This window comes from Microbacterium sp. LWH3-1.2 (assembly GCF_040675855.1).
In the GTDB taxonomy this organism is placed as follows: Bacteria; Actinomycetota; Actinomycetes; order Actinomycetales; family Microbacteriaceae; genus Microbacterium.
Genome location: NZ_JBEGIK010000001.1, coordinates 2,375,728 through 2,487,379, shown reverse-complemented (window position 1 = coordinate 2,487,379; position 111,652 = coordinate 2,375,728). Strand labels below are relative to the sequence as shown.

Sequence of the window (111,652 nt, the reverse complement as noted above, 5' to 3'; positions counted from 1 at the left end):
CGCGCAGCACGTCGCGGTCCGCGAAGCGCGAGAAGTAGGTGTCGTGCTGGTCGTGCACGAATCGACGGATGCCGGAGTCCTTGGTCTTCGCCATCGAGACGCTCATCGCACGAACGATGAGGCTGTTGCGCAGCAGCGCCTCTCCCAGGCCCTTCGGGAGCTTCGCGCCGGCCCAGTAGTAGAAGACCGCGAGACGCGTGAGGATGCCCCGCGGACCTTCGAGCGCCGGAGCGCCGATCGGGTTCACGAGGATCACACGCGGCGTCTCGAGGCCACCGGCGACCGCGGCCGAGACGACGATCGATCCGAACGAATGGCCGAGGACCACCGCTGCGGGTGCGACGGCCGCGGTGAACGCGCGCAGCCAGTCCGCATACAGGTCGAGGTCGTGGGTGCGCCCGGGAACGGGAGCCGTCTCCCCGAAGCCAGGCAGGTCCGGCGAGATCACCCGCACGCGCGGCAGGTGCGCGACGACGGGCTCGAGCCCGTGGTGCTCGCCGCGGAACCCGTGCACGGCGACGATGGTCGCCTCGGCGTCGGCGGGCCCGTAGGTCCAATACGCCGTCGTCCCGCCCAGCACACCGACCTCGCGCCGCTCGACAGGGATCTCGTCGAGGAGCGGGGCGTACGGGTTGGGCGCGGTCACCTGTCGAGTCTACGAGGACTCCCCGATGCCCGGCTGTGCGCGGAGCGCCTCCGGTCGGATGTCGGAGGCGACGCATACCGTGAACGGCATGAGCCGCCCGCACCCCGAACAGTTGCCGCTGTGGGATGTGCCGGACTGGGTACGCATGGTGGGCGTCTTCGACCTCGAGACAACGGGCATCGATGTCACCGCCGACCGCATCGTGACGGCCCACGTGGGTCTGCTCGACGCCTCGGGCCGCCTCATGCGTGCACACGACTGGCTCGCCGACCCCGGCGTCGAGATCCCCGAGAGCGCGAGTGCGATCCACGGCATCTCGACGGCGCGCGCACGCGCAGACGGCCGGCCGGCCGGCGAGGTCGTCGGCGAAGTGGTCGCGGCGGTGAGCGCGCTGCTGGACGCAGGCGTCCCGGTCGTCGCGTACAACGCGCCGTTCGACTTCTCGCTGCTCAAACACGAGTCGCTGCGGCACGGCGTCACGCCGATCGAGAACCCGTCGCCCGTCATCGACCCTCTCGTGGTCGACAAGGCATACGACCGGTGGCGCAAGGGCAAGCGCACCCTCGAGGTGGTCGCGGCCCACTACGCCGTGCCGCTGGAGGCCGCGCACGAGGCGTCGGCCGACGCAGTGGCAGCGGGCCGCGTCGCCCAGGCGCTCGCCGAGTGCTTCGCGCCGTGGCTGCCCGAGACCGTGCACGAACTGCACACGCGCCAGATCGGCTGGGCCCGGGCGCAAGCCGAGAGCCTCACCGAGTACTTCATCCGCATCGGGCGACTCGACCCCGACGACCGGCTCGACGGGCGCTGGCCCATCCGCTGATGCCGCCCCCGGAAACGCGAAGACCCCGCCGGTGGCGGGGTCTTCGGGGCGGAGCTGCTTACTTGGAGCCGCCGAAGTTCTTGAAGCGCTGGTTGAACTTCTCGACACGACCGGCCGAGTCCATGATGCGCTGCTTGCCCGTGTAGAACGGGTGCGAGGCCGACGAGATCTCGACGTCGATGACGGGGTACTCGACGCCGTCGAGCTCGATCGTCTTGTCGCTGGTCACCGTCGAGCGGGTGAGGAACGTCTCGCCCGAGCCGAGGTCACGGAACACGACGGCCTGGTAGTCCGGGTGGAGGTCAGTCTTCATGATGGTCCTTTGAGGATGGTGCCCTGGATTTTGCCAGGGCGGTCAAAGTCTGGGGTGCGAATGCACCAAAGAGAGATTCTACCAGTCTCCGGCGCGGACGCCGAACCGGCAGCTCCGGCGCTCAGTGCGCGGCGCGGGCGGCGTATCGACCGCCCTCTTCGCTGAGGCGGATCGGAACTCCGAAGGTGTCGGTCAGGGCCTCGGCGGTCAGGGTCTCGCGGATGTGACCGGCCGCCACCGCCTGGCCGTCGCGAAGCAGCAGCACGTGGGTGAATCCGAGGGGGATCTCTTCGACGTGGTGCGTGACCATGATCATCGCGGGCGTCGTGGGTGCCTGCGCGTAGCCGCCGAGCAGGATGAGGAGCTCTTCGCGGGCGCCGAGGTCGAGACTGGCCGTCGGCTCGTCGAGGAGCAGCAGCTCGGGGTCGGTCATCACGGCACGGGCGATCTGGACCCGCTTCTGCTCGCCGTCGCTGAGGGTGCCGAACGTGCGGTCGGCGAGGTGGTCGAGCTTCCACTCCGCCAGCACGCGCAGCGCGCGGCGCTCGTCGATGTCCTCGTAGTCTTCGCGCCAGCGGCCGAGCACCGAGTACGCCGCGGTCAGGACGACGTTGAGGACGGTCTCCTCCGGCGGCACGCGACGCGCCATCGCCGACGAGGCGAACCCGATCCGGGGCCGCAGGTCGAAGACGTCGGTGCGCCCGAGGCGCTCCCCCAGGATGGTCACGACGCCGGACGTGGGGTGCAGCAGCGTGTCTGCCATCTGGAGCACCGTGGTCTTGCCGGCACCGTTGGGGCCGAGGACCACCCAGCGCTCGTCGTCGTTGATCGTCCAGTCCAGGTGATCGACGATGTTCCGGGAGTTTCGGCGGACGACGACGTCGGAGAACTCGAGCACCTGGGGCATGCTGACAGCCTATCGGCCGCCGCCGGCCACCTCCGCGTACAGCTCGGCCGTCTGATCGCCGATGCGCTGCCAGCTGAAGTCCTCGGTCGCGCGCTTCCGGCCGGCCACACCGTACGCTCTCGCGCGCTCCGGATCGCTCACGACGTCCGTGAGCACGCGCGCGAGGTCCGCCACGTACTGCTCCGGATCGGTCGGGGTGCCCGTGCCGTCCTGCACCTGATCGATCGGCACGAGGCGGCCGGTGACGCCGTCCACGACGACCTCGGGGATGCCGCCGGTCGCCGTTCCGACGACGGCTGCGCCGCATGCCATGGCCTCGAGGTTCACGATGCCGAGCGGCTCGTAGACCGACGGGCAGACGAAGGTCGTCGCCGCGCTCAGGATCGTGCACAGCTCGTGGCGCGACAGCATCCGATCCAGCCACACCACACCCTCGCGGGTCGCCTGCAGCCCACGGACGAGCCCTTCGACCTCCGCCATGATCTGCGGCGTGTCGGGCGCGCCGGCGGCGAGGATCACCTGAACGTCGGCGGGGAGGCGCTCGGCGGCGCGGAGGAAGTACGACAGCCCCTTCTGCCGCGTGATGCGCCCGACGAAGACCACCGAGGGCTTCGACGAGTCGATCCCGAGCTCCGCCAGCAGCGCGGGATCCTCGACCGGATGCCATGCCTCGACGTCGATCCCGTTGTAGATCACGCGCACGCGCTCGGGGTCGAGCGACGGGTAGCTGCGGAGGATGTCCTCGCGCATGCCGTTGCTCACCGCGACGATGGCCGCGGCGCTCTCGTAGGCCGACTTCTCGATCCAACTCGAGACCGCGTATCCCCCGCCGAGCTGCTCGGCCTTCCACGGCCGCAGCGGCTCGAGACTGTGCGCCGTCACGATGTGCGGGATCCCGTGCAGCAGCGACGCGAGGTGTCCCGCGAAGTTCGCGTACCAGGTGTGGCTGTGCACGACGTCGGCGCCGGCGACATCCGTCACGATCTCGAGATCCGTGCCGAGCGTCTGCACCGCGGCATTGGCCGAGGAGAGCTCGGCGGGCACGCTGTAAGAGGTGGTGCCCTCCTCCTCGCGCGGGGCGCCGAAGGCCCGCACCCTGACGTCGATGCTCGCGCGGAGCGCCTTCACGAGCTCCGTCACATGGACGCCGGCGCCACCATAGATCTCGGGCGGGTACTCCTTGGTCACGATGTCGACGCGCATGGCACGAAACCTAATACACGCAGGCGCCCGCGTGTAACGGGTACCCGTAATCTCCCGCCGGCCCTAGGGTGGGTGCCATGCCAGCAGCCCCCAAGGTCTTCGGAATCATCCTCGCCGGCGGCGAAGGGAAGCGGCTGATGCCGTTGACCGCGGATCGCGCCAAGCCCGCCGTCCCGTTCGGCGGGCAGTACCGCCTCATCGACTTCGCGATTTCGAATCTCATCAACTCGGGCCTCAGGCAGATCGTGGTGCTGACGCAGTACAAGTCCCACAGCCTCGACCGCCACATCTCGCAGACCTGGCGGATGTCGGCTCTGCTGGACTCCTACGTCGCGTCGGTTCCCGCGCAGCAGCGCCTCGGCAAGCGGTGGTTCTCGGGATCGGCGGACGCGATCCTGCAGAGCCTCAACCTCATCAACGACGAGCAGCCCGACATCGTCGTCGTGATCGGCGCAGACCACGTCTACCGCATGGACTTCCGGCAGATGCTGGCCGCCCACATCGAATCGGGCGCGCGGGCCACGGTCGCCGGCATCCGTCAGCCGATCTCGCTGGCGAACCAGTTCGGCGTCATCGACGTCGACCCCGACGACCCGATGCGCATCCGCGAGTTCCTGGAGAAGCCCCAGAACGCGGTCGGTCTGACCGACGCGCCCGACCAGGTGCTCGCCTCGATGGGCAACTACATCTTCGACACCGACGCGCTCATCGAGGCCGTCGAATCAGACGGCGAGCTGCCGACGTCCAACCACGACATGGGCGGCGACATCGTCCCCTACTTCGTGGATCGCGGGGAGGCCGGCGTCTACGACATGAACCGCAACGACGTGCCCGGTTCGACCGACCGCGACCGCTACTACTGGCGCGACGTGGGAACGATCGACTCGTTCTTCGACGCGCATCGCGACCTCATCTCGACGCTGCCGGTGTTCAATCTGTACAACATGAACTGGCCGATCCACTCGCAGGCGGTCAATTCCCCGCCCGCGAAGTTCGTGCGCGATTCGGTCGGCCGCATCGGCAACGCGATCGACTCGATCGTGTCGCTCGGCTCGGTGCTCTCCGGCACGCATCTCGAGCGCAGCGTGGTGGGCCCATGGACGCTGGCCGGCGGCGGATCGACGATCACCGACTCGGTGCTGTTCGACCACGTGCAGGTCGGCGCAGGCGCGCGCGTGCACCGCGCGATCCTCGACAAGAACGTCGTCCTCGAGGACGGCGCCACGGTCGGTGTCGACCGCGACAAGGACCTCACGCGCGGCTTCACGATCACCGACAGCGGCATCACCGTCGTCGGCAAGGGGTTCCGCGTCGAGCGCTGACACACGGCGGGAACGGCATCCGCCTCCCGCTAGCGTGGGAGCATGCCTGTCGCCCCCGCCCGCTTCCTCGTCGTGCTCGACGCCGACTCCACGCTCATCCGCAACGAGGTCATCGAGCTGATCGCCGACGAGGCGGGGCGCGGCGCGGAGGTCGCCGCGGCGACGGAGGCCGCGATGCGCGGCGAGGTGGACTTCGCAACCAGCCTGCGCTCGCGTGTCGAAGCTCTCGAAGGCGTGCCTGTGACGGCGTTCGCGCGCGTCCTCGCGCGCATCGAGCCGACGCCGGGTGTGCGCGAACTCGTCGCGGCCGTGCACGAGCGCGGCGGCGCCGTCGGCGTCGTGTCGGGCGGGTTTCACGAGATCCTCGATACCGTCGCCCCAGAGCTCGGCGTCGACGTGTGGCGCGCCAACCGCCTCGCGACGAGCGACGGCGCTCTGAGCGGAACCGTCGACGGCGGGATCGTGGATGCTGCGGGCAAGGCCGCCGCGCTCCGCGAATGGGCCGGCGAGCGCGATGTGCCCCTCAGCCGCACGCTCGCAATCGGCGACGGCGCGAACGACCTCGAGATGATGGCGGTCGCCGGGCTCGGCGTCGCGTTCAACGCGAAGCCCGCGGTGCGCGAGCGCGCCGACGTGGTGGTCGGTCCGATCGACCTCGCCGAGGTCATCCCGCTGCTGCCTTAGACCGTCGGCTTGCGGACCCTGTCGCAGTCCGTCCCGATGTCGGGCGCCGTCGGTAGCGTCGGAGCATGCATATCATCCTCGTTCCCGGGCTCTGGCTCGACACGTCGTCGTGGGGCGACGTCGACCCCGCTCTCGAAGCCGCCGGGCATCGCACCCACGCGCTCACGATGCCCGGACTCGGTGCCGCCGGCACCGAGTCCGCCGGCATCGGCATCGCGGACTGGGTGGCGGCGACCGTCGCCCAGATCGACCGCCTCGACGGGCCCGTCGTCCTCGTCGGGCACTCCGGTGGCGGCAACGTCGTCTACGGCGCCGTCGACGCCCGGCCCGGCCGTGTGGCGCGTGTCGTGTTCCTCGACACGTTCCCACCCGGAGACGGCAGCTCGATCTCCGAGTTCCCCGTCGTCGAGGGTGTGATCCCCTTCCCCGGCTGGGACTTCTTCGACGAGTCTGACGTGGCCGACCTCGATCCGCAGACGCGAGCGGATGCTGCGGCCCGCGCGAAGTCCGTGCCCGAGAAGGTGCCGACCGATCCGATCCGTCTCACCGACGAGAAGCGGCGCACCGTGCCCGCGACGATGATCACCGCAACGGTACCGGCGGCTCAGGTCCGCGAGATCATCGCGGCGGCGCCGCCCTGGGCGGCCGAGCTCGCCGCGCTCGAGCACCTCGACATCATCGAGCTCGGTTCACCCGGAGACCCCACCGGCCACTGGCCGCAGTTCTCGCGACCGGGCGCGGTCGCCGAGGCGATCCTCCAGGCGATCGGCTGAACTCGACGGGCTCAGCGCGCGCAACCCCCGGTCGCTGAGCCCGTCGCCGGGCACTGAGGCCGTCGAATCTCGATGGGTGCTGCGGGTCAGTGACCCATGCCGAGGCCGCCGTCGACCGGGATCACAGCTCCGGAGATGTAGGCCGCGTCGTCCGACGCGATCCATGTCACGACGCCCGCCACCTCGTCCGGGGACGCGAAGCGCCCGGCGGGGATGTTCTTCTTGTACTCGGCCTGCGTCTCATCCGAGAGTTCTGCGGTCATGTCCGTCTCGATGAAGCCGGGCGCGACGACGTTCGCGGTGATGCCGCGGGCGCCGAGCTCGCGGGTGAGCGATCGGGCGAAGCCGACGAGCGCGCTCTTGGAAGCGGCGTAGTTGATCTGGCCCGCCGAGCCGTACAGCCCGACCACGCTCGAGATCAGCACGACGCGGCCCCAGCGGGCGCGCAGCATGCCCTTCGAAGCGCGCTTGACGACGCGGAACGCGCCGCCGAGGTTGGTCGACACGACGCTGTCGAAGTCGTCCTCGGTCATGCGCAGCAGAAGGGTGTCCTTCGTGATGCCCGCGTTCGCGACCACGATCTCGACCGGGCCCAGAGTGTTCTCCACCTCGGTGAACGCGGCGTCGACGGCTGCAGCATCCGTCACGTCCGCCCGCACCGTGAGAGTTCCCTCGGGACCCTCACCGGAGCGTGCGGTGACGGCGACCTTGTAGCCCTCGGCGACGAAGCGCTCCGCGATGGCGCGGCCGATGCCGCGGTTTCCGCCGGTGACGAGGACGACGCGATCGGTGGACATGGTGACACTCCCGGGGTTGTGGCGGATCCGCACCAGCCTACCGGCGCAGCCCCGATCGGCCCGCCTGTTTGACACCCCGGCGGCCCCGCTGGGACTCTGGTCCCAGACATCGAAGAAAGGCCGCCCCGTGAGCGACAACACCCCGCAGAACCCCGCACCGGAGCCCGGCGCATATCCGCCGGTCCCGCCCGCTCCGGCGGCGGATCAGCCCGCCCAGCCGGCCCCCGGCGCGTATCCGCCGCCCGCCCAGGGCGCCTATCCCCCGCCGGCCTACGGCGCGCCCGCCGCGCCCGCGTACGGCAGCGCCCCCGCGTACGGCGCGGCGCCGGCCTTCGGCAGCGCCCCCGCGTACGGCGCTGCTCCCAGCTACGGCTACGGCGCCCCGGCGAAGACGAACACCCTCGCGATCGTTTCGCTCATCGCATCGATCTCGAGCTTCGTGATCCTCCCGTTCATCGGCTCGATCGTGGGCGTGATCACGGGACACATGTCGCTCAACCAGCTCAAGACGAGCGGGGAGCAGGGGCGCGGGATGGCGCTCGCCGGCACCATCGTCGGCTGGGTCGGTCTGGGCCTCACGATCCTCGGCATCATCGCGGCGATCCTCTTCTTCGCGTTCTTCGCCTCGATGTATCAGCAGTACGGCTCGTACAGCGGCTACGGCTCCTGAACCCATCGCCCCGGGACACGCTCCCGGGGCGATGCCGCGGTGCAACCGGCGTACCCTGGAAGTACCGTGAAGAGTTCGAGCCACGCCCCGTCGGCGACATCCCTGCCGCGTTCCCCGCGCGACGACGTCGACGCGCGTTCGACCCGGTATCTGATCACGATGGGCATCCGCGTCCTGTGCTTCATCCTCATGGTGGTCATCACCCCGTACGGCTGGTACACGTGGGTCTTCGGCGCGGCCGCGATCTTCCTCCCGTACATCGCGGTCGTCTCCGCGAACGTCGGGCAGGAGGCACGGCGCAATCGCCGCGAGGACCCGGAGCCCGCGCTCCCCGCCGCCCCCTCGACCGCAGCCCCGACTGACACGCCGGTGATCCGCATCGAGGAGACGCGGGCGATCACCGGCGACGAGGAGCGGCCCGGTGAGAAGCGGCCGCCCGCCGACGACGAGGCGGACCCCACCGAATGAGCGACGCCCGACCCGACGCGGTCTGCTCGCGCGCAGGGTGCCGTGCCACGGCGCGCTGGCGCATCGATTGGCGCAACCCTCGCATCCACTCGGAGGATCGCCGCAAGACCTGGGTCGCGTGCGATGAACACGTGGGCTACCTGCGCGAGTTCCTGGCGGCACGCGACTTCCCGGTGTCGGTCGAACCGCTCACGTCGACGGAGGCCGCGCGATGAGCCCCCGCGCCGTCAGCATGCAGAATCTCCCCCGCGCCGGCCGCTGGGCGATCTACATCGCCCTCGCCGTGGTCTTCGCGATCGCGTGCGCATTCCTGTCGAACTGGCAGTTCACGCGCAATCAGGAGCGCTCCGCGCAGCTCGCGCTCGTCGCCGAGAACTACAACGCCGCGCCCGTGCCGCTGTCCGACCTCGTTCCCCCCGACGGCGAGTTCTCGCCGCAGCATGAATGGCACCCGGCGGTCCTCACCGGGACGTACCTGGCCGCCGAGCAGCTCCTCGTGCGCAACCGGCCGCACGGCGGAACCTCGGCCTTCGAGGTGCTCGTGCCCTTCCGTCTCGACGACGGACGCATGCTGCTCGTCGACCGCGGTTGGGTGGCCCCGGGGCAGGACCAGCCCGTCCCGGACGCGATACCGGGGCCGCCGTCCGGCGAGGCGACCGTGATCGTGCGGCTGCGGCCGGGCGAGGCCCTGCCGTCGTCGGGCCGCTCGGCTCCCGAGGGACAGGTCCCGACGGTCAACCTGGGGCTCATCGCCGACACGCTTTCGCCCGCCGCGGGCGAAGCGCTCGAGCTGAGCGCATACGGGGTCATGATGTCGGAGGACCCGGCGCCGGCGACCGCGCCGGCCGCGCTCGAGCCGCCGTCGGACGACCCCGGACCCCACCTCTCCTACGCGATCCAGTGGATCCTGTTCGCCGTGATGGGATTCGTCTTCATCGGGTACGTCATCCGCACCGAACGCCGCCATCGTCGCGAGGACGCCGAGGCGGACGGCGGAACGGATGCTGCCACCCCCGCGCCGCCCGCACCGCGCCGTCGCCGCGACCGCGACGCAGAGGACGAGGACGCGCTGCTCGACGCCGCCGGCCGCTGACCCGGCGACCGACCTCGGCTACGCGAGCGAGACGAGGTCGGCGTAGTCGCGACCCCAGATGTCTTCGACGCCGTCGGGCAGGATGAGCACGCGCTCCGGGTTGAGCGCCTCGACGGCGCCCTCGTCGTGGGAGACGAGCACGACTGCGCCCTCGTAATGCGCGAGCGCGCCGAGGATCTCCTCGCGCGAGGCGGGGTCGAGGTTGTTCGTGGGCTCGTCGAGCAGCAGCATGTTCGCCGACGACACGACGAGCGTCGCGAGCGACAGACGCGTCTTCTCGCCGCCGGAGAGCACGCCGGCCGGCTTCAGCACGTCGTCGCCGGTGAAGAGGAACGAGCCGAGCACCTTGCGGGCATCGGTCGCGGTGATGTCGGGCGCGGCAGACATCATGTTCTCGAGCACCGACCGCGAGACGTCGAGGTTCTCATGCTCCTGGGCGTAGTAGCCGATCTTGAGGCCGTGTCCGGGCTCGAGCTGCCCCGTGTCGGGCTCGTCGACGCCCGCGAGGATGCGCAGCAGTGTGGTCTTGCCGGCGCCGTTGAGCCCCAGGATGACGACCTTCGAACCGCGGTCGATCGCGAGGTCGACGTCGGTGAAGATCTCGAGCGAGCCGTAGGACTTCGACAGCCCGGAGGCCATGAGCGGCGTCTTGCCGCACGGTGCGGGTTTCGGGAAGCGCAGCTTCGCGACGCGCTCCTCCTGGCGCACCTCGTCGAGGCCCGCGAGCATCTTCTCGGCGCGCGCCACCATCTGGTGCGCCGCGGCGGCCTTCGACGCCTTGGCGCCGAAACGGGCGGCTTGCTGCTGCAGCACGGTGGCCTTCTTCTCGACGTTGGCGCGCTCCTTCTTGCGGCGCTCCTCGTCGGCCACCCGCTGGCGCAGGTAGTTCTTCCAGTTCATGTTGTAGACGTCGATGACCTGGCGGTTCGCGTCGAGGTAGAAGACCCGGTTCACGGTCTCGCCGACGAGCTCGACGTCGTGCGAGATGACGATGAGTCCGCCCTTGTAGCCCCTGAGGAACTCGCGCAGCCACACGACGCTGTCGGCGTCGAGGTGGTTGGTGGGCTCATCGAGGATCATCGTCTGGGCGTCCGAGAAGAGGATGCGCGCGAGTTCGATGCGGCGGCGCTGACCGCCCGACAGCGTCTTGAGCGGCTGGTCGAGGATGCGATCCGGCAGCGAGAGGTTGTGGGCGATGGATGCCGCCTCGGCCTCGGCCGCGTAGCCGCCGAGCGCCTCGAAGCGCTCCGTGAGATTGGCGTACCTGCGCATCGCCTTCGCGGCCACCACCTCGTCGCCGTCACCCATTGCAAGAGATGCCTCGTGCATCCCGATCGCGAGCGTGCCGAGTCCGCGGGCGTCGAGGATGCGCGTGCGCGCCAGCATCTCGGGGTCGCCCGAACGCGGATCCTGCGGCAGGTAGCCGAGCTCACCGGAGCGCTCGACCTTGCCGTCCGCGGGGATGAGGTCACCCGCGAGCACCTTGGTCAGCGTCGTCTTCCCGGCGCCGTTGCGGCCGACGAGGCCGATCTTGTCGCCGTCCGACACGCGGAAGGAGACGTCCGACATGAGCACGCGGGCGCCCACGCGGATCTCGAGGTCGTGCACGGCGAGCACAGCGGAAGTCCGATCCGTCGATGGAGATGGGGAGGTGGCCGATCGGCCAGCCTCCCAGTATACGGGGCGCCCCTCCTCGTGGTTCGCGGGACGGTGACACGCCGAATTCGCGATCTGGGAGATCGCTGGGTAAGGTTGGCCTTACCCAGCCCTCGCTAAGGGCACCCTTACCTAACATCCCCGGAGGAATCCGTGCGCCTCAACCGTCCCGCCGCCGCCACCGCGACGCTCGCCGTCGCCGTGATCGCCCTCGCCGGATGCGCGAGCGCAGCCGCCGACAACACCGACGACACCGCCGCCGCGTCGGGCGCCGGCTTCCCGGTCACGATCGAGCATGCCTACGGCGAGACGGTCATCGAGTCCAAGCCGGAGCGCGTCGCGACCGTCGCGTGGTCGAACCAGGAGGTGCCGCTCGCGCTGGGTGTCGTCCCCGTCGGCATGGCCGAGGTCACGTGGGGCGACGACGACGGCGACGGCGTTCTGCCGTGGGTCGAGGAGAAGCTCGAGGAACTCGGCGCCGAGACGCCCGTGCTCTTCGACGAGACCGACGGCATCGACTTCGAGGCCGTCGCCGACACGCGGCCCGACGTCATCCTCGCCGCGTACTCCGGCCTCACGCAGGAGGAGTACGACACGCTGTCGAAGATCGCCCCGGTCGTCGCGTACCCGGAGGTCGCGTGGGGCACCTCTTACGAGGACATGATCCGCCTCAACTCGCAGGCGCTCGGCCTCTCGGAGGAGGGGGACGCCCTGATCGAGGAGCTGCACGGCGAGGTCGACGCCGCACTCGCCGGTTATCCCGAGCTCGCCGACGCGCGCGTGCTCTTCTCCTACATCGATCCGTCGGACTTCAGTCAGGTCGGCTTCTACACGAGCCTCGACACTCGTCCCGGCTTCCTCGAGGGCCTCGGCTTCCCGGTGCCCGCCGTCGTGGAGGAGGAGTCGGACGGCGTCGAGTTCTACACCTCGGTCAGCGCCGAGGAGTCCGACCGCTTCGCCGACGTCGACGTGTTCGTAACCTACGGCGACGCGAGCGGCTCGATCATCGCGCAACTGCAGGCCGACCCGCTGCTGTCGCAGATCCCTGCGATCGCCGAGGGCCGCATCGCCATCCTCGAGGAGGCGACTCCGCTGGCAGCGTCCGCCAACCCGTCGCCGCTGTCGATCGGCTGGGGCGTGGACCAGTACTTCGCGCTGCTCGACGACGCCCTGACCGCCGACTGACGAAGGCCGGGGGTTCGATCGGGTGAGTGTCACCGAGACGCGCACGCCGATGCCGGATGCCGCATCCCTGCGGCGTCCGGCAGCGGTGCGACTGGCCTGGCTCGCGGTGGCGTCCGCGGTGCTCGCGATGCTGTGCGTCGCGAGCGTCGCCTTCGGAGTCCGCGACGTCGCGCTCGGCGACATCGTCGCGGGGCTCGGCGGTGGCACCAGAGGCGTCGCGCAGGCCGCCGTGGTCGCGCGGGTGCCCCGGACCGTGCTCGCGATCCTCGTCGGCGCGGCACTGGCGATGTCGGGCGCCGCCATGCAGGCGGTGACCCGCAACCCTCTCGCGGATCCGGGCATTCTCGGGATATCGGGCGGGGCCGCGCTCGCCGTAGTCGTCGGCATCGCGTTCTTCGGCATGTCGGACCCCTACGCCTTCATCGCGGCCTCGATCATCGGCGCCGGCGGCGCCGCGGTCTTCGTCTACACGGTCGGCTCGCTCGGCCGCGGCGGGGCCACACCGCTGAGACTGGCGCTCGCCGGCGCGGCGACGTCGGCGGCGTTCATGTCGCTCGTGAGCGCGGTTCTCCTCCCCCGCGTGGACCTCCTCGAGATCTTCCGCTTCTGGCAGATCGGCGGGGTCGGCGGCGCGACCTGGGATCGTATCGCGACGATCCTGCCGGTGCTCGCGATCGGCGCGGCGATCACTCTCGTGCGCGCGCGCGGCATGAACTCTCTGGCACTCGGCGACGACGTTGCGACCGGCCTCGGCGAACACGTGCTGCGCACGCGGCTGATCGCCTCGGCAGGCGCCGTGATCCTGTGCGGTGCGGCGGTGGCGATCGCCGGCCCCATCGCCTTCGTGGGCCTGATCATCCCCCACCTGTGCCGCCTGCTGGTCGGCACCGACCACCGCTGGCTGCTCCCGTTCTCCGCGGTCGCGGGAGCCGTGCTGCTCGTCGCAGCGGACATCGTCGGCCGCGTCATCGCGCGCCCGGACGAGATCGAGGTCGGCATCCTCACCGCGCTCATCGGCGCCCCGTGCTTCATCTGGATCGTCCGCAGGCAGAAGGTGCGTGAACTGTGAGCTCCGCCACCCTCCTCCGCCCCACCGCGCGGGCCGTCGTCACCGGCCGCCGCCGCCGCAGCGGCCGGCGCGCCGTCGTGACGGTGGCGCTCGCCGTCGGCGTGGCACTGGTCTTCGTCGCGTCCCTCATGATCGGACAGACGTTCTACGGGCTCGACGAGGTCGTCCGCGTCATGGTCGGCGAGACGGTGCCCGGCGCCTCGTTCACGGTCGGCGAGCTGCGCCTCCCACGGGCGGTGCTGGCGATCCTCGCCGGCTTCGCTTTCGGCCTCGCGGGCGTGACGTTCCAGACGATGCTGCGCAACCCGCTCGCGTCGCCCGACATCATCGGCATCACCGCGGGTGCGAGCGCGGCTGCGGTGTTCGGCATCGTCATCCTGTCGCTGAGCGAGACCGCTGTCTCCATCCTCGCTGTCGCGGGCGGCCTGGCGACGGCGCTCGCCATCTACCTCCTCTCGAACAAGGGCGGCTTCGCGGGCACGCGGCTGATCCTCATCGGCATCGGCGTCGCCGCCATGCTCGACGCGGCGGTGACCTATGTGCTCTCGAAGGCGCCGGCGTACGACCTGCAGGCCGCGATGCGGTGGCTCACCGGCAGCCTGAACGGCGCGAGCTGGTCCACCGTCCTCCCGCTCGCGCTCGCGAGTGTCGTGCTCGTGCCGGCGCTGCTGGCGAAGGGGCGAGACCTGAACGTGCTGCGCCTCGGCGATGATGCGGCCGCGAGCCTCGGCATCCGTCTGCACAGCACCCGGGTGATCGTCATCGTCGCTGCCGTGGCGCTGCTCGCTTTCGCGACCGCCGCGACAGGGCCGATCGCGTTCGTCGCGTTCATGGCCGGGCCCATCGCGGCGCGCATCGTCGGGCCCGGCGGCTCCCTGCTGCTGCCCTCGGCTCTCGTCGGCGCGCTCCTGGTGCAGCTGTCGGACCTCCTGGGACAGTTCGCGTTCGACAGCCGCTATCCGGTCGGGGTCGTCACCGGAGTGCTGGGCGCTCCCTTCCTCATCTATCTCCTCATCAGGACGAACCGCTCCGGAGGCTCGCTATGACCGAATCCCACAGCCTGTCCGCGCAGGCTCTGACGCTGTCGTACGGCGATCGCACGATCGTCGAGAGCCTCGACCTCGTGATCCCGCCCGGCCGCATCACCGCGATCGTGGGAGCGAACGGATGCGGCAAGTCGACGCTCCTGCGCGCGCTCGCGCGCCTCATCGCACCGCGCGAGGGCCAGGTGATCCTCGATGGCAAGGCCCTGCACGGCCGCGCGACGAAAGAGATCGCCCGCACGCTCGGACTCCTCCCGCAGAGCCCGATCGCCCCCGAAGGCATCGCCGTCGCCGACCTGGTGGGCCGGGGGCGCCACCCGCACCAGAAGCTGCTGGCGCGCTGGAGCTCGCACGACTACGAGGTCGTCGCGCGGGCGCTCGCCTCGACGGGCATCGAGGAACTCGCCGATCGCTCGGTCGACGAGCTGTCCGGCGGGCAGCGTCAGCGCGCCTGGATCGCGATGGCGCTCGCGCAGGAGACGGACATCCTGCTGCTCGACGAGCCGACGACCTTCCTCGACGTGGCGCACCAGGTCGAGGTGCTCGACCTCCTGACGGATCTCAACCGGGATCGCGGCACCACGATCGTGATGGTGCTGCACGACATGAACCTCGCCGCGCGCTACGCCGACCACCTCTTCGCACTGCGCGCGGGCCGCGTCGTCGCCAGCGGCGCGCCCGGCGACGTCATGACCGGCGAACTGATCCGCGAGGTCTTCGACCTCGACGCGCTCGTCGTGACCGATCCCGTGTCGGGCTCGCCGATCGTCCTCCCCCGGGGCCGGCACCATGTGTCGCCGGTACCCGCCGCGGCGACCCCGCTCGCCGAGCCCGCCTCCTCCCTGCCGACAGGAGCCTGAAGATGACCGACACCGACGTGCCCTACCGCTTCTTCCGTGCGCGGGTGACCGCCATCGCCGATGTGACGCCGAGCTTCCGCCGCTTCACGTTCGGCGGCGACGACCTCGGCGACTACGGCGATCCGGGTCTCGACCAGCGCATCAAGATCGTGTTCCCCACGCGCGCTCTGGGGCTCGACGCGATGCCGACCGGTGACGACTGGTACACCCGGTGGCGCGAACTTCCCGAGGAGCAGCGCCTGCCGTTCCGGACGTATACCACGCGCTACGTGCGCAACCACCTCAGCGAAGTCGATGTCGACATGGTCTCGCACGACGTCATCGGCCCCGCGTCGGAGTGGATCGACCGAGCCCAGGTCGGCGACGAGGTGCTCATCTTCGCGCCGACCGCCGCGCACAGCGGCGTGAGCTTCGGCATCGACTTCGTGCCCCCCGCGCGCGTCGACTCGATCCTGCTCGCCGGCGATGAGACGGCCGCGCCCGCGATCGCCGCGATCCTCGAGCAGCTTCCCCGAGATGCCACCGGAGTGGTCGCGGTCGAACTGCCGCACGCCGACGACGCCGCCTACTTCCCGCGGCATCCCGGGTTCGAGTACCGCCTCGGAGCCCGGGGCGACCGGGAGCGTCACGCGCACCTGGTGGAGTCGGTGACGGATGCCGCGGCCCGCCTGGTGCCTGCCGGCGCCGGCGCGGACGTCGAGGAGATCGATATCGACACCGACATCCTGTGGGAGGTGCCGCGGACGGCGAAGGGCGGGGCGGCGCTGAAGAGCGCACGCCTGTACGCGTGGCTGGCGGGGGAAGCCGGCGCGATCAAGTCCCTGCGCCGCCACCTCGTCGCCGAACGCGGCGTCGACCGCCGCGCGGTCGCGTTCATGGGCTACTGGCGCCTCGGCCGCGCGGAGAACTGACTCAGGCCCGCGGGGCCTCGTGCGCGTGGCCGAGCCTGAGGCCCGGCAAGAGCGCGCCGAGCGCGAGCACCACGGCGATCGCGAAGACCGCAGGGAAGCCGGCATCCGTCCCCACCAAGGCGGTGAAGACGAGGCCCATCACCGCGATCGAGGACGCCGAGCCGACGGCGTCGGAGATCGACAGAGCCGACGAGTTGAACCCCTGATTCTGCGGCGTCGAGTACGCCAGGGTGAGCACGGTCAGCCGCGGGTACATCAGGCCCATTCCGCCTCCGGCGAGACTCCATCCGGCGATGAGCACCGGGGCAGGCAGTCCGAGGAGCGCCGTCGCGGCAGCGATCAGCAGCGCGGCGACGAGCAGCGCCGTTCCGACGAGCGTGATGCGGGTGTTCCCCATGCGGTCCCCGAAGCGTCCCTGCACGTCGGCGGCGATCGCCCACGCCATCGCGGCGGCGGTGAGCCCCAGCCCCGCCCACGTCGGCGAGAAGCCGTAGCCGTCGATCAGCAGGTACGGCACGTAGATCTCCGCACCGAAGAGCGCCCCGGCGATGAGCCCGCGCATCAGGACGACGCTCGGCAGGCCCCTCGCTGCCAGAAGGGTTCCGCGCGGGAGCAGGGGCCGTGACGCCAGCCCGATGAGGAGCACGGATGCCGCCACCGCCGCCCACGCCCACGCCCCGAGCTCGCCAGCGATGCTGAGCCCGAGAGCGCCGACGGCCACCGCGACCGCGCACGCCAGACGTGGCCCGACGCGAGCCGTGGAGGGTTCGTCGGTGTGCAGCGCGAGCCCGTGCAGTCGTGCCACGACCAGGAGGAAGGCGACGACGGTGAGCGCCGCGACGCCGAGGAACACCCAGCGCCAGTGCAGGAACTCGGCCACCGCACCGGCGAGGAAGGGCCCGAGGAGCGACGGCACGACCCACGCGGCCGAGAACGCGGCGAAGACGCGTCCGTGCATCGCGCCGGGGTACACCCGCGCGACCACGACGTAGAGCGCCACGGTCTGCCCACCGGTGCCGAGCCCTTGCACCAGGCGGCCGGCGACGAGCACCGGCATCGTGAGGGCGAGGCCGGCGATGAGGAGGCCGACGACGAAGAGCGCGACCGCGGAGCTGAGCGGGGCGAGCACACCGCCGCGGTCGCACCAGGCGCCGACGCCCACCATGCCGATGACACTCGTCGCGAGAGTTCCGGCGAACGCCACGGCGTAGAGACGCTCACCGTCGAGGTCGGCGCTCACGACCGGCATGACGGTCGTCACGGCGAGCGATTGGATCGCCGCCAGGAAGATGAGCGAGACGGCGCCGACCGTCACCCAGAGGAAGCGCGCGCCCCAGATACCGGGGGCTTCCTCATCGACGGCGGCCGGGGAGGTCATCCGGCCAGGCTAACCCCTCCCGCAGACGGTCAGGGGCGAACGGATGCCCCCGCGTCAGCTGCGGGCAAGTGCGCCGATCCGCTGCACCGCCTCGCGGAGCAACTCGGGATCGCAGCCGAAGTTGATGCGCACGTGCCCTTTGCCCTCGCTACCGAAGAGCGGCCCGTGGTGCAGGGCGACCTTCGCCTCACGGAGCACCTTCACGGCTGGATTCTCACCCCAGCCGTACGCCGAGAGGTCGACCCACGCGAGGAAGCCGGCATCGGGTGGCAGGTACCGCGCCTGCGGCATGTGCGCTGCGAGTAGTTCGGCCAGGAGGAGGCGGTTGGCGTCGAGGGCGGCCAGCAGGCTCTCGAGCCACTCGTCGCTCTCGGGCGAGTACGCGGCGACATTCGACAATGCGCCGAACAGCCCCGTGCGCCACTCGACCTCCCAGGGCAGGGCGCGCAGCTGCCGGGCCTGGGCGTCGCCGCCGCCGACCATGACGGCGCACTTGAGACCGGCCAGGTTGAACGTCTTGCTCGCGCTGGTCACGGCGTAGCCGACCCGCCGAGCGGAGCCGGACGCGGCGAGGAAGGGCGTGAACGGCTTCTGCGCGTAGGTCAGTGGACCGTGGATCTCATCGCTGATCACGGTCGCGCCGAAGCCCTCCGCGATGTCGGCGAGTGCCGAAAGCGTCTCGGGCGCGTGCACCGTGCCGGTGGGGTTGTGCGGGTTGCACAGGAGTACAGCGCGCGCGCCGCCCGCGAGAGCCGCCTCGATGCCGAGGAGGTCGATCTCCCACCCGGCGTCGCTCCCGACGAGGGGCACCCGCTCGACGACGCCGCCGGCCTCCTCGACGGTGTCGTAGAACGGCGGGTACACCGGCGGCATGACCACGACACGATCGCCGGGCTCGATCACACGGCGCAGGATCTCGACGACGCCCATCATCACGTCGCCGGTCCAGAACACGTGCGACGGGTCCACATCCCAGCCCCAGCGCCGCTCGGCGAAGCCCACGAAGGCTTCCCGCACACCAGGCTCCGGCGGGGTGTAGCCGGTGTCACCGAGCTGCACCGCGCGCGTCAGCACCTCGGTGATCGCCGGCGCAAGGGCGTAGTCCGTCTCGGCGACGAAGAACGGGAGTACGTCCTCGCCGTACTTCCGCCACTTCGTGCTCGTACGCTGACGCAGCTCGTCGATGGGCAGGGCCTGCAGCGGGGTGACGGTGACGCTCACCCGGAAAGCCTAACGAGCGCGGCCGGGCGGCCGCCGTTGTGCGTCCTCGTATGAAGCGTCAGATCGCGAAGCCGAGTGCTCGCATCATGTCGCGCCCGTCGTCCGTGATGCGCTCCGGGCCCCACGGCGGCATCCACACCCAATTGATGCGGAACCGCTCGACGATGTCATCGAGCGCCTGAGCCGTCTGCTCCTCGAGTACGTCGGTGAGCGGGCACCCGGCGGACGTGAGGGTCATGTGGATCACCAGCGCGTCGTTCTCGTCGTCCCACGCGAGATCGTAGATGAGGCCGAGGTCGACGACATTGATCCCCAGTTCGGGGTCCATGACGTCCTTGAGAGCCTCGGTCACCTCGTCGTACTTCTCGGGGGTGAGCGTCGCCGTCATAGCTCGATCCTACGCTTCGCTGCCGACGGGGGCCTCGGCCGGCTCCACTTCGCCCGCAGGCAGGAAGCGGTCGTAGCCCTCGTTCTCGAGGCGGTCGGCGAGCTCCGGGCCGCCTTCCTCGACGATGCGTCCGTTGACCATCACGTGCACGAAATCGGGAGCGATGTAGCGCAGGATGCGAGTGTAGTGCGTGATGAGCAGCACGCCGAGGTCCGTCTCCGCCTTCGCGCGGTTGACGCCCTCCGACACGATCTTCAGCGCGTCGACGTCGAGGCCGGAATCGGTCTCGTCGAGTACGGCGATCTGCGGCTTGAGCAGCTCGAGCTGGAGGATCTCGTGACGCTTCTTCTCGCCGCCCGAGAAGCCCTCGTTGACGTTGCGCGACGCGAACTTCGGGTCCATGCGGAGGTTCTTCATCGACGCCTTGACGTCCTTGGTCCACGTGCGGATCGAGGGCGCCTCGCCGTCGATCGCGGTCTTCGCGGTGCGCAGGAAGTTCGTCACCGTGACACCGGGGATCTCCACGGGGTACTGCATCGCGAGGAACAGGCCGGCGCGGGCACGCTCGTCGACCGACATCGCGAGGACGTCCTCGCCGTCGAGCGAGATCGAGCCGCTCGTGACGTTGTACTTGGGGTGTCCGGCGATCGTGTACGCGAGCGTCGACTTGCCGGAGCCGTTGGGGCCCATGATCGCGTGGGTCTCACCCGTGCGGATCGTAAGCGTCACGCCGTTGAGGATCGGCGTGGTGCCGGCATCCGTCTCGACCGTCACGTGGAGGTCGCGGATCTCGAGAACAGACATTCTTCAGTACCTTCTTCAGTTCACTTCGAGCTTGACGGTCGCGTCGATGAGCACGTCATCGCCGTCGACGGTGACCGCGAAGACCGGGACCGGCTCATACGCGGGGAGGTTGAGGGGCTTGCCGGTGCGCAGCGAGAACGCCGAGCCGTGGGCCCAGCATTCGAGCGATTCGCCGTCGACGAACCCCTCCGACAACGAGATGTCGCCATGGGTGCAGACGTCGCCGATCGCATGCACTTCGCCGTTGGAGTCGAGTACGACGGCGATGGCCACGCCGTCCACCTCGACACGGGTCGCCTCGTCCTGGACGAGGTCGCTGAGGGCGCACACGCGCTGAGCGGTCACAGACCGGCCTCCTTGGCGAGTTCTTCCTCGATCGCGGCGAACAGCTCCGCCTCGAGATCTTCGACACCGATCTTCTGCACGATCTCGGCGAGGAAGCCGAGCACGACCAGGCGTCGTGCCTCGTCCTCGGTGATGCCGCGGGCCTGCAGGTAGAACAGCTGCTCATCGTCGAAGCGCCCCGTGGCGCTCGCGTGGCCGGCACCGCGGATGTCGCCCGTCTCGATCTCGAGGTTCGGGATCGACTCGGCGCGGGCACCCTCGGTGAGGACGAGGTTGCGGTTCGCCTCATACGAGTCGGTGCCCACGGCATCCGGTCCGATGAGGACGTCGCCGATCCAGACCGTGCGCGCCGCGGCGCCTTGCAGGGCGCTCTTGTACAGCACGTCGCCCGAGGTCTCCGCGCCCTTGTGGTGCAGGTAGACCTGGCTCTCGAGGTGCTGCCCGGAATCGGAGTAGCTGAGGCCGTAGAGCTCGGCGCGCGATCCGGTGCCCGCGAGCTCGATGCTCGGATTCACGCGCACGATGCCGCCGCCGAAGCTGACGACGACGTGGCGGAGGGTCGCGTCGCGCTCGACGCGCGCCTGGTGGGAAGCCACATGCACGGCGTCGTCGTCCCACCGCTGCACGGTGACGAGTTCGAGGTGCGCACCGTCGCGGACGATGATCTCGACGTTCTGCGCATGGTGCGCGGTGCCGGTGTGGTGGAAGACGACGGTCGCGTGCGAGTTCGCCTGGGCCTCGATCACGACGTGCGCGTGGGCCCGACCGCCGGTGCCCTTCAGCGAGACGACGATCGGTTCGGCGTATTCGGCGCCTGCCGGGATGCGCAGCAGAGGCGCCTCGCTCTCCTGCTTCCACGCGATCGCGCTGGGCAGGTCCTCGGGGCGGAAGACCTCGCCGCGCGGCGCGGCGCCGACGACGAGGCGCTCCTGGACGAGCCCCTCGGGGGCGTCGACGTCGACCTCGATGACCCCGTGGGGTCCGGCCTCGTCGGTGAACAGCGGCTGCAGCGGGGCGATCGGCGTGTGCTTCCAGTTGACCTCGCGGCCCGTCGGCGCCGCGAAGGCGCTCGGGTCGTACGACCAGGGTCGCTCGGAGCGGGTCTGCACGGGTACGAAGGCACCGGCGCCATCGGTGTGGCCCTTCGCGCCGGGAACGGTGGGGGCCTCGGTGGTGGGGCTCATCTAGCCGACGGATCCTTCCATGCCCATCTCGATGAGCTTGTTGAGTTCGAGCGCGTACTCCATGGGCAGCTCGCGCGCGATCGGCTCGATGAAGCCGCGCACGATCATGGCCATGGCCTCGTCTTCGGGCATGCCGCGGCTCATCAGGTAGAAGAGCTGCTCCTCGCTGACCTTCGAGACCGTGGCCTCGTGACCGAGCTGCACGTCGTCGACGCGGATGTCGATCGCGGGGTAGGTGTCGGAGCGCGAGATCGTGTCGACCAGCAGCGCGTCGCAGCGCACGGTGTTGGCTGAGTGGTGCGCGTTCGCGTCGACCCGGACCTCGCCGCGGTAGCCTGCGCGCCCGCCGCCGCGGGCGATCGACTTCGAGACGATCGACGACTGCGTGTACGGCGCCATGTGGATCATCTTCGCGCCGGCGTCCTGGTGCTGGCCGGGACCGGCGAAGGCCACCGAGAGGGTCTCGCCCTTGGCGTGCTCGCCCATCAGGAAGATCGACGGGTACTTCATCGTGACCTTCGAGCCGATGTTGCCGTCGATCCACTCCATCGTCGCGCCCTCGTGCGCGACGGCACGCTTGGTGACGAGGTTGTAGACGTTGTTCGACCAGTTCTGGATCGTCGTGTACCGCACGCGGGCGTTCTTCTTCACGATGATCTCGACGACGGCCGAGTGCAGCGAGTCGCTCTTGTAGATCGGGGCGGTGCAGCCTTCGATGTAGTGCACGTACGAGCCCTCGTCGGCGATGATGAGCGTCCGCTCGAACTGGCCCATGTTCTCGGTGTTGATGCGGAAGTACGCCTGCAGAGGGATCTCGACGTGCACGCCCGGCGGCACGTAGACGAACGAGCCACCCGACCACACGGCGGTGTTCAGCGCAGCGAACTTGTTGTCACCGGCGGGGATCACGGTGCCGAAGTACTCCTCGAAGAACTCCGGGTGCTCGCGCAGGGCTGTGTCCGTGTCCATGAAGATGACGCCCTGCTGCTCCAGGTCCTCGCGGATCTGGTGGTACACGACCTCGGACTCGTACTGGGCGGCCACGCCCGCGACGAGGCGCTGGCGCTCCGCCTCGGGGATGCCGAGCTTCTCGTACGTGTTACGGATGTCTTCGGGCAGCTCCTCCCAGGAGCCGGCCTGCTTCTCCGTCGACCGCACGAAGTACTTGATGTTGTCGAAGTCGATCTCGCTGAGGTCCGCGCCCCACGTCGGCATCGGCTTGCGCTCGAAGAGCTGCAGACCCTTGAGACGGGTCTTGAGCATCCACTCCGGCTCGGCTTTCAGGGCCGAGATGTCGCGCACCACGAGGTCGCTCAAGCCGCGCCTGGCGCTCGCTCCTGCGGCGTCGGCGTCGTGCCAGCCGAACTCGTAGACGCCCAGGCCTTCCAGCTCAGGGCGATCGATCAGCACATCAGACATCGTCTCGTTCTCCTCCGGGTCCTGGCGGTGTCATCCGTCCCGGCATCCGTGCTCCCCGGTGGAGATACCGGAGAGGGATGCCGCTTCTCGGGCCCTCTCAAGCGGCGCCGACCATCGCGCCTAGAATGTCAGTGGTGCGCGGCGCTGTGAAGCGCATGCGCGTCCGACCCCTCGATTCTACAGGCTCCGGCCCCTACCGGCCGCGCCGTGACGTCACGTCGCGAGCCGCGTGCGGCGCCGCCGAGCACCTCCCAGGAAGCGACGATCAGCATGTCCGCGCAGCAGACCACCACCATGGCACCGGAAATCTGGCGGCGTTTCTGGCGCTGGCTTCCCGACAAGGTGGACCGCCGGGTGATCGCCGCGGCCTGGGCGACACTGGTCGTGCAGATCGGCATCGTCGGCACCGGCGGGCTGGTGCGCCTCACCGGCTCGGGGCTCGGCTGCGACACATGGCCGCGCTGCAGCGAGGACTCCTTCGTACCCGTTCCCGAGGTGTCCGGCGTGCACGGGTTCATCGAGTTCGGCAACCGTCTCCTGACGTTCGTGCTGGTCGCCGTCGCGATCATCACGTTCTTCTTCGTGGTGCGGATGCGCCGCGAGCGTCGCGACCTGTTCTGGCTGTCGCTCCTCATCGGTCTCTACGTGCCGCTGCAGGCGGTCATCGGCGGCATCACGGTGCTCACCGGGCTCAATCCCTACGTCGTGGGCCTCCACTACTTCGCCTCGGTGCTGCTCGTCGCGCTCGCGGCAGCGCTCGTCGTGCGGGTGTACGCGGTGCCCGGGCCGCGCGCTCTGGCGGTGCCCCGCTGGTACGCCGTGGCGACTCACATCACGAGCGCCTTCGTGCTGCTCACCGTGGTCGTCGGCATCGTCGTGACCGGCTCCGGACCACACGCCGGCGACGGGGGCGCGGCGCGCAACGGGCTCGACCCCGAGCTCATGCAGCACATCCACGCGTGGCCGGGCTACCTCACCTTCGCCCTCACCGTCGTGCTCGTCGCGGGCTCGTGGCGCACTCCCCCGCCGCTGCGCCTCCGCCGGTGGACGCTGCTGCTCCTGGCCGTCGAGGTCGCGCAGATCGGCGTCGGCCTGTGGCAGGCGCGGACAGGGCTTCCGATCGTGCTGGTCAACATCCACATGGTGCTCGCCGTAGCCCTCGTGGCCGCCATGACCGCGGTGGTCATGAACCTCAAGGCGCCTGTCGGGGCGGACCTCGCCCACAGCTGATCCATAGCAACCGGATTGGCGTCGCACGGACTCCTTTGCGAGGGTGGGATGCCGCGACCACCCGGGTTGCGCGTCCCGAGGAGTGATCGACACATGTCCACCCGTCCCCGTCTCATCCGCAGCATCCCGTTCTGGGGCCTCGTCGTGGTCTCGCTGGCCACCATCGCCGGCGGGTGGTACATCACCACCGACAAGCTCGGCTCGATGACGACGACCCTGACCGACGGCAGCGCGACCGGTGTCGACGTGTACGTCGGCCAGTCGATCGCGCAGCTCGGCTCGATCCTCATCGGCGCCGGTGTGATCGGCGTCCTGCTCGCGTTCGGCGTGGCCGCCCTCTCGACGCTCCGCCCGCACCCCGCGGTGGAGGTCGTCGAGCCCATCGACTGGACCTCGGAGTCCGAGACCGCCGCCGAGGAGCCGCAGGCCCCGAAGGCGACCGACGCCACCCCCGCCGAGACCGCAGAGCCGGTCGAGACCGAGGCCGAGGCATCCGTCGCCCGCTGATCCACCCGCACGACAAGAGGCCGCCCGGTTCGCCGGGCGGCCTCTTGTCGTGCGTCGCGTCGTCAGATCAGAACGGCAGCAGCGGATCGACCGCGATCGCGACGAACAGGAGCGTGAGGTACGTGATCGAGGCGTGGAACACCCGCATCGGGCGCGGCTCGGTGCCGCGCACCGCGCGGTTGTAGAGCACGTGGGACTCGTAGATGAACCAGCCGCCGAAGACGAGGGACGAGACGGTGTAGACGAGGCCCATGCCGGCGACGGGGATCAGCAGCAGCGAGCACACCACGGTCGCCCACGCGTACAGGATCACCTGGAGGCCCACCTGCGAGCCGGCGCGCGTGGCGCCGAGCATGGGAACGTCGACCTCTTCGTACTGGTCCTTGTACTTCATCGACAGCGGCCAGTAGTGCGGCGGCGTCCACAGGAAGACCAGGGCGAAGAGGATGACCGGCGGCCACGCGAGCGAGCCGGTGACCGCGGTCCAGCCGATCAGCACAGGGAAGCAGCCCGCGATGCCGCCCCACACGATGTTCTGCTCGGTACGGCGCTTGAGGATCATCGTGTAGATCACGACGTAGAAGAAGATGGCGGCGGCCGACAGCGTCGCGGCGAGCCAGTTCGTGGTGAGCCACAGCCAGACGGTCGAGAACGCCGCCAGCGTCCACGCGAAGATCAGCGCGCCCCGCGGCGAGACCTCGCCGGTGACGAGCGGGCGGTTCACCGTGCGCTGCATGTGCGCATCGATGTCGCGATCGAGGTACATGTTGAACGCGGCAGCCGATCCGGCGCTCGCGGTTCCGCCGATGACGGTCGCGACGACCAGCCACACGTCGGGGAAGCCGCCCTGCGCGAGAATCATGACCGGCACGGTCGTCACCAGCAGCAGCTCGAGCACCCGCGGCTTCATCAGCGCGATGTACGCGCGGACGGTGCGGCCGATCGTCCGCGGAGGCCGGCCGGAGCCGTCGACGGATGCTACGGTCACGGCCGTCTTCGTGCTGTCCATGGCCCCCGCAATCGCCGCCTGCAGAATCCCCCCAAGTCTAGGGCATCGGCGTGTCGCGGCCGGTTCGCAGGCCACCGCGACGACGCGGGGGCGGATCACATCGGCCGATCCACGGGCGTGAGCAGAACGTGACCCCCGCGACACCGGGATGTCACCGAGGACGACCCGACGTTCGAAAGACTCCGTCACATAGACGGCTTGCATGGCCTGGGCGGTTTGCCCCTTCGCTATGCTGAGAAACACGCGCGCCCGTCGCCGATCCCCCTTCTCCATCCGGATAAGGGCCGCGAGCCGGCCACATTCTTTGGGCGCACTCCACAGAAAGGCGACCCGGTGTCGGAACTGCGTTGGGATGAGATCGATCGGCGAGCCGTGGACACCGCGCGCGTCCTGGCAGCGGATGCGGTGGAGAAGGTGGGCAACGGCCACCCCGGCACGGCGATGAGCCTGGCGCCTGCCGCGTACCTGCTGTATCAGCGGGTGCTGCGCCACGATCCGACGGACACCGACTGGGTCGGTCGCGACCGGTTCATCCTGTCGGCGGGCCACTCGTCGCTCACCCAGTACGTGCAGTTGTACCTGGGCGGGTTCGGCCTCGAGCTCGACGACCTCAAGGCGCTGCGCACCTGGGGCTCGCTCACGCCGGGTCACCCCGAGTACGGCCACACCAAGGGCGTCGAGATCACGACCGGTCCGCTGGGCCAGGGCCTCGCCTCGGCGGTGGGCTTCGCGTACGCGGCCCGCTACGAGCGCGGCCTGTTCGACCCGGAGGCCGCCGCCGGCGAGTCTCCGTTCGACCACCACATCTATGTGATCGCCGGTGATGGCGACCTGCAGGAGGGCGTCACGTCGGAGGCCTCGTCGCTGGCGGGCCACCAGGCGCTCGGCAACCTGATCGCGATCTACGACTCGAACCAGATCTCGATCGAGGACGACACCAACGTGGCATTCACCGAGGACGTCGCGAAGCGCTACGAGTCCTACGGCTGGCAGGTGCAGGTCGTGGACTGGAAGAAGACCGGCGAGTACGTCGAGGACGTCGCCGAGCTGTACGGCGCCATCGAGGCCGCGAAGGGCGAGACGGCCAAGCCGTCGCTGATCATCCTCCGCACGATCATCGGCTGGCCGTCGCCCGGCAAGCAGAACACCGGCAAGATCCACGGCTCCGCGCTCGGCGCCGACGAGCTCGCCGCCACGAAGAAGGTCCTCGGCTTCGACCCGGAGCAGTCCTTCGTGGTCGCCGACGACGTCATCGCGCGCACCCGGGGGCTGGCCGATCGCGCCGCCGAGCAGCGCGCGGTCTGGCAGGAGTCGTTCGACGCGTGGGCCGCCGCCAACCCGGAGCGCAAGGCGCTGTTCGACCGCCTCGAGGCCGGCGAACTGCCCGACGACGTGGCATCCGCTCTCCCGTCGTTCGAGGCCGGCAAGGACGTCTCGACCCGCGCCGCGTCGGGCACCGTCATCAACGCGCTGGCCGCGGTGCTGCCGGAGCTGTGGGGCGGCTCGGCCGACCTCGCCGAGTCGAACCTCACCACCATCAAGGACGCCAAGTCGTTCATCCCGGCCGAGTGGTCCACGCACGAGTGGTCGGGCGACCCCTACGGCCGCGTGCTGCACTTCGGCATCCGCGAGCACGCGATGGGCGCGATCGTCAACGGCATCAAGCTGCACGGCCCGACCCGTCCGTTCGGCGGCACGTTCCTCATTTTCAGCGACTACATGCGCCCGTCGGTGCGTCTGGCCGCGCTGATGAACATCCCGTCGATCTTCGTGTGGACGCACGACTCGGTCGCGCTCGGCGAGGACGGCCCCACCCACCAGCCGGTCGAGCAGCTCGCGACGCTGCGCGCCATCCCGAACTTCACGGTGGTGCGCCCGGCCGATGCGAACGAGACCTCGGCCGCGTGGCTCGAGATCGTCCGCCGTCAGGGCGGCCCGTCGGGCATCGCGCTGACCCGCCAGAACATCCCGGTGTTCGCCCGCGGCACCGGCGAGGCGGACGGCGACGTGTTCGCGTCGACCGACGGCGTCGCCAAGGGCGCGTACATCCTCGCCGAGGCGCCGAACGGCACCCCCGACGTGATCCTCATCGCGACCGGCTCCGAGGTGCAGCTGGCGGTCGCCGCCCGCGAGACCCTCGCCGCTGAAGGCGTCAACGCCCGTGTCGTGTCCGCCCCGTCGCTGGAGTGGTTCGACGAGCAGGACGAGGCGTACCGCGAGAAGGTCCTGCCCGCCGCCATCAAGGCGCGCGTGTCGGTCGAGGCGGGCTCGGCGCTCACCTGGCGCGGCATCGTCGGCGACGCCGGCCGCTCCGTCGCGATCGACCACTTCGGCGCGTCGGCCGACTACAAGACCCTGTTCCAGAAGTTCGGCATCACCGCCGACGCCGTCGTCGAGGCCGCCCGCGAGTCCCTCGCGGCCACGGCAGCACTCGAACTCGCAGCGGCGAAGTAAGCACGAGGAGAAGGCAGAATGAGCACCCCCACCGAGAAGCTGGTCGCTGAAGGCGTGAGCATCTGGCTCGACGACCTGTCGCGCGAGCGCATCACGTCGGGCAACCTGACCGAACTCATCTCGACGCGCAACGTCTCAGGCGTCACCACGAACCCGACGATCTTCCAGGGCGCGATCGGCGGCGGCGGACACGCGTACGCCGACCAGATCTCCGAGCTCGCGAAGGCGGGCGCGTCGGTCGACGACGCGATCTTCGCGGCGACGACCGACGACGTGCGCGACGCCGCCGACATCTTCCGTCCCGTCTACGACGCCACGAACGGCGTGGACGGCCGCGTGTCGATCGAGGTCTCCCCCGACCTCGCCCACGACACCGACGCGACGATCGCGCAGGCCAAGGAGCTGTGGGCGAAGGTCGACCGGCCGAACGTCCACATCAAGATCCCCGCGACGAAGGCGGGCTTGCCGGCCATCACCGCGGTGCTCGCCGAGGGCATCTCCGTCAACGTCACGCTGATCTTCAGCCTCGAGCGCTACGCGGAGGTGATCGATGCGTTCCTGTCGGGCGTCGAGAAGGCGCAGGCGAACGGCCATGACATCTCGCAGATCCACTCGGTGGCGTCGTTCTTCGTCTCGCGCGTGGACACTGAGGTCGACAAGCGCCTCGCCGCCATCGGCACGGACGAGGCGGCGGGCCTGAAGTCGCTCGCCGGCGTCGCGAACGCCCGCCTCGCGTACGAGCTGTTCGAGAAGGAGTTCGCCACCGACCGCGCGAAGGCGCTGACGGATGCGGGAGCCAACGCCCAGCGCCCGCTGTGGGCCTCGACCGGCGTCAAGGACCCCAACCTCCCCGACACGCTGTACGTCACCGAACTCGTCGCCCCCGGCACCGTCAACACCATGCCGGAGAAGACGCTCGAGGCGACCTTCGACCACGGCCAGATCGCCGGCGACGCCGTCACCGGCACCTACGCGGCCGCGCACGAGGTGTTCGACCGCCTCGCCGCGGTCGGCGTCGACTTCGCTGACGCCACCCAGGTGCTCGAGGACGAAGGCGTCGAGAAGTTCATCGCCTCCTGGCACGACCTGCAGGGCACCGTGAAGGCGGCCCTCGAGGACGCGCTCCAGGCCACCCGATGAGCTTCGACATCCACCTGTCGGGGCACGTCAAGTCCGTCGTCGAGGCGACGCTCCCCGGGCTCGTCGCGAGCCTGGTGGCGTCGGGCATCACCGGCGGCGACTCGTCGCTGTGGGGTCCGGAGGCGGAGGACGAGGCATCCCGTCGCCTCGGGTGGACCGAGGCCGTCAGCGTCTCGCGCCCCCTGGTGCCCGAGATCCTCGCCCTGCGCGAGCGCCTGCACGCCCGCAACGTGACCCGGATCGTGCTCGCGGGCATGGGTGGCTCGTCACTCGCACCCGAGGTGATCACGCAGACGTCGGGGGCGCCGCTGGTGATTCTCGACTCGACCGCGCCCGGCCAGGTGCTCGCCGCGATCGATGGCGACGCCCAGGCCGGCGACCTCACGCGCACCGCGCTCGTGGTGTCGTCGAAGTCGGGGTCGACGGTCGAGACGGACTCGGCCAAGCGCGCCTTCGAGGCGGCGTTCCGCGACCTCGGCATCGACCCCGCCGAGCGGATCATCGTCGTGACCGATCCCGGCTCGCCGCTGGACCAGGAGGCCCGCGCCGACGGGTACACCGTGTTCAACGCCGACCCGACCGTGGGAGGCCGCTACTCGGCGCTCACCGCGTTCGGGCTCGTGCCGGCAGGCCTCGCAGGCGCCGACATCTCGGAACTCCTCGACGAGGCCGAGGCGTCGCTGCTCGAGGTCTCGATCGACAGCCCCGACAACCCTGCGCTCGTGCTGGCGGCGGCCATCGCCGGAGGCGAACCGCGCAAGGACAAGCTCGGCCTCATCACCGACGGCACCCATATCGCGGGACTGCCGGACTGGATCGAGCAGCTCGTCGCCGAGTCGACGGGCAAGGGGGGCACCGGCATCCTGCCCGTCGTCCTGCTGCCGGTCTCCCCCGAGGTCGACGCGAAACCCGCCGATCTGCAGATCGTGCGATTCGTGGACGAGGCCAAGAAGTTCCACCTGTTCGAGCACCACGAGGGCGAGATCCTCGTGAGCGGCTCGCTCGGTGCGCAGTTCGTGGTGTGGGAGTACGCGACGGCGATCGCGGGACGGATGCTGGGCATCAACCCGTTCGACCAGCCCGATGTCGAGTCGGCCAAGGTCGCCGCACGCGGCCTGCTCGACGCCCGCCCCGAAGCCACTGCGCCGGCGTTCGCCGTGGAGGGCGTCGAGGTACGGGTCTCGGACCCCGCGCTCGCCGCATCCGGAACAGTCGCGGGAGTTCTCGACGCACTGTGGGCCCGCCTCCCCGAGGACGGCTACGTCGCGATCCAGGCCTACGTCAACCGCCTCGAGCTCGGCCAGCTCTCCGGCCTGCGCGAACTCGTCGCCGCGGACTCGAGTCGCCCCGCCACGTTCGGCTGGGGGCCCCGGTTCCTCCACTCGACGGGGCAGTACCACAAAGGCGGCCCCGCGAACGGCGTGTACCTGCAGATCCTGGAGCAGACCGACGTCGACCTCGAGATCCCTGGCCGGCCGTTCACCTTCGGCCAGCTCATCCAGGCGCAGGCTGCGGGCGACGCGGCCGTGCTCGCCGAAGGCCACGGCCGTCCGGTCGTGACCCTGACCCTCACCGACCCCCAGATCGAAGTGCTCTCGCTCTTCGAAGCGGCACAGTAGGAGTTCGAGCCCCACATGACCGTCGAGATCTCGCGCGGGCACAACCCGCTGCGCGACCCCGAAGACCGTCGCCTCAACCGCATCGCCGGCCCGAGCGCGCTCGTCATCTTCGGCGTCACGGGAGACCTCTCCCGCAAGAAGCTCATGCCCGCCGTCTACGACCTCGCCAACCGCGGGTTGCTGCCTCCCGGCTTCGCGCTCGTCGGCTTCGCGCGGCGTGACTGGGAGGACCAGGACTTCGCCAAGGTCGTCTACGATGCGGTGCGTCAGCACGCCCGCACCGAGTTCCGCGACGAGACGTGGCAGCAGTTGCTCCAGGGCATCCGCTTCGTCTCGGGCGAGTTCGACGACCCGGACGCCTTCCGCCGTCTGAAGGACACCGTCGACAAGCTCGACACCGAGCGCGGCACGATGGGCAATCACGCGTACTACCTGTCGATCCCGCCGAAGGCGTTCCCCCTCGTGGCCGAGCAGCTGAAGTCCTCGGGCCTCGTCGACGACACCGCCGACCAGCCCGACCGCTGGCGTCGCGTCGTCATCGAGAAGCCCTTCGGTCACGACCAGGAGTCGGCGCGCGCCCTGAACGACGTGCTCCGCTCGGCGTTCCCGACGGACTCGATCTTCCGCATCGACCACTACCTCGGCAAGGAGACGGTCCAGAACATCCTGGCGCTGCGGTTCGCGAACGAGCTGTACGAGCCGATCTGGAACCGCAACTACGTCGACCACGTGCAGATCACCATGGCGGAAGACATCGGGGTGGGGGGCCGTGCCGGCTACTACGACGGTGTCGGCGCTGCGCGCGACGTCATCCAGAACCACCTCCTGCAGCTCATGGCGCTGACCGCGATGGAGGAGCCCATCTCTTTCGACGCGAAGGACCTCCGCGCCGAGAAGGAGAAGGTGCTCGCCGCCGTCACCCTCCCGGCCGACCTTGCGCGGTCGACCGCTCGCGGTCAGTACGCCGGCGGTTGGCAGGGCGGCGAGAAGGTGCTCGGCTTCCTCGAGGAAGACGGCATGAACCCGCAGTCCACGACCGAGACGTACGCCGCCGTCACGCTCGAGGTGAACACGCGCCGCTGGGCCGGCGTGCCGTTCTACCTCCGCACAGGCAAGCGCCTCGGCCGTCGCGTCACCGAGATCGCCGTGGTGTTCAAGCGCGCCCCCGAACTGCTGTTCTCGCGCAGCCAGACCTCCGGGCAGGGCCAGAACGCCCTCGTGATCCGCGTCCAGCCCGATGAGGGCGTGACGATCCGCTTCGGCTCCAAGGTGCCGGGTGCCGGCGCACAGGTGCGCGACGTCACCATGGACTTCGGTTACGGCCACGCCTTCACCGAGGCGAGCCCCGAGGCCTATGAGCGTCTGATCCTCGATGTGCTCCTCGGCGACCCGCCGCTGTTCCCACGGCACGAAGAGGTCGAGCTGTCGTGGAAGATCCTCGACCCGATCGAGAAGTTCTGGGATGCCCAGGGCGGCCCGCTCGAACAGTACTCGCCCGGGTCGTGGGGCCCGGATTCCGCGGACGAGATGCTCTCCCGCGATGGTCGCACCTGGAGGCGCCCGTGATCGTCGACCTTCCCGACACCACCGTCAGCAAGATCTCCCGTGCACTCGTCAGCGTGCGCGAAGAAGGCGGGGCGGTCGCGCTCGGCCGCGTGCTGACGCTCGTGATCCTAACCCGCGAGGGCGCCGTCGAAGAGGTGATCGAGGCCGCGAACGACGCGTCCCGCGAGCACCCGATGCGCGTGATCGTGCTGATGATCCCGGACTCCGGCGACGGCGAGTCCCGCCTCGACGCGCAGATCCGAGTCGGCGGCGACGCCGGCGCGAGCGAGGTCGTCACGCTGCGTGCGTTCGGCGACGCCGGCCGCTCGAACCTCGAGAGCCTCGTGACGGGTCTCCTTCTCCCCGACGCCCCCGTGGTGGTGTGGTGGCCCAACCGCACCCCCGACCACATCTCGCGGACGTCGATCGGCCGCATCGCGCAGCGCCGGATCACGGATGCCGCGACCAAGTCGGACCCGTCGGCCTGGGTCGCCGGCCTCGGCGAGCAGTATGCACCGGGTGACACCGACCTCGCGTGGACGCGCCTGACGCGCTGGCGCGAGCAGCTGGCCGCGATCCTCGACCAGCCCCCGTACGAGCCCGTCCTGGGCGTGCGCGTGCGCGGGGCGTCCGACTCGCCCTCCACCGCGCTCCTGGCGGCGTGGCTGCGTCTGACGCTCGACGTTCCCGTCGACTGGGCGTACCTCGACGCGGACGAGTGGCCGCACGGCATCAAGTCCGTCGCCCTGGTGCGCGCGAGCGGCGAGGTGCTCCTGGAGCGCCCGTCGCCCGGCGTGGCCATCCTCACGCAGCCGGGTCAGCCGACGCACGACCTCGCGTTCCCCCGCCGGACGCTACGCGAATGCCTCGCGGAGGAGCTTCGTCGACTGGACCCGGACGTCCTGTATGGTCGAGTGATCACCGAGGGTTGGGAGCTGCTCGACCCCCCGGCGACGAAGGGGACGCAGACCTGATGAGCGGTGCGCGGGTGACGGACGGGACGCAGACGGATGCCTGAGGGCTGGGCAGAGAAACGCGTCATCATCAGTTCGGATCCCGCCGCCTTGGCCGAGTCGGTCGCGCCCCGCTTCCTGAGCCGGGTCGCCAAGCGCATCGACGAGGGCAAGCTCGCGCACATCTCGCTCACGGGCGGCTCGATGGGCGCGGCCGTGCTCGCGGCCGCCGCGCGGAATCCACGCGCGGCGCGCATCGACTGGTCGCGCGTGCACTTCTGGTGGAGCGACGAGCGCTTCGTTCCCCTCGGCCACGCCGAGCGGAACGACCGCCAGGCCCGTGATGCGTTCCTCGATGTCGTCGAGATTCCCGCGGAGAACATCCACGCGACCCTCGGGAGCGACGACGGGGCCGACCTGGACACTGCGGCTGCCGCGTACGCCGATGAGCTCGCGCGCTTCCCCGGTGCCGAGGGCGCGTGGCCGTCGTTCGACGTCTGCTTTCTCGGCGTCGGCCCTGACGGACACATCGCATCTCTCTTCCCCGACCGCTCCGAGATCCAGATCACGGACCGCTCGGTGGTCGCGGTGCGCGACTCCCCCAAGCCGCCGCCGGAGCGCATCACCATGACGCGCCCGGTGATCAACAGCTCGAAGCGCGTCTGGCTCGTGCTGGCGGGTGCCGACAAGGCGGCCGCCCTCGGGCTCGCCCTCGCCGGCGCGAGTTACGCGAGCGTGCCCGCTGCCGGCGCGAAGGGCCGCAAGCGCACGACGTTCTTCGTCGACGAGGCCGCCGCCGCCCAGGTGCCGCCGGACCTCATCGACCGGGAGTACTGACGCGGCTCAGCGACGAGCGCCCGGACATACGAGAAGAGCGGATGCTGCAGCATCCGCTCTTCTCGTGTTGCAGTGATTCAGTCCTGGCCGCGGCGCTCGCGCAGCTGCTTGAGCGCGTCGTCGAGGAGGGTCTCAGCCTCTTCCTCGGTGCGGCGCTCCTTCACGTAGGCGAGGTGCGTCTTGTACGGCTCGGTCTTCGCGACGGCGGGAGGGTTCTCCTTGTCGCGGCCTGCCGGGAGACCCGAGTGCGGCGAGTCGATCGTGTCGGGGATCTCCTCTTCGGGGATTCCCGCCGCGAAATAACGGACGGTCTCGTTGCCCAGGGCATCCCAGTACGAGACGGCCACGCGCTCGGCGTGGAAGCCATGGTCCTGCTCGCCCATCGGACCGGCACCGACGCGAGTGCCGCGGATCGCGTTGCCTCCCGTGGCCATCAGACGGCCTGGAATTTCGTGATCAGGCCGAGCGCGACGATCGAGGCGAACCACACCAGGGCGAGAACCACCGTGAACCGGTTGAGGTTGCGCTCGGCGAGGCCCGAGGAGCCGAGCGCCGACGTCATGCCGCCGCCGAACATGTCGGACAGGCCGCCGCCGCGCCCCTTGTGGAGCAGGATGAGGAGAGTCAGCAGGAGACTCGTGATGCCGAGAAGCACCTGCAGGACGAACTCGAGGATCTGCACAGTCGTTGAAGCCTTTCGCTGCGATCGTTCGCCGATCGCACAAGGGTCAAGTATACGTGTTGGCCGGCGGACGATGAGGAATACTCACCGCCCGCCGGCCGCGGGGTCAGACCCCGACGTGCTTCTGGTAGCGGATGATCGCGGCGAACTCGTCGACGACGAGGCTCGCACCGCCGACCAGGGCGCCGTCCACGTCGGGCTCGCGCATGAAGCTCGCGATGTTCGCGGCCTTCACCGACCCGCCGTAGAGCACGCGTGTGCGCGCTCCCGCGTCCGCGCCGAGCTTCTCGCCGATGACCTCGCGGAGCTTGGCGCACACGTCCTGTGCCTGCTCGGGCGTCGCGGCCTGGCCGGAGCCGATCGCCCAGACGGGCTCGTAGGCGACGACGATGTCGGCGTCGGCCTTGAGCCCTTCGAGCGCGACCGACAGCTGGCTGACCGGCACAGCGCTCGCGCCGAACTTCTCCAGGTCCTCGCTGGTCTCGCCGACGCAGATCACGGGGACGAGGCCGTGCTTGAGCGCGGCCTTGACCTTAGAGCCCACGACCTCGTCCGTCTCGTCGTGGTACTGCCGACGCTCGGAGTGGCCGATGATGACGTACTTCGCGTCGAGCTTGGCCAGGAACGCCCCCGAGATCTCGCCGGTGTACGCGCCCGAGTCGTGCGCCGACAGGTCCTGCGCGCCGAGGGCGAACGGGATCTTGTCGGCATCGAGCAGCGTCTGCACGGTGCGCAGATCGGTGAAGGGCGGGAACACCGCGACCTCGACCGAGCCGTCCTCGTGTTTGGCGTCCTTGAGGGTCCAGTGCAGCTTCTGCACGAACGCGACCGCCTGAAGGTGGTCGAGGTTCATCTTCCAGTTGCCCGCGATGAGCGGGGTGCGGCCTGCTACTGCCATCCGAGGACCTCCAGTCCGGGGAGCTTCTTGCCCTCGAGGAACTCGAGGCTGGCGCCGCCACCGGTCGAGATGTGACCGAAGGCGTCGTCGGCGAATCCGAGCTGACGGACCGCTGCAGCGGAGTCGCCGCCGCCGACGACCGACAGGCCGTCGATCTCGGTGAGCGCCTGCGCGACGGCCTTGGTGCCCGCGGCGAACGGTGCGAGCTCGAACACGCCCATCGGGCCGTTCCAGAACACCGTCTGGGAGTCGCGCACGAGCGCGGCGAAGCTCTCGGCAGTCTCGGGGCCGATGTCGAGTCCGAGACCGGATGCCCCGAACGCCGTGTCTTCGATCCCGTCGGCGCTCGTGACGACGTACTCCGCGTCGGCGCCGAACTTCGAGGCCACGACGACATCGGTCGGGAGCACGAGCTCGACGCCCGACTCCTCGGCGCGACGCATGTACTCGCGCACGGTGTCGAGCTGGTCGGCCTCGAGGAGGCTCGAGCCGACCTTGTGCCCCTGTGCGGCGAGGAAGGTGAACAGCATGCCTCCGCCGATGAGGAGACGATCGACGCGCGGCAGCAGGTGGTCGATGACGCCCAGCTTGTCGCTGACCTTCGAGCCTCCGAGCACGACGGTGTACGGACGCTCCGGGTTCTCGGTCAGGCGGTCGAGGACGTCGACCTCCTTCTCGATGAGGAAACCAGCGGCCGACGGCAGGATCTCGGCGAGGTCGTAGACCGACGCCTGCTTGCGGTGCACCACGCCGAACCCGTCGGAGACGAGGACATCGCCGAGCGTGGCGAGCTCCTCCGCGAACGCGCGACGGGTCGCGTCGTCCTTGGCGGTCTCGCCCGGGTTGAACCGGAGATTCTCGATGATCGCGACGTCACCGTCCTCCAGGGCGGCGACCGCTTCGCGAGCGGACTCCCCCACCGTGTCGCGCGCGAACGCGACCGGCTTGCCGAGGAGCTCCGAAAGTCGCTGGGCGACCGGCTCGAGGCTGTACTTCGCGTCGGGGGCGCCGTCGGGGCGGCCGAGGTGCGAGCAGACGATGACGCGGGCGCCCTGGTTGATCAGAGCGTTGAGCGTGGGGAGCGTGGCCCGTACACGGCCATCGTCCGTGATGACCGCGTCCTTCAGGGGGACGTTGAGGTCAGCACGGACGATGACACGCTTGCCGGCCAGCGAACCCAGCGTGCTGAGGGTGCGCAGAGCCATCGGGATCAGAGCTTCGAGGCGACGATCTCGGTGAGGTCGACGAGGCGGTTCGAGTAGCCCCACTCGTTGTCGTACCAGCCGACGACCTTGACCTGGTTGCCGATGACGCGGGTGAGACCGGCGTCGAAGATGCAGGAGTGGTCGTCGGTGACGATGTCGCTGGAGACGATCTCGTCCTCGGTGTACTTGAGGATGCCCTTGAGCGGCCCCTCGGCAGCGGCCTTGTAGGCGGCCTTGATCTCGTCGACGGTCACCTCGCGCTCGAGCTCGACCGTGAGGTCGGTCGCCGAGCCGGTGGGAACCGGCACGCGCAGCGCGAAGCCGTCGAGCTTGCCCTTGAGCTCCGGCAGCACGAGGCCGATGGCCTTGGCGGCACCGGTCGACGTGGGGACGATGTTCAGGGCGGCGGCGCGGGCGCGACGCAGGTCGCTGTGCGGGCCGTCCTGCAGGTTCTGGTCGGCCGTGTAGGCGTGGACCGTCGTCATCAGACCCTTGACGATGCCGAACTCGTCGTTCAGCACCTTCGCCAGCGGCGCGAGGCAGTTCGTGGTGCACGAGGCGTTCGAGATGATGTTCTGCGTCTCGGGGTCGTAGGTCTCTTCGTTCGCACCGATGACGAACGTGCCGTCCTCGCCCGTGGCGGGAGCGGAGATCAGGACCTTCTTGGCACCGCCTGCGATGTGCTTCGCGGCGTCGACGGCCTTGGTGAAGCGGCCGGTCGACTCGATGACGATGTCGACGCCCAGCTCTCCCCACGGGAGGTTGGCGGGGTCGCGCTCTTCGAAGACCTTGATGGTCTTGTCGCCGACCGTGATCGAGTCCTCGGTGTACGAGACCTCCTGGTCGAGGCGGCCGAGGATCGAATCGTACTTGAGCAGGTGCGCAAGCGTCTTGTTGTCGGTGAGGTCGTTCACCGCCACGATGTCGAGGTCCGCACCCTGCGCGAGAGCCGCGCGGAGGTAGTTGCGTCCGATTCGGCCGAAGCCGTTGATGCCGATCTTGACAGTCACGGAGTTTCTCCTGAGATGTGTCGTGCGCGAATGCGCGGTTGGTGCGATGCGAACGAGGACAACGGCGTCCCGGCGGGCTCTCCCGCCGGGACGCCACGCTTACTAGGACAGTACCAGCAGGCCCGAGGTCTTCTGACGGGCGGCGTCGAGGCGCTGGGCCACGTTCTGCCAGTTCGCGATGTTCCAGACCGCCTTGACGTAGTCGGCCTTGACGTTGAGATAGTCGAGGTAGAAGGCGTGCTCCCACATGTCGAGCTGGAAGATCGGGATCGTGCCCTGCGCGGTGTTGCCCTGCTGGTCGAACAGCTGCTGGATGATGAGCTGCTCGCCGATCGGGTCCCAGCTGAGCACGGCCCAGCCCGAGCCCTGGATCCCGTTGGCGGCGGCGGTGAAGTGCGCCTGGAACTTGTCGAAGCCGCCGAAGAACTCGTCGATGGCCGCGCGCAGCTCGCCCTCGGGCTCGCCGCCGCCCTCGGGCGAGAGGTTGGTCCAGAAGATCGAGTGGTTGACGTGACCGCCGAGGTGGAACGCGAGGTCCTTCTCGAGCTTGTTCACGTTCGCCAGGTTGCCGGACTCGCGCGCCTCCGCCAGTTGCTCCAGCGCGGTGTTCGCGCCGGTCACGTACGCCTGGTGGTGCTTGCTGTGATGCAGCTCCATGATCTTGCCGCTGATGTGCGGCTCGAGGGCGGCGTAGTCGTAAGGGAGGTCGGGCAAGGTGTACTTCGCCATGTTCTCTTCTTCCTGTCGGCGCGCGCCGAAGTCCCCGGCGCAGCGAGGGTGACGGATTCATCCTACTGACGGCCAACGCCCGCGCGGCGGGGTTGCTTCCGTCTGTGACGTATGGAAGACGGATGCTGCGGTCCGCAGCATCCGTCACAGCATTCAGTCCTCGATACCGGCGGGAACGGCCGATTCGGTACCGGGCAGCCCCTCCGCCTCGGCCTTCTTGTCGGCCATCGCGAGGAGGCGGCGGATGCGGCCGGCGACGGCGTCCTTGGTGAGGGGCGGGTCGGCGTGGTGGCCGAGCTCGTCCAGGCTCGCGTCACGGTGTGCAAGGCGAAGGTCGCCCGCCTGACGGAGATGGTCGGGCACCTCGTCACCCAGGATCTCCAGCGCGCGCTCCACGCGCGCGCACGCGGCGACGGCGGCCTGCGCCGAGCGGCGGAGGTTGGCGTCGTCGAAGTTCACGAGGCGGTTGACGCCGGCGCGCACCTCGCGGCGCTGACGCATCTGGTCCCACTGGCCGGCGGCGCGGACGGCGCCCATCGCGGCGAGGGCCGCGCGGATCGCCTCGCCCTCGCGCACGACGACGCGCGGGATGCCGCGCACTTCGCGCGCCTTGCCGGCGATGCCGAGGCGGTGCGCAGCGCCGACGAGCGCCATCGCGGCCTCGGACGAGGGGCAGGTGATCTCGAGCGCGGCCGAGCGACCCGGGTCGCTGAGCGTGCCGGCGGCGAGGAACGCGCCGCGCCAGATGGCGGCGAGGTCGCCGCGCGAGCCCGTGGTGAGCTTGTTGGGGAGGCCGCGGACAGGGCGGCGGCGCTGGTCGAGGAGCCCGGTCTGCCGCGCGAGCGTCTCGCCGCCCTCGATCACGCGGACGGCGTAGTGGCTGCCCGTGCGGGCTCCGGAGCCCTGTACGTGGACGAGCTCGGGCCGAACGCCGTAGAGCTCGACGAGGTCGCGGGCGGTGCGGCGCGCGAGGATGTCGGAGTCCAGCTCGGCCTCGACCGCGACGCGGTTGGCGATCGAGTGCAGACCTCCCGAGAATCGCAGCAGCGACGTGAGCTCGGCCACCCGCGCCGTAGGGCGCGGGTCTCGCACGGTGATCAGCTCGGCCTTCACGTCAGCGGTCAGCGACACGGGTCTCCTTCATCGGTCTTGCGGGAACGACCGTCAAGCCTACCCGGCCGGTCCGGCCGCGTAGGCGCGGTCACTCGCGCCCGAGGTCGCGGTGCGTCACGCGGACGGCGACGCCGGGCACGCTCGCGAGGCGCTGTGCCAGCTCGCGCACCATCACGACCGAGCGGTGCTTCCCGCCGGTGCAGCCGATCGCGACGACGGAATGGCTCTTGTTCTCGCGCTGATAGCCCTCGAGCACCGGGCGCAGCGCGGCGCTGTACGCGTCGAGGAACTCCTCCGCGCCCTCCTGGCCCAGCACGTACTCGCGCACTTCCTCGGCCTCGCCCGTGAACGGGCGGAGCCGCTCGTCCCAGAACGGGTTCGGGAGGAAACGCATGTCGGCCACGATGTCGGCGTCCGGCGGCAGACCGTACTTGAAGCCGAAGCTCTGGAGAGTCACGGTGTGCCGCGCTGCGCCCTCCTCGCTGAAGAGGTCGGCGACCTTCGTCGCCAGCTGGTGGATGTTGAACGACGACGTGTCGATGATGACGTCGGCGCTCTCGCGGACGGCCGCGAGGCGTGCGCGCTCGCGACGGATGCCGTCGAGGATGGTTCCGTCGCCCTGGAGCGGGTGGGGGCGCCGCACGGCTTCGAAGCGCCGCACGAGCACCTCGTCCGAGGCATCCAGGAACAGCAGCCGGATCTGCCGGCGCTCGCGGAGCGCGCGCATCGCATCGGGGAGGTCCGAGAAGAGGTCTCGCCCTCGCACGTCGACCACGACGGCGACCCGGGGCAGCACTCCGCCTACGAGCTCGGTGAGCTCGAGCAGCGGCTTGAGCATCTGCGGGGGGAGGTTGTCGACGACGTACCAGTCGAGATCCTCCAGCGCGTTCGCCGCCGTAGACCGGCCGGCACCCGACATCCCCGTGACGATCAGCACTTCTCCGATGTCTTGACGCGTCGCCTCGCCCATGACCACCCCCGTCCCGACAAGCCTAGTCAGTCACCGCGGACGGCCGCTCGTCGGCGCGACCGGCGCTACGGCGCGTCGGCGAGGGCGGCGGGCTCGGCGAGGTGTGCATGAATCGCCGACGCGAGCTTCGGCCCGACCCCGGGAAGCTGTGCGATCTCCTCCGGCGTCGCCTTCCTCAGCGCCGACACCGAGCCGAAGTGCCGCAGCAGCGCCTTGATCCGGGCGTCGCCCAGGCCCGGCACTTCGGCCAGCACGCTCTGGATGTCGCGGCGGCGGCGCTTGCGCTGGTGAGTGATCGCGAACCGGTGGGCCTCGTCGCGAAGCCGCTGCAGCAGATACAGCGCCTCCGAGGTGCGGGGCAGGATGACCGGGTACTCCTCCCCCGGCAGCCATACCTCCTCGAGCCGCTTGGCGATGCCGCACAGTGCGATCTCCTCGTGCCCGGCGTCGCGCAAGGCCCGCGCCGCGGCCTCGACCTGAGGTTTGCCGCCGTCGACGACCAGCAGCTGCGGCCGGTAGGCGAAGCGCGGGCGGCGGCGCTCGGTCACCACTTCGCCCTCCGCGGTGGGGTCCGGGGCGGCATCCGGCTCGTTCTCCTCCGGACGGTCGAGGTACGCGAGCCGGCGCGTGAGCACCTGGTACAGCGAGTCGGTGTCGTCGGTGGTCTCGGCGACGCCGAACGAACGGTACTGGTCTTTGCGGGGAAGTCCGTCCTCGAAGACGACCATCGATGCCACGACGTTCGTACCGCTCAGGTGCGACACATCGAAGCACTCGATGCGCAGCGGCGCCTCGGCGAGGTCGAGGGCCTCCTGGAGGTCGGTGAGCGCCTGGCTGCGCGCGACGTAGTCGCTGGTGCGCCGGGTCTTGTGGAGCATCAGCGCCTGCTGCGCGTTGAGCGTCGCGGTGCGCATGAGGTCGGCCTTCCGGCCGCGTTGCGCGATCTGGATCGTCACGGCCTTGCCACGGCGCCCGCGCAGCCATTCCTCGAGGTCGGCGGCATCGTCGGGCATGGCCGGCACCAGCACCTGCTTCGGGATGTCGGCGCCCACGGCGTTGCCATAGGTGCGCTGCAGGACCTGGTCGACGAGTTCGCCGCCGGTGATGTCGAGCTCCTTCTCGATCGTCGTCGCACGCACGCCTCGCACGCGGCCGCCGCGTATCACGAAGTGCTGCACCGTGGCGGCCAGTTCGTCTTCGGCGATGCCGAAGAGGTCGGCGTCGGTGTCGGACGCGAGCACGAGCGCGCTGCGATTCAGCACGGCGTCGATCGACTGCAGCCGGTCGCGGTAGACGGCGGCGGCCTCGTAGTCCATCGCGGCCGAGGCCTCGCGCATGCGCGCGGTGAGCTCCTTCGTGAAGCGCTGGTCGCCGCCGGACATGAAGGCGATGAAGTCGTCGACGATCGCGCGGTGCTCCTCGATGGTGACCTTCATCGAGCACGGCCCGCCGCACCGTCCGATCTGCCCGGGAAAGCACGGCCTTCCCGTCGCCATCGCCTTCTTGTACGACGAATCGCTGCACGTGCGGATCGGGAACACCCTGATCATCAGATCGATCGTGTCGTGCACCGCCCACACCTTCGGATACGGACCGAAGTACTTCGCTCCCGGGATGCGGCGGTTGCGCGTCACGATGACGCGCGGCGCCTCGTCGGCGAGGGTGATCGCCATGAACGGGTACGACTTGTCGTCCTTGTAGCGGACGTTGAAGGGCGGATCGAACTCCTTGATCCACTGGTACTCGAGCTGCAGCGAGTCGACGTCGGTCGCGACGACCGTCCATTCCACCGACGCCGCGGTCGTCACCATGCGTCGCGTGCGCTCGTGGAGCGTGTGCAGCGGCGCGAAGTAGTTCGACAGGCGCGCGCGGAGGTTCTTCGCCTTGCCGACGTAGAGCACGCGCCCGTCCCGGTCGCGGAACCGGTAGACCCCGGGATTCGTCGGGATCTCTCCCGGCTTCGGCTTGTACGGGACGGTGGGAGCGGGGCGCGCCATGCGGCTCAGCCGGCCTTGCGGGCCTCGACGAGCTCGGTGACCGCGTGCGTGGGGGCGCGCAGCCCGAGGACCTCGGCGAGGAACGCGCCCGTGTGGCTGTCTTCCACGCGCGCAACCTGCTCGGGTGTACCTGTCGCGATCACCTGGCCGCCGCCCGAGCCGCCCTCGGGGCCGAGATCGACCACCCAGTCGGAGGACTTGATGACGTCGAGGTTGTGCTCGATGACGATGACCGTGTTGCCCTTGTCGACCAGGCCGTTCAGCACCTCGAGCAGCTTGCGGACGTCTTCGAAGTGCAGACCTGTGGTCGGCTCGTCGAGCACGTAGATCGATCGGCCGTTCGTGCGCCGCTGCAGCTCGGTGGCGAGCTTCACCCGCTGCGCCTCGCCGCCGGAGAGCGTCGTGGCGGACTGACCGAGCCGCACGTAGCCGAGGCCGACGTCGACCAGCGTCTTCAGGTAGCGGTGGATGGCTTGGATCGGCTCGAAGAACTCCGCCGCCTCCGCGATCGGCATCTCGAGCACCTCGGCGATGTTCTTGCCCTTGTAGTGCACCGCCAGGGTGTCGCGATTGTACCGCTTGCCGTGGCAGACCTCGCAGTCGACGTACACGTCGGGGAGGAAGTTCATCTCGATCTTGATCGTGCCGTCGCCCGAGCACGCCTCGCAGCGACCGCCCTTGACGTTGAAGCTGAACCGACCCGGCTGGTAGCCGCGCACCTTCGCCTCGGGCGTCTCGCTGAACAGCGTCCGGATGCGATCGAAGACGCCGGTGTAGGTCGCCGGGTTCGACCGGGGCGTGCGCCCGATCGGCGCCTGGTCGACGTGCACGACCTTGTCGAGGTTGTCGAGTCCCGTCACGCGCGTGTGCTTGCCGGCTACTCGGCGGGCACCGTTGAGACGCGTCGCGAGGACCTGATAAAGGATGCCGTTGACCAGCGACGACTTGCCCGACCCGCTGACTCCGGTCACCGAGGTGAGCACGCCGAGCGGGAAGTCGACGGTCACGTTCTTGAGGTTGTTCTCGCGCGCGCCGACGACGGTCACTTGGCGCTTCTTGTCGATCTTGCGGCGCTTCTTCGGTGTGGGGATTGAGCGCCGGCCCGACAGGTAATCGCCGGTGATCGAGTCGGGATCCGCGAGGAGCTCGCCGATCGGCCCGGAGTGCACGACCTCGCCGCCGTTGACGCCGGCGCCCGGACCGATGTCGACGACCCAGTCCGCGGCGTGGATCGTCTCCTCGTCGTGCTCGACGACGATCAGGGTGTTGCCGAGGTCGCGCAGTGCCACAAGGGTCTCGATGAGACGGCGGTTGTCCCGCTGGTGCAGGCCGATCGACGGCTCGTCCAGCACGTACAGCACGCCGGTCAGGCCGGAGCCGATCTGGGTCGCGAGCCGGATGCGCTGCGCCTCGCCGCCTGAGAGCGTCGCCGCGGCGCGGCTCAGACTCAGGTAGTCGAGACCGACGCGGATGAGGAAGTCCAGCCGCAGGCGGATCTCGCGCAGCACCTGGGCGGCGATCGTCGCCTCGCGTTCGGTGAGCGTCAGCTTGGCGAAGTACTCGCGCGCCTCGCCGAGGCTCAGGCGGGAGGCATCCGCGATGGAATGTCCGTGAACCTGCACGGCCAGCACCTCGGGCTTGAGTCGCGCGCCGTCGCACACCGGGCACGGCACCTCGCGGAGGTACTCCGCCCAGCGCTGGCGCTGCGTGTCGGACTCGGCCTGCGTGTACTGACGCTCGATGTAGGGCACGACGCCCTCGAAGCCCGAGGAATAGCGCATCTCGCGGCCGTAGCGATTCTTCCACCGCACCGTGACCTTGTAGTTCTCACCGCGCAGCACCGCCTCGCGGACTTCGGATGGCAGCTTCCTCCACGGCGTGTCGAGCGAGAACGCGAGGTCGTTCGCGAGTCCTTCGAGCAGCCGCTCGTAGTACTGGAAGAGCCCCTTGCCCTGTGTCGTCCACGGGATGAGGACGCCTTCGCGGATCGAGAGGTCCTCGTCGCCCAGCATGAGCTCGACGTCCACAGACATGCGGGTGCCGAGACCCGAACACGCGGGGCAGGCGCCGAACGGCGCGTTGAACGAGAACGTGCGCGGCTCGATCTCCGTCAGCTGCAGCGGGTGACCGTTCGGGCATGCGAGCTTCTCGGAGAACGACTGCCACGCGGCATCGCCCTCTTCGTCGACGAAGTTGACCTGCACGACCCCGCCTGCGAGCGAGAGCGCGGTCTCGACCGAGTCGGTGACGCGGTCGAGGATGCCGGGTGCCGCGACCAGGCGGTCCACGACGACCGCGATGTCGTGCTTGTAGCTCTTCTTGAGCGCCGGCGGCTCGGCGAGCTGGACCAGCTCCCCGTCGACGATGGCACGGGCATAGCCCTTCGCACCGAGCTCTTTGAAGAGGTCGACGAACTCGCCCTTCTTCTGCGTGACGACGGGTGCGACGATCTGGTATCGCGTGCGCTCGGGCAGCTCCATGAGCTGGTCGGCGATCTGCTGCACCGTCTGGCGCTGGATGACTTCGCCGCACTCGGGGCAGTGGGGCACGCCGATGCGGGCCCACAGCAGGCGCATGTAGTCATGGATCTCGGTGATCGTGCCGACGGTCGACCGCGGGTTGCGGTTCGTGGACTTCTGATCGATCGACACCGCGGGGCTCAGTCCCTCGATGAAGTCGACGTCGGGGCGGTCGACCTGCCCGAGGAACTGCCGGGCGTAGGCGCTCAGCGACTCGACGTACCGGCGCTGGCCCTCCGCGAAGATCGTGTCGAACGCGAGGCTCGACTTGCCCGAGCCCGACAGGCCGGTGAAGACGACGAGCGAATCGCGCGGGATGTCGAGGTCGACGTCCTTGAGGTTGTGCACGCGGGCACCGCGGACGCTGAGCTTTCCGCTGGTGCCGCCGACGGAGTTCGCGGGCATGCTTCCGGGCAGGGCGACAGGGACGATGGGCACCCGACAAGTCTAGGTGGGGGCTCCGACACGCGGGCTGGGAGCCGTTCGCCGTGGGCGAAGACGGGGCACCGCCCGCGCGGATCAGCGGGCGCCGGCGAAGGGCTGCAGCGCGTCGCGGAGCGCCAGGAGCGCGGCGGCATCGGTCCCCACGCTCTCCATCACCTTGCCCGGCACCTCGAGCGCCCGCACACGCAGACGCGCACCCGCGTCGGTCAGCCGGACGTCGAGTACCCGCTCGTCGTCGTCGCGGCGCGACCGGGTGACGAGGTCCTGCGCCTCGAGGCGCTTGACGAGGGGCGACAGCGTCGCGGGCTCCAGCGCCAGCTCGGCGGCGAGCTCGCGCAGCGAACGCGGCGACCGCTCCCACAGCGCGAGCATCACGAGGTACTGCGGATGCGTGAGGCCGAGCGGCTCGAGGATCGGCCGGTACAGCCCGACCACGTTGCGCGCCGCGGTGACCAGAGCGAAGCAGACCTGGTTGTCGAGCTTGAGCAGATCGTCGGGGCTGAGTTCGGCGTTCGTCACATAGGTATCATATCCGCACTAATCATTAGTACACTAATGATCATGCGAGTAAAGGATGCCCCCACGCCAGACCGTCGTCCGCTCCGCGAGCGCGTGCGCGAAGCCGGCGGTTGGTACGCGTTCCTCAACTCGCACCTGATCCGCGTCGCGGGCCCGGCCGCCGTCGGACCCTACGAGACGACTCCCCCGCCGAGCCAGGCGGAACGGGCCGAGCGCGCCTGCCCGCTGTGCGGCGCGCCCATCTCGCAGCACACGTTCGACCGCTCCGGACCGAAGCCGCTGATGCACTGCCCCTAGCTCTGGGTCGGGCCCGGCCGCGCTGAGAGGCGCCGGGGCTCAGGCGTGACCCGCACGCTCCATGGCACGTAGCTCCTTCTTGAGGTCCTGCACCTCGTCGCGCAACCGCGCGGCGAGCTCGAACTTCAGCTCCCCGGCCGCCGCGAGCATCTGCTGGCTGAGGTCGGCGATCGTCGTCTCGAGCTGCTCGGCGCCCTCGGCTGCGATGCCCTCGCGGCGCAGCTGCGGGGTCGGGCTCTTGCCGACACCCGACTTGGTCTTCGCCGCCGCCTTGCCCCGCAGCATCCGATCGGTATCGGACGCCTCCCGGGCGAGCACCTCGGTGATGTCAGCGATCCGCTTGCGCAGCGCCTGGGGCTCGATGCCGTTGGCGGTGTTGTAGGCGACCTGCTTCTCCCGGCGCCGGTCGGTCTCTTCGATCGCCTTGGCCATCGAATCGGTCACGGTGTCGGCGTACATGTGCACCTGACCCGAGACGTTGCGGGCGGCGCGACCGATCGTCTGGATGAGCGAGGTGCCGCTGCGGAGGAACCCTTCCTTGTCGGCGTCGAGGATCGATACCAGCGAGACCTCGGGCAGGTCGAGACCCTCTCGGAGCAAGTTGATGCCGACGAGCACGTCGTAGACCCCGGCTCGCAGCTCACTGAGGAGTTCGACGCGACGCAACGTGTCGACGTCGGAGTGCAGATAGCGCACACGCACGCCGTGCTCGCCGAGGAAGTCGGTGAGCTCCTCGGCCATCTTCTTCGTGAGTGTCGTCACGAGCACCCGCTCGTCGCGCTCGACACGGATCCGGATCTCCTCGAGCAGGTCGTCGATCTGCCCCTTCGACGGCTTGACGACGATCTCGGGGTCGACGAGGCCGGTCGGGCGGATGATCTGCTCCACCACGCCGTCCGCGATACCCATCTCGTACCGGCCCGGCGTCGCGGACAGGTACACCGTCTGACCGACGCGGTCCTTGAACTCGTCCCAGCGCAGCGGCCGGTTGTCGAGTGCGCTCGGCAGCCGGAACCCGTGCTCGACGAGAGTGCGCTTGCGCGAAGCGTCCCCCTCGTACATCGCCCCGATCTGCGGGACGGTGACGTGCGATTCGTCGATCACCATCAGGAAGTCGTCGGGAAAGAAGTCGAGCAGCGTGTGCGGCGGCTCGCCCGGCGCACGCCCGTCCATGTGGCGCGAGTAGTTCTCGATACCCGAGCAGAACCCGAGCTGCTGCAGCATCTCGAGGTCGAACGTCGTACGCATGCGCAGGCGCTGCGCCTCGAGCAGCTTGTTCTGCGACTCGAGCTCTTTCAGCCGCTCGGCGAGCTCGTCTTCGATGGTGCCGATCGCACGTTGCACGGTCTCGGTGCCGGCGACGTAGTGCGACGCCGGGAAGATCGGGATGCTGTCGAGCCGCTGCACCACGTCGCCGGTGAGCGGGTGGAGCATGAACAGGGCCTCGATCTCGTCGCCGAACATCTCGATGCGGATCGCGTACTCCTCGTACACGGGGATGATCTCGATGGTGTCGCCGCGAACGCGGAAGTTGCCGCGCGAGAAGTCGACGTCGTTGCGGTTGTACTGCATCGCGATGAACTTGCGGATGAGCGCATCGCGGTCGTAGACCTCACCCACCTGCAGCGCCACCATCGCGCGCAGGTACTCGTCGGGCGCGCCGAGTCCGTAGATGCACGACACGGTGCTGACGACGACCACGTCGCGGCGGCTGAGCAGGGAGTTGGTCGTCGAGTGGCGCAGCCGCTCCACCTCGGCGTTGACCGACGAGTCCTTCTCGATGAACGTATCGGTCTGCGGGACGTACGCCTCGGGCTGGTAGTAGTCGTAGTAGCTGACGAAGTACTCCACCGCGTTGTGCGGCATGAGCTCGCGGAACTCGTTCGCCAGCTGCGCGGCGAGGGTCTTGTTGTGCGCGAGCACGAGGGTGGGACGCTGGACGGCCTCGACGAGCCAGGCGGTCGTCGCCGACTTGCCGGTACCGGTCGCGCCGAGCAGCACGACGTCGGTCTCACCGGCGTTGATCCGCGCCGCCAGGTCGGCGATCGCCTGCGGCTGGTCGCCCGACGGCGCGAATTCGCTCACGACCTCGAACGGCCGCACGGATCGAGTGGTCTGCACCAATCCAGCGTAGGCGCGGCCCCCGACATCGGGGCGGCGTTCGCGACGAGCGGATGCTGCCGCCCCCGCCCGCGCGGAGATTCAGCCGCCGAAGCCCCCGCCGCCGTCGAAGCCGCTGCCCCCGCCGCCGTCGAAGCCACCCGAGCCGGGGTCGTAGGTCTCGCCGATCCAGGCGGGGCCTTCGCCGATCTGGAGGGATCCGGCACCCACCGTGTAGTACGCGGCGACCGAGCTCGACAGCAGGAATTGGTTCGCCACGATCGTCATCACCCCCACGTTGATGAGCATGGCGCGGGGATCCACGCCGTCGCGCGGGTCGCGATCGTCGACCCCGACCACCGTGCGGGCGGGGTCCGTCGAAGACCGGGCCGCGGCATCGGCGTCCGCGGCCGCCGCGGCGCGAAGCGCCCTGTGCTCCTCGGCGCGGCGGACGAGCCGCGCGATCACGGTCGGGTCCTCGGCGGCAGCGCCGCGCTCCGAGTCGGCGAGGAAGGGCCGCAGCTGCTCGAACATCTCGCGCCGCCGCTCCGGCGAGACGTCCGCGAAGGCCGAGGCGTGCGCGCTCTCGATCACGGACGCGGGCAGGGTGTTGAGGAGGTAGACGTAGCGCGCGATGCGCTCCTCCTCGGTCGCCGCTCCGTACGGAGTCTTACGCCGACGGAACCTCGAGAACACGGCCATGAGGGACCTCCTCGCTCCGCTTCCAGATTACGATCGCGCGGCGCGCTGTGCGACGTGCTCGTCGAGCGACGCCCACAGCTCGTCGACCTGATGCTCGGTGCTCTCGAGCGAGCCGGCGGTGTCGACGACGACGTCCGCGATCCGGAGGCGGGCGTCGTCGGGCACCTGCGACGCGAGGCGGGCCGCAGCATCCGTCTCGGTCATGCCGCGCAGCTCGACGAGGCGCCGGAGGCGGACGTCCTCGGGCGCGTGCGCCACGACGATCAGCTGCCAGGGGTCTTCGACGCGCGCCTCGACGAGCAGCGGCACGTCGTAGACGACCACCGCGTCGGGATCCGCCGCGAAGGCCGCCTCGAACCGGCGCGCGGACTCGGCGCGGACGGCGGGATGGACGATGCCGTTGAGCTGCCTGATTGCGGCGTCGTCGCCGAACACCCGGCTGCCGAGGGCGGCGCGGTCCAGGGATCCGTCGGGACGCAGCATCCCCTCCCCGAAGGACTCGGCGATCGCGGCGAGCACGGGCGAACCGGGCTGCTGCACCTCGCGGACCAGCTGATCGGCGTCGACGACGACGGCGCCGTGCTCGGCGAGGCGGCGGGCGATCGTGGATTTTCCCGAGGCGATTCCCCCGGTGAGGGCGACGAGCGGCATGGTTCGAGCATGCCACGCCGCGCCCGACGCGGCGCAGCCGGCGCCGCAAAGCCTTGCGCGGTTCCTGAGGCGGGCCTGAGCGGGCGCTGAGGCCCCGGAGGTAGCCTCGGGGCACCCGAAGGACAGATTCAACCCGTGTGGCACTGGGGAGGGCGGGAGATGAACGCCGGACCCGACATCGTGGCGACCGACGCGACACCGCCCCGCTGCACCAGTCCAATCGTCCTGGGGTACGGACGGGCCGCGCGCGTGGGGACGAATGCGGCCCGGGTCCGTGCACGGAGGACGCGCGCAGGGCGGGATATGGGGATATCTCCCGCCCTCCGCGCGGTCCGACGGACCGGCCGGACGGCGGACGCACGGGGGCAGAGCCTCACGGCCCGCCCCGCATACGGTCACCTCCCGTGATCGTCGACGGCCTGCCGCACCCGTTCCGCAGCGCGTTCTGGGATATCATGACCGACGTCCAGGGTCCGTCTACGACACCGGACCCGGAGGGTGCATCGGTGGAAGAAGCGCGCGTCGCGGTCGTGATCGAGGACGAGGAAGACATCCGTTCTCTCCTGTCGACCGTGCTCGCTCAAGCGGGCTTCGAGGTGCACGGCGCGGCCAACGGCGCGGACGGCGTTGAGCTGGTGCGGGAGCGCCGGCCACTGGTGACGACGCTCGACGTCAACATGCCCGGCATGGACGGCTTCGAGACCGCCAAGCGCATCCGCGCCATCAGCTCGACCTATATCGTGATGCTCAGCGCCCGCACCGAGGAGATCGACGCTCTGCAGGGACTCGAGGCGGGCGCCGACGACTACGTCGCCAAGCCCTTCCGCCCGCGCGAGCTGCGCGCTCGCATCGACGCGATGCTGCGCCGGCCGCGGCACGTCGCGCCGGCCGACCCCGAGGCCGTCGACGAGAACGGGCCGCCGGACGGCGTCTGGCTCGAGCACCACGGGCTGCGCCTCAATGCCTCGACCCACCTCGTCACCGTCGACGACCAGGACGTCGAATTGACGCGAAGCGAGTTCGACATCCTCGCCGACCTCCTCGTGGCAGGCCGGCGAGTCCGGGCGAAGTCGGATCTCGCCCTCATGCTGCGCGGCGACCAGTACGCGGTCAGCGACTTCGTCTCCGACAGCGATGCCCGCGCGATCGAGGTGCACATGGCGAACCTCCGGCGCAAGCTCGGCGAGTCACCCGCGCAGCCGCGGTGGATCGAGACCGTCCGCGGCGTCGGCTACCGCCTCACCGCCTGACGCACGATCCGCGAGGGCGGACGGATGCCGCTACTCGCCCTCGTCGACCAGCACCGACGTCTCGACGTTCGCGGCCGCGCGGCTTGCAGCCTCGCGGGCGGCGAGCACGAGCTCCGCGGGGTCGTACCCCGCGGTCTCGCTCAGCGCCACGCCGACGCCGACCACCGGGATCACTCCCCCGCCGACCTTCCCGAGGTCGTCGAAGAGGCCGCGGTAGATCGCGCCGGCCTGCCGTCGCGCCTCCTGCGGGGATGCGACCGCGAGGGCGATCACGAGCCCGGTGTGCCCGTCCTGGCCCACGACGGCGTTCGTCGGCGCGTGGTGGCGCACCCCGGTGCGCCAGGTCGCGGCGACCGCGCCGGCGATGTCACTGCCGAACGCGGTCGAGATCTGGTCGAGGTCGTCGAGCCGCACGGCCGTCACTGCGATCAGCTCGAATCTCCGCTCGGCGCGGCGGCACATGCCCGCGAGCACGGCGACGAACGACGTCTCGCTGAGGATGCCCTGCTCCTCGTCGACGGCCTGGGCCTCGCGTAGGTAGCCGCGCACCGGAGCGCGGCTCGCGCGCAGCACCGAGGTCACGACGACGGCGACGATCGTCAGCGTCACCGTGAGGTAGCTCGTGGGGATCGTGCCGAACGCGGTCTCGAACAGCGCGCTGTCGGGGCCGGAGGTCACGAAGGCGGTGGTGCGCGACACGTAGTACAGCGACTGGAATCCGAGGACCGCGCCGAGCACCCACGCCGTGCGTGACTCGCGCATGTCGCCGCGGAGGCACTCCACGGCGCCGGCGCCCGCGAAGGCGAGCAGCGGCACGAACATCCACAGCACGCCCGCCCAGTCGCCGCCTTCGTCGCCCTCGACCGCGACCGCGAGAGCCGCCATCGCCACTGCTCCGACCACGAGCACCGACGACCAGCGCATGTCGCGCCGGTTGAAGCGGCGGCATCCCAGCCACATGCACCCCGTGCCCGCGACGAACGCCGCGTTTCCGACGGCGATCGCCCACCAGGCGCCGTCGGACTGCGACCAGATCGTGTAGGCGAGGGTAGTGAGCATCGCCGCGAGGAACGCGATCGACCAGATGCGCCCCGCCCCCTCGTCCCGTCGCAGCAGCGTCTCGAGGATGAACAGGACGCCGCTGACGTTGACGACCAGCGCGGTCATGATGAGAACGCTCGGCAGATCGAGGGTCATCGTTCGTCTCCTTCCGGGCCGATCGCAGGCAGCTTCACGATGAAGGTCGAACCGACGCCGGGCGCGCTGTGCAGGGCGAGCTCGCCCCCGTGGGCGCGCACGATGTCGCGGGTGATCGCGAGGCCGAGGCCGGTGCCGGCCCGCCGTTCGCCGCCGGCTTTGTAGTACCGCTGGAACAGTCGCGACCGGTCGGCGTCCGTGATGCCGACGCCGGTGTCGCGCACCAGGATCCAGCTCGACGTGCCGTCGGTCGTGGTGCCGACGAACACCGTGCCGCCGTCCTTGTTGTAGGCGATGGCGTTCGACACGAGGTTGTCGACGACCTGCCGCAGCCGCAGCGGGTCGGCCCAGGCGGTCGCGGGCTCGAGACCCGTCTCGTCGATGATGATCGCCCGGCCGGTCGCCGTCGGCAGGGCGTCGGCGGCCGCGGCGCGCACGAGGTCGCGTGCGTCGAGGAGCTGAGGGGCCAGAGAAGCCTCGACCGACGACGGCGACGAGCTGGACGCCGCGAGGATGTCCGCCACGATGCGCAGCAGGCGCTCGGCGTTGCGCTCGGCGACGTCGAGGCTCGCCCGCACCGCGTCGGGGGTGTCGGGATCCTCGATGGCGAGGTCGAGGTAGCCCAGGATCGACGTGAGCGGGGTGCGCAGCTCGTGCGACACCGAGGCGACCAGGTCGTCGCGGGCGCGGAGGGCGTTGAGCTCGGCCGTCACGTCCCGCGAGACGACCACCGCGCCGGCGTCGCCGCCGTCGGGGTCGGTGAGACGTCGCGCCGTGACCGTGAGCGCGCGGCGGGGTCCGGGCTCGGGCCCGAACCACACCACCTGATCGTCGAACGCCTCACCGCGGCGCGCGCGCTCGAGCGGAAGCTCGTCGGGAGGCAGCGGCGAGGTGCCGTCGTCGCGGAACGCCGGCACCTCGGTGCCGTCGTCTTCGAGCTCGAATCCCTGCAGGAGCCTTCCGTGGGCCTCGTTCGTGACCGCGACGCGGCCGCTCGTCCCCATGCGCACGATGCCGAAGTCGACGGCATCGAGCACCTCGGTGACCACCTGCTCCTGACGTCTGGTGCGCGCGAGCACACTGGCGAGCAGCTGCGACTGCTTCGCCAGCAGCATGCGCTGGGCATCCGAGCGCCGGGCGTTCAGGTGGCTCGTGACGGCGACGGCGATGATCACGAGCGGGAGCAGGAAGGTCCGGTACGTCACCTCGGCGGCGCTCAGCGCGGTGAGCACGCTGACGATGCCCGCGATCGCGACGATGACGCCGAACAGACCCAGCAGGCCGAAGCCGCCGGCGAGCCACGTCGCCGGGAAGATCCACAGGAGCCCGAGCGCCGTCTCGGGCGCCGCGACCTGCATCAGGGTGATCGCGACGATGTCGATGGCGGGCACCACCGCGACCCAGCCGTAGGGCAGGCGGCTCCACGGCATGACGAGCGTGACGGCCGTCACCGCGACCACGACGACGACGCCGAGGAAGAAGAGCACCGGCTCGCCGCCGAACGGCCCGATCGCCACGAGCACGCCGAGCACGAACACCACCGCCGCGAGCAGCAGCTGGTTCAGCGTCGCGGTGCGACCGCGCGTGTGATGGGCGCCATCCGGCGCGGTCCCGCCCGTGCGGGAGCGCGCCGCGGGCCCCTCCGGCTCGCCCCGTTTCGCGGCGGTCATACCGCGACGGTAACGGATGCTGCGGCCCTGCGCCCGAACGGCGCGCTCGCCGCCGCCCACCGGGCCTGTGAGCGCGACGTGTGCGACGACTGAGGCGCCCGTTCAGAACCCGAAGTCGCCGAAGTCCCCGAATCCGCCTACGTCGCCGGCGGCGGCGTCGCCACCCCAGCCCGAGCCCGGGTCGCCGCCCCAGCCGGAGCCGGAGTCGGCGCCCGCGTCGGCGGCACCGGTCTCGCCGGACTCGCCCTCGGCGGCCGAGGCGTCCTCGTAGCCCTGGTCGGAGGCGAGGCCGGGCGCGAGGAACGAGCTCACCAGCGCCGAGCCGATGACGTAGCCGACCACCGTGCCGAGGATGGACGAACCGAGCATCGAGCCGAACGAGGGGCCCTGGCGCTGGGGACCGAGCGTGCGCTCCATGAAACCGGGGTTGGTGTACTCGGCCCGGGTCGCGGCGCGGGCCATCGCCTGCGGATCGGTCGAGCGCGGCTGCTCCTGCGGTGGGAGGCCCGCCGAGAGCTCGGCGAGCACCTGCTGCCGCTGCGGCTCGGTGAGCTTCGCGAAGGCCTCCGCATGCACCTGCTCGATGGTCTCCGGCGGCGCGGTCTTCAGCAGGTATCGGTAGCGTTCGATCGCGATCTCGTCCTCGCTCCGAGGCGGCTGGGCGCCCCGCCCCTGGGCGCCGTAGCGGTTCTGCGGGACGGGCGGCGCCTGGCGCGCGTCATCCGTGCCTCCGAACAGTCGGTCGAGGAATCCCATGTGCTGCTCCGTCGTCTGCGTGGGCGGGTGGATCCTCAAACTAGGCGCGTTTCCTCCGAAGCTGCTGGAGGATCCGCGGTGGTTCTCGCAGAGCGTACCGACTCACCCGCGCGCCGCGAGCGCCTCGCTCAGCCAGCGGACGTGGAGGTGCCACGGGTCGTCGACGCCGGCGGCGAGCACCGCTATGTGAGCGGTTAGGGTGTCGGAGCGGCGGAACCACTCCGTCCCAGGGAAACGGTCGGCGGCGAATTGCACATGCCGTCGCTGCTCGAGCGCACGCCCGCCCCGCTCGAACGCCAGCAGCTCGTCGTGCCAGATGGCTCCGAAGCGCTGACGCGGGTTGGCGCTCGTGCCGATCTTCACGCGGTCGTCGTAGCGCAGGTAGTACACGACGTCGACGCGAGGCGGAGCGATGTCCTCGTCGGGCAGGTCACCGTGGCGCCATTCGCACACGGCGCACAGCCAGCCGGACGGGTAGCGGACGCCCAGCCGCGACCCGCACAGCCGGCACGCCGACGGCAGTGCGTCGGTGACGCCGTACTGGGCGCCCGCCCACTCCCCCGCGGCCGCCAGATGTCGCTCGCACAGCGCGACCGGAGCGTCCGCAGGCACAGCGCCGCGGCAACCGTCGTCACCGACAAGACATCTCGCGGCGGAAGGAAGCTCTGGCACAGAGCGACGGTACCGGCGACCTCCGACGTCCGGGCGAGCGAAAGGCCGCCACCCCGCCGAAGCGGTGGTGACGGCCTTCGAACCAGGCGGTTCAGCGAACCGGGCGGCTCAGCTCAGGATCAGCGACCCGAGAGCTTCTCACGGAGAGCCGCGAGTGCCTCGTCGTCAGCCAGCGTGCCCGCGGGGCCGCTGTCGGACGAGTACGAGGACGCGCCGGTCTCGACCGGAGCGGCGGCCTCGGCCTCGAGGGCCTTGATGACGGCAGCCTTGTGGGCCTCCCAGCGCGAGTGGGCGGCGGCGTACTCCTGCTCCCACTTCTCGCGCTGCTCGTCGAAGCCTTCGAGCCACGCGTTCGTCTCGGGGTCGAAGCCCTCCGGGTACTTGTACTCGCCGTGCTCGTCGTACTCGGTGACCATGCCGTACAGGGCCGGGTCGAACTCGGTGCCGTTGGGGTCGACCGACTCGTTCGCCTGCTTGAGCGAGAGCGAGATGCGGCGACGCTCGAGGTCGATGTCGATGATCTTGACGAAGACCTCTTCGCCGACCGACACGACCTGCTCGGCGAGCTCGACGTGCTTGCCCGACAGCTCGGAGATGTGCACGAGGCCCTCGATGCCGTCCGCGACGCGCACGAACGCACCGAACGGAACGAGCTTGGTGACCTTGCCCGGCGCGACCTGACCGATCGCGTGGGTGCGGGCGAAGACCTGCCACGGGTCCTCCTGCGTGGCCTTCAGCGACAGCGAGACGCGCTCGCGGTCGAGGTCCACCTCGAGGATCTCGACGGTGACCTCCTGGCCGACCTCGACGACCTCGGACGCGTGCTCGATGTGCTTCCACGAGAGCTCCGAGACGTGGACGAGACCGTCGACGCCACCGAGGTCGACGAACGCACCGAAGTTGACGATCGACGAGACCGTGCCCTTGCGGACCTGGCCCTTGTGGAGGTTGTTGAGGAACGTGGTGCGCGACTCGGACTGCGTCTGCTCGAGCAGAGCGCGGCGCGAGAGCACGACGTTGTTGCGGTTCTTGTCGAGCTCGAGGATCTTCGCCTCGATCTCCTGGCCGAGGTACGGCGTGAGATCGCGGACGCGGCGGAGCTCGATGAGCGACGCGGGGAGGAAGCCGCGCAGGCCGATGTCGACGATCAGACCACCCTTGACGACCTCGATCACGGAGCCGGTGACCACACCGTCGTTCTCCTTGATCTTCTCGACGTCGCCCCACGCACGCTCGTACTGTGCGCGCTTCTTCGAGAGGATGAGGCGGCCTTCCTTGTCCTCCTTCTGGAGAACGAGGGCTTCGACCTCGTCGCCGACCTTGACGACCTCGTTGGGGTCGACGTCGTGCTTGATGGAAAGCTCACGCGAGGGGATGACGCCCTCGGTCTTGTAACCGACGTCGAGGAGGACCTCGTCACGGTCGATCTTCACCACGGTGCCCTCGATGAGGTCGCCGTCGTTGAAGAACTTCAGGGTCTTCTCGACCGCGGCCAGGAAGTCCTCGGCAGATCCGATGTCGTTGATCGCGACCTGCTTGGTGGCCGGGGCGGTCGTTGCGGTAGTCATGTAGTGGGTTGTCCTTGTTGGGGTTGGGTGTCGGGCTCCGGCTTTCAGCGGCTTCCCCCGCGCGAGCGCGAACGGATGCCTCGAACCGAGGCGAAGCGGATTTTCCAGCGATGTCACTCGGCCCCTGCGGGATCCGGCCACCGGCGCGAACCGGAACTCAGGCGTGGCGAAACAGCCACACGAGTGACACTCCAGGGTACCAGAACGGCCGGGTCTCCAGAGATGTTCCCGATGGCCTCGAAATCCTCGTCCACGCGGGGCCGCGTGGCATCGGTGTCGGCTCAGCGGGGAAGCTCGATCGGGGCCGTGTTCGTCCGGTCGGGATCGAACGGCGCGGGCGACGGAGCCGCCTCTCCGCGCAGCTGCGCCAGCCGCTCGTCCTCCCGTCGCTGTGCGTCTGCGAGCCAGTCCCACCCCGATGTCGTGGAGCCGCGCCGCACGTCCGGGACCGGAGCGGTCGAGGTGCGGTCGTCCGCGACCGGCGCGACGGTGACGGATGCCGCGGCCGGAGGCTCCGGCGGTGCCGCAGGCGCGAAGGGCGCCCCGGCGAACTGTTCCGCCCCGGGCCGGCCGGCGGCACCGCGCAGGCCCGCCTGCTGGATGACGCGCTGGATCGTGAGCCCGCGCTGGTCGGGATCGCCGACGTACTTGATCTCGCGCAGCCCCTGCTCCTGCGCCGCGGACTCGAAGACGAAGTGGCCGTAGCCGAAGATGCGGCCGATGAGCGGCTTGTAGACCGAGATGTCGAGGATGCGCGCCAGAGGCATGGTGGCGATGCGCTGCGACAGGATGCCATGCACGCGGAAGACGCGCATGTTGGTGATGACGAAGCGGTCGGTGTGCTGCTCGAAGACCCGCCAGATCGCGTGCAGGGTCACCGCGGCGCCGAGCAGCGCCGGCACCCACCAGGCCTGCGCAGGGACGAAGAAGGTGAGCAGGAGCACGACGACGCCGCAGAACAGCTCGAGCACCGCCGAGACCGTGGCGGCCCAGTGCTTGCGGACCTCGTCGACGACGTGCTCCCCCTGATCCGAGATCAGGTGCTTCTCGATCCGCGGATCGAACATCTCGGTCCTAGCCCTGAGCGAGCGCCATGAAGAAGTCGACGACGGCGACCCCGGCGCCCCAGACGGCGCCGACGGCGCCTTGCACGGCGTTCGCCGCATCCTGCGGCCGGGTAATGAGGTAGAACGCCGCGAACGCGATGATGAGCACCACGACGACGCGCTTGATCAGCTTCACGGTCCGGGTTCCCTTCGACTTCCTGCTGTTCTACCGCACGAACGCCCTCCCACGCGCAGGCGCGCGGGCGGGTCGCGAATCGTCGAGCCGGTGTGCGGGCGTGCCGCGAGCCTGCTCAGGGCCGCAGCAGCACCTTCGTCGCGCGACGCTCGTCCATCGCAGCGTACGCCTCGGCGGCGTCCGCAAGCGGGAGTTCGAGGTCGAACACGCGGCCCGGCCGGATCGCACCCGAGCGCACATCGGGCAGGAGCTCCTCGATGTAGCCACGAACCGGTGCGACGCCGCCGTTCACGCCCACGTTGCGGTTGAACATCTGCCGCACCGGCAACTCCGGTCCGCCGTTGGGCACGCCGACATAGCCGACCATGCCTCCGGGACGCGTCGAGCGCAGCGCCTGGTCCATCGACTCCTTGGTGCCGACGCATTCGAGCACGCGGTCCGCGCCGATGCCACCGGTGAGTGCGAGCACCGCCGCGATTCCGGCGTCGCCGCGCTCCGCCACGATGTCGGTGGCGCCGAACTCGCGCGCGAGCGCCTGCCGCTGCGGGTGACGCGACATCGCGATGATCGTCGTGGCGCCGAGGCGCTTCGCCGCGATGATCGCGCACAGCCCGACCGCGCCGTCGCCGACCACCGCGACGGCGTCGCCAGGACCGACGCCCGCCGAGACCGCGGCGTGGTGGCCCGTGCCCATGACGTCGCTGAGGGTGAGGAGACCCGGAACCTCGGCATCCGCCACGGGACCGGGTACGACCGCCAGCGTGCCGTCGGCGAGCGGCACGCGCACGCGCTCGCCCTGACCGCCGTCGGCGAAGCCGCCGAAGCGGTCCTCACTGCCCCACCAGCCGCCGGTGAGGCAGGAGGTGCTGACGCCGTTTCGGCAGTTCGCGCACGTGCCGTCGCACACGTAGAACGGGGCGATCACGAAATCACCGGGGCGCACGACCTCGACCTCGTCGCCGACCTCCTCGACGACGCCGACGAACTCGTGACCGATCCGATGAGGCTCGCGCGTGGGAGTGACGCCGCGGTACGGCCAGAGGTCGGAGCCGCACACGCAGGCGGCGACCACCCGCACGATCGCGTCGGCGCCGGTGGACAGTACGGGATCGGGGACGCTCTCGACGCGGATGTCGCGGGCGGCATGGATGACAGTGGCGAGCATGACACGAGCCTATGGCGGCGGGCCTCACCCGCGGCCACTGGCACGATGGACCCATGTGGATCGGGTGGATCGAGTTCGACCTGCTGCTCGGCGACGTCCGTTCGCTCAAAGAGAAGCGCAGCGTGCTGCGCCCGCTCGTCGCAGAGTTGAGCCGGCGCACCGAGGCGGCCGCGGCAGAGGTCGGCGAGCACGACCTGCATCGCCGGGCGAGGATCGGCATCTCGATCGTGGCATCAGGGTCGTCGCACGTGCGTGATGTGCTCGACCACGCCGAGCGCCTGGTCGCCGACCACCCCGAGGTGACCCTGCTGTCGGCGCGCCGCGGCCTCCACTCCAGCGAGGACTGAGGGTCAGCCCGCGATCGCGTGGCCGATGGTCTCGTCGCCGGCGCCGAACCGGATGGTCCGGCCGATCGTCGAGTCGTCCGCGATCGCCGCCGCGATCACCGCAGCCACGTCGGCACGCGGGACAGCGCCGCCGTTCTCCGGATCGAGTGCGATGCGCCCGGTGGGCGGATCGAGCGTGAGCGTCCCGGGCGCGAGGATCGTCCAGTCGAGCGCGCCCGCGGCGAGGTGCGCGTCGGCGGCCCATTTGGCGTCGGCGTACGGGAAGAACGAGGCGTCGGACGCGATGCCGTGGTCCGCGCGCGAGCCTACCCACGACACCATCACGTAGCGCAGCACGTCGGCCGCCGCAGCCGCGTCCATGGAGCGGATCGCGGCATCGCGATCGACCGCGTACGTGCGCGACGGGTTGCCGCCGCCGGCGCCGGCGGACCAGACGACGACGTCGTTGCCGGCGACGATGTTCACGAGCTGGTCGAGGTGCAGCGCCTCGACATCCGCGACGAGCGGCTGCGCACCCGTCGCCGCGACCGCTGCCTCGTGGGCCCCGTTGCGGATCACCGCGGTCACGGTGTGCCCCTGCGCCACGAGCAGCGGCTCGAGCAGCAGCGCCACCTTGCCGTGGCCGCCGAAGATCAGGATGCGGGCCATGGTTCCCCCCTCGTCGTGCGCTCCACGCTACGCCGCGCTCGCGGGCTCGCGCATCACGCGACGAGTGCGGCGATGCCTGCGATGACGGATGCTGCGGCCAGCGTCAGTGCGATCGCGATGAGCACCGTGTGCACGACGAGGAAGCGGGTCGCCTTGCCCTGGGCGTCGTGCGCGCGGGGGTCCTTCGCGACCCGGCGGTAGAACGTCGGCCAGACGAGGACGTTGAAGGCGGCGTTCAGGAACAGCAGCACGGCGAGCAGCGTCACACGTTCGAGCCTATGCGGCGAGCGCGACCGGGTCTGCCACGATCGCCCGCACGGCGTCGCGGCCCGCTCGATTCGCCCCCACGGTCGACTGCGACGGGCCGTAGCCGATGAGGAACAGGCGGGGCTCGTCGATCGAGCGCCCGTTCTCCACCCGGAACCCGCCCTCGGGCGTGCGCAGGCGCAACGGCGCGAGGTGGTCGAGCGCGGGCCGGAAGCCGGTCGCCCACAGGATGACGTCGGCGGGCTCGAGCGTTCCGTCGGGCATGCGCACACCGTCCTCCTCGATCGAGGCGAACATCGGATGCCGCACGAGCACGCCGCGCGCCTCGGCGGCCCGCGCCCAGGGCGTCCAGTGCATCCCGGTGACCGAGATCACGCTGCCGGGGGGAAGGCCCCGGCGCACGCGGTCCTCGACGCCGGCGATGGCGGCCACGCGCGCGGGGATGTCGAAGTCGTCCTCGACCCACTCCGGCTCGCGCCGCGTCACCCAGAACGTGTCGGCGACGTGCGAGATCTCATCGAGCAGCTGGACCGCCGAGATCCCGGCGCCGACGATGACGACGCGCTCGCCGCGGAACTCTTCGGCCGAGACGTAGTCGCCGACGTGCAGCTGCCGCCCGCGGAAGCGCTCCTGGCCCGGATAACGCGGCCAGAACGGACGCGTCCACGTGCCCGTCGCATTGATCACGAAACGCGCGGCCCACGTGCCGCGGTCGGTCTCGACCCGCAGCCGACCGCGGGAGTCGTCGTCGGCGCGGCGCACCGCCTTCACCTGCACGGGCCGGAGCACGTCGAGGGCGAAACGCTCCTCGTACTCCGCGAAGTACGCGGGAAGGATGTCGCGGCTCGCCGCTGCGGGATCCGCCGGGGGCACGGCGAATCCAGGCAGCTCATGGATGCCGTTCACCGTCGCCATCCGCAGCGACGCCCAGCGGTGCTGCCACGCTCCCCCAGGCTCGGGGTTGGCATCGACCACGAGGAACGTCCGGTCGGCGCCGGTCGCACGCTGAATCGGGACGAATCCGCGTCGCTGCAGGTGATACGCGGCGGAGAGTCCCGCCTGTCCGGCACCGATCACGATGACGTCGACGGGTGCGCGCTCCATGCCCGGCACAACGACGATCGGCCCGCGAGGATTCCCTGCGGGCCGATCGGACGAGGTGCGCCCGTCAGTTCAATGCGCGAGTGGAGGCCGGGATGACGCCGTCCGCGTACAGGTCGGCGGCGAGATCCTGCAGGGCCGTCAGCGCGACGCGCTGCGTCGTCGGCCCATAGGAGATGCGAGCGACGCCGAGCGCCTCGTACTCCCCCGCCGACAGGGCGCCCGGCAGGCCGATGACGCTGATCTTGCGCGCGCCGATCCCGTCGACGAGCTGCCGCGTGATGTCGGCGTTCAGGATGCCGGGCACGAAGACGAGGTCGGCGCCGGCGGCGAGGTAGGCGCGGCCGCGCTCGATCGCGTCGGCGATGGATTCCTCGACCGGGCGCTTGCCGGCGCGCACGAACGCGTCGGTGCGCGCGTTGAGGACGAAGGGGACGCCCTCGGCCGCTCCGGCCGCGACGATCGCCTCGACGGTGGCCACGGCCTCGTCCAGCGGCACGAGACGGTCCTCGACATTGGCGCCGACGACGCCCTTGCCGATCGCGCGCCGCACGGTCTCGCCCGGGTCGCCGTAGCCGGCGTCGAGGTCGGTGCTCACCGGCAGGTCGCCGACCGCCTCGACGATGCGGCCGATCATGTCGAGCGACACATCCAGCGGGATCTGCCCGTCGGGGTATCCGAACGTCGCGGCGATCGAGTGGCCTGCAGTCGCGATCGCGCGCGTCTCGGGGAGCGCCGCGATCGTCTTCGCCGACACGGCGTCCCACACGTTCACGACGCGCAGGATCTCGGGGGCGGCGTGCAGTCGGGCGAGGGTCTGTGCTTTCTCTGCCTGAGTGGTCATGACTGCCACGCTATCGGCGCTCGCAGCGGTGCGGACCGGTCAGGTCGGATCGATCAGGCCGTCGAGGTACCACCAGCGCCCGCCCTGCTGAACGAAGCGGCTCCGCTCGTGCAGCACGCCGCGATCGCGGCCGTGGCGCCAGGCGGCGCGGAACTCGACGACGCCCCGGTTGTCGGCCTCCGTTCCCCGCCCGACGGCGACGATCTCGAGTCCGGTCCAGCGCTGATCCGGATCGAGGGTCAGCTCGTCGGGACGCGTTCCCGGGTGCCACGTCTCGCTCAGATACGCCGCATCGCCGATCACGAACGCCGTGTACCGCGACCGCATCAAGCGCTCCGCGGTCGGCGCCGCCGTTCCGCGCAGCGCGGGGGCGCAGCATCCGTCGAAGCGATCGCCGCTCCCGCACGGGCAGGGATCGGCGTCGGCGACGCGAGGAAAGCCGTCGAAGGCGGCACGGGATGCCGCGGCGCCGAACGACACGTCAGGCGCCCGCCTTCTCGGCGCATGACACGCAGCGGGTCGCGAAGGGTCGCACGCGAAGCCGCGCGATCGGGATGTCTCGACCGCAGTCGACGCAGACTCCGTAGGTGCCGGCCTCCCAGCGCTTGACGGCTTCGTCGATCTCGGCGATCTCTCGGCGGGCGGCTTCCTCGAGGGCGACGGCGCGGGACCACTCGCCCGACAGCGTGACGCCCTCGGGATCATGCTCGTCGTCGGCGACGTCGGAGCCGCGATCCGCGCGGAGCTCCTCGAGCGTCTCGTCGATCGCCGCGATGCGCACGGTGGCCGCGTCGTGCAGCTCATCGAGGAGCGCTCGCAGCTCTGTCCGGCTCGCGGCGGAGGTCATCGCATGAGACTACGCCCGGATGCGCACGGTGGCCGCAGCCGTGCCGGATCAGCCCGAGACCTCCACGGTGAACGTCACGTCCTGGATGCCGCCGTCCGCGTTCGACATCACCACTTTCGTCGTCCCCTGTGCGAGCCCCTCGACGCCCGGGTTGTACGTCGTGCCGTCCTCTTCGCGACCGGCGGTGAACCTCGCGACGGACGGCTCGGAGACGACGCCGCTGTAGCTGTCGACGGCGAGGTCGCCGGTGTCGATGTTCAGCACCTGTCCCACCGCGAGCTCGACGGTCTCGCCCTGGAGGTCGCCGACGTCGCGGGTGACCGGAGCGATGACCGGCTGCGGCGAGGCGCAGCCGCTGAGCGCCACGAGAGAGGCGGAGAGCATGAGCGAGACGACGGGTCCGGCGATGCGCATGGCGTCATGATGACAGCCCAGCCGCTGCACGGCCAGCGCCCGGCGTTCGTGTGGTCAGGCGATAGGGATCTCTCAGGACGAGCTTCTAGCCTGGAGGCATCGCGGTGAGGGGGAATCCCGGTCCCCTCCGCGAAACCCCTGCAGGCGATGAGTCGCCCGGGACCACCCCTCGTGCCCGACCCCCGAGGGCACGAGGGGCGGTCTCACCGACCCGCCCGGAGCCGGCGATCTGCGAAACCCCGGACGCGATCGCCGGCTTCTCCCGCGCGCTGTGGATAACTCCGTCGCAGCGTCGACGCCGGCGGATAGCGTGGGAGGCGTGAGGACTCGGGTGACGGCGGCGGCGCTCAGCGGCCTGCTTGTGCTCGCACTCGGCGGGTGCGCCACCCCGGAGCCGGAGGAGCCCACGCCGACGCCGGTGTTCTCGAGCGAGGAAGCGGCGTTCGCCGCGGCGGAGGAGACCTACCGCGCTTACGTTGATGCGCTGAATCAGGTGGATCTCAGCGACCCGGAGACGTTCGAGGCCGTGTACGACTGGACGACCGGCGAAGCCAACGCCTCGGACAGGAAGAGCCTCTCAGGCCTTCATGCAGACGGGGTTACGCTCACAGGGTCGTCGGTGATCACCGCGCTCGAGCCCATCGGCGCGGTGAACGATGATCTGACTCTCGCGGCGTGTGTTGACATTGCAACCGTTGACCTTCTCGACGCGGATGGTAACTCGGTTGTCGACGCAGACCGTCCAGATACGCAGAGAACCACGATCACGCTCAGAGCGGACTCAGATGCTCCGTATGGCTTCCTCGTTTCGGATATCGCAGGTCGTGAAAGCGGTCCGCAGTGCACCTGAGCATCGTTACCGTCGCCGTCGTCGTTGTTGTGGCTCCGGCTCTCTCCGACCCCCCACCGCCGTCCGGCGGCGCGGGCGGTTGGCAGTCCGCGTACGTGACCGAAGACAAATCCGCTGTAGATGTGTCCGCCGGTGGCAGCCGCCCAGGATCACCAATCGACGAACGGCCGTGGGCCGATAACTGGCAACCGAGTTCCCCCAGACCGACGCCCACCCCCACCCCGGCGGACTGCGGTCCGCTCAACCGCTGCGAGACATATGTCGTCGCCGGCCCGCCTGACGTGACCCTCGCCGACCTCGCCTCCTTCCGGCCTGCGCAGCCGACGCTCGCCGGAGAGCCCGACGGCTTCGGCGTCGTCGGAATGCCGACGAACCTGCTGGCGTCGGCATCCGAGCAGCGCATTCCAGGCACCGTCCTCGGATGGGACGTGACCGTGCGCTTCGTCCCGGTCGCCTACCTGTTCGACAACGGCGACGGCACGACGACGCGTGCGACGACCGGCGGCGCGTCGTGGTCGAGCCTCGGCCAGGGGCAGTTCACGCCGACCGCGACGAGTCATGCATACCGGGCCCGTGGCACGTACCCGGTCTCGGTGACGGTCGAGTACGAGGCTTCCGTCGATTTCGGGAGCGGCACCTGGCGGCCGGTGCCCGGTGTGGTGCGGGCCCAGGCGGCCGGCTACGGCGTGCGCGTCGTCGAGGTGCGCACCGCGCTCGTGGACCGCACCTGTGTCGAGGATCCGACCGGCCCAGGCTGCTGAGCCGCGCCGACGAGCGACCGGCGTGCGCGGTTCAGGAGCCGCACCGCCGCGCGCAGCGGCACACCGACGGCGTAGGCCACAGCGCCCGAGACGGACGTGTCGCTGCGGCCGAGGGCGACCTTGCGCTCCCACGCGTCGCGCAGCGCACCGCCGCGGCGGACCACCGACGCGCGCGTCGGCAGCCGCCCCGCCGACCTTTGGGCGAGCAGCGCTTCGACGTGCGCGGTCCAGTCGTCGGCCTCGGGAGCGTGGAAGTAGTTCTCGTCGAGCCACTCGGGATCGGGGTGCCGGAATCGGCGCGCGACCACGTCGTCCTCGCTCGCGAGCAGGTCGGCGTCGGCGAGCGTCTCGTTGATGAGGCGCGGCGAGACGCCGAACGAGTCGAGGGCGATGACGGGGATGCCGCGGGCGATCGCCTCGATCGCCGCGGTGGAGCTGACGGTGACGAGCCCCTCCGCGGTATCGAGCGCGCCACCCATCGACCCCGTCGAGGTCACCAGGTTCTCAGGCAGCGGGCCGAGCGAGGCGAGCAGTTCGGGGTAACCGTCGAGCTCGATGTGCGTCTGGTGCTCGCCCGATGCCGCCCGGAGCTTCACGACGACGCGCCGCGACGGATCCGCCTCGGCCGCGCGCACCAGCATGCGCGCGACGCGCATCCGGTCCTCCCGCCCTGCGGGCACCTTCGCCTGCGTCGCGAACACGAGGTCGGTGCCGTCGGCGTCGGGGCGCACGCGTCCGCCGGCGGTCAGCGCGCCCAGGGCGAAGGGCAGCGTCGCCAGGGCGTAGCGGTGCGCGTAGCCGGTGCGGGCAGACAGCGCGCCGAACTCGCGCACTTCGCGGCGCGAGTGCACCACGAACAGGTCTGACTGCAGCCGGTACACGACGGCTTTGCGCGTCGCGGGGATCGAGATGCCGGGAAGACCCGTCACCACGACGGGCCGCGGGGCGAGCGCGGCAAGGTCGCGCGCGAGCACGCGCACGAGCGGACCGCGGGCGCCGATCACGACCACCTCCGCGCGCAGTCCGGCGAGGCGGGCCGCCAGGCCGGGGTAGGCGATCCGCTCCACGCGATCCTGCGCCAGTCCGCTTCCCCTCCGCGCGGAGGTGAGTTGGGCATCGCTCACCACGAGCGGCGTGTCGAGCACCAGGAGCGAGGCATCCCATCGCTCTCCGACACCGCCGAGCAGTGCCGCCGCCCACTTCACGTAGGAGTCGGTGTCGGCGATCGCGACGACCCGAGGCCGCCTGCCTTCCGACGCGCGCGGACTCACGCGGGAACGCGGCGCAGCTTCGCCATGGGCGCGAGCTCGCCCGGGTACACGCGCTTGACGCCGTCGCCGAGGGCCGCCTCGATCACGCGGATGTCGCGCACCAGGTGCTGGAGCCCCGCCGGCTCGAGTGAGGCGGCATGGTCCGAACCCCACATCGTGCGGTCGAGCGTGATGTGCCGCTCCACCGCGACGGCGCCGAGGGCGACGGCCGCGAGCGAGATCTGCAGACCGCGCTCGTGGCCCGAGTAGCCGACCGGCACGCCCCGGAACCGGTCGCGCAGCGCCGGGATCATGCGCAGGTTGGCCTCCTCCGGTTCCATCGGGTACGTCGACGTCGCATGCATCAGCACGAGGCGATCGGTGCCGAGGATGTCGATCGCGGCGTCGATCTGCTCGATCGTCGACATGCCGGTCGAGAGGATCACCGGCTTGCCGGTGTCGCGGAGCGCCTCGAGGAGCCCGACGTCGGTAAGCGAGGCCGATGCCACCTTGTGCGCGACGACCCCGAGGTCTTCGAGGAACGCAACGCTCGGCACGTCCCACGGCGACGCGAACCACTCGAGGCCGCGGAGCAGCGCGTAGTCCGAGATCTCGATGTACTCCTCGCGATCGAACTCGACGCGCCGACGGTAGTCGAGATACGTCATGCGGCCCCACGGGGTGTCGCGGGGCATGTCGCGCATGTGCTCCGGAGTGGCGATCTCGGGTGTGCGCTTCTGGAACTTGACCGCGTCCGCTCCGGCGTCGGCCGCCACATCGATGAGCCGCTTGGCGATGTCGACGTCGCCGTTGTGGTTCAGCCCGATCTCGGCGATGAGGTACGCGGGGCGTCCGCCCCCGACGACGCGGGATCCGATGGTGACGGTCATGTGGCCTCCTGTGGTGCGGTGGGGTGATCTGATGCGGTGACTCGCACCGGCGCGACGGCGGGGCGGAGCGTGTCGGCCACGGCCGTGGCCGATCTGCCGGTGAGCACGCGCTCGGCGAGGTCGCGCACCGCGCCGGCGCCGCCGGGGTGGTCGAGCACGACGCGCGCGGTGGACAGGACGAGGGGGTGCGCGTCGGGCACGGCGATCGGCCAGCCGACCATCTCGAGGCACCCGAGGTCGTTGACGTCGTCGCCGAGGTACGCGATGCGCGAGAGCGGAATGCCCTGCTCCCCCGCCCACTCGCGCAGCACCGCGGCCTTGTCGGTCGCGGCCTGTCGCACATCGACCCCGAGTTTGCGCGCACGGGCCGCGACGACGGGGTTCGCCTCGGTCGAGAGGATGAGGAAAGGGATGCCGGCGGCCCGCAGCATCCCGACCCCCATGCCGTCCGATCGGCTCACGGTGACGGATTCGACGCCGTTCTGGTCGACGTGCACGGTGTCGTCGGTGTGCACGCCGTCGAAGTCGGTCACGACCGCGTCGACGGGGATCGCACCCGCGTGGGCGCCGAACGCGTCGCGGTCGACCAGCGACGCGAGCGTGCGCGCGAGCTCCAGTTCGTCGAGCGTGTCGATCTCGATCGCGGTGCGCTGGGCGACCTCGGCGATGCCGACGCTGCCGAAGAAGCGGTGGTTCGCCGCGCGGAAGCCCGCCGCCCGCATGACGTAGAAGCCGCCCGTCTCGAGATAGTGCGGTTCGCGCTCCTGCCGGCGCGGGCGTACGTCGATCTCGTGGTTGACCGGTTCGGCCGCACTGCCGACGCCCTTCTCCCACAGGAAGCCGTATGTCTCGACGGCCGAGAACACGCTGTCGCGTCGGCGCGAGCGCACGAGCTGCACAGCCGCGGTGAGGGCCTCGACGTCGATGAACGGCGAGGTGGCCTGCAGGAACGCGAGGACGCCGACGTCCACGTTGCGCGCCTCGAGCGTGTCGAGGGCGTGCACGAGCGCGCTCTCGCTGCTCGCGAGGTCGCCGGAGAGGTCCGCGGGTCGCTCGACGATCTCCGCCCCCCATTCGGCGGCGACGGCGGTGATGTCGGCGTCGTCGGTCGTCACGACGACGCGGTCGATCGCGGGACAGCGTCGCGCCGCCTCGACCGCGCGCGCGACGAGCGGGACGCCGCCGACGCGCTGCAGGTTCTTGCGCGGCACACCCTTCGAGCCGCCGCGGGCGGGGATGACGGCGACGACCTCGCTCATGCCGCCGCCGTCCGGGCCGCGCGGCGCACGCGACCGGTGTGCACGGTGGCCCCCGTGCCCGCGAGCACCAGCGGGAGCGTCGTCGTGGTGCTCGACGGCAGTGTGTGCACGTCGAGCGGCCCTCGGGCACCGGCGAGCACGAGCTCGACGGGCAGTCCGGTCTGGTGGATCCGCAGCTCCGGAACGGTCGCGACGGCGTCCAGCTGCTCCGCCGTCTCCCGGCGGTGCGGGAGGTACACGGCGCCTCCGGCAGCGGCATCCCGCACCCATCGGACGTAGTCGAGCAGCAGCATCCGTCCGTCGACCGGCAGCGCGCTGCCGAGCACGACCCGGCGGCCGAGCTCGGGCGCGGGCGGTGCAGTCCGACGCGTCCACGAGAAGTCGTGGCGACGGATGCCGAAGCCGTGGTCCGCGAGCGCGTCGAGGCGGTCGGCGCCGAGGTCGAACGCGGTGAACATCCCCGCTCGCCGCGCGGTCGCGCGGCGATGGATGAGTTCCGCGGCGAACGGGGCGACGAAGGTGGTGAGTCCTTGCTCGTCGACGTTCGGGCGCGCATAGGTGCGGCGACCGAGGAGCGCGTCGGCGTATGCGATCGCGTGGGTGCCGTCGTCGAGGAAGGTGATGCGGTGCGGGCGCAGCACCGCGGCGGCGAGTCGGAACTGGCCAGAGAAGCCGTCGCCGACGAGCCAGTGGCCGTGGCGGGCGAGCAGGTTCCACGGGATGCCGAAGTAGGGCTCGAGCTCGCCGAAGCGCGCGCCGCGCGACAGCAGCTCGTCGGCGGTGGCCGAGATCTGCGGCGTCAGCCGGCCGGCGACAGGAACGGTCGTCCGGTGGGCGGCCGCCCACTCCGCGGCGCCGACGAGCTGCAGCGGCGATTCGACCCACGCCAGCACATCCTCGCGACCCATGGGGCGCCCTCCTTCCGGCCGGGCCTCACGATCGGGGCTCAGCTGTCTCCCCACGGTGGGCGCCGGAAGTGAACGCGATGGGTCCTGCCGTGGGGCCGGCGCCGGTCCGGCGGGTGAACGGCGGGTGGCGGGGGACGGCACGTCGCGGCCGCAATCCCCGTACGACGGGCCGCCGCGTTCATATCCAGAGTGCACGTCGGCGGCGCATGCCAGGATGAACGCGTGACCGACCGCCTGATGCTGCTCGACTCCGCGTCCCTGTACTTCCGCGCGTTCTACGGGGTGCCCGACACCGTGCGCGCCCCGGACGGGACGCCTGTCAACGCGGTCCGAGGCTTCCTCGACATCATCACGCGGCTCGTCACGACCTACCGCCCGACGCATCTCGTGGCGTGCTGGGACGACGACTGGCGACCGCAGTGGCGCGTCGACCTCATTCCGACGTACAAGACCCATCGCGTCGCCGAGGTGGTCGCCGGCGGACCCGATGTCGAAGTGGTGCCCGATCCGCTCGAAGCACAGGTGCCCGTCATCCGGGAGGTGCTCGACACCCTCGGAATCAGGATCGTCGGCGCCGCGGCCCACGAAGCCGACGACGTCATCGGCACCCTCGCCACGACCGCGACCATGCCGGTCGACATCGTCACCGGCGACCGCGACCTCTTCCAGCTCGTCGACGACGCGCGCGACGTCCGGGTGGTCTACACGGCGCGCGGCATGAGCAACCTCGAAGTGCTCACCGACGCGTCCGTGGTCGCCAAGTACGGAGTGCTGCCATCGCAGTATGCGGACTTCGCCACGCTCCGCGGCGACTCGTCCGACGGCCTCCCGGGCGTCGCCGGCATCGGCGAGAAGACCGCCGCGGGACTCCTCGCGACGCACGGCGACCTCAGCGGGATCGTCGCCGCGGCCGAGCGCGGCGAGGGCATGTCCGCAGGAGTGCGCTCAAAGGTGCTCGCCGGGCTCCCCTACCTCGCCGTCGCTCCGCAGGTGGTGGCCGTCGTCCGCGATCTCCCGCTGGACGTGCCCGACCCGCGCCTGCGTCCTCTCACCGAGCAGCGGAAGACGGATGCTGCGTCCCTCGCCGAGCAGTGGGCACTCGGTGCGTCGATGAATCGCATCGTCGACGCCCTCGACACCGTCTGATTCACACGCTCTTCACTGCGGGACGGAGCCGCGGCGTACGATCGTGCGCAGGCCCGGGCCCGTGCGTGACGATGCCCGTGCGAGCAGCCACCGGCTGCGGGCCTCCGCCACCGACGGGTTCGACCCGCGCTTGGGCCTCCGACGCCTGTCGTGCTCCTCGTCCCGGTCGGCGTCTCGCTCCTCGTGCAGGTGCCCGGCACGATCGCGCTTTCCTGGTGGCAGCGCGTGCCCGTCGCGCCGGCGGCGACGAGCCTGGCGCTGGCCGCGGCATCCGCTCTCGTGCTCCTCGCGGCTCGCCGGCCGCCGGGCCCGACCGTCGCCGTCATCCCCGCGCTCAGCGCCGTCGACCTCCTGATCCCGCCGGTGGGTGGGCCGCCACCGGTCCTCGGCGCGGGCTCAGGCGCCGCGGTCGCGTCGGGTCCAGGCGTGCAGCTTATCCAGCGGCCATGTGGTGACGACGCGCTCGGCCGGCACGCCCATGCGCTCGGCGCGCTCGGCACCGTAGTCGAGCAGCGACAGCTGGCCCGGCGCATGAGCATCCGAATCGATGGAGAAGAGGCATCCGATCTCCAGCGCCAGAATCATCAGTTCGTCGGGCGGGTCCTGCCGCTCGGGCCGCGAATTGATCTCGACCGCGACGCCGTGGGCCTCGCAGGCTTCGAACACCGCGCGGGCGTCGAAGGCCGACGGAGGCCGCGTCCCGCGCGAGCCCTCGACGAGTCGGCCGGTGACATGGCCCAGCACGTCGATGTGGGGGCTCGACACCGCAGCGACCAGGCGCCGGGTCATCGGGCCGCGCTCCATACGGAGCTTGGAATGGGCGGATGCGACCACGACATCGAGTTCGCCGAGGAGGTCGGGCTCCTGATCGAGGGCGCCATCCTCGAGGATGTCGACCTCGATGCCCGACAGCAGGGTGAACCCGTCGCCGCTCATGTCCGCCACGACCTCGAGCTGTGAGCGCAGGCGCTCGGGCGACAGCCCGTTCGCGACACGCAGCCGCGGCGAGTGGTCGGTGAGGGCGAGGTACTCGTGACCGAGGGCCCGGGCCGCGTCGACCATGAGGTCGATCGAGGTGAGCCCGTCCGACCAGTCGCTGTGCGAATGGAGGTCGCCGCGCAGCAGCGGCCGCAGCGTCGAGGTGCGCTGGCCCCCCGCGCGCTCGCGCAGGTCGACGAGGTAGCCCGGCACGTCGCCGGCCAGCGCCTGCTGGATCACGGCCAGCGTGGAGTCGCCGATGCCCTTTCGGCGACGCAGAGCCGCGGTGTCCCGCAGCTCTGCGTCGCTCAGCCCCTCGACCGCGTCGGCAGCAGCACGGAAGGCCTTCGACTTGTACCGGGACGAGCGCTCACGCTCCAGGAGCGTGGCGATCTCGGTGAGCGCCTCGTGGGGATTCACGGGGCAAGGGGCCGGCGGATCAGTAGACGTTCGACCGCCTGATCACCACCGGCACGCTCGCCAGGCGGTGGATCGCCCAGCCGAACAGGATCGCCAGCACGCCCATGCCGGCCGCGAACAGCGCGACGCCGTAGGCGACGACCGAGGTGAAGAGGGACGCGCGCAGGAACGACGCCTGCATCACGGTCGCCCGCACCGGGTCGTCCTGGTCGAGCTCGGCGTACGTCTTCCCGCCCGACGCCTCGAGCGCGTGGGTGTTGATGATGTCGGCCTGCACGTAGGCGGTGAAGGGTCCGGTGACCTGCTGGCCCTGGAACGCCGCCGCGTCGTCGGGGATGGTGATGTTCTCGGCCGTGAGCTGGGTGGTCACGCCGATCCACGCGATGATGCCGACGACGATCAGCAGCACGCCGCCGATGATCCCGAGGATGCCGACCGCCTTCACCAGGCCGACCTTCTTCTCGGGGGGCTCGATCACGTCCGTCGTGCGGGGCTCTTCCTCGCTCATCATGCGTCCTCCTCGGATGCGGGTCGTTGAGCCACACGCTAGCGGCGCCGCGCGGGGCGACGGAAGAGCGCGCGCCGGAGAAAGCCCGGTGGTCCGGCGACTCAGGACGCGAGTGCGCGCGTGGCGTCGACCCAGCGATCCAGAGTCGCCGTCGCAGCGCCGCTGTCGATCGCGGCGGCGGCCTCGTCGCGCGCCTCCGCGAGGCGCTCGAGGATCGGCCGCTGCACCTGTCCGGCGTCGCGGAACAGCCGGTAGGCGACGATGCCGGCGGCCGCGTTGAGCAGCACGATGTCGCGGACCGGACCCTCGTCGCCACCGAGCACGCGGCGCACCACGTCCGCGTTGTGGGCGGGGTCGCCCCCGAGCAGGTCGTCGATGTCGGCGAGCGGAATGCCGAGGTCGCGCGGGTCGAGGTCGTGCTCGTGGATGTCGCCGCGGGTGACCTCCCACAGCCGGCTGTGCCCGGTCGTCGTGAGCTCGTCCAGCCCGTCGTCGCCGCGGAACACCAGTGCCGTCGCGCCACGCGTGCGGAAGACGCCCGTGATCAGCGGGACGCGGTCGAGGTGGGCGACGCCGACTGCGTTCGCCTCGGCACGCGCGGGGTTGCACAGCGGCCCGAGGAAGTTGAACACCGTCGGGACGCCGAGTTCGCTGCGCGTCGCCGCCGCGTTCTTGAAGCCCGGGTGGAACGCGCCCGCGAACGCGAAGGTGATCCCCGCGCGCGAGAGCGTCTCGGCCACCGCGTCGGGCGAAAGTGCGAGATCGACGCCGAGCGCTCCCAGCACGTCGGAGGAGCCCGATGAGGAGCTGGCGGCCTTGTTGCCGTGCTTGACGACCGGGACCCCTGATGCCGCGGCCACGAGCGCGGACATGGTCGAGACGTTGACAGTGCCGAAGCGGTCGCCTCCCGTGCCCACGATGTCGAGGACGGCAGCGTCGACGGGAAGCGGCAGCGCGGCCTCGAGGATCGCGTCGCGGAACCCGACGATCTCGTCGACGGTCTCACCCTTCGAGCGCAGGGCCACCAGGAAGCCCGCCAGTTGAGAGGGGGTCGCGGTGCCCGACATGATCTGCCGCATCGCCCACGTCGATTCCGAGACGCTGAGGTCGCGTCGCTCGAGCAGCGTGGTGAGGATTCCCGGCCAGGTGTACAGCTCCGCCATAACCGAGAAGCCTAGCCGGGCTCGGGAATCGGAACCTTTTCGTGACACGGCGTCCCGGTCGCAGCGATTCTGCGTCTTCACCACGTGTTCACGGCAGAGTCGCAGGGTACTTTTAGGCGCCCCTAAGTTCGGGACCCGGCCAAGACATGCCCTCCGATGCGAAAATCGCGGCTTCGGATCGGCCATAATGGGGAGCGTGACGACCTCCACAGCGACCTACTCCCAGGCCATGCGGTCCGTCAAGCGGCCGGATCCGGTCGCTGTCGGAACCATCGTGTGGCTCGGCAGCGAGGTGATGTTCTTCGCGGGCCTCTTCGCGATCTATTTCACCCTGCGCAACACCTCGCCCGAACTGTGGGCGCAGGAGACGCAGCTGCTGAACATCCCGTACGCGACCGTCAACACGATCATCCTCGTGCTGTCCTCGGTCACGTGCCAGATGGGCGTGTTCGCGGCCGAGCGCTTCCAGCCCTACTCGACGAAGAAGCGCGGCTGGCTCGGCTGGGGAATGGTCGAGTGGTTCTGGCTGACCTTCGCCCTCGGCGCGATCTTCGTCTCGGGCCAGGTGTGGGAGTACGCCCAGCTCGTCACCGAGGGCATGCCGATCAGCGCGAACTCGTACGCGTCGGCCTTCTACCTCACCACCGGCTTCCACGCCCTCCACGTGACGGGCGGCCTCATCGCCTTCCTGCTCGTGATCGGACGCGCGTACGCCGTCAAGAACTTCGGGCGCAAGGAGATGACGTCCTCGATCGTCGTGTCGTACTACTGGCACTTCGTCGACGTCGTCTGGATCGCCCTCTTCCTCGTCATCTACTTCCTCAAGTGAGAGCGGAGCTGAACCCCGAAATGGCACGAGAGACCACGCGCCGCTCGAAAGGCCGCCGCAGCCCGTGGGCAGCGGCCGCACTGATCGGCATCGGCCTGCTCATCACGGGCGGCGTCTACGCCGGCGCATCCGCCGCGATGGCGGCCACGACGCCCGAGACCGTCACGAACTCCGCGCTCACCGTCGAAGACGGCAAGAAGCTGTTCCAGGCCAACTGCGCCACGTGCCACGGCCTCGACGTGCAGGGCACCGAGGACGGCCCGTCGCTCTACGGCGTCGGCGAACTCGCCGTGCACTTCCAGATGAGCACCGGCCGCATGCCGCTGCAGATGCAGGGCCCGCAGGCTCCGCAGAAGCCGGCACAGTTCACCGAGGAGCAGATCACCGCGATCGGCTCCTACATCCAGTCGATCGCGCCCGGTCCGACCTACCCCGACGACGAGGTGCTCGACGGCGAGGGAAGCGCATCCGAGGGCGGCGAGCTCTTCCGCATCAACTGCGCGATGTGCCACAACGTCGCGGGTGCCGGTGGTGCGCTCACCGAGGGCAAGTACGCCCCCGCTCTGCACACCACCACCCCGCTCAACATGTACGCGGCGATGGTGACGGGCCCGCAGAACATGCCGGTGTTCAACGACATGACGCTGACCACCGAAGAGAAGCGCGACATCATCACCTACCTGCTCTACCTGCAGGACAACGAGTCCGCGGGCGGATTCTCGCTCGGCTCGCTCGGCCCCGTCTCCGAGGGCCTCTTCATCTGGATCTTCGGCATCGGCTCGCTGATCGCCATCACCGTGTGGATCACGGCGAAGTCCAACTGATCGACGCACGACACACGTAACACTTGACGAGGAGCAGCATGGCCCACGAGGACGACCCGCTAGAGCACGAGAGGGCTTCCTGGAAGCCCTCCCCCGGGCTCGCCGTCGCGGTCACCGACCCGGTGAGCAACCCTGGCCTCCCTCCGCACCGCGAGCGGATGACCGACAAGGACCCCGCTTCCATGAAGCGCGCGGTCCGGGGAATCTACACGCTCTTCTACCTGTCGATCGCCGGCAGCATCTGGGCGATCGCCGCCTACATGCTGTTCCCGATCGAGAGCGGGCGGATCGTCGACATCCGCAACAACAACCTCTTCATCGGACTCGGCATCGCCTTCGCGCTGCTCGCCATCGGCGTCGGCGCGATCCACTGGTCCAAGGCCGTCATGTCCGACAAGGAGTTCGTCGAGCCCCGTCATGCCACGCGCGGTCGCGACACGACGCGTGAGGCCGCCATCAAGGCCTTCGCCGACGCCGACGCCGACTCGGGCTTCGGCCGCCGCGCGATGGTCCGCAACTCGCTGATCGCCGCCCTCGTGGCGTCCGTCGTGCCCGGCGTCGTCCTGTTCCGCGGTCTCGCGCCGTTCAACTCGCCGGAGAAGCCGCACGCGGGCGACCCGGTGTACCTCCTCGAGCACACCATGTGGAAGAAGGGCATGCGCCTCGCGCACGACCCTTCGGGCGAGCCCATCAAGGCGGCCGACCTGACCCTCGGCTCCGCCGTGCACGTCATCCCCGAAGCACTCGCGGACGTCTCGCACAGCGAGGGCTACCTCGACGAGAAGGCGAAGGCGATCGTCCTCCTGATCCGCATGCTCCCCGAGCAGCTCACGGAGTCCGAGGACCGCAAGGAGTGGTCGTACAACGGCATCGTCGCCTACTCCAAGGTGTGCACGCACGTCGGCTGCCCGGTGGCGCTGTACGAGCAGCAGACCCACCACCTTCTGTGCCCGTGCCACCAGTCGCAGTTCGACGTGACCGACCACGCGAAGGTCATCTTCGGCCCGGCGGCCCGCCCGCTGCCGCAGCTGCCCATCACCGTCGACGACGAGGGCTATCTCATCGCCCGCAGCGACTTCCTCGAACCCGTCGGCCCGAGCTTCTGGGAGCGTCATTGAGCACCTCAACCGTCACTGAGCAGCCTGCGGCTCCGGCGGCTCCCGTCTCACGCAACGGTGACCGCCCGCTCGGCGGGCGCTTCATCGGCGCCACCGCGAACTACATCGACGAGCGCACGAGCCTGTCGGGCTTCGTCAAGGAGCTCGGTCGCAAGATCTTCCCCGACCACTGGTCGTTCATGCTGGGTGAGATCGCGATGTGGGCGTTCGTCGTCGTGCTCCTCTCGGGCACGTTCCTGACGTTCTTCTTCCAGGCGTCGATGACCGAGACGCACTACAACGGCGCGTTCCTGCCCATGCGAGGCATCGAGATGTCGGCCGCCATGGCGTCGACCCTCGAGATCTCCTTCGACCTGCGCGGCGGCCTGCTCGTCCGTCAGATGCACCACTGGGCCGCTCTCGTGTTCGTCGCCGGCATCGGCGTCCACATGCTGCGCGTGTTCTTCACCGGCGCGTTCCGCAAGCCGCGTGAGCTCAACTGGGTGATCGGCTTCATTCTGTTCATCCTCGCGATGGGTGAGGGCTTCACCGGCTACTCGCTCCCCGACGACGTGCTCTCGGGCAACGGTCTCCGCATCATCGACGGCATGGTGAAGGGCATCCCGATCATCGGAACCTGGACATCGTTCCTGCTGTTCGGCGGACAGTTCCCCGGTGACGCCATCGTCGGTCGCCTCTACACGCTGCACATCCTCCTGCTGCCCGCGATCCTCGTCGGCCTGCTCGTGGTCCACCTCATGCTGATGGTGATCAACAAGCACACCCAGTTCGCCGGCGCGGGTCGCACGAACAGCGTCGTCGTCGGCTACCCGATGATGCCGGTCTACATGTCGAAGATGGGCGGCTTCCTGTTCATCACGTTCGGCGTGATCGTGCTCATCGCGTCGCTGTTCACGATCAACCCGATCTGGAACTACGGCCCTTACGACCCGTCCCCGGTCTCCGCCGGAACCCAGCCCGACTGGTACATCGGCTTCGCGGACGGCGCCCTGCGTCTGGTTCCGCCGGGCTGGGAGTTCGTGTTCCTCAACCGCACGTGGTCGTTCAACATCATCGTTCCGCTCGTCGGACTCGGCCTGTTCATCGTCCTCGTGCTGATCTACCCCTTCATCGAGGCGTGGGTCACCGGCGACAAGCGTGAGCACCACATCGCCCAGCGCCCCCGCAACTCCGCGACCCGCACCGCCATCGGTGCGGCCGGCGTCACCTTCTACGCGGTGCTGTGGGCCGCGGCGGCCTCCGACATCATCGCCACCCACTTCTGGCTGACGATGGAGGGCGTGATCCACACGCTCCAGGCTCTGCTGATCCTGGGTCCGGTGATCGCCTACTTCGTCACCAAGCGCATCTGCATCGCGCTGCAGAAGAAGGACCGCGAGATCTCGCTGCACGGTTATGAGTCGGGCCGCATCGTCCGCCTTCCCGGCGGCGAGTACATCGAGGTGCACCAGCCGGTCGACGACTACGAGCGCTTCAAGCTGGCCTACTTCGAGACCTATGAGCCGCTCATCGTGCGTCCGAACGCCAAGGGCCGGATCCCGTGGCACGAGAACCTCCGGGCATCGATCTCGCGCTGGTTCTTCGAGGACCGCCTGACCCCGGTCACCCAGGCCGAGCTCGACGTGGCGTTGTCTCACCAGCACCACGACCTCGACCACATCGCGGCCGAAGAGGACCTCGAGATCCAGGCGGCACACGAGCGCGCCGGTGTGCCGGACGCTCCGCACAAGCCGATCGACGACGGGAAGCACGGAGAGGTTCCGGTGCGCCCCTCGAACGTGATCGTCCCCGAGCGCGAGCCCGGCACGAAGGCCCCGCGCAACCGCGAGAAGGAGTCCGACCAATAGGTCGCCGCATTTCGCAGACGGATGCCCCGGCACGATCTTGACGATCGCGCCGGGGCATTCGTCATCCCGGGCCCAGCGACACCCCCTCCCCGCGTTCGGCAGGAATCGGACGATGTCTGACCGAGCATCCGGCGCTGGGAGCTCTTGCCCGGGGCTTAGCGTGGACGCATGACAGATGCGCTCTCCTACTTCTCCGCCAAGCTCGCCCTCGAGACAGACTCGTCGGACGTCTACGCCGCGCAGAAAGCGGGCGAGCACTTCGTCCTCGTCGATGTCCGCGGTGACGAGGCGTGGACGCAGGGGCGCATCAGCGGGGCGATCCACATGCCGTACCGCGAGATCGCCGAGCGCGCTCCGCGCGAGATCGACCCGTCCTCGTCCGTCGTCGTCTACTGCTGGAGCCCGGGCTGCAACGCCGGGGCCAAGGGCGCGATCGAGTTCGCGAAGCTGGGCTACGCCGTCAAGGAGATGATCGGCGGGTACGAGTACTGGGTGCGCGAGGGACAGCCGACCGAGAACGACGAGGGCGCACTCCCCCGCGTGTTCGACTCGCAGGTCATGGTCGTACGCACCCGCGTCGCGGGCTGAGGCGCCCGCTCAGGCCGACTCCAGACCCTCCATGAACCGCTCGGCGGCGGCCCCGTAGAAGGACGTCTGCGTGGGTCCGCCGCCGATCCCGTCCGCGTCGACGACATCGCACACGACGACGGTGACGTTGTCACGGGAACCGGCTTCGAGAGCCACCGCCACGCACGCCTCGACTGCCGTCCCCGCGTGGGGGAATTCCAGGAGGAGCGCGCGGATCTCGGCGTCCGGGACGTAGTCGGTGAGCCCGTCGCTGCACAGCAGCCACCGGTCTCCGTGCTGCGCGTCGAATGCCGTGACCGCCGCCGCATCCCGCTCCGCCCCGCTGAGCGACGCGGTGATGATGTTGCGGCGAGGGTGGGACGCGGCATCCGTGATCGAGACGATTCCCCGATCGACGAGCGCCTGCACGAGGGAATCGTCTCTGCTCGCCTGCGCGAGCTCACCGTCCCGCAGGCGGTATGCCCGCGAGTCACCGGTGTGCGCGAGCAGCAGTCCGCCACCCTGGGCGATGAACAGCCCGGTGAACGTCGTGGCCATGCCGCTCAGCGATGGATCGCGCTCGACATGAGCGCGAAGGTCCCAGTTGGCGGATCGCACAGCATCCGCCAGCTGTAGGGGCTCGAGGCCGTCCAGACGACCCGCGGCCAGCCGGTGGACGAACGCGGCCGAGGCGAGATCTCCGGCGGGTCCTCCGCCGACGCCATCGGCCACGGCGACGCCCCAGGAAGCTGTGAACGCTGCGTCCTGGTTCGTCGCGCGATGCGGGCCGATGTCCGAGCAGGCGGCCGCACGCAGAAACGCACGGGGCCCCGTCACTGACGGGTCCCCGTGCGCATCACGCAGTGTGTCATGCCGGCCGGCAGCGCCGGGTCAGCGGGCGAAGTATCCGCGGTAGTACTCGTACACCCAGCCGACGATCGCGACGACGAACACGCCGATGCCGATGGGCATGAGCCACGCACCCACAGCGAGGCCGATCATGCCCAGCGCCGCCGAGAAGGCCAGCACGATGGGCCACCACGACCACGGGCTGAACTCACCGAGCTCAGGGTCGCCGTCGTCGATGTCGGAGGTGAGGACGTCCTCGGGCAGCTCGCCGCCTTGGGCGTTGTGCACGCGGCCGATGTAGAACGCGATCAGCGCGCCCATCAGAGCCGTGAACAGCAGCGCAACGCTGCCGACCCACTCGATGGCGTGGTACCAAACCAGGTCCGGGTGGGCGATGATGTTCCAGATGGTGTAGACGATCGCCACCAGCAGGAAGAAGATCGACAGCAGCCACCAGAGTCCGGTGTTCGTGCGCACCTTACTTCACCTCTCCATCGGCAAGGTCGGCAACCGGGGCTTCGGGAGCGTCCTTCGCGGGACCGACTCCGACGGGGATGCCCGCCTCGGGGTGGTTCAGGTCGAACGCGGGCCGCTCGCTGCGGATGCGCGGGATCGACGTGAAGTTGTGACGCGGGGGCGGGCAGGAGGTCGCCCACTCGAGCGATGCACCGTAGCCCCACGGGTCGTTCACGGTCACCTTCGGCGCCTTGCGCGACGTGATCCACACGTTGAAGAGGAACGGGATCATCGAGGCGCCGAGGATGATGGCGCCGATCGTCGACACCTGGTTCTGCCAGGTCCAGCCGTCCGCCTCCGAGTAGTCCGCGTAGCGACGGACCATGCCGTCGACACCCAGCCAGTGCTGGATGAGGAACGTCATGTGGAAGCCGATGAACAACATCCAGAAGTGGACATAGCCGAGCCGCTCGTTGAGCATGCGCCCCGTCCACTTCGGCCACCAGAAGTAGAAGCCGGCGAACATCGCGAACACGACCGTGCCGAACACGACGTAGTGGAAGTGCGCGACGACGAAGTACGAGTCCGACAGTGCGAAGTCGAGGGGCGGCGACGCGAGGATCACGCCGGTGAGGCCACCGAACACGAACGACACCAGGAAGCCGAGCGCGAACACCATCGGGGTCTCGAATGTGACCGAGCCTCGCCAGAGCGTGCCGATCCAGTTGAAGATCTTCACCCCGGTGGGCACCGCGATGAGCATCGTCATCAGCGCGAAGAACGGCAGCAGCACCGCGCCGGTGACGTACATGTGGTGGGCCCACACCGCGACCGACAGTGCGGCGATCGCGATCGTCGCGTAGACCAGCGTCTTGTACCCGAAGATCGGCTTGCGGCTGAAGACCGGGAAGATCTCCGACACGATGCCGAAGAACGGCAGCGCGATGATGTACACCTCGGGGTGACCGAAGAACCAGAACAGGTGCTGCCAGAGGAGCACGCCGCCGTTGGCCGGGTCGTAGATGTGAGCGCCGAGCACGCGGTCCGCCGCGGCGGCGAGGATGGCGGCGGCCAGCACCGGGAACGCCATCAGCACGAGGATGCTGGTGATCAGCGTGTTCCACGAGAAGATCGGCATGCGCCACATGGTCATGCCGGGCGCGCGCATGGTGATGATCGTCGTGATGAAGTTCACCGCGCCGAGGATCGTGCCGAAACCACTCATGCCGAGGCCGAGCATCCAGAGGTTTCCGCCTGCGCCTGGCGAGAAGCTGGCGTTCGCGAGCGGCTGATAGGCGAACCAGCCGAATGCGGCTGCACCCTGCGGCGTGAGGAAGCCGGCGACGGCGATCGTCGAGCCGAACAGGAACAGCCAGAACGCGAACGCGTTCAGACGCGGGAATGCGACGTCGGGCGCACCGATCTGCAGCGGCAGGATCGCGTTCGCGAAGCCTGCGAACAGCGGCGTCGCGAACATCAGCAGCATGATCGTGCCGTGCATCGTGAACAGCTGGTTGTACTGCTCCTTGGTCGGGATGATCTGCATCCCGGGCTCGAAGAGCTCCGCGCGGATGATCAGCGCCATCACTCCACCCAGCAGGAAGAAGATGACGGAGGAGATCAGGTACAGGTAGCCGATCGTCTTGTGGTCGGTGGAGGTGATCCACTTGACGATGATGTTGCCCTTCTGCTCGACGCGCGATGCGCTGAGCAGGGCCGCCTGCCGTGGCGGCAGGGTCGTCGGACGCCCCTGGGACGTCTCCTGGAGAGGGAGCGTCGTCGCCATCAGTGGTCCACCTCTTCCACGTTCTCATCGATGGAACCGCCCGTGCCGGGCAGGTTCTGAAGTCGGTCGTAAGCGTCGTTGATGTCGCCGGTCTGGCCCGCCTCGCGAAGCGTGTCGAGGTAATCCTCGTACTCTGCTGCGCTCACGACCTTGACGTTGAACAGCATCATCGAGTGGTACTCGCCGCAGAGCTCGGCGCACTTGCCGGCGTACTCGCCCTCGCGGGTCGGCGTGAAGGACCAGTAGTTGTCCTTGCCGATGTACATGTCCTTCTTGTACAGGAAGTCGATGATCCAGAACGAGTGGATGACGTCGCGCGACTGCAGCTTGATCTTGACCGACTCGTTGACCGGGAGGACCAGCGTGGGGAGCTCGCTGATGACATCGCCGCGCTCGTCGGTCTGCGCCTGGACGCCCATGGTCCAGACGGTCTCGTCGTCGCTCGCACCGTCGTACTGGAAGTCCCACGACCACTGCTTGCCGATCGCCGTGATCGACACGTCAGGCTCGTCGTATTGCGTCTCGAGGATCGCCTGGTCGCGCGCGGTGAAGGCGAAGAAGCCGACGACCAGGATGAGCGGGACGATCGTGTAGAAGATCTCGATCGGCATGTTGTAGCGCAGCTGGACGGGAAGACCCATCTGGCCCTTGCGACGCCGGTAGGCGATCGCCGCCCATCCCATCAGGCCCCACGTGATGACACCGACGACGAGCAGCACGATCCACGAATTGACCCAGAGACCCGCGACCATGTCGACGTGGTTGGTGGCCGGCTGACCGTCTTCGGTGAACCCGGGGAGGAAGCCGTGCAGCTCGGTCGGGGTGCATCCGGCGAGGACTGCAGCCGCTGCGATCCCGAGTGGGAGAACGGCCCAGCGGATACGGCGTTTCGAAGGCACGGTGCACCTTTCCGATCACGAACAGGACTCTCGCCAGTCTAGGGCAACCGCCCAGGCGATTCAGGCCATCCGCTCAGGTTGGATCGTGTCGCAGGAACGGAAAAAGGCGGGCCCGGGCGCCAATCGCAGCGCACCGGACCCGCCGGAAAAGTATCCGATCGTTGGCGATCAGTGGAAGCTGTCGCCGCACGCGCACGACCCGGCCGCGTTGGGGTTGTCGATCGTGAAGCCCTGCTCCGAGATGGTGTCCTTGAAGTCGATCGTGGCGCCGTCGAGGTAGGGCACACTCATGTCGTCGACGATCACCTCGACGCCGTCGAAGTCGACCGTCTTGTCGCCGTCGAGGTAGCGCTCGTCGAAGTAGAGCTGGTAGATCAGCCCGCTGCACCCGCCGGGCTGCACGGCCACGCGAAGACGCAGGTCGTCGCGGCCCTCCTGTTCCAGCAGGTTCTTGACCTTGCCGGCGGCGGCATCGGTCAGCAGCACACCATGCTCGCGGGCGGTCTGCTCGGTCGTCAGTGCGGTGTCGGTCATGGCACTCCTCCGGAAGGGCCGCCCCGGATCGATCATCCACTCGGGCGGCGGGATGCGTCGATTCTACGCGCGCCCGCTGGTAGAAGGCTCCGGGACCGGCTCATTCGCGCCGGTGCCGCTGCGTCATGCCTGCGACGTGCGCCCGTCGAGCTTCTCGAGGAGCAGCGCCTCGGAGAGCACCGCGTTCCGGAACGTCTCGAGGTGCAGCGACTCGTTCGGGCTGTGAGCCTTCGCGTGCGGGTCCTCTACACCGGTCACCAGGATCTGCGCACCCGGAAACTCGCGCACGAGGTCGGCGATGAACGGGATCGACCCGCCGACGCCGATATCCACGGACTCGACGCCGTAGCCCTCGTGCAGCGCCTCGCGGGCAGCCTCGACGGCCCAGCCCGACGTGTCGACCAGGAAGGCGTCGCCGTAGTCCTGGTCGGTGAAGGTGAGCTGCGCCCCGAACGGCGCGTGGTCGCGCAGGTGCGACTCGATCGCGGCGTATGCCTCGCGCGCGGGCTGGCCGGGCGCGATCCGGGCGCTGATCACGACCGAGATCTCGGGGCTCAGAGTGTTGGAGGCGTTCACGACGCTCGGGGCGTCGATGCCCGTCACCGTGATCGACGGCTTGTTCCAGATGCGGCTCAGGATCGTGCCGCGACCGACGGGCGAGACGCCGGCAGGCAGCCCGGCCTCGTCGCGCAGGGTCTCCTCGGTGTACTCGGGGGTCGCAGCTTCCCGTTCCGTCAGTCCCGCCACCGCGACCGAGCCGTCCTCGTCCCACAGCGTCGCGAGCATCTTCACGGTCGCCATCATGGCGTCGGGGACGGCTCCTCCGAACATGCCGGAGTGCGAGGCGTGCTCGAGCGTGCGCACACGGAGGGTGAAGCGGGTGTTGCCGCGCAGCGACACCGTGAGCGCGGGGGTCTTGGCGTCCCAGTTGCCCGAGTCGGCGACGACGATCACGTCGGCGCGCAGCGCGTCGGCGTTGTCGGAGAGGAACTGCGCGAACGACCGCGAGCCCGCCTCCTCCTCACCCTCGAAGAACAGCGCGACACCGAGATCGAAGTCTTCGCCGACGCCCTCCTTGAGCGCGCGCAGCGCGGCCAGGTGGGCCATGATGCCGGCTTTGTCGTCGGCCGCGCCCCGACCGTACAGCCGCCCCCCCCGCACGGTCGGCTCGAACGGCGACGACGCCCAGAGCGACTCGTCGCCGACCGGCTGCACGTCGTGGTGTGCGTAGAGCAGGATCGTCGGGCGACCGTTGCGCGCGGCGCGGGTCGCGAGCACCGCGGGGCTGCCCGGCTCCCCCGTCTCCGGGATCACCGCCGTCTTGATCTGAACCGTCTCGAACAGACCGGTCCCGCGCACGAGCTCGACGACGGCATCGGCGCTGCGCTGCACCTCGGCGGGGTCGAACCCGGGGAACGCGACGGACGGGATGCGCACGAGATTGCCGAGATCGGCGAGGGTGGAGGGGATGCCGGAAGCCGCGGCTTCGCGCACAGCATCCTGTCGGGTGAGCTCAGAGGTCATGCGGGTAATCTTAAGTGCACCCCTTCTCCGTACCCGAGGATCCTTCGTGGCCAAGACACCTGCAGCTCCTTCGTCCAACGACGCACCGTCGGATGGCACCACGCTGAACGGCGTCCCCGTCAGCGGTCCCTCGAGCAAGGGACGCCCCACTCCCTCGCGCGCCGAGCAGGAGGCCGCGCGCAAGCGACCCCTCGTGCCCGACACGAAGGAGGCGCGTGCCCGTGCGAAGGCCGATCTGGCGACGCAGCGCGAGAAGGCCCGCATCGGCATGGCCAACGGCGACCAGCGCTATCTCCCTGCCCGCGACCAGGGTCCGCAGCGCAAGTTCGTTCGCGACTGGGTCGACGCCGGCTGGCACCTCGGCGAGGCCGTCATGCCCGCGATGGTGCTCGTGATCCTCGCGACCTTCCTGCCTATCCCCGAGCTGCAGTACTACGCGTTCGTCGGTCTGTGGATCTTCATCTTCTTCGTCATCGGCGACATGGTGATCACGTCGATCACCGTCAAGCGCGCTGTGCGAAAGAAGTTCGGCGAGGGCAAGGTGGAGAAGGGCCTCGGCTGGTACGCGGCCATGCGCACCGTGCAGATGCGGTTCCTCCGCCTTCCGAAGCCGCAGGTCAAGCGCGGCCAGAAGCCGGCCTGATCCGGCGCGACGCCGTCGGCCCTCAGCCTCGCTTCGCGAGGCCCCGGTTGATCTGCCGCGCCCACAGCGGGCCGCGGTAGAGGAAGGCCGTGTAGCCCTGCACGAGGGTGGCGCCGGCATCCAATCGCTCCTGCACGTCGGCGGCGGTCTCGACGCCGCCGACCGAGATCACTGCGAACTCGGCGGGCACCGCCTGGCGCAGCAGCCGCAGCACGTCGAGCGCCCGCGCCTTCAGCGGCCCTCCCGACAGTCCGCCGTCACCGGCGGCGGCCACCGTCGCCGGGTCGGTGACGAGGCCCTCGCGTGAGATCGTGGTGTTGGTCGCGATGATCCCGGACAGTCCGGCGTCGACCGCGAGTTGGGCGATCGCCACGATCTCGTCGTCGGGGAGGTCCGGCGCGATCTTCACCAGCAGCGGCGTGGCGCCCGCGGCATCGCGCACGGCATCGAGCAGCGGACGGAGAGTCTCGACCGCCTGCAGGCCGCGCAGTCCCGGCGTGTTCGGCGACGACACGTTCACCACGAGGTAGTCGGCGAGCGGCGCCAGCAGCGTCGCGCTGCGGACGTAGTCGGCGGTCGCATCCGCGACGTCGACGACCCGGCTCTTGCCGATGTTGACGCCCAGCACGGTGCGACGCGAGCGCTTGCGCAGCGTGCGCAGACGTGCAGCCGCCGCCTCGGCGCCGTGATTGTTGAAGCCCATGCGGTTCACGACGGCGCGATCCGGGATCAGCCGGAACAGCCGCGGCCTCGGGTTGCCGTCCTGCGGGATCGCCGTGACGGTGCCGACCTCGACGTGACCGAAGCCGAGGGCGTGCAGTCCCGACGCCCCCTTCACGTCCTTGTCGAACCCGGCGGCCACGCCGAACGGCGAGTCGAAGGACAGCCCCAGTGCGGTGGTCGCCAGCGCCGATGCGGGCCGGGTGATCGCACGAGTGGCCCACGAGAACGGCGGGATCCCCAGCATCCGTATCACGACCATCGCCGAATGGTGGGCGGACTCGGGGTCCATACGCGACAGGACAGTGCGGAAGAGGAGGGGATACATCCCTTCTAGGCTATCCGGTCACTCCGAGGCGGCCGCCGCGCTTTCATCGCGAGCGGGCGCGCGGCCGTGGTCGGCTCGCAGCTGGTCGATCGCGGCCTCGAAGTCCTCGAGGGAGTCGAACGCCTGGTAGACGCTCGCGAAGCGCAGGTAGGCGACCTCGTCGAGGTCGCGGAGGGGCCCGAGGATCGCGAGGCCGATCTCGTTCGCGTCGAGCTGCGAGGCACCGGTCTGACGGATGCTCTCCTCGACCGTCTGGGCGAGCACCGCAAGGTCGCCTTCGGTCACCGGCCGCCCCTGGCACGCCTTGCGCACGCCTGAGATGACCTTCTCGCGGCTGAACGGCTCGATCACGCCGGAGCGCTTGATGACGTTGAGGCTCGCCGTCTCGATCGTCGTGAAACGGCCGCCGCACTGCGGACACTGACGACGGCGACGAATGCTGAGACCGTCGTCGCTGGTGCGCGAGTCGATGACGCGCGAATCGGCGTGACGGCAGAACGGGCAGTGCATGGCAGAGACAGCCTACGCCGGGAATCCGGGCTCAGTCCTGGAAGCGGGCTGTGATGGCCTCGCCGTGGGCGGGGAGCGCTTCCGCTTCGGCCAGCGTCACGATGGCGTCGTGGACAGCGGCGAGGGCGTCGCGGTCGTACTCGATGATCTGCTGCGGACGCAGGAACGTCGCAGCCGAGAGGCCGGACGAATAGCGTGCCTGTCCCCCGGTCGGCAGGACGTGGTTGCTGCCGGCGAGGTAGTCGCCGAGGCTCACCGGGGAGTCGGCGCCGACGAAAACTGCGCCTGCGTGCACGAAGTCCTCGGGGCGCGGGTCGGCGAGGTGCAGCTCGAGGTGCTCGGGTGCATACGCGTTGCTGAACGCGGTCGCCACGGCGATGTCGTCGACGAGCACGATCGCCGACTGCGGTCCCGCGAGCGCGGCGGCGACGCGCTCGGCGTGCCGGGTTGCGGCCGCGCGGGGCGCGACGGCCTGGAGGACTCCGGCGGCGAGCCGCTCCGACGTCGTCACGAGGACGGCCGAGGCCTGCTCGTCGTGCTCGGCCTGGCTGATGAGGTCGACGGCGACCAGGCGTGCGTCGGCGCTGTCGTCGGCCACCACGAGGATCTCGGTCGCGCCGGCTTCGGCATCCGTCCCGACGAGACCCGCCACGGCACGCTTGGCGGCGGCCACGAAGTTGTTGCCGGGGCCGGTGACCACGTCGACCGGCTCGAGGCCGAGCGACGCGACACCGTGGGCGAGTGCGCCGATCGCGCCCGCCCCGCCCATCGCGTACACCTCGGTGACCCCGAGAAGCTTCGCGGCGCCGAGGATCACCGGGTGCACTCGGCCCCCGAACTCGCGCTGCGGCGGAGAGGCCAGCGCGATCTCGGACACTCCCGCGACCTGCGCCGGCACGACGTTCATGACGACGCTCGACGGGTACACGGCCTTGCCGCCGGGGACGTAGAGGCCGACGCGGCGCACCGGTTGCCACCGCTGCGTCACCCTGGCGCCGGGACCGAGCTCGGTCACCGTCGGCGGGGGCACCTGAGCGGCGGATGCCTCGCGCACGCGCTCGATCGCCTGCTCGAGTGCGGCGCGCACGGCGGGGTCGAGCGCCTCGAGCGCCTCGTCGAGGTGCGCGGCGGGGACGCGGATGTCGTGTCCCGCCACGCCGTCGAACCTGTCGGCCTGCTCGCGGAGAGCGACCTCGCCGCGCGCGGCGACGTCCTCCACGATGTGCGCGGCGGTGGCGAAGGCCTCTTCGCGCGCCGCCTCGGCACGGGGAACGGTCGCGAGGAGTTCCGCGGGCGAGAGCGTGCGCCCGCGCAGGTCGATCGTCCGGAGCATCCGTCTAAGGTACCGCGCGCGGTGCCGGGGTCAGCCGCGCGTGACGCCCGAGACGTCGTGCAGGTAGCCGATGCGGCCGTCCTCGTGGCGCACCACGAAGACGTCGCCGCGGTCCTCGATCACGAGCGCCCACGCGCTCGGGCCGATGCGGAACACCGGGATGCCGATCTCGTCGACGATGTCGCGCTCCTCGGGCACGAGCGCCCAGAAGGCCTGGTGCTGCGGCGCGGTGGCGGCCGCGGGCTCGACGGTCGACGTCGGGTTCTCGACGTGCTCGAACGACTCGCGGGCCTGCGTCGGCTCGTTCGGTGCCGGCGTGGCCGGCTCCTCGGCCGGGGCGACCTGCTCGTCGATCGGGATCACGGTGGTGGCGGAGCCGTCGTTCGCTGACGCGTCCGGCGTCGCTGCGACTCCGGGGCCGTCCGTCGCGGCGCCTGCTGGCGCGTAAGGCTCGTACTCGGGTTCCGCCTCGGGCTCCGGCTCGGGTCGGACGTACGCCGGGCGAGGTGACACACGCCGCACCGGGCGGGCGCTGCGGTGGGCCGGAACCTCCGGGCGATCACGGAAGTCCTGCGCGAACGGCGCGATGAACGGCGCGGCGACCGTGAGCACGACGCCGGCGAGCATGAGGAAGAACTCCACCCAGACGACCCACGAGGCGAGGAAGCCCTGTCCGACGGAGAGCCGCACGAACGAGGTCCACAGGATCGACAACCACAGCACGGTGGCGACCGAGAACGCGACCGAGGCGAACTGGTCGATGCCGAGCGATCCGACACGCCGGATGCCCTGCGGCGACAGGCGGCGCAGCACGATCAGGAACACCGCGATGGTGGGCACACCGATCGTCAGCACCCAGTCGATGCCGCTGGTCCAGACCGACGGCGCCGACTCGAACGGGCCGTAGATCGGGAAGAACGACACCACGAACGCGACGATCCACGTGCCGACGAGGGCGACCTCGCGGATGGAGAACGGTCCGACGCCGTACTGCGGCGGCTCTTCGGTCGCGACCGCCTCGTCGATGTTCTCGCCCTGCTTCTCGTCCGTCACGATATTTCCTTCCGGCGAGCTCCCGAGGCTCGCGTCGACCCGATATTACCCACGGCGTATGAGACGCCGATGAGACGGCGCGACGCGCGGCGACACGCGCCGGCGCCCGCGCGCGACTGCTTCACCCGAGGCATTGCGGCCCGAGAAGACCCTTGAGCTCGCCGTACAGATCCGGGGTGATCCGGACGGTATGCGGGACCTCGAAAACCTTGGCCACCGTGCCGCTGTGGAGCTTGAGCGACACCTCTGTGTCGCCGGCGTGTCGGTTCAGAGTCTGCAGGAGCTCGCCGACGAGCGCCTCGCTCGCGCGGCGCTCCGGAATGATCAGCACCAGTGCGCTGGACTCGTCCATGCTTCCCAGATCGGGCGCGAATGCCGACTGTGCATGGAGATTCATGCCATCGTCGCGCCGCGATACGCGGCCGCGCACCACGAGGATGGAGTCCGCCTGCAGCATGTGCTGGAACTCGGTGTAGGTCTTGCCCATGAACATGACCGTGATCTCGCCGTCGAAGTCCTCGACGGTGATCATCCCGTAGGGATTGCCGCTCTGCTTGGCCACGCGGTGCTGCACGCTCGTGACCAGGCCGGCGATGGTCACCTGGTCGCCGTCCCCGACGTCCTCCGAGGCGAGCAGATCGTGGATGCTGGTCGACGCGTGCTTCGCGAGCGGGATCTCGAGCCCCGCCAGGGGGTGGTCGGACACGTAGAGACCGAGCATCTCCCGCTCGAACGCGAGCTTGTCCTTCTTGGTCCACTCTGGCCGCTCGGGCACCTTGGCCGCCTGCTGAGGCTCGTCGTCTCCCCAGAGCGAGTCGAAGTCGAAGCCGACCTCGCCGTTGGCCTCGCGGCGCTTGTCGAGCACTGCGGCCTCGGTCGCGTCCTCATGGATCTCCATGAGTGCGCGGCGCGTCGAGCCCATCGTGTCGAACGCGCCGGCCTTGATGAGCGACTCGACCGTCCGCTTGTTCGCGACGTGTACCGGCACCTTCGACAGGAAGTCGTGGAAGCTCGTGTACGTCGCACCAGCCCGCGCGGCGACGATGCCGTCGACGACGTTGCCGCCGACGTTGCGCACCGCCCCGAGGCCGAAGCGGATGTCTTCACCGACGGCCGCGAAGTAGCGGATCGACTGCCCGACGTCCGGCGGGAGCACCTTGATGCCCATACGGCGGCACTCGTTGAGGTACACCGCCATCTTGTCTTTCGAGTCGCCGACGCTGGTGAGGAGCGCTGCCATGTACTCGGCCGGATAGTGGGCCTTGAGGTAAGCCGTCCAGTAGGACACGAGCCCGTAGGCGGCGGAGTGCGCCTTGTTGAAGGCGTAGTCCGAGAAGGGAAGCAGGATGTCCCACAGCGCCTGGATCGCGGCCTCACCGAACCCGCGCTCCTTCATGCCGCCGGAGAAGCCCTCGTACTGCTTGTCGAGTTCGGACTTCTTCTTCTTGCCCATCGCGCGGCGTAGGATGTCTGCTTGGCCGAGCGAGAAGCCCGCGACCTTCTGGGCGATGGCCATGACCTGCTCCTGATAGATGATCAGGCCGTAGGTCGTGTCGAGGATGTCCTTCAGGGGCTCTTCGAGTTCCGGGTGGATCGGCGTGATGTCCTGCAGCCCGTTCTTGCGCAGCGCGTAGTTCGTGTGCGAGTTCGCACCCATCGGGCCCGGGCGGTACAGGGCGATCACGGCCGAGATGTCTTCGAAGTTGTCGGGCTTCATGAGCCTGAGCAGGGATCGCATCGGCCCGCCGTCGAGCTGGAAGACACCCAGCGTGTCGCCGCGGGTGAGCAGGTCGTAGGCGGGGCGGTCGTCGAGCGTCAGGTGCTCGAGATCGAGCTCCTCCCCGCGGTTGAGGCGGATGTTGTCGAGCGCGTCCGAGATGATCGTGAGATTGCGCAGCCCCAGGAAGTCCATCTTGATGAGGCCGAGGGTCTCGCACGACGGGTAGTCGAACTGCGTGACGATCTGGCCGTCCTGCTCGCGCCTCATGATCGGGATGATGTCGAGCAGCGGCTCCGACGACATGATCACGCCCGCCGCGTGCACGCCCCACTGCCGCTTCAGTCCCTCGAGCCCGAGCGCACGGTCGAACACCGTCTTCGCCTCGGGATCGGTCTCGATCAGCGTGCGGAACTCGACAGCCTCCTTGTACCGCGGATGCTGCGGGTCGAACATTCCGTCGAGCGGCATGTCCTTGCCCATGACGGGCGGCGGCATCGCCTTGGTCAGGCGCTCCCCCATGCTGAACGGGAACCCGAGGACGCGTCCCGCGTCTTTCAGAGCCTGCTTCGACTTGATGGTGCCGTACGTGACGATCTGAGCGACCCTCTCGGAGCCGTACTTCTCGGTGACGTAGTCGATCACCTCGCCGCGGCGGCGGTCGTCGAAGTCGACATCGAAGTCGGGCATCGAGACGCGGTCCGGGTTGAGGAAGCGTTCGAAGATGAGGCCGTGCTCGAGCGGGTCGAGGTCGGTGATCTTCATCGCGTAGGCGACCATCGAGCCCGCACCCGAGCCTCGGCCGGGACCGACGCGGATGCCGTGGTCCTTCGCCCAGTTGATGAAGTCGGCGACGACGAGGAAGTACCCCGGGAAGCCCATCTGCAGGATGATGCCGGTCTCGTACTCCGCCTGCTTGCGCACCTTGTCGGGGATGCCGCCCGGGTACCGGTAGTGGAGGCCGCGCTCGACCTCCTTGATGAGCCAGCTGTCTTCGGTCTCGCCGTCGGGCACCGGGAAGCGCGGCATGTAGTTCGCGGCGGTGTTGAACTCGACCTTGCAGCGTTCCGCGATGAGCAGCGTGTTGTCGCACGCCTCGGGGTGGTCGCGGAACAGCTGGCGCATCTCCTGCGCGGTCTTGATGTAGTAGCCGTCACCGTCGAACTTGAACCGGTTCGGGTCGTCGAGGGTGGACCCCGACTGCACGCACAGCAGCGCCGCGTGCGCATCGGCCTCGTGCTGGTGCGTGTAGTGGGAGTCGTTGGTGGCCACCAGAGGGATGCTGAGATCCTTGGCGAGCCGCAGCAGGTCGGACATGATCCGCCGCTCGATCGAGAGGCCGTGATCCATGATCTCGGCGAAGTAGTTCTCCTTGCCGTAGATGTCCTGGAATTCCGCGGCCGCCGCGCGGGCCGCGTCGTACTGACCCAGGCGGAGGCGCGTCTGCACTTCGCCGGACGGGCAGCCGGTCGTCGCGATGAGCCCCTTGCCATACGTCTGCAGGAGCTCGCGGTCCATGCGCGGCTTGAAGTAGTAGCCCTCCATGCTCGACAGCGAGCTCAACCGGAACAGGTTGTGCATGCCCTCGGTGGTCTCGCTCCACAGCGTGGTGTGCGTGTACGCACCGGAGCCGGAGACGTCGTCACTCTTCTGCTCGGGCGTGCCCCACGCCACACGAGATTTGTCGCTGCGGTGGGTGCCGGGAGTGACGTACGCCTCGAGACCGATGATCGGGTTGATGCCCGCGGCCTGCGCCGCACGGTAGAACTCGAACGCCGCGAACGTGTTGCCGTGGTCGGTGACGGCGATGGCCGGCATGCCGTACTCGGCCGCAGCCTGCGTCATCGCGCCGATCTTGGCCGCTCCGTCGAGCATCGAATACTCGCTGTGCACGTGCAGATGGACGAAGGAATCGGATGCCACGCGTCGAGTCTAGGTTCGGCCGCCGACACCTGCGGCGGCATCCGTCGTGAGTCGCGCACTCCCGCCGCGAGGTCCCTTCACCCTCGACTCGAGGATGAAGGCCCGAATCTCAGAAGACTTCGTCGAGGGGTGGCCGAGCGTGTCTGACGGCAGGTCGGCGAGGTGCGACCCCAGCTGCTCCGCGAGACCGCATCGACGAAGTCGAGGTAGAGGGTGTTGGCGCGGGAGAAGCGGCGGCGCAGGAGTTCGTTCAGGCGTCCACGCTAGAGGTCGAGCCGCATGAGCACGCGGGGAAACCCCGACAGCACCGACTCGGTGTCGGCGGCCTTCACGAATCCCGCCTGCTCGAAGAGGCGGCGCGTGCCGACGTAGGCCATCGTCAGGTCGACCTTCTCGCCGCCGTTGTCGACGGGATAGCCCTCGAGCACCGGGGCGCCCTGATCGCGCGCGAAGTCGACGGCGCCCTCGATGAGCGCGTGCATGACGCCCTTCTTGCGATGACCGGGGCGCACGCGGAAGCACCACACCGACCAGGCGTCCTGTTCGTCGACGTGCGGGATCTTGCGGAACGTGGCGAAGTGCGTCTGCGCCCGCGGCGCGACGGCCGCCCACCCGACGACCTCCTCATCGTCGTACGCGAGAACGCCGATCGGTCCCTCCTCGTCGATGAGTCGCCGCACCCGTTCGCCGCGCTCGGGGCCCTTGAGCGCGAGGTTCTCCTTCGACGGGATGCGGTAGCTGAGGCAGAAGCACACGTTGGAATCCGGATTCTTCGGACCGACCATCGTCGCGACATCTTCATAGACCGTCGCCGGCCTCACCTCGATCGACATGCCAACACTCTGCCCGCAGCATCCGACATCGTCCAGGCGGTGGCGATCGCACCCCACCACGCCGCATAGGGTGTGAGCATGCCCACCCCGGATTTCGTCCTCGAGCTGCGCGAGAAGATCGGCACCCACCCCCTGCCGCTGGTCGGTGTGACGGCGGTGGTCGTCCGCGACGCCCGTGTGCTGCTCGGCCGGCGCAGTGACAACGGACACCTCACACCGGTCACCGGCATCGTGGACCCCGGCGAGGAGCCCGCCGATGCCGCCGTGCGGGAGACCCTCGAAGAGGCCGGCGTGGTCTGCCGCGTCGAGCGGCTCGCGTGGGTGCATCAGATTCCGCGGATCACGTACGACAACGGCGACCAGAGCGACTATCTCGACCTTGCGTTCCGCTGCGCGTGGGTGTCGGGCGAGCCCTACCCCGCCGACGGCGAGATGACCGAGGTCGGCTGGTACGAGCTCGCTGCCCTGCCGGCCGAGGTCAGCGCGGAGATGCGCCGTCGGATCGAGGTGGCGCTGCAGAACGAGGTCCCCGCACGCTTCGAGGGCGGCCGCTGAACTCGCCTCGGGCCGGCTCCCGCCGGCTCAGTCGCCCCGCAGCACGCCGAGTGCGTGGGCGAGGTCGGCCGGATAGTCCGACGTGAACGTCACCCAGTCCCCCGTCGAGGGGTGCGCGAACGAGAGCTCGTGCGCGTGCAGCCACTGACGGGTCAGGCCCAGCTGCGCAGACATCGTCGGATCGGCGCCGTACAGCGGATCGCCGACGCACGGATGCCGGTGCGCAGCCATGTGCACGCGGATCTGGTGGGTGCGGCCGGTCTCGAGGTGGATCTCGAGCAGCGACGCGCCAGGGAACGCCTCGAGCGTCTCGTAGTGGGTGACCGAGTCCTTGCCTTCCGGGGTCACCGCGAACTTCCACGAATGGGACGGATGCCGCCCGATCGGTGCGTCGATCGTGCCCGCGAGCGGGTCGGGGTGACCCTGCACGACGGCATGGTAGATCTTCTCGACCTCGCGCTCCTTGAATGCGCGCTTGAGCGCGACGTACGCGCTCTCGGTCTTCGCGACGACCATGAGCCCGCTCGTGCCGACGTCCAGTCGGTGCACCACGCCCTGGCGCTCGGCGGCGCCGGTCGTCGCTATGCGGTAGCCACCGGCGGCGAGAGCGCCGAGGACGGTCGGTCCCTCCCATCCGAGGGAGGGGTGCGCGGCGACACCGGAGGGCTTGTCGACCACCACGATGTCGTCGTCGTCGTAGACGATGCCGAGGTCGGGCACCTCCACGGGCACGACACGTGGCTCCTCCTTGGGCGCCCACGACACGTCCAGCCACGCGCCGCCCCGCAGCTTGTCGGACTTCGCGAGCGTGCGCCCGTCCATCGTCACACCACCGGCCTCGGCGACCTCGGCCGCGAACGTGCGGGAGAAGCCGAGCATCTTGGCGAGTGCCGCGTCTACGCGGGCGCCGTCGAGGCCGTCGGGGACGGGAAGGCTGCGCGACTCCACGTCAGAGCTGGGCGCCCGACTCGGGCCGCTTCGGATCGTGGCCCGCCTCATGCTCGGCCTCGAACTCCTCGGCCTCGCGCTCGGCCTCTTCCTCGACCTTGCGCTGCTCCGCCTCGCTGAGCGGCGGCAGGCCGCGCTCGGCGGCCGGGATGCCGGCATCGGGGTCGGCCACGGGGAACTCGTCACCGAAGCCCTCCACGGTGCCGCCCGAGGCGAACTGGTCGCCTTCGGCGCCGAGCAGCGTCTCGTCGCTCTCGTTCTCGTTCTTGTCCTTGCGGCCGTGGTCGCGCGTACCGTCCATGTGAACCCCCACGAGTACCAAGAGTGCGATCGCGATCATGTCGCACACGATGAAGATGTCGGCGACGTTGTAGATCGCCGGGGACATGCCGGGGAAGAACCACATCCACGGCGTGTTGATGAAGTCGACGACGTGCCCGACGGCGAAGCCGGGGTCGCGGAGCAGTCGGTCGGTGAGGTTGCCCAGGACGCCGCCGAGGAGGAGTCCGAGGGCGACCGCCCAGAGGCGCGAGCGCACGCGCGTCGCCGCGAGCCACGCGATGACGACGGCGACGGCGGCCAGCGCGATCGTGAAGATCCACGTCACCTCCTCGCCGAGCGAGAAGGCGGCGCCGGGATTGCGAGTCAGGTAGAAGCTCAGGAAGTCTCCGAGGACCTCGACCGGCTCCTGGTACGGCAGATTCTCGAGTGCGAGATACTTCGCCAACTGGTCGGCGGCCAGCACCAGCACCGCGAGAACCGCGATGATGGTGCCGGCCGCCGCCTGACGAAGGGGAGGTCGGCGCGACAAGGCCTAGAGGCCCAGCGCGGAGACCGGCTGTGCGCCGGACGCCGTCGCCGTGGTCTCGAGGTCGCGCAGCTTGCCCTCGATGTAGCTGCGCAGCTGCGCGCGGTAGTCCCGCTCGAAGTTGCGGAGCTCCGAGATGCGGCCCTCGAGCGACGTGCGCTCGCGCTCGAGTTTGGAGAGCTCCTCGCGACCGCGGGTCTCGGCCTCGGACACGATCGACGCGGCCTGCGACTTGGCGTCGGAGATGAGCTGGTCGCGCTGCGCGATGCCTTCGGCGACGTGCTCGTCGTGCAGGCGCTGGGCCAGCTCGATGATGCCGGCGCTCGCGGCGGGACCGGCTGCGCCGGCGGGAGCGGCCTCGACGACGGGCGCGGGGGTGGGCGCAGCTGCAGGTGCGGCAGCACCCGACTCGTACGCCGCCAGCTTGGCCTTCAGCTCCTCGTTCTCGGTGAGAGCCTTACGCCACTCCACGACGATCTCGTCGAGGAAGTCGTCGACCTCATCGGGGTCGAAACCCTCCTTGAAGCGGACGTGCTGGAACTGCTTGGTGACGACGTCATCGGGGGACAATGCCATGGTGATTCCTCTTTCGAGCGTCTGGTCGCTGGCCGATGTCGGGGCGGCCGCCGACTGGCGGCCGTTCGTATCAGCAAAGCATAGTCATCGGTTCTGAGAGTGTCGAAGCCGGCGACCGGGTCGGAATGAGTTGTTCAGCCCGCGATGGTGCGGGTGATGCTGAGCAGGATGAAGCACAGCAGCATCGTCAGCGCGAACCCGAAGTCGATCGCGATGGCACCCACCCGCAGCGGCGGGATGAAGCGGCGGAACAGCCGGATCGGCGGGTCGGTGACGGTGTAGATGATCTCCGCGGCGACGAGACCCGCGCCCCGCGGCCGCCACTCGCGGTTGAAGAACGGGATCCAGTCCAGGACCAGTCGCGAGAGCAACACGAAGACATAGAGGAGCAGCGCGAGATTGAGGATCGCTGCGATGATTTGGACGACTGCCACGTAGCCAGATTACGGCTGCGCGAACGGAACCGACTCCGGATCGGCCTGCGCGACCGCTCCGTCGCCCGACACGGCGACGTTCTCGGGCGAGAGCAGGAACACCTTGCTGGTGACCCGCTCGATGCGTCCGTACAGGCCGAGCGACAAGCCGCTCGCGAAGTCGATGAGGCGCCGCGCGTCGGCGTCGCTCATCTGCGAGAGGTTGATGATGACGGGGATGCCGTCACGGAAGTTCTCGGCGATGACCTGGGCATCGCGGTACTGCTTGGGGTGCACCGTGAGAATCTCGTTGATCGCCGCGGGCGCCGGCTGACGCACCACCGCGGGGCGATGGATCGGGGTCACCGGCGCCGCCGGCTTGTCGACCACCTTCTCGGAGGTGCGAGCACGCGGCTGAGGGGCCGGCTCTTCGTAGACCTCTTCCTCGTCGGCGAGTCCGAGGTACACCATGGTCTTCTTGAGCGGGTTCGACATCTGATCCTCCGTAGTGCTCATCTGTTCCGAGGCTAACCGCGTTCTGGCCTGGGTCCGGTGATTGCCGAACCGATGCGTAGGTGTGTCGCGCCGGCCGCGATGGCCTCGGCGAAGTCGGCAGTCATGCCGGCGGAGATCCACTCGGCGTCGGGGACGACCGAGCGCACGATGCCCGAGAGACCGTTCAGGCGCTCGAAGGCGGACGCGGGTGGCTCGTCCAGCGGTGCGACCGCCATCACCCCTCGCACGCGCAGCGAGGGCAGCGCCGCGGCATGCGAGGCGAGGGGCTCGAGGTCACCAGGGGCGACTCCCCCACGACCCGGGTCGTCGGTGAGGTTCACCTGCAGCAGCACGTCCAGGGCGGCGTCGCCCGGCTCGGCGGCGGCGTCGAGCGCGTCGGCAAGGCGGACGCGGTCGAGCGAGTGGACGACGGATGCCGCGGCCCGGATCGCACGCGCCTTGTTGGTCTGCGCCTGCCCGATGAAGTGCCAGCGCAGGCCGTCGAGGTCTCTGACTTCGACGGCCTTGCGACTGAACTCCTGCTGCCGGTTCTCCCCCACGTCGCGCACACCGAGCCCGTACAGCTCCTCCACGAGCGCCGCGGGGTGGAACTTCGTCACGACGATGCGGGTGAGCCCGGACGGGTCGCGATGCGCTGCACGCGCAGCATCCGCTATCCGTTCATCGATCGCCGCGAGACGCTCGGCGAGACCGCCCACTTACTTGAGGAAATCGGGGATGTCGAGGTCGTCGTCGCCGAAGGCCGTGTCGTACGACGACTCGGTCACCGCGCCGACCGCCACCGGAACGGCGGCCGGCGTCTCGACGGCGTCGCGGTCCTTCGCAGCCTCGTCGGCGGGCGTCACCGGCAGCGCGGGAGTCGAGACGACGCGGGCGGCCGTGATCGGCTCGATGCGGGCCTGCGGCTCGCCGCCGTCGAAGCCTGCGGCGATGACGGTGACGCGCACCTCGTCGCCGAGCGTGTCGTCGATGACGGTACCGAAGATGATGTTCGCCTCGGGGTGCGCGGCCTCCTTGACGAGCTGCGCCGCGTCGTTGATCTCGAAGATGCCGAGGTTCGATCCGCCCTGGATCGACAGCAGCACGCCGTGCGCGCCCTCGATCGAGGCCTCGAGCAGAGGCGATTCGACAGCGAGCTCCGCGGCCTTGATGGCGCGATCCGCCCCCCGCGCCGAGCCGATGCCCATGAGGGCCGACCCCGCTCCCTGCATGACCGACTTGACGTCGGCGAAGTCGAGGTTGATGAGACCGGGCGTCGTGATGAGGTCCGTGATGCCCTGCACACCGGCGAGGAGAACCTGGTCGGCCGTGGCGAACGCCTCGATCATCGAGATGCCCCGGTCGCTGATCTCGAGCAGGCGGTCGTTCGGCACCACGATGAGGGTGTCGACCTCTTCCTTCAGGCGAGCGACTCCCGTCTCGGCCTGCTGCTGCCGGCGACGACCCTCGAAGGAGAAGGGCTTCGTCACGACACCGATCGTGAGTGCTCCTATCGACTTCGCGATCTTCGCGACCACCGGGGCACCGCCGGTACCGGTGCCGCCACCCTCGCCGGCGGTGACGAAGACCATGTCGGCGCCGCGCAGCGCCTCCTCGATCTCCTCCGCGTGGTCCTCGGCGGCACGGCGACCCACCTCGGGGTCGGCACCCGCGCCGAGCCCGCGTGTGAGCTCGCGTCCCACGTCGAGCTTGACGTCGGCGTCGCTCATGAGCAGAGCCTGAGCATCGGTGTTGATCGCGATGAACTCGACGCCCCGCAGGCCGAGCTCGATCATGCGGTTGACCGCATTCACTCCGCCGCCGCCGACGCCGACCACCTTGATGACGGCGAGGTAGTTCTGGTTCTGGCTCATGCCGGCCTCCGTAGCCCTGGACCTGTCTAAACCTTCAACCTCTAGTAGAGGTATAAAGAATTGCCCGGTATGCAATTCCTTTGTCACGAAAGTAGGCGGATGCCACGCGCGCGCTCGGACCGAGTCGGCGTGTCGCGGCAACTGGTACTCGAAGTCGCGTCAGAGGGTGCGCCGGTCAGCGGACGACGACGGCGTCCGGTGACGAGACGTCGTACGAGAACACGTCAGCGGGCGGGCGGGCGGCCATCGTCGCCCGCAGCACATATGCCTTCTTCGCCGACTCCTCGGCACTGCCCCACACCACCTGCGTGTTCGTGCCGCCCAGCTCGAGCGTCACGTCGTCGGGGGTGGAGGCGGTGACCCCCGTCACCTGCGCGCGGATCTCCTCCGGCAGCGATCGCATGACCTGACCTGCCGCGGCGAACGCCTCGGAATCCACACCGCCGGTGATCGTGAGCAGCGGCGTGCCGGGGCTCGGCGTCGCCGTGGTCGAGAGGGCGACCCCCGCCGCGTCGACGAGCGTGTAGCCGGCGCGGGTCTCGATGAGGCCGACCGGCGTGCGCTCGACGATCCGCACCACGAGTTCGTGCGGCGGACGCGCCTCGAGCGCGTACGTCTCGATCAGAGGGAACGCGACGAGTTCGGCCTTGATGGCACTCTCGTCCACGAGCGGCAGCGGCGTTCCGAGCTGCCCAGACAGGGCGTCGGCGATGTCCGCGACGGCGAGCTGCTGCGCACCCACCACGGTGATCTTCTCCACCCCGAAGAGCGGACTGTACGCGGCGCCGAGAGTGCCGAGGGCGAGGAGGAGAACGGATGCTGCCGCCCCGAGCAACACCGCACGCCGGCGTCGCTGACGCACGGTGAAGCGGCGGATCTCGGCGCGCAGCGCCTTGCGCCGGGCGCGAGCCGCCTTGAACACCTCGCGGAAGCCGACGTCCGCGGCATCCGTTCCCTCCCACGTGGTCGCGTCATCCGACGCAGCCTTGGCGTCGGGCAGCGGTGTCGGCGATGCCAGCGGGATGACGGGCGCGGTGGGGTTCTCGTCGAGCGTCGGCTCTTCGCGCTCGCGCTCCGTGGCGCGCGGAGCTGCCGCGTCGGCGAGACGGGAGGGGCGTGCCGGTGCGGCCTTCTCGGCCGCCCCGCGCGAGGCGACCGGCGACTGCGGCAACGGCGACGGGCGGCGCATGCGGGCCTAGGCTCCGGCGTCCTCGCGGCCGAGGGCCTCGAGCACCTGCGGGATGATCAGGTACACGTTGCCGCAGCCGAGCGTGATGACGTAGTCGCCGTCGCGGGCGACCGACGCGGTGTAGTCGGCGGCCTCCTGCCAGTCGGGCACGTAGTGGACGTGGGACGGGTCGGCGAACGCGTCGCTCACGAGCTCTCCGGTCACGCCCGCCACCGGATCCTCGCGCGCGCCGTAGACGTCGAGCATGACCGTGTGGTCGGCGTACCGCTCGAGCACCTCGGCGAATTCGCGGTACATCTCCTGCGTGCGCGAGTAGGTGTGCGGCTGCTGGATCGCGATGAGGCGTCCGTCCCCGACGACCGAGCGCGCGGCCGCGAGGGCGGCGGCAACCTCGGTCGGGTGGTGGGCGTAGTCGTCGAAGACGCTGACGCCCCGCTCGACGCCGTGCAGCTCGAAGCGGCGGACGGTGCCGGCGAAGCCCTCGACCGCGCGGACCGCGGGCTCGAGGTCGTGGCCGAGCGTGAGCAGCACGGCGACCGCGCCGGCGGCGTTGATCGCGTTGTGCGCGCCGGGCACCGGCAGCTGCGCGTCGACGGTCACACCGTCGTGCGTGATGCGGAACGAGACCGGGCCGTCGGTCACGATGTCGGTGACCCGCACCGTGGCGCCGTCGGCTTCGCCGAAGGTGACGACGTTCGGGTGGGTCAGCTGCGCGGTGACGAGCTGCGCGCCCGCGTCGTCGGACGAGATGACGACGGCTTCGCGCGCCGCGTTCGCGAACCGGGCGAACGCGGCGTAGAACGCGTCGCGCGTGCCCCAGTGGTCGAGGTGGTCGGGGTCGACGTTCGTGATGAGCGCGACCGATGTGTCATAGAGCAGGAACGTGCCGTCGGACTCGTCGGCCTCGATCACGAAGAGGTCGTCGTCACCGCTGCCGCTGGAGACGCCGAGCTGCGCGATCACGCCGCCGTTGACGAAGGTCGGCCGGACGCCGAGGTCGCGGAGCGCCGTGACGATCATGCCCGTCGACGTGGTCTTGCCGTGCGCGCCGGCCACGGAGACGAGCCGGCGGCCGCCGATCAGCCAGTACAGCGCCTGGGACCGGTGGATCACGGGGAGGCCGCGCTCCTTGGCGAGCACGAATTCAGGGTTCTCGGGCCAGATCGCGCCGGTGTGCACGACGGTGTCGACGTCGTCGGCGAGGTTCGCGGCGTCGTGTCCGACGTAGACGGTCGCGCCGAGCTCGGCGAGCTCGCGCAGCGTCTTGCTGTCGGCGCGGTCGGAGCCCGACACGCGGATCCCGCGCTCCAGGTACATGCGGGCGAGTCCCGACATGCCGGATCCGCCGATTCCGATGAAGTGGGCGGCGGTGATGTCGACGGGGATGGGAAGACTGAGATCGGGTCTGATCATGACCGGTCAAGTCTAGGTCGGGTCACGGATGCTGCGCCCCCGGCGCGCTGGGAGGCTCCGGCGGGGGCCATTTGTGCCCACGGTGAGCCGCCTCGCGGAAGACCTCGGGGTCGCGCCGGGCACGGTCGCTCGCGCGTACCGCGAGCTCGAGGCATCCGGAATCATCGAGACACGGGGCCGCAACGGCACGTTCGTCGCCTTCGACGCCGACCCCCGCACGTCAGCAGCTGCAGCGCGCTGCCGCCGCCTTCGCCGCGCAGGTGCGCGATCTGCGTCTGGAGCCGAGGAGGCCCTCGCAGCAGTCACCGCGGCGCTGCGCGCCGCACCCCCCGCCCCGGCGTGACCGAACTCACAACCGCGTGCTCGTGCACTCACCGAGCTGCGACATCGACAGCGCATCGGGGCACTCATTGAGCCACCAGCCCTCGCCGTACCGATCCTGTGTCATGTCGGTGTAGATCTCCCACCCGCCGCCGCCACCGGGGAGCACCCTGTAGTACTCCGCGATCGGGTCGCCCTCGACGGTCGGTCGCGTCACCGCGAGCTCCGCTCCGGCGGTGGTCGCCTCCTCGAGGCAGGCGAGGTCTCCCGAGGGGATCTGCTCGCCCTGATCGAGTTCGACCGCCCCGCACGACGGCAGCTCGTCGCGCTCGAGGAACGCCGCCGGCGTCGGGCCCCCCTTCGGCTCGCCCGGACCGTGGACGCAGCCGACCAGTGCCGGCACGCACAGTCCGGTCAGCAGAACCGCTGCCGCGCGCTTCGCCGCAGCCACCATCGGCCTCCGATCGCCCCCGCGCCACCATCACCCTCCGAGGTGGACGCGAGTCCGATCGTCTCAGGCGCTGAGCGCGTCGTCGATCATCGCGACGACGTTCTCGGTTCCGGTGCGGGTGCCGACGGATGCCGCGGCCGCCGCCATCGCCGCGCGGCGGGTCTCGTCGGCCAGCAGCGGCACGACCTCCGAGCGCACGCGGTCGCCGGTGAACTCCGCATCCGGGATCACGATCGCCGCGCCCGCGCGAACGGCCGATGAAGCGTTCAGCGCCTGTTCGCCGTTGCCCACGGCGTACGGCACGTACGCGGTGGGGATTCCCAGAGCGCTGATCTCGCTCACGGTGGCCGCGCCCGAACGAGACACGATGAAGTCGGCGAGGGCGAAGGCGAGGTCCATCCGGTCGACGTAGCGGCGGACGACATAGCCGGGTGAGCCGGGGTCGGCGAGCTCGGAGCGCTCGCCCGTGACGTGCAGCAGCTGCCACCCGGCGTCGACCACGGCGCGCCAGCCTTCATCGTGCCCGTCGCCGAAAGCGGCGTTGAGGCGCTGGGCGCCGAGCGAGCCGCCGAAGACCAGGAGCACGGGCTTCGCCGGGTCGAGGCCGAAATACGCCGCCGCCTCGTCGCGAAGCGCGTCGCGGTCGAGCGTCACGATCTCGCGGCGCAGCGGCATCCCGACGACCTTCGACCGCTTCAGCGGCGTGCCCTCGAAGGCCACCCCCACACCGGAAGCTCTGCGGGCCCCCAGCACGTTCGCGAGGCCCGGGCGCGCGTTCGCCTCGTGCACGACGAATGGCACGTTCTCGCGCCGGGCCGCCACGTAGGCGGGGGCCGACGCGTAGCCGCCGAACCCGACGACGACGTCGACGCCGCGCTGCGCGATGTGCGCCCGCACCTGCGAGATCGCGCGCGGGAAGCGCGCCGGGAACGCGGCTGCGGCCTTGTTCGGGCGGCGCGGGAACGGCACCTTGTCGACGAACAGGAGTTCGTAGCCGCGCTCGGGTACGAGCCGCGCCTCGAGCCCCTCACGGGTGCCGAGCACGAGCACCTCGGCCTCCGGGTCGCGCGCACGCAACGCGTCGGCGACAGCCAGGAGCGGGTTGACGTGGCCGGCGGTGCCGCCGCCGGCGAGAAGGTACGTCGTCACTCCCCGAGCCTACCCGGCGCGAAACCCCGGGTTTGGGGCGCGCCGCGATCGTTCGGGGCGCGCCGGGTGCGCCCCGAAAGCACGGGACGCGCCCCAAACGCTGGCTTGCCCAGGCTTCCGGCGCGAAACCCTCCGTCGGGGCGCAGAAACTCCGCCCCAAGGGAGCGACCGCGCCCCCAACCCGTCAGCAGCCCAGGGTCAGCGGACGGCGCGGAGCTTCGCGCGCTCGCGGGCAGCGCGGGCCGACGTTATCGCAGCCTCGCGGCGCGCGACGGATGCCGGCAGCGATCGCGCGAACGCGAGCAGCACGCCGCACGCCAGCAGCACCGAGAGCAGCGAGGTACCGCCCTGCGACATGAAGGGGAGGGGCACGCCGAGCACCGGGAACACCCGCAGCACGACGCCGATGTTGATGAGCGCCTGGCCGACGATCCATACCGTGATCCCGCCGGCCGCGATGCGGACGAACGGGTCGTCGGTCTTGCGGATGACGTGGAATGCGCCGACCGCGAAGAGGGCGAACAGCGCCAGCACGACCGCGCAGCCGATGAGACCGAGCTCTTCGCCCACGATGGCGAAGATGTAGTCGTTCGCCGCCGCGGGGAGCCAGTCGTACTTCTCGCGCGAGTTGCCGAGACCGAGGCCGAGGATCCCGCCGCTCGCGAGTCCCCAGATGCCGTGCAGCGGCTGGTAGCAGTCGTTGAAGTAGTCGTCGAGGCAGTTCGGGTTCAGGAAGCTCATGAACCGGCGCATGCGGTCGGGGCTGGTCACGGCGAGGAATGCCACCGCACCCGCCGCCGCGATGGCGGGCAGCACGAAGATACGGAGCTTCACACCCGAGAAGAACAGCGCCCCCAGCACGATGAGCACGAGGATCATCGCGGTGCCGAGGTCGTCGCCGGCAAGCACGGTCGCGATCGCGAGGCCTGCCACGGGCACGAGCGGGATGAACACGTGCTGCCACTTGGTGAGCAGGGTCCGCTTGCGGAACAGCACGAACGCAACCCAGAGCGCGAGGCCGAGCTTCAGGAACTCGGATGGCTGCGCCTGGAAGCCGGCGATCGTGATCCAGTTGCGGTTGCCGTCGGCGCCGTGGCCGAGGGGCGTGAAGACCAGCAGCTGGAAGGCGACGCCGAAGATCAGCGCGGGCCACGCGACCTTCTTCCAGAAGGCGACCGGCAGGCGGCTCGCGATGAACATCAGCGGGATGCCGATCACGGCGAAGACGACCTGCTTGAGCACCATCTCCCAGGGCGCCTCGCCGGCGGCGGTCGCCGTCGCGGAGGTCGCCGACAGCACCATGACCAGCCCGAAGACGGTCAGGAGCAGCGCCGTCGACGCAATCAGCAGGAACTCGCTCGGCACGGGCGCGAACACCCGCCCGAGCGAGACGCGGGCGGCGAGGCCGCGACGCGCCGGCTTGTCAGCCTCGGTCTTCGTCGTCGCCGCTGTCGTGGCGGGGCGCGTCGGCCGGGTCCGCGGGGGCTCTGTCGTGGTCACCCGGCTCCCCCGTTCCGATCCGTTCCCTCACCGCCGCAGCGAATCTGCTGCCGCGGTCCGCGTACGACGCGAACTGGTCGAAGGATGCGGCAGCGGGAGCGAGCAGAACCACGTCCCCGTCACGCGCCACCCCTGCCGCCAGTTCGACGACCTGCGCCATGACCTCTTCAGTCTCATCGGCGTCCACCTCGAACACGGGCACCGCCGGCGCGTGTCGCTCGAACGCGGCGACGACCGCCGTACGGTCGAGGCCGATCACGATCGCCGCCTTCGCCCCGGCGCCGCGGCCCGAGACGAGTTCGGCGATGTCGACGCCCTTGAGGAGTCCCCCGACGACCCACACGGCCCCCGGGTAGGCCGCGAGCGACGAGGCCGCGGCGTGCGGGTTGGTGGCCTTGGAGTCGTCGACCCACGTGACGCCGCCGTGGCGCGCGACGACCTCGATGCGATGCGGGTCGAGGCGGAACCCGCGCAGCGCGTCGCGGATCGCCGCGGGCGCGACATCCAGCGATCGCGCGAGCGCCGATGCGGCCAGGATGTTCGCGACGATGTGCGGCGCCGCGAGCCCGAGGGAGGCGAGCTCCTCGACCGTGGTGAGCTCGAGCGCGCTCTTGTGCCGGTCCTCGAGGAACGCCCGGTCGACGACGATGCCCTCGACGACGCCCAGGTCGCTCGGGCCCGGCACGCCCAGGTCGAAGCCGATGGCGCGGGCGCCCTCGACGACCTCGGCGTCCTCGACCATCGCCTGGGTCGCCGCATCCGCCTTGTTGTAGACGCAGGCGACGCGCGTGTCGTCGTACACGTGCGCCTTCGCCGCGCGGTACTCCTCGAAGGACCCGTGCCACTCGAGGTGGTCGTCGGCGAGGTTCAGGCACACCGCGGCGTGCGGCGACACGGGATCGGGCGAGTCCTGCAGCCCGAGATACCAGAGCTGGTGGCTCGACAGCTCGACCACGAGCGCGTCGAACCCCGAGGGGTCGCGCACCGCGTCGAGAACCGGGGTGCCGATGTTGCCGACGGGCGCCGCGCGCAGGCCGCCCGCGACGAGCATCGTGGCCGTGAGGCGCGTGGTCGTGGTCTTGCCGTTGGTGCCGGTGATGAGGATCCACTCGGCGGGCGTGCCGTCCGCACGCACCACCTTGTCGCGCACGCGCCACGCGAGCTCGACGTCTCCCCACAGCGCGATGCCTTTCTCCCGCGCCCAGGAGATGAGCGGATGCCGCGGCGCGAAGCCCGGCGACGCCACGACGACCTCGGGCGCGAACTCGACGAGCTCGGCGGGCACCGACTCGAGCGATCCCGTCCACAGGCTTGCGCCGATGACGGGCAGCAGGCGCGCGTACTCCTCGTCGGCCTTCTCGGTCACGACGAGGACGTCGGCGCCGAGCTCGGCGAGCGTGTCTGCGACGGAGAAGCCGGTGACCGACAGGCCGAGCACGGCGACCCGCAGGCCCTTCCAGTCGGCGTTCCAGCTGGTGAGGGTGCCCAGGCGTTCCGAGGTCATGTGCGAGAGAGCCATTCGACGTAGAAGAATCCGACGCCCGACACCGCCAGGAGGCCGGCGATGATCCACATGCGCACGACGATCGTGACCTCCGACCAGCCCCGCAGCTCGAGGTGGTGGTGGAACGGGCTCATGAGGAAGAGGCGTTTGCCGCGCGTGATCTTGAAGTAGAGGCGCTGCAGGATCACCGAGCCCGGCCCGATGATGAAGACGCCGGCGACCAGAACCGCGAGCAGCTCGGTGCGGGTGAGGATCGCCATCGCTGCGATGACGCCGCCGATGGCCATCGAGCCCACGTCGCCCATGAAGACCTTGGCCTTGGGCGCGTTCCACCACAGGAACCCGACCAGCGCACCGACGAAGGACGCCGAGATGATCGCGAGATCGAACGGGTCGCGCGTCGGATAGCAGGCGGCCTTCGCGGCCGCCGAGAGAGCGTCGCCTCCCCAGCACGCCTGATTGAACTGCCAGAACGCGATGAGGCTGTAGGCGCCGACGACGAAGATCGCCGCACCCGCGGCCATGCCGTCGAGGCCGTCGGTCACGTTCGTGCTGTTGGAGAACGCGACGCCGATGAAGGTGATCCAGGCGAGGTAAAGGATCCACCCGGCGATGAGCCCGAGGGTCATGAACCCCAGCGCCGGCACGTCACGGAACACCGAGATGTACGGGGACGCCGGCGTCTGGTCGAACTGGTTGGGGAAGCTCAGAGCGACGATGCCGAACGGCACGGTGACGGCGACCTGTCCGGCGACCTTGCGCCAGCCGCTCAGGCCCATGAACTTCTGCTGACGCACCTTCATGTAGTCGTCGATGAAGCCGACCGCACCGAGACCGACCATCATCCAGATCACGAGGAGGCCCGAGACCGTCGGCGGGTTGTTGCCGACGTAGCACCCGACCAGGTACCCGACGATCGTTCCGACGATGAAGATCGTGCCGCCCATCGTGGGCGTGCCGCGCTTGGTCTGGTGGTTGGGGTTTCGGATGTCTTCCGGAGTCCGGATCACCTGACCCCAGCCCCACTTGCGGAAGAGCCGCAGGAACACGGGGGTGAGGAAGAGGGTGAATGCCAGCGAGATCGCCGCCGCGGTAAGGAGTGATCTCACGAGAACGATTCTCCCAGACGATCGCCGAGGAACCGGAGTCCGGCGGAGTTCGACGACTTCACCAGCACGCGGTCGCCGTCGCGCAGCTCGCCCTGCAGATAGTCGAACGCCTCGTCGGCAGTGGAGAAGAAGACGGCTTCGTTGTCCCACGAGCCCTGTGCGACGGCCTCCAGGAACATGCGCCGGGCGGGGTCGCCCACGACGACGATGCGCTGGATGCCGAGTCTCACGGCCAGGAGGCCCACGCGGTCGTGCTCCTCCTCGGCGTGCTCGCCGAGCTCGCTCATCGCGCCGAGCACGGCGACGGTGCGCTCGTCGGGACCCGTGATCTGCGCGAGGGTGCGCAACGCGGCCGCCATCGAGTCGGGGCTCGCGTTGTACGCGTCGTTGATGATCCGCACGCGCTCCGATCCGAGCGGCTGCATGCGCCACCGCTCGGCGATCTCGACCGTCTCGAGGCGCGCGACGGCGTCGGCGAGCGAGACTCCCAGCGTCGTCGCCGCGGCGATCGCGGCCAGCGCGTTCATCACGTGGTGCTCGCCCAGCACCCGCAGGCGCAGCGGCAGCGAGACGCCGTCGGCGGTCACGGTGAAGGAGGTTCCGGATGCCGTGACCACGACGTCGTCGGCACGCACATCGGTGGCGGCGGGCCCGCGGCCGAACCAGCGCACCGAGACGCCTTGCTCGGCGGCGATCGGCGCCATCGCGGCGACGCGCGCGTCGTCGGCGTTGAGCACCGCCACTCCCCCGGTGCTCAGCGCTCGCACGAGCTCCGACTTCGCGTGGAAGGTCGCCTCGATCCCGCCGAAGCCGCCGGCGTGCGCCATGCCGACCATCAGAACGACGCCGACGTCAGGGTCGACGAGTCCCGCGAGGCGGGCGATCTCACCGGGCGCACTCGCGCCGAACTCGCTGACGAGGTACTTCGTGGTGCCGGTGACGCGCAGCATCGTGAGCGGCGCGCCCACCTCGTTGTTGAACGACGCCTTCGGAGAGACGGTCTCGCCCTCCCCCTCGAGGATGCGGGCGAGCAGGTTCTTCGTCGTCGTCTTGCCGTTCGACCCGGTGATCCCGACGACGCGCAGGTCCCCAGCATCCCGAACCGTCTTCACGACCTCGCGCGCGAGCGCCGCGATCGCCTCGACGACGTCGGCCACGACGATCTGAGAGACGGATGCTGCGACCCGCCTTTCGACGAGAGCGAGGGCGGCGCCCTTCTCGACGGCCGCGTCGACGAACAGGTGCCCGTCGGTCTCCTCTCCGGGCTTGGCGACGAAGATGCCGCCGGGCTCGATCAGGCGGGAGTCGGTGTCGACCGCCCCCGACACGACGGTGTCGAGGGTGTCGCCGTTCTCGAGGTGCACCTCGCCCGAGACGGCACGGGCGATCTGGGCGATGTTGAGCGCGATCATGTGGGAACTCCGGAAGCTCGGGACACTACCCGAACTTGGGCAGCAGCTCCGGCGACGTCGTCGAGGGCATGACGCGGTAGGTCTTGAGAACCTGGGTCATGGCCTTCTGGAACGCGGTCGCGTTGGCCGCAGACGATGTTACCTTCGTCGGCTCGTCCAGGGTGACGACGACGACGTACTCGGGATCGTCGGCCGGGGCGAAGCCGACCATCGTCGTGTAGTAGACGCCGGCCTTGTAGTTGCCCTGGCCGTCGCTCTTCTCACCGGTGCCCGTCTTGCCGCCGAGGCGGTAGCCGGGGATGGCGACCGTCTTGGCGTACGGCGCCTGGAGGAACACGTTCTCGAGCATCTCCCGCATCTGAGCCGACGTGCCCTCGCTGACGACCTGCTCCGGCTTCGCCACCTCGGGCTTCACGACCGTGCCATCGGCCTTGGTGCACGACTCGATGATCTGCAGCGGCATCTTCACGCCGCCGTTCACGATCGCCCCGTACGCGCGGGCGAGCTCGGGCATGGTCGTCGTGACGCCCTGGCCGAACGAGGTGTTGAGCGTCGTCTGGGCCCCCCACTGATCCGCCGGGTAGATGAGCCCCTGGCCTTCGTCCGGGTACCCCGACGCCGTGCCCTCGCCGATGCCGAACCGCTGGAAGTAGTCGTACCGCGTCTGCTTGTCGACCTTCTGACTGAACTTCGAGATGCCGGCGTTCGACGAGTCGATGAGCACGCCGGTGAGCGTATAGGTGTACGCCTGGTGCTGGAAGGAGTCGCGCACACGCGCGCCCCCGTCGAAGTTCTCGAGACCCGATGCCACCACGGTGGAGCTCGGTGTCTGTCCGCCGGCGTCGATGACGGTCGCCGCCGTGAGGCCTTTGAAGGTCGACCCGGGTTCGAACCAGTCGGTGAAGATGCTGCTCGTGCGGTCCTTCACCTCGGCGGCGGCGAAGTCGTTGGGGTCGACGGTCGGGTACTCGGCGGCCGCGCGCACCTTGCCGGTCTTCACCTCGTAGACGAGGATCGCGCCGCGCTGCGCGGCCATCGTCTGCGTCTGCTCGGCGATCAGCTGCTGCATGTACCACTGCAGATCGCGATCGATGGTCAGCTGCAGCGTGCCGCCGTCGGTCGCGGGTGTCTCCTGCTCGGTGCCCGGGATGACGACGCCGTCCTTGCCCTTCTCGTACGTCCGCGTGCCGTTCGTCGCAGCGAGGCACGCGTTCTGGGACTGCTCGAGGCTC

113 protein-coding genes (2 of these 113 running past the window's edge) are annotated in these 111,652 nt (G+C 69.8%); 35 read left to right on the top strand and 78 right to left on the bottom strand.

Translation table 11 applies throughout. From position 1 onward, the window contains the following. A protein-coding gene (locus MRBLWH3_RS11530; protein ID WP_363431921.1) for an alpha/beta fold hydrolase crosses the window boundary here: on the bottom strand, positions 1-646 show its 5' portion. Its footprint begins 254 nt before the window's first position; the window shows 646 of its 900 coding nt (coding positions 1-646); it begins with the start codon at positions 644-646; the stop codon falls past the left edge of the window. 88 nt (positions 647-734) lie between these two features. Here MRBLWH3_RS11530 and MRBLWH3_RS11525 point away from each other — a divergent pair, with 88 nt between their 5' ends. Continuing rightward, positions 735-1,466, top strand: a complete 732-nt coding sequence (locus MRBLWH3_RS11525) for an exonuclease domain-containing protein (RefSeq protein ID WP_363431918.1) — start codon at positions 735-737, stop codon at positions 1,464-1,466. A 58-nt stretch (positions 1,467-1,524) separates the two neighbouring features. On the opposite strand, the gene MRBLWH3_RS11520 is transcribed toward MRBLWH3_RS11525, so the two are convergent. The 3 genes from MRBLWH3_RS11520 to glgA all read right to left on the bottom strand — a co-directional run bounded on the left by MRBLWH3_RS11520 (position 1,525) and on the right by glgA (position 3,889). Then, positions 1,525-1,779, bottom strand: coding sequence for a type B 50S ribosomal protein L31 (locus MRBLWH3_RS11520; RefSeq protein WP_045302322.1), 255 nt, complete (start codon positions 1,777-1,779; stop codon positions 1,525-1,527). Positions 1,780-1,900: 121 nt separating this feature from the next. Beyond that, the gene (locus MRBLWH3_RS11515; protein WP_363431916.1) at positions 1,901-2,686 is read right to left on the bottom strand and encodes an ABC transporter ATP-binding protein; all 786 of its coding nucleotides are present in this window, start codon (positions 2,684-2,686) and stop codon (positions 1,901-1,903) included. Positions 2,687-2,695: 9 nt separating this feature from the next. Next, entirely contained in the window at positions 2,696-3,889 is a 1,194-nt protein-coding gene (gene glgA, locus MRBLWH3_RS11510; RefSeq protein WP_363431914.1) for a glycogen synthase, read from the bottom strand. 77 nt (positions 3,890-3,966) lie between these two features. On the opposite strand from glgA, the gene MRBLWH3_RS11505 reads away from it, so the two are divergent. The 3 genes from MRBLWH3_RS11505 (at position 3,967) to MRBLWH3_RS11495 (ending at position 6,668) form a co-directional block, all read left to right on the top strand. Continuing rightward, positions 3,967-5,211, top strand: a complete 1,245-nt coding sequence (locus tag MRBLWH3_RS11505; RefSeq protein ID WP_363431911.1) for a glucose-1-phosphate adenylyltransferase — start codon at positions 3,967-3,969, stop codon at positions 5,209-5,211. A 42-nt stretch (positions 5,212-5,253) separates the two neighbouring features. Then, complete coding sequence (gene serB / locus MRBLWH3_RS11500) at positions 5,254-5,895, top strand: phosphoserine phosphatase SerB (protein WP_363431908.1); 642 nt, start codon at positions 5,254-5,256, stop codon at positions 5,893-5,895. A gap of 65 nt (positions 5,896-5,960) precedes the next feature. Further along, positions 5,961-6,668 (top strand): alpha/beta fold hydrolase, encoded by a 708-nt coding sequence (locus MRBLWH3_RS11495; RefSeq protein WP_363431906.1) that lies wholly within the window; start codon positions 5,961-5,963, stop codon positions 6,666-6,668. An 86-nt stretch (positions 6,669-6,754) separates the two neighbouring features. On the opposite strand, the gene fabG is transcribed toward MRBLWH3_RS11495, so the two are convergent. Next, entirely contained in the window at positions 6,755-7,465 is a 711-nt protein-coding gene (fabG, locus tag MRBLWH3_RS11490; RefSeq protein ID WP_363431903.1) for a 3-oxoacyl-ACP reductase FabG, read from the bottom strand. Between the two features lie 127 nt (positions 7,466-7,592). Between fabG and MRBLWH3_RS11485 the strand changes: the two genes are divergently transcribed. From MRBLWH3_RS11485 to MRBLWH3_RS11470, 4 genes are all read left to right on the top strand, one after another. Next, on the top strand, positions 7,593-8,135 hold the full coding sequence (locus MRBLWH3_RS11485; RefSeq protein WP_363431900.1) for a DUF4190 domain-containing protein: 543 nt from the start codon (positions 7,593-7,595) through the stop codon (positions 8,133-8,135). Between the two features lie 66 nt (positions 8,136-8,201). Continuing rightward, positions 8,202-8,603 (top strand): DUF3099 domain-containing protein, encoded by a 402-nt coding sequence (locus MRBLWH3_RS11480; RefSeq protein WP_363431897.1) that lies wholly within the window; start codon positions 8,202-8,204, stop codon positions 8,601-8,603. Continuing rightward, on the top strand, positions 8,600-8,818 hold the full coding sequence (locus tag MRBLWH3_RS11475; protein ID WP_363431895.1) for a hypothetical protein: 219 nt from the start codon (positions 8,600-8,602) through the stop codon (positions 8,816-8,818). The genes MRBLWH3_RS11480 and MRBLWH3_RS11475 overlap by 4 nt, the downstream gene beginning before the upstream one ends. Continuing rightward, complete coding sequence (locus MRBLWH3_RS11470) at positions 8,815-9,696, top strand: SURF1 family protein (protein WP_363431893.1); 882 nt, start codon at positions 8,815-8,817, stop codon at positions 9,694-9,696. The genes MRBLWH3_RS11475 and MRBLWH3_RS11470 overlap by 4 nt, the downstream gene beginning before the upstream one ends. Before the next feature lie 18 nt (positions 9,697-9,714). On the opposite strand, the gene MRBLWH3_RS11465 is transcribed toward MRBLWH3_RS11470, so the two are convergent. Then, complete coding sequence (locus MRBLWH3_RS11465) at positions 9,715-11,313, bottom strand: ABC-F family ATP-binding cassette domain-containing protein (RefSeq protein WP_363431890.1); 1,599 nt, start codon at positions 11,311-11,313, stop codon at positions 9,715-9,717. Positions 11,314-11,505: 192 nt separating this feature from the next. Between MRBLWH3_RS11465 and MRBLWH3_RS11460 the strand changes: the two genes are divergently transcribed. Genes MRBLWH3_RS11460 through MRBLWH3_RS11440 form a run of 5 tightly spaced genes read left to right on the top strand, consistent with a single transcriptional unit; the run spans position 11,506 to position 16,420 of the window. After that, the gene (locus MRBLWH3_RS11460; RefSeq protein WP_363431887.1) at positions 11,506-12,537 is read left to right on the top strand and encodes an iron-siderophore ABC transporter substrate-binding protein; all 1,032 of its coding nucleotides are present in this window, start codon (positions 11,506-11,508) and stop codon (positions 12,535-12,537) included. A gap of 49 nt (positions 12,538-12,586) precedes the next feature. Continuing rightward, complete coding sequence (locus MRBLWH3_RS11455; protein ID WP_363435471.1) at positions 12,587-13,606, top strand: FecCD family ABC transporter permease; 1,020 nt, start codon at positions 12,587-12,589, stop codon at positions 13,604-13,606. Then, positions 13,603-14,652 (top strand): FecCD family ABC transporter permease, encoded by a 1,050-nt coding sequence (locus tag MRBLWH3_RS11450; RefSeq protein ID WP_363431884.1) that lies wholly within the window; start codon positions 13,603-13,605, stop codon positions 14,650-14,652. The genes MRBLWH3_RS11455 and MRBLWH3_RS11450 overlap by 4 nt, the downstream gene beginning before the upstream one ends. After that, on the top strand, positions 14,649-15,509 hold the full coding sequence (locus MRBLWH3_RS11445) for an ABC transporter ATP-binding protein (protein ID WP_363431882.1): 861 nt from the start codon (positions 14,649-14,651) through the stop codon (positions 15,507-15,509). The genes MRBLWH3_RS11450 and MRBLWH3_RS11445 overlap by 4 nt, the downstream gene beginning before the upstream one ends. Positions 15,510-15,511: 2 nt before the next feature. Next, complete coding sequence (locus MRBLWH3_RS11440) at positions 15,512-16,420, top strand: siderophore-interacting protein (RefSeq protein WP_363431879.1); 909 nt, start codon at positions 15,512-15,514, stop codon at positions 16,418-16,420. 1 nt (position 16,421) lies between these two features. On the opposite strand, the gene MRBLWH3_RS11435 is transcribed toward MRBLWH3_RS11440, so the two are convergent. The 7 genes from MRBLWH3_RS11435 to sufB are packed head-to-tail and all read right to left on the bottom strand — an operon-like array spanning position 16,422 to position 23,159. Further along, positions 16,422-17,798 carry an MFS transporter gene (locus MRBLWH3_RS11435; RefSeq protein ID WP_363431877.1) on the bottom strand — a complete coding sequence of 459 codons (1,377 nt, stop codon included), beginning with the start codon at positions 17,796-17,798 and terminating at the stop codon, positions 16,422-16,424. A gap of 54 nt (positions 17,799-17,852) precedes the next feature. Next, positions 17,853-19,019: a MalY/PatB family protein gene (locus MRBLWH3_RS11430; protein WP_363431874.1), complete on the bottom strand. Its 1,167-nt coding sequence runs from the start codon at positions 19,017-19,019 to the stop codon at positions 17,853-17,855. A 58-nt stretch (positions 19,020-19,077) separates the two neighbouring features. Continuing rightward, positions 19,078-19,407, bottom strand: a complete 330-nt coding sequence (locus tag MRBLWH3_RS11425) for a metal-sulfur cluster assembly factor (RefSeq protein ID WP_045298811.1) — start codon at positions 19,405-19,407, stop codon at positions 19,078-19,080. A gap of 9 nt (positions 19,408-19,416) precedes the next feature. Beyond that, complete coding sequence (gene sufC / locus MRBLWH3_RS11420) at positions 19,417-20,211, bottom strand: Fe-S cluster assembly ATPase SufC (RefSeq protein WP_363431871.1); 795 nt, start codon at positions 20,209-20,211, stop codon at positions 19,417-19,419. A 15-nt stretch (positions 20,212-20,226) separates the two neighbouring features. Further along, the gene (locus MRBLWH3_RS11415) at positions 20,227-20,556 is read right to left on the bottom strand and encodes a non-heme iron oxygenase ferredoxin subunit (RefSeq protein WP_045298814.1); all 330 of its coding nucleotides are present in this window, start codon (positions 20,554-20,556) and stop codon (positions 20,227-20,229) included. Further along, complete coding sequence (gene sufD, locus MRBLWH3_RS11410; protein WP_363431868.1) at positions 20,553-21,740, bottom strand: Fe-S cluster assembly protein SufD; 1,188 nt, start codon at positions 21,738-21,740, stop codon at positions 20,553-20,555. The genes MRBLWH3_RS11415 and sufD overlap by 4 nt, the downstream gene beginning before the upstream one ends. Beyond that, positions 21,741-23,159 (bottom strand): Fe-S cluster assembly protein SufB, encoded by a 1,419-nt coding sequence (sufB, locus tag MRBLWH3_RS11405; RefSeq protein WP_116193622.1) that lies wholly within the window; start codon positions 23,157-23,159, stop codon positions 21,741-21,743. 270 nt (positions 23,160-23,429) lie between these two features. Here sufB and MRBLWH3_RS11400 point away from each other — a divergent pair, with 270 nt between their 5' ends. Both MRBLWH3_RS11400 and MRBLWH3_RS11395 read left to right on the top strand, forming a co-directional pair. After that, a complete protein-coding gene (locus tag MRBLWH3_RS11400; RefSeq protein ID WP_363431864.1) occupies positions 23,430-24,389 on the top strand; it encodes a COX15/CtaA family protein in 960 nt (319 codons plus the stop codon). 93 nt (positions 24,390-24,482) lie between these two features. Then, a complete protein-coding gene (locus MRBLWH3_RS11395; protein WP_363431862.1) occupies positions 24,483-24,896 on the top strand; it encodes a dinucleotide-utilizing enzyme in 414 nt (137 codons plus the stop codon). 67 nt (positions 24,897-24,963) lie between these two features. Here the strand turns inward: MRBLWH3_RS11395 and MRBLWH3_RS11390 are convergent, their stop codons facing one another. Next, positions 24,964-25,905 carry a heme o synthase gene (locus tag MRBLWH3_RS11390; RefSeq protein ID WP_363431859.1) on the bottom strand — a complete coding sequence of 314 codons (942 nt, stop codon included), beginning with the start codon at positions 25,903-25,905 and terminating at the stop codon, positions 24,964-24,966. 333 nt (positions 25,906-26,238) lie between these two features. Between MRBLWH3_RS11390 and tkt the strand changes: the two genes are divergently transcribed. From tkt to pgl, 6 genes are read left to right on the top strand one after another with little or no spacing between them, the layout of a single operon-like run. Beyond that, on the top strand, positions 26,239-28,359 hold the full coding sequence (gene tkt, locus MRBLWH3_RS11385) for a transketolase (RefSeq protein ID WP_363431857.1): 2,121 nt from the start codon (positions 26,239-26,241) through the stop codon (positions 28,357-28,359). An 18-nt stretch (positions 28,360-28,377) separates the two neighbouring features. Continuing rightward, complete coding sequence (gene tal, locus MRBLWH3_RS11380) at positions 28,378-29,499, top strand: transaldolase (protein WP_363431854.1); 1,122 nt, start codon at positions 28,378-28,380, stop codon at positions 29,497-29,499. Continuing rightward, entirely contained in the window at positions 29,496-31,118 is a 1,623-nt protein-coding gene (locus MRBLWH3_RS11375; RefSeq protein ID WP_363431851.1) for a glucose-6-phosphate isomerase, read from the top strand. The genes tal and MRBLWH3_RS11375 overlap by 4 nt, the downstream gene beginning before the upstream one ends. Positions 31,119-31,133: 15 nt before the next feature. Then, the gene (gene zwf / locus MRBLWH3_RS11370; protein WP_363431848.1) at positions 31,134-32,684 is read left to right on the top strand and encodes a glucose-6-phosphate dehydrogenase; all 1,551 of its coding nucleotides are present in this window, start codon (positions 31,134-31,136) and stop codon (positions 32,682-32,684) included. Then, positions 32,681-33,637, top strand: a complete 957-nt coding sequence (locus tag MRBLWH3_RS11365; RefSeq protein ID WP_363431845.1) for a glucose-6-phosphate dehydrogenase assembly protein OpcA — start codon at positions 32,681-32,683, stop codon at positions 33,635-33,637. The genes zwf and MRBLWH3_RS11365 overlap by 4 nt, the downstream gene beginning before the upstream one ends. 36 nt (positions 33,638-33,673) lie before the next feature. Then, on the top strand, positions 33,674-34,453 hold the full coding sequence (pgl, locus tag MRBLWH3_RS11360) for a 6-phosphogluconolactonase (protein WP_363431843.1): 780 nt from the start codon (positions 33,674-33,676) through the stop codon (positions 34,451-34,453). A gap of 77 nt (positions 34,454-34,530) precedes the next feature. On the opposite strand, the gene MRBLWH3_RS11355 is transcribed toward pgl, so the two are convergent. From MRBLWH3_RS11355 to MRBLWH3_RS11305, 11 genes are all read right to left on the bottom strand, one after another. Next, entirely contained in the window at positions 34,531-34,887 is a 357-nt protein-coding gene (locus MRBLWH3_RS11355; protein WP_056367156.1) for an RNA polymerase-binding protein RbpA, read from the bottom strand. Further along, positions 34,887-35,135 carry a preprotein translocase subunit SecG gene (secG, locus tag MRBLWH3_RS11350; protein ID WP_341999826.1) on the bottom strand — a complete coding sequence of 83 codons (249 nt, stop codon included), beginning with the start codon at positions 35,133-35,135 and terminating at the stop codon, positions 34,887-34,889. Before secG ends, MRBLWH3_RS11355 begins: the two co-directional genes overlap by 1 nt. A 106-nt stretch (positions 35,136-35,241) precedes the next feature. Next, on the bottom strand, positions 35,242-36,033 hold the full coding sequence (tpiA, locus tag MRBLWH3_RS11345; protein WP_363431840.1) for a triose-phosphate isomerase: 792 nt from the start codon (positions 36,031-36,033) through the stop codon (positions 35,242-35,244). Next, the gene (locus tag MRBLWH3_RS11340; RefSeq protein ID WP_363431837.1) at positions 36,024-37,238 is read right to left on the bottom strand and encodes a phosphoglycerate kinase; all 1,215 of its coding nucleotides are present in this window, start codon (positions 37,236-37,238) and stop codon (positions 36,024-36,026) included. The genes tpiA and MRBLWH3_RS11340 overlap by 10 nt, the downstream gene beginning before the upstream one ends. Positions 37,239-37,243: 5 nt before the next feature. Next, complete coding sequence (gap, locus tag MRBLWH3_RS11335; RefSeq protein WP_363431834.1) at positions 37,244-38,248, bottom strand: type I glyceraldehyde-3-phosphate dehydrogenase; 1,005 nt, start codon at positions 38,246-38,248, stop codon at positions 37,244-37,246. 102 nt (positions 38,249-38,350) lie between these two features. Then, positions 38,351-38,977, bottom strand: coding sequence for a superoxide dismutase (locus tag MRBLWH3_RS11330; RefSeq protein ID WP_341999834.1), 627 nt, complete (start codon positions 38,975-38,977; stop codon positions 38,351-38,353). A 153-nt stretch (positions 38,978-39,130) separates the two neighbouring features. Further along, on the bottom strand, positions 39,131-40,108 hold the full coding sequence (gene whiA, locus MRBLWH3_RS11325; RefSeq protein WP_363431831.1) for a DNA-binding protein WhiA: 978 nt from the start codon (positions 40,106-40,108) through the stop codon (positions 39,131-39,133). Positions 40,109-40,178: 70 nt separating this feature from the next. Continuing rightward, the gene (gene rapZ, locus MRBLWH3_RS11320; RefSeq protein WP_363431829.1) at positions 40,179-41,060 is read right to left on the bottom strand and encodes an RNase adapter RapZ; all 882 of its coding nucleotides are present in this window, start codon (positions 41,058-41,060) and stop codon (positions 40,179-40,181) included. Positions 41,061-41,125: 65 nt separating this feature from the next. Further along, the gene (gene uvrC / locus MRBLWH3_RS11315; protein WP_363431827.1) at positions 41,126-43,057 is read right to left on the bottom strand and encodes an excinuclease ABC subunit UvrC; all 1,932 of its coding nucleotides are present in this window, start codon (positions 43,055-43,057) and stop codon (positions 41,126-41,128) included. Between the two features lie 5 nt (positions 43,058-43,062). Then, positions 43,063-46,014, bottom strand: coding sequence for an excinuclease ABC subunit UvrA (gene uvrA, locus MRBLWH3_RS11310; RefSeq protein WP_414685365.1), 2,952 nt, complete (start codon positions 46,012-46,014; stop codon positions 43,063-43,065). A gap of 81 nt (positions 46,015-46,095) precedes the next feature. Further along, entirely contained in the window at positions 46,096-46,539 is a 444-nt protein-coding gene (locus tag MRBLWH3_RS11305; protein ID WP_363431824.1) for a MarR family winged helix-turn-helix transcriptional regulator, read from the bottom strand. Positions 46,540-46,581: 42 nt separating this feature from the next. Here MRBLWH3_RS11305 and MRBLWH3_RS11300 point away from each other — a divergent pair, with 42 nt between their 5' ends. Beyond that, positions 46,582-46,836, top strand: a complete 255-nt coding sequence (locus tag MRBLWH3_RS11300) for a hypothetical protein (protein WP_363431821.1) — start codon at positions 46,582-46,584, stop codon at positions 46,834-46,836. Between the two features lie 39 nt (positions 46,837-46,875). On the opposite strand, the gene uvrB is transcribed toward MRBLWH3_RS11300, so the two are convergent. The 3 genes from uvrB to coaE all read right to left on the bottom strand — a co-directional run bounded on the left by uvrB (position 46,876) and on the right by coaE (position 50,289). Continuing rightward, positions 46,876-48,957, bottom strand: coding sequence for an excinuclease ABC subunit UvrB (gene uvrB, locus MRBLWH3_RS11295; protein WP_363431819.1), 2,082 nt, complete (start codon positions 48,955-48,957; stop codon positions 46,876-46,878). A gap of 81 nt (positions 48,958-49,038) precedes the next feature. Continuing rightward, positions 49,039-49,638 carry a hypothetical protein gene (locus MRBLWH3_RS11290; RefSeq protein WP_363431817.1) on the bottom strand — a complete coding sequence of 200 codons (600 nt, stop codon included), beginning with the start codon at positions 49,636-49,638 and terminating at the stop codon, positions 49,039-49,041. A gap of 27 nt (positions 49,639-49,665) precedes the next feature. Next, positions 49,666-50,289, bottom strand: coding sequence for a dephospho-CoA kinase (gene coaE / locus MRBLWH3_RS11285; RefSeq protein ID WP_363431815.1), 624 nt, complete (start codon positions 50,287-50,289; stop codon positions 49,666-49,668). 455 nt (positions 50,290-50,744) lie between these two features. On the opposite strand from coaE, the gene MRBLWH3_RS11280 reads away from it, so the two are divergent. Further along, positions 50,745-51,539 (top strand): response regulator transcription factor, encoded by a 795-nt coding sequence (locus tag MRBLWH3_RS11280; protein WP_363435465.1) that lies wholly within the window; start codon positions 50,745-50,747, stop codon positions 51,537-51,539. Positions 51,540-51,569: 30 nt separating this feature from the next. On the opposite strand, the gene MRBLWH3_RS11275 is transcribed toward MRBLWH3_RS11280, so the two are convergent. The 8 genes from MRBLWH3_RS11275 to MRBLWH3_RS11240 form a co-directional block, all read right to left on the bottom strand. Beyond that, positions 51,570-52,736: a hypothetical protein gene (locus MRBLWH3_RS11275; protein WP_363431812.1), complete on the bottom strand. Its 1,167-nt coding sequence runs from the start codon at positions 52,734-52,736 to the stop codon at positions 51,570-51,572. Beyond that, entirely contained in the window at positions 52,733-54,406 is a 1,674-nt protein-coding gene (locus tag MRBLWH3_RS11270; protein WP_363431809.1) for a sensor histidine kinase, read from the bottom strand. The genes MRBLWH3_RS11275 and MRBLWH3_RS11270 overlap by 4 nt, the downstream gene beginning before the upstream one ends. A gap of 102 nt (positions 54,407-54,508) precedes the next feature. Next, positions 54,509-55,162 carry a hypothetical protein gene (locus MRBLWH3_RS11265; RefSeq protein ID WP_363431807.1) on the bottom strand — a complete coding sequence of 218 codons (654 nt, stop codon included), beginning with the start codon at positions 55,160-55,162 and terminating at the stop codon, positions 54,509-54,511. Positions 55,163-55,264: 102 nt separating this feature from the next. Beyond that, the gene (locus MRBLWH3_RS11260) at positions 55,265-55,834 is read right to left on the bottom strand and encodes a GIY-YIG nuclease family protein (RefSeq protein ID WP_363431805.1); all 570 of its coding nucleotides are present in this window, start codon (positions 55,832-55,834) and stop codon (positions 55,265-55,267) included. A gap of 119 nt (positions 55,835-55,953) precedes the next feature. Beyond that, a complete protein-coding gene (gene rpsA / locus MRBLWH3_RS11255) occupies positions 55,954-57,402 on the bottom strand; it encodes a 30S ribosomal protein S1 (RefSeq protein ID WP_363431802.1) in 1,449 nt (482 codons plus the stop codon). A 281-nt stretch (positions 57,403-57,683) separates the two neighbouring features. Further along, positions 57,684-58,469 carry a PH domain-containing protein gene (locus tag MRBLWH3_RS11250; RefSeq protein WP_363431800.1) on the bottom strand — a complete coding sequence of 262 codons (786 nt, stop codon included), beginning with the start codon at positions 58,467-58,469 and terminating at the stop codon, positions 57,684-57,686. A gap of 7 nt (positions 58,470-58,476) precedes the next feature. Continuing rightward, positions 58,477-58,644: a hypothetical protein gene (locus tag MRBLWH3_RS11245; protein WP_363431797.1), complete on the bottom strand. Its 168-nt coding sequence runs from the start codon at positions 58,642-58,644 to the stop codon at positions 58,477-58,479. 115 nt (positions 58,645-58,759) lie between these two features. Next, on the bottom strand, positions 58,760-59,809 hold the full coding sequence (locus MRBLWH3_RS11240; protein WP_363431795.1) for a zinc-dependent alcohol dehydrogenase family protein: 1,050 nt from the start codon (positions 59,807-59,809) through the stop codon (positions 58,760-58,762). A gap of 53 nt (positions 59,810-59,862) precedes the next feature. Between MRBLWH3_RS11240 and MRBLWH3_RS11235 the strand changes: the two genes are divergently transcribed. Next, positions 59,863-60,156, top strand: coding sequence for a DUF503 domain-containing protein (locus tag MRBLWH3_RS11235; RefSeq protein ID WP_363431793.1), 294 nt, complete (start codon positions 59,863-59,865; stop codon positions 60,154-60,156). 3 nt (positions 60,157-60,159) lie between these two features. On the opposite strand, the gene MRBLWH3_RS11230 is transcribed toward MRBLWH3_RS11235, so the two are convergent. The 7 genes from MRBLWH3_RS11230 to MRBLWH3_RS11200 form a co-directional block, all read right to left on the bottom strand. Next, positions 60,160-60,804, bottom strand: a complete 645-nt coding sequence (locus MRBLWH3_RS11230) for an NAD(P)H-binding protein (protein WP_363431790.1) — start codon at positions 60,802-60,804, stop codon at positions 60,160-60,162. 53 nt (positions 60,805-60,857) lie between these two features. Beyond that, positions 60,858-61,070: an SCO4848 family membrane protein gene (locus MRBLWH3_RS11225; RefSeq protein ID WP_363431788.1), complete on the bottom strand. Its 213-nt coding sequence runs from the start codon at positions 61,068-61,070 to the stop codon at positions 60,858-60,860. A gap of 10 nt (positions 61,071-61,080) precedes the next feature. Next, positions 61,081-62,175, bottom strand: coding sequence for an NAD(P)-binding domain-containing protein (locus MRBLWH3_RS11220; RefSeq protein WP_363431786.1), 1,095 nt, complete (start codon positions 62,173-62,175; stop codon positions 61,081-61,083). A gap of 64 nt (positions 62,176-62,239) precedes the next feature. Next, positions 62,240-63,016, bottom strand: coding sequence for an isocitrate lyase/PEP mutase family protein (locus MRBLWH3_RS11215; protein ID WP_363431783.1), 777 nt, complete (start codon positions 63,014-63,016; stop codon positions 62,240-62,242). A 39-nt stretch (positions 63,017-63,055) separates the two neighbouring features. Next, positions 63,056-63,496: a YchJ family protein gene (locus tag MRBLWH3_RS11210; protein ID WP_363431781.1), complete on the bottom strand. Its 441-nt coding sequence runs from the start codon at positions 63,494-63,496 to the stop codon at positions 63,056-63,058. 1 nt (position 63,497) lies between these two features. Further along, entirely contained in the window at positions 63,498-63,863 is a 366-nt protein-coding gene (locus tag MRBLWH3_RS11205; RefSeq protein ID WP_363431778.1) for a TraR/DksA family transcriptional regulator, read from the bottom strand. A 48-nt stretch (positions 63,864-63,911) separates the two neighbouring features. Continuing rightward, positions 63,912-64,277, bottom strand: a complete 366-nt coding sequence (locus MRBLWH3_RS11200) for a hypothetical protein (RefSeq protein WP_363431775.1) — start codon at positions 64,275-64,277, stop codon at positions 63,912-63,914. Positions 64,278-64,596: 319 nt separating this feature from the next. Here MRBLWH3_RS11200 and MRBLWH3_RS11195 point away from each other — a divergent pair, with 319 nt between their 5' ends. Together MRBLWH3_RS11195 and MRBLWH3_RS11190 are read left to right on the top strand one after the other, a co-directional pair. Further along, the gene (locus MRBLWH3_RS11195; RefSeq protein WP_363431773.1) at positions 64,597-65,127 is read left to right on the top strand and encodes a hypothetical protein; all 531 of its coding nucleotides are present in this window, start codon (positions 64,597-64,599) and stop codon (positions 65,125-65,127) included. A 281-nt stretch (positions 65,128-65,408) separates the two neighbouring features. Beyond that, entirely contained in the window at positions 65,409-65,888 is a 480-nt protein-coding gene (locus tag MRBLWH3_RS11190) for a hypothetical protein (RefSeq protein ID WP_363431771.1), read from the top strand. On the opposite strand, the gene MRBLWH3_RS11185 is transcribed toward MRBLWH3_RS11190, so the two are convergent. The 4 genes from MRBLWH3_RS11185 to MRBLWH3_RS11170 are packed head-to-tail and all read right to left on the bottom strand — an operon-like array spanning position 65,807 to position 70,195. Beyond that, the gene (locus MRBLWH3_RS11185; RefSeq protein ID WP_363431769.1) at positions 65,807-67,159 is read right to left on the bottom strand and encodes a DUF6716 putative glycosyltransferase; all 1,353 of its coding nucleotides are present in this window, start codon (positions 67,157-67,159) and stop codon (positions 65,807-65,809) included. The two genes, MRBLWH3_RS11190 and MRBLWH3_RS11185, sit on opposite strands and share 82 nt — an antisense overlap. Beyond that, positions 67,156-68,028, bottom strand: coding sequence for an N-acetylneuraminate synthase family protein (locus tag MRBLWH3_RS11180; RefSeq protein WP_363431766.1), 873 nt, complete (start codon positions 68,026-68,028; stop codon positions 67,156-67,158). Before MRBLWH3_RS11180 ends, MRBLWH3_RS11185 begins: the two co-directional genes overlap by 4 nt. After that, positions 68,025-69,287 (bottom strand): acylneuraminate cytidylyltransferase, encoded by a 1,263-nt coding sequence (locus MRBLWH3_RS11175; RefSeq protein ID WP_363431764.1) that lies wholly within the window; start codon positions 69,285-69,287, stop codon positions 68,025-68,027. Before MRBLWH3_RS11175 ends, MRBLWH3_RS11180 begins: the two co-directional genes overlap by 4 nt. After that, a complete protein-coding gene (locus MRBLWH3_RS11170) occupies positions 69,284-70,195 on the bottom strand; it encodes a hypothetical protein (protein ID WP_363431762.1) in 912 nt (303 codons plus the stop codon). Before MRBLWH3_RS11170 ends, MRBLWH3_RS11175 begins: the two co-directional genes overlap by 4 nt. 222 nt (positions 70,196-70,417) lie before the next feature. Here MRBLWH3_RS11170 and MRBLWH3_RS11165 point away from each other — a divergent pair, with 222 nt between their 5' ends. Continuing rightward, on the top strand, positions 70,418-71,341 hold the full coding sequence (locus MRBLWH3_RS11165; protein WP_363431759.1) for a 5'-3' exonuclease: 924 nt from the start codon (positions 70,418-70,420) through the stop codon (positions 71,339-71,341). A gap of 396 nt (positions 71,342-71,737) precedes the next feature. Here the strand turns inward: MRBLWH3_RS11165 and MRBLWH3_RS11160 are convergent, their stop codons facing one another. From MRBLWH3_RS11160 to trpD, 3 genes are all read right to left on the bottom strand, one after another. Further along, positions 71,738-72,739, bottom strand: a complete 1,002-nt coding sequence (locus tag MRBLWH3_RS11160; protein ID WP_363431756.1) for a PHP domain-containing protein — start codon at positions 72,737-72,739, stop codon at positions 71,738-71,740. 19 nt (positions 72,740-72,758) lie between these two features. Continuing rightward, positions 72,759-73,250, bottom strand: a complete 492-nt coding sequence (locus MRBLWH3_RS11155) for an aromatic ring-opening dioxygenase LigA (protein ID WP_414685362.1) — start codon at positions 73,248-73,250, stop codon at positions 72,759-72,761. A gap of 98 nt (positions 73,251-73,348) precedes the next feature. Next, on the bottom strand, positions 73,349-74,410 hold the full coding sequence (gene trpD / locus MRBLWH3_RS11150; protein ID WP_363431754.1) for an anthranilate phosphoribosyltransferase: 1,062 nt from the start codon (positions 74,408-74,410) through the stop codon (positions 73,349-73,351). A gap of 187 nt (positions 74,411-74,597) precedes the next feature. Between trpD and MRBLWH3_RS11145 the strand changes: the two genes are divergently transcribed. From MRBLWH3_RS11145 to MRBLWH3_RS11125, 5 genes are all read left to right on the top strand, one after another. Then, entirely contained in the window at positions 74,598-75,239 is a 642-nt protein-coding gene (locus tag MRBLWH3_RS11145; RefSeq protein WP_045298916.1) for a cytochrome c oxidase subunit 3, read from the top strand. Positions 75,240-75,259: 20 nt separating this feature from the next. Beyond that, positions 75,260-76,063, top strand: coding sequence for a cytochrome c (locus MRBLWH3_RS11140; RefSeq protein ID WP_363431751.1), 804 nt, complete (start codon positions 75,260-75,262; stop codon positions 76,061-76,063). A gap of 38 nt (positions 76,064-76,101) precedes the next feature. After that, positions 76,102-77,181: a ubiquinol-cytochrome c reductase iron-sulfur subunit gene (locus tag MRBLWH3_RS11135; RefSeq protein ID WP_363431749.1), complete on the top strand. Its 1,080-nt coding sequence runs from the start codon at positions 76,102-76,104 to the stop codon at positions 77,179-77,181. Next, the gene (locus MRBLWH3_RS11130) at positions 77,178-79,028 is read left to right on the top strand and encodes a cytochrome b (protein WP_414685361.1); all 1,851 of its coding nucleotides are present in this window, start codon (positions 77,178-77,180) and stop codon (positions 79,026-79,028) included. The genes MRBLWH3_RS11135 and MRBLWH3_RS11130 overlap by 4 nt, the downstream gene beginning before the upstream one ends. Positions 79,029-79,196: 168 nt before the next feature. After that, on the top strand, positions 79,197-79,616 hold the full coding sequence (locus tag MRBLWH3_RS11125) for a rhodanese-like domain-containing protein (RefSeq protein WP_363431746.1): 420 nt from the start codon (positions 79,197-79,199) through the stop codon (positions 79,614-79,616). A gap of 9 nt (positions 79,617-79,625) precedes the next feature. Here the strand turns inward: MRBLWH3_RS11125 and MRBLWH3_RS11120 are convergent, their stop codons facing one another. The 6 genes from MRBLWH3_RS11120 to MRBLWH3_RS11095 form a co-directional block, all read right to left on the bottom strand. After that, positions 79,626-80,432, bottom strand: coding sequence for a PP2C family protein-serine/threonine phosphatase (locus MRBLWH3_RS11120; protein WP_363431744.1), 807 nt, complete (start codon positions 80,430-80,432; stop codon positions 79,626-79,628). Positions 80,433-80,486: 54 nt separating this feature from the next. Continuing rightward, positions 80,487-80,921 carry a cytochrome c oxidase subunit 4 gene (locus MRBLWH3_RS11115; RefSeq protein WP_341999906.1) on the bottom strand — a complete coding sequence of 145 codons (435 nt, stop codon included), beginning with the start codon at positions 80,919-80,921 and terminating at the stop codon, positions 80,487-80,489. A gap of 1 nt (position 80,922) precedes the next feature. Beyond that, positions 80,923-82,686: a cytochrome c oxidase subunit I gene (gene ctaD, locus MRBLWH3_RS11110; protein ID WP_363431741.1), complete on the bottom strand. Its 1,764-nt coding sequence runs from the start codon at positions 82,684-82,686 to the stop codon at positions 80,923-80,925. Further along, positions 82,686-83,585, bottom strand: a complete 900-nt coding sequence (gene coxB, locus MRBLWH3_RS11105) for a cytochrome c oxidase subunit II (RefSeq protein ID WP_363431738.1) — start codon at positions 83,583-83,585, stop codon at positions 82,686-82,688. Before coxB ends, ctaD begins: the two co-directional genes overlap by 1 nt. A gap of 168 nt (positions 83,586-83,753) precedes the next feature. Continuing rightward, a complete protein-coding gene (erpA, locus tag MRBLWH3_RS11100; protein WP_045298933.1) occupies positions 83,754-84,119 on the bottom strand; it encodes an iron-sulfur cluster insertion protein ErpA in 366 nt (121 codons plus the stop codon). Positions 84,120-84,242: 123 nt separating this feature from the next. Further along, positions 84,243-85,643: a dipeptidase gene (locus MRBLWH3_RS11095; RefSeq protein WP_363431735.1), complete on the bottom strand. Its 1,401-nt coding sequence runs from the start codon at positions 85,641-85,643 to the stop codon at positions 84,243-84,245. A 46-nt stretch (positions 85,644-85,689) separates the two neighbouring features. Here MRBLWH3_RS11095 and MRBLWH3_RS11090 point away from each other — a divergent pair, with 46 nt between their 5' ends. Further along, positions 85,690-86,286, top strand: a complete 597-nt coding sequence (locus tag MRBLWH3_RS11090) for a DUF3043 domain-containing protein (RefSeq protein WP_363431733.1) — start codon at positions 85,690-85,692, stop codon at positions 86,284-86,286. A 22-nt stretch (positions 86,287-86,308) separates the two neighbouring features. Here the strand turns inward: MRBLWH3_RS11090 and MRBLWH3_RS11085 are convergent, their stop codons facing one another. The 6 genes from MRBLWH3_RS11085 to MRBLWH3_RS11060 all read right to left on the bottom strand — a co-directional run bounded on the left by MRBLWH3_RS11085 (position 86,309) and on the right by MRBLWH3_RS11060 (position 94,703). Further along, a complete protein-coding gene (locus tag MRBLWH3_RS11085; RefSeq protein WP_363431730.1) occupies positions 86,309-87,334 on the bottom strand; it encodes a quinone-dependent dihydroorotate dehydrogenase in 1,026 nt (341 codons plus the stop codon). A gap of 18 nt (positions 87,335-87,352) precedes the next feature. Beyond that, positions 87,353-87,844, bottom strand: coding sequence for a transcriptional regulator NrdR (gene nrdR, locus MRBLWH3_RS11080; protein ID WP_363431728.1), 492 nt, complete (start codon positions 87,842-87,844; stop codon positions 87,353-87,355). Between the two features lie 31 nt (positions 87,845-87,875). Next, complete coding sequence (gene hisD / locus MRBLWH3_RS11075) at positions 87,876-89,177, bottom strand: histidinol dehydrogenase (protein WP_363431725.1); 1,302 nt, start codon at positions 89,175-89,177, stop codon at positions 87,876-87,878. 30 nt (positions 89,178-89,207) lie between these two features. Further along, positions 89,208-90,230, bottom strand: coding sequence for a hypothetical protein (locus MRBLWH3_RS11070; protein ID WP_363431722.1), 1,023 nt, complete (start codon positions 90,228-90,230; stop codon positions 89,208-89,210). A gap of 121 nt (positions 90,231-90,351) precedes the next feature. After that, a complete protein-coding gene (dnaE, locus tag MRBLWH3_RS11065) occupies positions 90,352-93,822 on the bottom strand; it encodes a DNA polymerase III subunit alpha (RefSeq protein ID WP_414685402.1) in 3,471 nt (1,156 codons plus the stop codon). 311 nt (positions 93,823-94,133) lie between these two features. Then, positions 94,134-94,703: a GNAT family N-acetyltransferase gene (locus tag MRBLWH3_RS11060; RefSeq protein WP_363431718.1), complete on the bottom strand. Its 570-nt coding sequence runs from the start codon at positions 94,701-94,703 to the stop codon at positions 94,134-94,136. Between the two features lie 78 nt (positions 94,704-94,781). Between MRBLWH3_RS11060 and MRBLWH3_RS11055 the strand changes: the two genes are divergently transcribed. Further along, complete coding sequence (locus MRBLWH3_RS11055) at positions 94,782-95,258, top strand: NUDIX hydrolase (RefSeq protein WP_363431715.1); 477 nt, start codon at positions 94,782-94,784, stop codon at positions 95,256-95,258. 27 nt (positions 95,259-95,285) lie between these two features. On the opposite strand, the gene MRBLWH3_RS11050 is transcribed toward MRBLWH3_RS11055, so the two are convergent. From MRBLWH3_RS11050 to murC, 9 genes are all read right to left on the bottom strand, one after another. Further along, positions 95,286-96,206, bottom strand: a complete 921-nt coding sequence (locus tag MRBLWH3_RS11050) for an RluA family pseudouridine synthase (protein ID WP_363431712.1) — start codon at positions 96,204-96,206, stop codon at positions 95,286-95,288. Position 96,207: 1 nt separating this feature from the next. Next, on the bottom strand, positions 96,208-97,017 hold the full coding sequence (gene lspA / locus MRBLWH3_RS11045; RefSeq protein WP_414685359.1) for a signal peptidase II: 810 nt from the start codon (positions 97,015-97,017) through the stop codon (positions 96,208-96,210). Positions 97,018-97,020: 3 nt separating this feature from the next. Next, the gene (locus MRBLWH3_RS11040; protein ID WP_363431709.1) at positions 97,021-97,590 is read right to left on the bottom strand and encodes a DivIVA domain-containing protein; all 570 of its coding nucleotides are present in this window, start codon (positions 97,588-97,590) and stop codon (positions 97,021-97,023) included. Positions 97,591-97,724: 134 nt separating this feature from the next. Beyond that, positions 97,725-98,024, bottom strand: coding sequence for a YggT family protein (locus MRBLWH3_RS11035; protein WP_363431706.1), 300 nt, complete (start codon positions 98,022-98,024; stop codon positions 97,725-97,727). A gap of 9 nt (positions 98,025-98,033) precedes the next feature. Next, positions 98,034-98,498 carry a cell division protein SepF gene (locus MRBLWH3_RS11030; RefSeq protein ID WP_363435459.1) on the bottom strand — a complete coding sequence of 155 codons (465 nt, stop codon included), beginning with the start codon at positions 98,496-98,498 and terminating at the stop codon, positions 98,034-98,036. Positions 98,499-98,530: 32 nt separating this feature from the next. Then, a complete protein-coding gene (locus tag MRBLWH3_RS11025) occupies positions 98,531-99,217 on the bottom strand; it encodes a YggS family pyridoxal phosphate-dependent enzyme (RefSeq protein WP_363431703.1) in 687 nt (228 codons plus the stop codon). Beyond that, positions 99,218-100,372 carry a cell division protein FtsZ gene (gene ftsZ, locus MRBLWH3_RS11020; RefSeq protein ID WP_363431700.1) on the bottom strand — a complete coding sequence of 385 codons (1,155 nt, stop codon included), beginning with the start codon at positions 100,370-100,372 and terminating at the stop codon, positions 99,218-99,220. Between the two features lie 175 nt (positions 100,373-100,547). Next, entirely contained in the window at positions 100,548-101,561 is a 1,014-nt protein-coding gene (locus tag MRBLWH3_RS11015) for an FtsQ-type POTRA domain-containing protein (protein WP_363431697.1), read from the bottom strand. 6 nt (positions 101,562-101,567) lie between these two features. After that, a complete protein-coding gene (gene murC / locus MRBLWH3_RS11010) occupies positions 101,568-102,974 on the bottom strand; it encodes a UDP-N-acetylmuramate--L-alanine ligase (RefSeq protein WP_363431695.1) in 1,407 nt (468 codons plus the stop codon). 28 nt (positions 102,975-103,002) lie between these two features. Between murC and MRBLWH3_RS11005 the strand changes: the two genes are divergently transcribed. Further along, on the top strand, positions 103,003-103,317 hold the full coding sequence (locus tag MRBLWH3_RS11005; protein ID WP_363431692.1) for a GntR family transcriptional regulator: 315 nt from the start codon (positions 103,003-103,005) through the stop codon (positions 103,315-103,317). 6 nt (positions 103,318-103,323) lie between these two features. Here the strand turns inward: MRBLWH3_RS11005 and MRBLWH3_RS11000 are convergent, their stop codons facing one another. From MRBLWH3_RS11000 to MRBLWH3_RS10970, 7 genes are all read right to left on the bottom strand, one after another. Then, positions 103,324-103,746, bottom strand: a complete 423-nt coding sequence (locus MRBLWH3_RS11000; RefSeq protein WP_363431690.1) for a hypothetical protein — start codon at positions 103,744-103,746, stop codon at positions 103,324-103,326. Between the two features lie 63 nt (positions 103,747-103,809). After that, positions 103,810-104,895 carry a UDP-N-acetylglucosamine--N-acetylmuramyl-(pentapeptide) pyrophosphoryl-undecaprenol N-acetylglucosamine transferase gene (locus tag MRBLWH3_RS10995; protein WP_363431688.1) on the bottom strand — a complete coding sequence of 362 codons (1,086 nt, stop codon included), beginning with the start codon at positions 104,893-104,895 and terminating at the stop codon, positions 103,810-103,812. 198 nt (positions 104,896-105,093) lie between these two features. Then, the gene (gene ftsW, locus MRBLWH3_RS10990) at positions 105,094-106,395 is read right to left on the bottom strand and encodes a putative lipid II flippase FtsW (RefSeq protein ID WP_363431685.1); all 1,302 of its coding nucleotides are present in this window, start codon (positions 106,393-106,395) and stop codon (positions 105,094-105,096) included. Continuing rightward, a complete protein-coding gene (gene murD, locus MRBLWH3_RS10985) occupies positions 106,319-107,899 on the bottom strand; it encodes a UDP-N-acetylmuramoyl-L-alanine--D-glutamate ligase (RefSeq protein ID WP_363431682.1) in 1,581 nt (526 codons plus the stop codon). The genes ftsW and murD overlap by 77 nt, the downstream gene beginning before the upstream one ends. Next, complete coding sequence (gene mraY, locus MRBLWH3_RS10980) at positions 107,896-109,008, bottom strand: phospho-N-acetylmuramoyl-pentapeptide-transferase (RefSeq protein ID WP_363431680.1); 1,113 nt, start codon at positions 109,006-109,008, stop codon at positions 107,896-107,898. The genes murD and mraY overlap by 4 nt, the downstream gene beginning before the upstream one ends. Then, positions 109,005-110,420 carry a UDP-N-acetylmuramoyl-tripeptide--D-alanyl-D-alanine ligase gene (locus MRBLWH3_RS10975; protein WP_363431677.1) on the bottom strand — a complete coding sequence of 472 codons (1,416 nt, stop codon included), beginning with the start codon at positions 110,418-110,420 and terminating at the stop codon, positions 109,005-109,007. The genes mraY and MRBLWH3_RS10975 overlap by 4 nt, the downstream gene beginning before the upstream one ends. Positions 110,421-110,445: 25 nt before the next feature. After that, positions 110,446-111,652: the 3' portion of a peptidoglycan D,D-transpeptidase FtsI family protein gene (locus MRBLWH3_RS10970; protein WP_363431674.1), read on the bottom strand. It continues 578 nt past the right edge of the window; the window shows 1,207 of its 1,785 coding nt (coding positions 579-1,785); the start codon falls outside the window, past its right edge — the gene reads right to left on this strand; the stop codon is at positions 110,446-110,448.

Excerpts from the sequence above, each read along its gene's own strand:
- ctaD (WP_363431741.1), bottom strand. The coding sequence starts at position 82,686 with ATGGCGACGACGCTCCCTCTCCAGGAGACGTCCCAGGGGCGTCCGACG.
- erpA (WP_045298933.1), bottom strand. The coding sequence starts at position 84,119 with ATGACCGACACCGCACTGACGACCGAGCAGACCGCCCGCGAGCATGGT.
- coaE (WP_363431815.1), bottom strand. The coding sequence starts at position 50,289 with ATGCCGCTCGTCGCCCTCACCGGGGGAATCGCCTCGGGAAAATCCACG.
- MRBLWH3_RS11300 (WP_363431821.1), top strand. The coding sequence starts at position 46,582 with ATGCGAGTAAAGGATGCCCCCACGCCAGACCGTCGTCCGCTCCGCGAG.
- MRBLWH3_RS11505 (WP_363431911.1), top strand. The coding sequence starts at position 3,967 with ATGCCAGCAGCCCCCAAGGTCTTCGGAATCATCCTCGCCGGCGGCGAA.
- sufD (WP_363431868.1), bottom strand. The coding sequence starts at position 21,740 with ATGAGCCCCACCACCGAGGCCCCCACCGTTCCCGGCGCGAAGGGCCAC.
- MRBLWH3_RS11055 (WP_363431715.1), top strand. The coding sequence starts at position 94,782 with ATGCCCACCCCGGATTTCGTCCTCGAGCTGCGCGAGAAGATCGGCACC.
- tal (WP_363431854.1), top strand. The coding sequence starts at position 28,378 with ATGAGCACCCCCACCGAGAAGCTGGTCGCTGAAGGCGTGAGCATCTGG.
- MRBLWH3_RS11095 (WP_363431735.1), bottom strand. The coding sequence starts at position 85,643 with ATGACCTCTGAGCTCACCCGACAGGATGCTGTGCGCGAAGCCGCGGCT.
- uvrC (WP_363431827.1), bottom strand. The coding sequence starts at position 43,057 with ATGGCGCGCCCCGCTCCCACCGTCCCGTACAAGCCGAAGCCGGGAGAG.
- MRBLWH3_RS11220 (WP_363431786.1), bottom strand. The coding sequence starts at position 62,175 with ATGGAGCGCGCACCCGTCGACGTCATCGTGATCGGTGCCGGACAGGCG.
- MRBLWH3_RS11155 (WP_414685362.1), bottom strand. The coding sequence starts at position 73,250 with ATGATGAGCGAGGAAGAGCCCCGCACGACGGACGTGATCGAGCCCCCC.
- MRBLWH3_RS11060 (WP_363431718.1), bottom strand. The coding sequence starts at position 94,703 with ATGTCGATCGAGGTGAGGCCGGCGACGGTCTATGAAGATGTCGCGACG.
- MRBLWH3_RS11265 (WP_363431807.1), bottom strand. The coding sequence starts at position 55,162 with ATGGGATTCCTCGACCGACTGTTCGGAGGCACGGATGACGCGCGCCAG.
- MRBLWH3_RS11425 (WP_045298811.1), bottom strand. The coding sequence starts at position 19,407 with ATGACGGCGACGCTCACCCCCGAGAAGTACGACGAGGTGACCGAGGCT.
- MRBLWH3_RS11135 (WP_363431749.1), top strand. The coding sequence starts at position 76,102 with ATGGCCCACGAGGACGACCCGCTAGAGCACGAGAGGGCTTCCTGGAAG.
- MRBLWH3_RS11250 (WP_363431800.1), bottom strand. The coding sequence starts at position 58,469 with ATGTTCGATCCGCGGATCGAGAAGCACCTGATCTCGGATCAGGGGGAG.
- nrdR (WP_363431728.1), bottom strand. The coding sequence starts at position 87,844 with ATGCACTGCCCGTTCTGCCGTCACGCCGATTCGCGCGTCATCGACTCG.
- murD (WP_363431682.1), bottom strand. The coding sequence starts at position 107,899 with ATGACCTCGGAACGCCTGGGCACCCTCACCAGCTGGAACGCCGACTGG.
- MRBLWH3_RS11145 (WP_045298916.1), top strand. The coding sequence starts at position 74,598 with ATGGGGAGCGTGACGACCTCCACAGCGACCTACTCCCAGGCCATGCGG.
- hisD (WP_363431725.1), bottom strand. The coding sequence starts at position 89,177 with ATGCTCCGGACGATCGACCTGCGCGGGCGCACGCTCTCGCCCGCGGAA.
- tpiA (WP_363431840.1), bottom strand. The coding sequence starts at position 36,033 with ATGGCAGTAGCAGGCCGCACCCCGCTCATCGCGGGCAACTGGAAGATG.
- MRBLWH3_RS11175 (WP_363431764.1), bottom strand. The coding sequence starts at position 69,287 with ATGAGCGAGGTCGTCGCCGTCATCCCCGCCCGCGGCGGCTCGAAGGGT.
- MRBLWH3_RS11455 (WP_363435471.1), top strand. The coding sequence starts at position 12,587 with ATGCCGGATGCCGCATCCCTGCGGCGTCCGGCAGCGGTGCGACTGGCC.
- rpsA (WP_363431802.1), bottom strand. The coding sequence starts at position 57,402 with ATGACTACCGCAACGACCGCCCCGGCCACCAAGCAGGTCGCGATCAAC.
- MRBLWH3_RS11200 (WP_363431775.1), bottom strand. The coding sequence starts at position 64,277 with ATGCGCATCGCCGGACCCGTCGTCTCGCTCATGCTCTCCGCCTCTCTC.
- dnaE (WP_414685402.1), bottom strand. The coding sequence starts at position 93,822 with ATGCTCGACGGAGCGGCCAAGATCGGCGCGATGACGCAGGCTGCGGCC.
- MRBLWH3_RS11290 (WP_363431817.1), bottom strand. The coding sequence starts at position 49,638 with ATGGCCGTGTTCTCGAGGTTCCGTCGGCGTAAGACTCCGTACGGAGCG.
- pgl (WP_363431843.1), top strand. The coding sequence starts at position 33,674 with ATGCCTGAGGGCTGGGCAGAGAAACGCGTCATCATCAGTTCGGATCCC.
- MRBLWH3_RS11215 (WP_363431783.1), bottom strand. The coding sequence starts at position 63,016 with ATGACCACTCAGGCAGAGAAAGCACAGACCCTCGCCCGACTGCACGCC.
- MRBLWH3_RS11005 (WP_363431692.1), top strand. The coding sequence starts at position 103,003 with ATGCTGCGCCCCCGGCGCGCTGGGAGGCTCCGGCGGGGGCCATTTGTG.
- MRBLWH3_RS11470 (WP_363431893.1), top strand. The coding sequence starts at position 8,815 with ATGAGCCCCCGCGCCGTCAGCATGCAGAATCTCCCCCGCGCCGGCCGC.
- zwf (WP_363431848.1), top strand. The coding sequence starts at position 31,134 with ATGACCGTCGAGATCTCGCGCGGGCACAACCCGCTGCGCGACCCCGAA.
- murC (WP_363431695.1), bottom strand. The coding sequence starts at position 102,974 with ATGATCAGACCCGATCTCAGTCTTCCCATCCCCGTCGACATCACCGCC.
- MRBLWH3_RS11235 (WP_363431793.1), top strand. The coding sequence starts at position 59,863 with ATGTGGATCGGGTGGATCGAGTTCGACCTGCTGCTCGGCGACGTCCGT.
- MRBLWH3_RS11390 (WP_363431859.1), bottom strand. The coding sequence starts at position 25,905 with ATGGACAGCACGAAGACGGCCGTGACCGTAGCATCCGTCGACGGCTCC.
- glgA (WP_363431914.1), bottom strand. The coding sequence starts at position 3,889 with ATGCGCGTCGACATCGTGACCAAGGAGTACCCGCCCGAGATCTATGGT.
- MRBLWH3_RS11400 (WP_363431864.1), top strand. The coding sequence starts at position 23,430 with ATGTCCGCGCAGCAGACCACCACCATGGCACCGGAAATCTGGCGGCGT.
- MRBLWH3_RS11230 (WP_363431790.1), bottom strand. The coding sequence starts at position 60,804 with ATGGCCCGCATCCTGATCTTCGGCGGCCACGGCAAGGTGGCGCTGCTG.
- MRBLWH3_RS11270 (WP_363431809.1), bottom strand. The coding sequence starts at position 54,406 with ATGACCGCCGCGAAACGGGGCGAGCCGGAGGGGCCCGCGGCGCGCTCC.
- serB (WP_363431908.1), top strand. The coding sequence starts at position 5,254 with ATGCCTGTCGCCCCCGCCCGCTTCCTCGTCGTGCTCGACGCCGACTCC.
- MRBLWH3_RS11170 (WP_363431762.1), bottom strand. The coding sequence starts at position 70,195 with ATGGGTCGCGAGGATGTGCTGGCGTGGGTCGAATCGCCGCTGCAGCTC.
- MRBLWH3_RS11125 (WP_363431746.1), top strand. The coding sequence starts at position 79,197 with ATGACAGATGCGCTCTCCTACTTCTCCGCCAAGCTCGCCCTCGAGACA.
- rapZ (WP_363431829.1), bottom strand. The coding sequence starts at position 41,060 with ATGGGCGAGGCGACGCGTCAAGACATCGGAGAAGTGCTGATCGTCACG.
- ftsZ (WP_363431700.1), bottom strand. The coding sequence starts at position 100,372 with ATGAGCCAGAACCAGAACTACCTCGCCGTCATCAAGGTGGTCGGCGTC.
- sufB (WP_116193622.1), bottom strand. The coding sequence starts at position 23,159 with ATGTCTGATGTGCTGATCGATCGCCCTGAGCTGGAAGGCCTGGGCGTC.
- MRBLWH3_RS11525 (WP_363431918.1), top strand. The coding sequence starts at position 735 with ATGAGCCGCCCGCACCCCGAACAGTTGCCGCTGTGGGATGTGCCGGAC.
- MRBLWH3_RS11440 (WP_363431879.1), top strand. The coding sequence starts at position 15,512 with ATGACCGACACCGACGTGCCCTACCGCTTCTTCCGTGCGCGGGTGACC.
- MRBLWH3_RS11180 (WP_363431766.1), bottom strand. The coding sequence starts at position 68,028 with ATGACCGTCACCATCGGATCCCGCGTCGTCGGGGGCGGACGCCCCGCG.
- MRBLWH3_RS11340 (WP_363431837.1), bottom strand. The coding sequence starts at position 37,238 with ATGGCTCTGCGCACCCTCAGCACGCTGGGTTCGCTGGCCGGCAAGCGT.
- MRBLWH3_RS11085 (WP_363431730.1), bottom strand. The coding sequence starts at position 87,334 with ATGTATCCCCTCCTCTTCCGCACTGTCCTGTCGCGTATGGACCCCGAG.
- MRBLWH3_RS11275 (WP_363431812.1), bottom strand. The coding sequence starts at position 52,736 with ATGACCCTCGATCTGCCGAGCGTTCTCATCATGACCGCGCTGGTCGTC.
- MRBLWH3_RS11030 (WP_363435459.1), bottom strand. The coding sequence starts at position 98,498 with ATGTCGAACCCGCTCAAGAAGACCATGGTGTACCTCGGACTCGCCGAC.
- fabG (WP_363431903.1), bottom strand. The coding sequence starts at position 7,465 with ATGTCCACCGATCGCGTCGTCCTCGTCACCGGCGGAAACCGCGGCATC.
- MRBLWH3_RS11280 (WP_363435465.1), top strand. The coding sequence starts at position 50,745 with ATGACCGACGTCCAGGGTCCGTCTACGACACCGGACCCGGAGGGTGCA.
- MRBLWH3_RS11040 (WP_363431709.1), bottom strand. The coding sequence starts at position 97,590 with ATGGCATTGTCCCCCGATGACGTCGTCACCAAGCAGTTCCAGCACGTC.
- MRBLWH3_RS11515 (WP_363431916.1), bottom strand. The coding sequence starts at position 2,686 with ATGCCCCAGGTGCTCGAGTTCTCCGACGTCGTCGTCCGCCGAAACTCC.
- MRBLWH3_RS10975 (WP_363431677.1), bottom strand. The coding sequence starts at position 110,420 with ATGATCGCGCTCAACATCGCCCAGATCGCCCGTGCCGTCTCGGGCGAG.
- MRBLWH3_RS11445 (WP_363431882.1), top strand. The coding sequence starts at position 14,649 with ATGACCGAATCCCACAGCCTGTCCGCGCAGGCTCTGACGCTGTCGTAC.
- MRBLWH3_RS11355 (WP_056367156.1), bottom strand. The coding sequence starts at position 34,887 with ATGGCCACGGGAGGCAACGCGATCCGCGGCACTCGCGTCGGTGCCGGT.
- trpD (WP_363431754.1), bottom strand. The coding sequence starts at position 74,410 with ATGGCGGAGCTGTACACCTGGCCGGGAATCCTCACCACGCTGCTCGAG.
- MRBLWH3_RS11330 (WP_341999834.1), bottom strand. The coding sequence starts at position 38,977 with ATGGCGAAGTACACCTTGCCCGACCTCCCTTACGACTACGCCGCCCTC.
- sufC (WP_363431871.1), bottom strand. The coding sequence starts at position 20,211 with ATGTCTGTTCTCGAGATCCGCGACCTCCACGTGACGGTCGAGACGGAT.
- MRBLWH3_RS11495 (WP_363431906.1), top strand. The coding sequence starts at position 5,961 with ATGCATATCATCCTCGTTCCCGGGCTCTGGCTCGACACGTCGTCGTGG.
- MRBLWH3_RS11475 (WP_363431895.1), top strand. The coding sequence starts at position 8,600 with ATGAGCGACGCCCGACCCGACGCGGTCTGCTCGCGCGCAGGGTGCCGT.
- MRBLWH3_RS11140 (WP_363431751.1), top strand. The coding sequence starts at position 75,260 with ATGGCACGAGAGACCACGCGCCGCTCGAAAGGCCGCCGCAGCCCGTGG.
- MRBLWH3_RS11015 (WP_363431697.1), bottom strand. The coding sequence starts at position 101,561 with ATGCGCCGCCCGTCGCCGTTGCCGCAGTCGCCGGTCGCCTCGCGCGGG.
- MRBLWH3_RS11520 (WP_045302322.1), bottom strand. The coding sequence starts at position 1,779 with ATGAAGACTGACCTCCACCCGGACTACCAGGCCGTCGTGTTCCGTGAC.
- MRBLWH3_RS11240 (WP_363431795.1), bottom strand. The coding sequence starts at position 59,809 with ATGCTCGCCACTGTCATCCATGCCGCCCGCGACATCCGCGTCGAGAGC.
- MRBLWH3_RS11435 (WP_363431877.1), bottom strand. The coding sequence starts at position 17,798 with ATGACCTCCCCGGCCGCCGTCGATGAGGAAGCCCCCGGTATCTGGGGC.
- MRBLWH3_RS11395 (WP_363431862.1), top strand. The coding sequence starts at position 24,483 with ATGTCCACCCGTCCCCGTCTCATCCGCAGCATCCCGTTCTGGGGCCTC.
- MRBLWH3_RS11205 (WP_363431778.1), bottom strand. The coding sequence starts at position 63,863 with ATGACCTCCGCCGCGAGCCGGACAGAGCTGCGAGCGCTCCTCGATGAG.
- MRBLWH3_RS11375 (WP_363431851.1), top strand. The coding sequence starts at position 29,496 with ATGAGCTTCGACATCCACCTGTCGGGGCACGTCAAGTCCGTCGTCGAG.